This window comes from Gynuella sp., from assembly GCF_050297175.1.
In the GTDB taxonomy this organism is placed as follows: domain Bacteria; phylum Pseudomonadota; class Gammaproteobacteria; order Pseudomonadales; family Natronospirillaceae; genus Gynuella.
In genome coordinates this window covers 1-115,343 of the sequence record NZ_JBNKSF010000008.1, presented here as the reverse complement: position 1 = coordinate 115,343, position 115,343 = coordinate 1, and the positions used below count along the sequence as shown (strand labels likewise).

95 protein-coding genes and 1 riboswitch (1 of these 96 running past the window's edge) are annotated in these 115,343 nt (G+C 48.0%); of the genes, 38 read left to right on the top strand and 57 right to left on the bottom strand.

The features are described 5' to 3' along the window. Together ACQY6I_RS03435 and ACQY6I_RS03430 are read left to right on the top strand one after the other, a co-directional pair. Positions 1-361 carry the 3' end of an ATP-binding protein gene (locus ACQY6I_RS03435; protein WP_428240071.1) on the top strand. It extends 1,526 nt beyond the left edge of the window, so 361 of the gene's 1,887 nt are visible here — the last part of the coding sequence; its start codon lies off the left edge, out of view; its stop codon occupies positions 359-361. A 42-nt stretch (positions 362-403) separates the two neighbouring features. Beyond that, positions 404-916 carry a HugZ family protein gene (locus ACQY6I_RS03430; protein ID WP_428240070.1) on the top strand — a complete coding sequence of 171 codons (513 nt, stop codon included), beginning with the start codon at positions 404-406 and terminating at the stop codon, positions 914-916. Between the two features lie 23 nt (positions 917-939). On the opposite strand, the gene ACQY6I_RS03425 is transcribed toward ACQY6I_RS03430, so the two are convergent. Next, entirely contained in the window at positions 940-1,167 is a 228-nt protein-coding gene (locus ACQY6I_RS03425) for a helix-turn-helix domain-containing protein (RefSeq protein WP_211264641.1), read from the bottom strand. Between the two features lie 531 nt (positions 1,168-1,698). Between ACQY6I_RS03425 and ACQY6I_RS03420 the strand changes: the two genes are divergently transcribed. After that, positions 1,699-1,998: a helix-turn-helix domain-containing protein gene (locus ACQY6I_RS03420; protein WP_428240069.1), complete on the top strand. Its 300-nt coding sequence runs from the start codon at positions 1,699-1,701 to the stop codon at positions 1,996-1,998. Positions 1,999-2,013: 15 nt separating this feature from the next. Here the strand turns inward: ACQY6I_RS03420 and ACQY6I_RS03415 are convergent, their stop codons facing one another. The 3 genes from ACQY6I_RS03415 to ACQY6I_RS03405 all read right to left on the bottom strand — a co-directional run bounded on the left by ACQY6I_RS03415 (position 2,014) and on the right by ACQY6I_RS03405 (position 5,690). Further along, complete coding sequence (locus ACQY6I_RS03415; protein ID WP_428240068.1) at positions 2,014-3,681, bottom strand: GMC family oxidoreductase; 1,668 nt, start codon at positions 3,679-3,681, stop codon at positions 2,014-2,016. Between the two features lie 82 nt (positions 3,682-3,763). Next, a complete protein-coding gene (locus ACQY6I_RS03410; protein WP_428240067.1) occupies positions 3,764-4,633 on the bottom strand; it encodes a hypothetical protein in 870 nt (289 codons plus the stop codon). Continuing rightward, a complete protein-coding gene (locus ACQY6I_RS03405) occupies positions 4,620-5,690 on the bottom strand; it encodes an ABC transporter substrate-binding protein (protein WP_428240066.1) in 1,071 nt (356 codons plus the stop codon). The genes ACQY6I_RS03410 and ACQY6I_RS03405 overlap by 14 nt, the downstream gene beginning before the upstream one ends. 989 nt (positions 5,691-6,679) lie before the next feature. Between ACQY6I_RS03405 and ACQY6I_RS03400 the strand changes: the two genes are divergently transcribed. Further along, positions 6,680-7,990, top strand: a complete 1,311-nt coding sequence (locus ACQY6I_RS03400; protein WP_428240065.1) for an aromatic ring-hydroxylating oxygenase subunit alpha — start codon at positions 6,680-6,682, stop codon at positions 7,988-7,990. A 4-nt stretch (positions 7,991-7,994) separates the two neighbouring features. On the opposite strand, the gene ACQY6I_RS03395 is transcribed toward ACQY6I_RS03400, so the two are convergent. The 3 genes from ACQY6I_RS03395 to ACQY6I_RS03385 form a co-directional block, all read right to left on the bottom strand. Beyond that, entirely contained in the window at positions 7,995-8,762 is a 768-nt protein-coding gene (locus tag ACQY6I_RS03395) for a helix-turn-helix domain-containing protein (RefSeq protein ID WP_428240064.1), read from the bottom strand. Positions 8,763-8,920: 158 nt separating this feature from the next. Then, positions 8,921-11,275, bottom strand: coding sequence for an aminotransferase class I/II-fold pyridoxal phosphate-dependent enzyme (locus tag ACQY6I_RS03390; RefSeq protein WP_428240063.1), 2,355 nt, complete (start codon positions 11,273-11,275; stop codon positions 8,921-8,923). Between the two features lie 594 nt (positions 11,276-11,869). Further along, positions 11,870-15,049, bottom strand: coding sequence for a glycoside hydrolase family 3 protein (locus ACQY6I_RS03385; protein ID WP_428240062.1), 3,180 nt, complete (start codon positions 15,047-15,049; stop codon positions 11,870-11,872). A 302-nt stretch (positions 15,050-15,351) separates the two neighbouring features. Here ACQY6I_RS03385 and ACQY6I_RS03380 point away from each other — a divergent pair, with 302 nt between their 5' ends. From ACQY6I_RS03380 to ACQY6I_RS03365, 4 genes are all read left to right on the top strand, one after another. Then, positions 15,352-16,365, top strand: coding sequence for an efflux RND transporter periplasmic adaptor subunit (locus ACQY6I_RS03380; protein ID WP_428240061.1), 1,014 nt, complete (start codon positions 15,352-15,354; stop codon positions 16,363-16,365). Next, positions 16,362-19,598 (top strand): efflux RND transporter permease subunit, encoded by a 3,237-nt coding sequence (locus tag ACQY6I_RS03375; RefSeq protein ID WP_428240060.1) that lies wholly within the window; start codon positions 16,362-16,364, stop codon positions 19,596-19,598. The genes ACQY6I_RS03380 and ACQY6I_RS03375 overlap by 4 nt, the downstream gene beginning before the upstream one ends. A 256-nt stretch (positions 19,599-19,854) precedes the next feature. Then, positions 19,855-21,534: a diguanylate cyclase gene (locus ACQY6I_RS03370; RefSeq protein WP_428240059.1), complete on the top strand. Its 1,680-nt coding sequence runs from the start codon at positions 19,855-19,857 to the stop codon at positions 21,532-21,534. Between the two features lie 176 nt (positions 21,535-21,710). Continuing rightward, entirely contained in the window at positions 21,711-23,534 is a 1,824-nt protein-coding gene (locus ACQY6I_RS03365) for a diguanylate cyclase (RefSeq protein WP_428240058.1), read from the top strand. A 166-nt stretch (positions 23,535-23,700) separates the two neighbouring features. Here ACQY6I_RS03365 and yccS read toward each other — a convergent pair whose 3' ends face one another. After that, positions 23,701-25,860 carry a YccS family putative transporter gene (gene yccS / locus ACQY6I_RS03360; RefSeq protein WP_428240057.1) on the bottom strand — a complete coding sequence of 720 codons (2,160 nt, stop codon included), beginning with the start codon at positions 25,858-25,860 and terminating at the stop codon, positions 23,701-23,703. 643 nt (positions 25,861-26,503) lie between these two features. On the opposite strand from yccS, the gene ACQY6I_RS03355 reads away from it, so the two are divergent. Together ACQY6I_RS03355 and ACQY6I_RS03350 are read left to right on the top strand one after the other, a co-directional pair. After that, positions 26,504-28,384 carry a sensor domain-containing diguanylate cyclase gene (locus ACQY6I_RS03355; RefSeq protein ID WP_428240056.1) on the top strand — a complete coding sequence of 627 codons (1,881 nt, stop codon included), beginning with the start codon at positions 26,504-26,506 and terminating at the stop codon, positions 28,382-28,384. Between the two features lie 262 nt (positions 28,385-28,646). Continuing rightward, the gene (locus ACQY6I_RS03350; protein ID WP_428240055.1) at positions 28,647-30,626 is read left to right on the top strand and encodes a methyl-accepting chemotaxis protein; all 1,980 of its coding nucleotides are present in this window, start codon (positions 28,647-28,649) and stop codon (positions 30,624-30,626) included. A 91-nt stretch (positions 30,627-30,717) separates the two neighbouring features. Here the strand turns inward: ACQY6I_RS03350 and ACQY6I_RS03345 are convergent, their stop codons facing one another. Both ACQY6I_RS03345 and ACQY6I_RS03340 read right to left on the bottom strand, forming a co-directional pair. Continuing rightward, positions 30,718-31,602, bottom strand: a complete 885-nt coding sequence (locus ACQY6I_RS03345; RefSeq protein ID WP_428240054.1) for a 1,4-dihydroxy-2-naphthoate polyprenyltransferase — start codon at positions 31,600-31,602, stop codon at positions 30,718-30,720. 16 nt (positions 31,603-31,618) lie between these two features. Further along, positions 31,619-32,437: an HAD family hydrolase gene (locus tag ACQY6I_RS03340; protein ID WP_428240053.1), complete on the bottom strand. Its 819-nt coding sequence runs from the start codon at positions 32,435-32,437 to the stop codon at positions 31,619-31,621. Between the two features lie 849 nt (positions 32,438-33,286). Between ACQY6I_RS03340 and ACQY6I_RS03335 the strand changes: the two genes are divergently transcribed. The 5 genes from ACQY6I_RS03335 (at position 33,287) to ACQY6I_RS03315 (ending at position 38,155) form a co-directional block, all read left to right on the top strand. After that, the gene (locus ACQY6I_RS03335) at positions 33,287-34,540 is read left to right on the top strand and encodes a glycoside hydrolase family 18 protein (protein ID WP_428240052.1); all 1,254 of its coding nucleotides are present in this window, start codon (positions 33,287-33,289) and stop codon (positions 34,538-34,540) included. Between the two features lie 84 nt (positions 34,541-34,624). Continuing rightward, positions 34,625-35,794, top strand: a complete 1,170-nt coding sequence (locus ACQY6I_RS03330; protein WP_428240051.1) for an aminotransferase class I/II-fold pyridoxal phosphate-dependent enzyme — start codon at positions 34,625-34,627, stop codon at positions 35,792-35,794. Further along, positions 35,784-36,491 carry a DNA/RNA nuclease SfsA gene (sfsA, locus tag ACQY6I_RS03325; RefSeq protein WP_428240050.1) on the top strand — a complete coding sequence of 236 codons (708 nt, stop codon included), beginning with the start codon at positions 35,784-35,786 and terminating at the stop codon, positions 36,489-36,491. Before ACQY6I_RS03330 ends, sfsA begins: the two co-directional genes overlap by 11 nt. Next, positions 36,491-37,369, top strand: coding sequence for a DMT family transporter (locus ACQY6I_RS03320; protein ID WP_428240049.1), 879 nt, complete (start codon positions 36,491-36,493; stop codon positions 37,367-37,369). Before sfsA ends, ACQY6I_RS03320 begins: the two co-directional genes overlap by 1 nt. A gap of 6 nt (positions 37,370-37,375) precedes the next feature. Beyond that, a complete protein-coding gene (locus ACQY6I_RS03315; RefSeq protein WP_428240048.1) occupies positions 37,376-38,155 on the top strand; it encodes a glucosaminidase domain-containing protein in 780 nt (259 codons plus the stop codon). Between the two features lie 9 nt (positions 38,156-38,164). On the opposite strand, the gene ACQY6I_RS03310 is transcribed toward ACQY6I_RS03315, so the two are convergent. The 6 genes from ACQY6I_RS03310 to hemB all read right to left on the bottom strand — a co-directional run bounded on the left by ACQY6I_RS03310 (position 38,165) and on the right by hemB (position 46,321). After that, complete coding sequence (locus tag ACQY6I_RS03310) at positions 38,165-39,646, bottom strand: PAS domain S-box protein (protein ID WP_428240047.1); 1,482 nt, start codon at positions 39,644-39,646, stop codon at positions 38,165-38,167. A gap of 25 nt (positions 39,647-39,671) precedes the next feature. After that, positions 39,672-42,017: a hybrid sensor histidine kinase/response regulator gene (locus ACQY6I_RS03305; protein ID WP_428240046.1), complete on the bottom strand. Its 2,346-nt coding sequence runs from the start codon at positions 42,015-42,017 to the stop codon at positions 39,672-39,674. Positions 42,018-42,528: 511 nt separating this feature from the next. Beyond that, positions 42,529-43,152 carry a histidine phosphatase family protein gene (locus ACQY6I_RS03300; RefSeq protein WP_428240045.1) on the bottom strand — a complete coding sequence of 208 codons (624 nt, stop codon included), beginning with the start codon at positions 43,150-43,152 and terminating at the stop codon, positions 42,529-42,531. Positions 43,153-43,191: 39 nt separating this feature from the next. Then, entirely contained in the window at positions 43,192-44,448 is a 1,257-nt protein-coding gene (gene rho, locus ACQY6I_RS03295; protein ID WP_428240044.1) for a transcription termination factor Rho, read from the bottom strand. A 185-nt stretch (positions 44,449-44,633) separates the two neighbouring features. Beyond that, positions 44,634-44,960: a thioredoxin TrxA gene (gene trxA, locus ACQY6I_RS03290; RefSeq protein ID WP_044619823.1), complete on the bottom strand. Its 327-nt coding sequence runs from the start codon at positions 44,958-44,960 to the stop codon at positions 44,634-44,636. Between the two features lie 359 nt (positions 44,961-45,319). Further along, on the bottom strand, positions 45,320-46,321 hold the full coding sequence (gene hemB, locus ACQY6I_RS03285) for a porphobilinogen synthase (protein WP_428240043.1): 1,002 nt from the start codon (positions 46,319-46,321) through the stop codon (positions 45,320-45,322). A gap of 187 nt (positions 46,322-46,508) precedes the next feature. Between hemB and ACQY6I_RS03280 the strand changes: the two genes are divergently transcribed. The 3 genes from ACQY6I_RS03280 to ACQY6I_RS03270 all read left to right on the top strand — a co-directional run bounded on the left by ACQY6I_RS03280 (position 46,509) and on the right by ACQY6I_RS03270 (position 49,812). After that, positions 46,509-46,871, top strand: a complete 363-nt coding sequence (locus tag ACQY6I_RS03280) for a hypothetical protein (RefSeq protein WP_428240042.1) — start codon at positions 46,509-46,511, stop codon at positions 46,869-46,871. 87 nt (positions 46,872-46,958) lie between these two features. Next, positions 46,959-47,597 (top strand): hypothetical protein, encoded by a 639-nt coding sequence (locus ACQY6I_RS03275; RefSeq protein WP_428240041.1) that lies wholly within the window; start codon positions 46,959-46,961, stop codon positions 47,595-47,597. 301 nt (positions 47,598-47,898) lie between these two features. Next, positions 47,899-49,812: a methyl-accepting chemotaxis protein gene (locus ACQY6I_RS03270; protein ID WP_428240040.1), complete on the top strand. Its 1,914-nt coding sequence runs from the start codon at positions 47,899-47,901 to the stop codon at positions 49,810-49,812. 55 nt (positions 49,813-49,867) lie between these two features. On the opposite strand, the gene ACQY6I_RS03265 is transcribed toward ACQY6I_RS03270, so the two are convergent. Further along, positions 49,868-50,098: an ACT domain-containing protein gene (locus tag ACQY6I_RS03265; protein WP_428240039.1), complete on the bottom strand. Its 231-nt coding sequence runs from the start codon at positions 50,096-50,098 to the stop codon at positions 49,868-49,870. Continuing rightward, entirely contained in the window at positions 50,095-51,789 is a 1,695-nt protein-coding gene (gene ilvG, locus ACQY6I_RS03260; protein ID WP_428240038.1) for an acetolactate synthase 2 catalytic subunit, read from the bottom strand. Before ilvG ends, ACQY6I_RS03265 begins: the two co-directional genes overlap by 4 nt. 549 nt (positions 51,790-52,338) lie before the next feature. Here ilvG and ACQY6I_RS03255 point away from each other — a divergent pair. After that, positions 52,339-53,112: a hypothetical protein gene (locus ACQY6I_RS03255; RefSeq protein ID WP_428240037.1), complete on the top strand. Its 774-nt coding sequence runs from the start codon at positions 52,339-52,341 to the stop codon at positions 53,110-53,112. A gap of 183 nt (positions 53,113-53,295) precedes the next feature. Here ACQY6I_RS03255 and egtD read toward each other — a convergent pair whose 3' ends face one another. Then, positions 53,296-54,252: an L-histidine N(alpha)-methyltransferase gene (gene egtD / locus ACQY6I_RS03250; protein WP_428240036.1), complete on the bottom strand. Its 957-nt coding sequence runs from the start codon at positions 54,250-54,252 to the stop codon at positions 53,296-53,298. A gap of 2 nt (positions 54,253-54,254) precedes the next feature. After that, the gene (gene egtB / locus ACQY6I_RS03245) at positions 54,255-55,508 is read right to left on the bottom strand and encodes an ergothioneine biosynthesis protein EgtB (protein WP_428240035.1); all 1,254 of its coding nucleotides are present in this window, start codon (positions 55,506-55,508) and stop codon (positions 54,255-54,257) included. A gap of 220 nt (positions 55,509-55,728) precedes the next feature. Here egtB and ACQY6I_RS03240 point away from each other — a divergent pair, with 220 nt between their 5' ends. Together ACQY6I_RS03240 and ACQY6I_RS03235 are read left to right on the top strand one after the other, a co-directional pair. Beyond that, entirely contained in the window at positions 55,729-56,016 is a 288-nt protein-coding gene (locus ACQY6I_RS03240; protein WP_428240034.1) for a YciI family protein, read from the top strand. A 284-nt stretch (positions 56,017-56,300) separates the two neighbouring features. Continuing rightward, the gene (locus ACQY6I_RS03235) at positions 56,301-56,765 is read left to right on the top strand and encodes a hypothetical protein (RefSeq protein WP_428240033.1); all 465 of its coding nucleotides are present in this window, start codon (positions 56,301-56,303) and stop codon (positions 56,763-56,765) included. 20 nt (positions 56,766-56,785) lie between these two features. Here ACQY6I_RS03235 and ACQY6I_RS03230 read toward each other — a convergent pair whose 3' ends face one another. Beyond that, the gene (locus ACQY6I_RS03230; RefSeq protein WP_428240032.1) at positions 56,786-56,974 is read right to left on the bottom strand and encodes a hypothetical protein; all 189 of its coding nucleotides are present in this window, start codon (positions 56,972-56,974) and stop codon (positions 56,786-56,788) included. 525 nt (positions 56,975-57,499) lie between these two features. Between ACQY6I_RS03230 and ACQY6I_RS03225 the strand changes: the two genes are divergently transcribed. The 7 genes from ACQY6I_RS03225 to ACQY6I_RS03195 all read left to right on the top strand — a co-directional run bounded on the left by ACQY6I_RS03225 (position 57,500) and on the right by ACQY6I_RS03195 (position 62,365). Continuing rightward, on the top strand, positions 57,500-58,288 hold the full coding sequence (locus tag ACQY6I_RS03225; protein WP_428240031.1) for a transporter substrate-binding domain-containing protein: 789 nt from the start codon (positions 57,500-57,502) through the stop codon (positions 58,286-58,288). Positions 58,289-58,372: 84 nt separating this feature from the next. Beyond that, positions 58,373-59,047, top strand: coding sequence for an amino acid ABC transporter permease (locus ACQY6I_RS03220; protein WP_428240030.1), 675 nt, complete (start codon positions 58,373-58,375; stop codon positions 59,045-59,047). After that, a complete protein-coding gene (locus ACQY6I_RS03215) occupies positions 59,044-59,703 on the top strand; it encodes an amino acid ABC transporter permease (RefSeq protein ID WP_428240029.1) in 660 nt (219 codons plus the stop codon). The genes ACQY6I_RS03220 and ACQY6I_RS03215 overlap by 4 nt, the downstream gene beginning before the upstream one ends. Then, positions 59,681-60,409, top strand: a complete 729-nt coding sequence (locus ACQY6I_RS03210; RefSeq protein WP_428240028.1) for an amino acid ABC transporter ATP-binding protein — start codon at positions 59,681-59,683, stop codon at positions 60,407-60,409. The genes ACQY6I_RS03215 and ACQY6I_RS03210 overlap by 23 nt, the downstream gene beginning before the upstream one ends. 178 nt (positions 60,410-60,587) lie before the next feature. After that, positions 60,588-61,049: a MarR family winged helix-turn-helix transcriptional regulator gene (locus tag ACQY6I_RS03205; RefSeq protein ID WP_428240027.1), complete on the top strand. Its 462-nt coding sequence runs from the start codon at positions 60,588-60,590 to the stop codon at positions 61,047-61,049. Next, positions 61,042-61,272 (top strand): zinc ribbon domain-containing protein, encoded by a 231-nt coding sequence (locus tag ACQY6I_RS03200; protein WP_428240026.1) that lies wholly within the window; start codon positions 61,042-61,044, stop codon positions 61,270-61,272. The genes ACQY6I_RS03205 and ACQY6I_RS03200 overlap by 8 nt, the downstream gene beginning before the upstream one ends. Before the next feature lie 475 nt (positions 61,273-61,747). Then, positions 61,748-62,365 carry a glutathione S-transferase family protein gene (locus ACQY6I_RS03195; protein WP_428240025.1) on the top strand — a complete coding sequence of 206 codons (618 nt, stop codon included), beginning with the start codon at positions 61,748-61,750 and terminating at the stop codon, positions 62,363-62,365. 101 nt (positions 62,366-62,466) lie between these two features. Here the strand turns inward: ACQY6I_RS03195 and ACQY6I_RS03190 are convergent, their stop codons facing one another. Together ACQY6I_RS03190 and ACQY6I_RS03185 are read right to left on the bottom strand one after the other, a co-directional pair. Further along, positions 62,467-63,360: a DMT family transporter gene (locus ACQY6I_RS03190; RefSeq protein ID WP_428240024.1), complete on the bottom strand. Its 894-nt coding sequence runs from the start codon at positions 63,358-63,360 to the stop codon at positions 62,467-62,469. A 181-nt stretch (positions 63,361-63,541) separates the two neighbouring features. Continuing rightward, positions 63,542-64,123, bottom strand: coding sequence for a LysE family translocator (locus ACQY6I_RS03185; RefSeq protein ID WP_428240023.1), 582 nt, complete (start codon positions 64,121-64,123; stop codon positions 63,542-63,544). A gap of 109 nt (positions 64,124-64,232) precedes the next feature. Between ACQY6I_RS03185 and ACQY6I_RS03180 the strand changes: the two genes are divergently transcribed. After that, positions 64,233-65,126, top strand: coding sequence for a LysR family transcriptional regulator (locus ACQY6I_RS03180; protein ID WP_428240022.1), 894 nt, complete (start codon positions 64,233-64,235; stop codon positions 65,124-65,126). 34 nt (positions 65,127-65,160) lie between these two features. On the opposite strand, the gene dctP is transcribed toward ACQY6I_RS03180, so the two are convergent. Further along, positions 65,161-66,801, bottom strand: a complete 1,641-nt coding sequence (dctP, locus tag ACQY6I_RS03175; RefSeq protein WP_428240021.1) for a TRAP transporter substrate-binding protein DctP — start codon at positions 66,799-66,801, stop codon at positions 65,161-65,163. Between the two features lie 157 nt (positions 66,802-66,958). Here dctP and ACQY6I_RS03170 point away from each other — a divergent pair, with 157 nt between their 5' ends. Further along, complete coding sequence (locus ACQY6I_RS03170; RefSeq protein ID WP_428240020.1) at positions 66,959-67,477, top strand: O-acetyl-ADP-ribose deacetylase; 519 nt, start codon at positions 66,959-66,961, stop codon at positions 67,475-67,477. A gap of 39 nt (positions 67,478-67,516) precedes the next feature. On the opposite strand, the gene ACQY6I_RS03165 is transcribed toward ACQY6I_RS03170, so the two are convergent. The 5 genes from ACQY6I_RS03165 to thiB all read right to left on the bottom strand — a co-directional run bounded on the left by ACQY6I_RS03165 (position 67,517) and on the right by thiB (position 73,835). After that, positions 67,517-69,124 carry a methyl-accepting chemotaxis protein gene (locus ACQY6I_RS03165; protein WP_428240019.1) on the bottom strand — a complete coding sequence of 536 codons (1,608 nt, stop codon included), beginning with the start codon at positions 69,122-69,124 and terminating at the stop codon, positions 67,517-67,519. A 235-nt stretch (positions 69,125-69,359) separates the two neighbouring features. Continuing rightward, positions 69,360-70,142: a GNAT family N-acetyltransferase gene (locus ACQY6I_RS03160; protein WP_428240018.1), complete on the bottom strand. Its 783-nt coding sequence runs from the start codon at positions 70,140-70,142 to the stop codon at positions 69,360-69,362. Between the two features lie 554 nt (positions 70,143-70,696). Beyond that, complete coding sequence (locus tag ACQY6I_RS03155) at positions 70,697-71,308, bottom strand: ATP-binding cassette domain-containing protein (RefSeq protein WP_428240017.1); 612 nt, start codon at positions 71,306-71,308, stop codon at positions 70,697-70,699. 2 nt (positions 71,309-71,310) lie between these two features. Then, positions 71,311-72,888 (bottom strand): thiamine/thiamine pyrophosphate ABC transporter permease ThiP, encoded by a 1,578-nt coding sequence (locus tag ACQY6I_RS03150; protein WP_428240016.1) that lies wholly within the window; start codon positions 72,886-72,888, stop codon positions 71,311-71,313. Continuing rightward, a complete protein-coding gene (gene thiB, locus ACQY6I_RS03145; RefSeq protein ID WP_428240015.1) occupies positions 72,864-73,835 on the bottom strand; it encodes a thiamine ABC transporter substrate binding subunit in 972 nt (323 codons plus the stop codon). The genes ACQY6I_RS03150 and thiB overlap by 25 nt, the downstream gene beginning before the upstream one ends. A gap of 67 nt (positions 73,836-73,902) precedes the next feature. Continuing rightward, positions 73,903-74,017, bottom strand: a riboswitch (TPP riboswitch). Positions 74,018-74,060: 43 nt separating this feature from the next. Between thiB and ACQY6I_RS03140 the strand changes: the two genes are divergently transcribed. Beyond that, entirely contained in the window at positions 74,061-74,807 is a 747-nt protein-coding gene (locus tag ACQY6I_RS03140) for a phosphotransferase (RefSeq protein WP_428240083.1), read from the top strand. Then, on the top strand, positions 74,800-76,023 hold the full coding sequence (locus ACQY6I_RS03135) for an NAD(P)/FAD-dependent oxidoreductase (protein WP_428240014.1): 1,224 nt from the start codon (positions 74,800-74,802) through the stop codon (positions 76,021-76,023). The genes ACQY6I_RS03140 and ACQY6I_RS03135 overlap by 8 nt, the downstream gene beginning before the upstream one ends. Before the next feature lie 18 nt (positions 76,024-76,041). On the opposite strand, the gene ACQY6I_RS03130 is transcribed toward ACQY6I_RS03135, so the two are convergent. After that, complete coding sequence (locus ACQY6I_RS03130) at positions 76,042-77,571, bottom strand: methyl-accepting chemotaxis protein (RefSeq protein WP_428240013.1); 1,530 nt, start codon at positions 77,569-77,571, stop codon at positions 76,042-76,044. A 1,730-nt stretch (positions 77,572-79,301) separates the two neighbouring features. Between ACQY6I_RS03130 and ACQY6I_RS03125 the strand changes: the two genes are divergently transcribed. Continuing rightward, the gene (locus tag ACQY6I_RS03125) at positions 79,302-79,700 is read left to right on the top strand and encodes a NifB/NifX family molybdenum-iron cluster-binding protein (protein WP_428240012.1); all 399 of its coding nucleotides are present in this window, start codon (positions 79,302-79,304) and stop codon (positions 79,698-79,700) included. A gap of 12 nt (positions 79,701-79,712) precedes the next feature. Here the strand turns inward: ACQY6I_RS03125 and ACQY6I_RS03120 are convergent, their stop codons facing one another. The 7 genes from ACQY6I_RS03120 to ACQY6I_RS03090 form a co-directional block, all read right to left on the bottom strand. Further along, positions 79,713-80,882, bottom strand: coding sequence for an AAA family ATPase (locus ACQY6I_RS03120; protein WP_428240011.1), 1,170 nt, complete (start codon positions 80,880-80,882; stop codon positions 79,713-79,715). 111 nt (positions 80,883-80,993) lie between these two features. Next, entirely contained in the window at positions 80,994-82,211 is a 1,218-nt protein-coding gene (locus ACQY6I_RS03115; protein WP_428240010.1) for an NPP1 family protein, read from the bottom strand. A gap of 277 nt (positions 82,212-82,488) precedes the next feature. Next, the gene (locus ACQY6I_RS03110) at positions 82,489-82,923 is read right to left on the bottom strand and encodes a GNAT family N-acetyltransferase (protein ID WP_428240009.1); all 435 of its coding nucleotides are present in this window, start codon (positions 82,921-82,923) and stop codon (positions 82,489-82,491) included. Then, the gene (locus ACQY6I_RS03105; RefSeq protein ID WP_428240008.1) at positions 82,920-83,318 is read right to left on the bottom strand and encodes a VOC family protein; all 399 of its coding nucleotides are present in this window, start codon (positions 83,316-83,318) and stop codon (positions 82,920-82,922) included. Before ACQY6I_RS03105 ends, ACQY6I_RS03110 begins: the two co-directional genes overlap by 4 nt. Before the next feature lie 417 nt (positions 83,319-83,735). Next, positions 83,736-84,161 carry a GNAT family N-acetyltransferase gene (locus ACQY6I_RS03100; protein ID WP_428240007.1) on the bottom strand — a complete coding sequence of 142 codons (426 nt, stop codon included), beginning with the start codon at positions 84,159-84,161 and terminating at the stop codon, positions 83,736-83,738. 2 nt (positions 84,162-84,163) lie between these two features. Next, positions 84,164-84,385 (bottom strand): hypothetical protein, encoded by a 222-nt coding sequence (locus ACQY6I_RS03095; protein WP_428240006.1) that lies wholly within the window; start codon positions 84,383-84,385, stop codon positions 84,164-84,166. A gap of 449 nt (positions 84,386-84,834) precedes the next feature. Further along, positions 84,835-85,563, bottom strand: coding sequence for a substrate-binding periplasmic protein (locus ACQY6I_RS03090; protein WP_428240005.1), 729 nt, complete (start codon positions 85,561-85,563; stop codon positions 84,835-84,837). A gap of 819 nt (positions 85,564-86,382) precedes the next feature. Between ACQY6I_RS03090 and ACQY6I_RS03085 the strand changes: the two genes are divergently transcribed. Next, positions 86,383-87,912, top strand: a complete 1,530-nt coding sequence (locus ACQY6I_RS03085; RefSeq protein WP_428240004.1) for a methyl-accepting chemotaxis protein — start codon at positions 86,383-86,385, stop codon at positions 87,910-87,912. Between the two features lie 360 nt (positions 87,913-88,272). On the opposite strand, the gene ACQY6I_RS03080 is transcribed toward ACQY6I_RS03085, so the two are convergent. From ACQY6I_RS03080 to betI, 11 genes are all read right to left on the bottom strand, one after another. Continuing rightward, on the bottom strand, positions 88,273-89,160 hold the full coding sequence (locus ACQY6I_RS03080; protein WP_428240003.1) for an FAD:protein FMN transferase: 888 nt from the start codon (positions 89,158-89,160) through the stop codon (positions 88,273-88,275). A gap of 315 nt (positions 89,161-89,475) precedes the next feature. Next, positions 89,476-90,888 carry a DUF3570 domain-containing protein gene (locus ACQY6I_RS03075; protein WP_428240002.1) on the bottom strand — a complete coding sequence of 471 codons (1,413 nt, stop codon included), beginning with the start codon at positions 90,886-90,888 and terminating at the stop codon, positions 89,476-89,478. Further along, a complete protein-coding gene (locus ACQY6I_RS03070; protein ID WP_428240001.1) occupies positions 90,879-91,094 on the bottom strand; it encodes a DUF4266 domain-containing protein in 216 nt (71 codons plus the stop codon). Before ACQY6I_RS03070 ends, ACQY6I_RS03075 begins: the two co-directional genes overlap by 10 nt. Before the next feature lie 6 nt (positions 91,095-91,100). Next, entirely contained in the window at positions 91,101-91,535 is a 435-nt protein-coding gene (locus ACQY6I_RS03065) for a TlpA disulfide reductase family protein (protein ID WP_428240000.1), read from the bottom strand. A gap of 90 nt (positions 91,536-91,625) precedes the next feature. After that, a complete protein-coding gene (locus tag ACQY6I_RS03060; RefSeq protein WP_428239999.1) occupies positions 91,626-92,087 on the bottom strand; it encodes a hypothetical protein in 462 nt (153 codons plus the stop codon). 114 nt (positions 92,088-92,201) lie between these two features. Then, positions 92,202-93,404 carry a choline ABC transporter ATP-binding protein gene (gene choV, locus ACQY6I_RS03055; RefSeq protein WP_428239998.1) on the bottom strand — a complete coding sequence of 401 codons (1,203 nt, stop codon included), beginning with the start codon at positions 93,402-93,404 and terminating at the stop codon, positions 92,202-92,204. Positions 93,405-93,406: 2 nt separating this feature from the next. Next, positions 93,407-94,252, bottom strand: a complete 846-nt coding sequence (gene choW / locus ACQY6I_RS03050) for a choline ABC transporter permease subunit (protein WP_428239997.1) — start codon at positions 94,250-94,252, stop codon at positions 93,407-93,409. A 189-nt stretch (positions 94,253-94,441) separates the two neighbouring features. Beyond that, positions 94,442-95,359, bottom strand: coding sequence for a choline ABC transporter substrate-binding protein (locus tag ACQY6I_RS03045; RefSeq protein ID WP_428240082.1), 918 nt, complete (start codon positions 95,357-95,359; stop codon positions 94,442-94,444). A 100-nt stretch (positions 95,360-95,459) separates the two neighbouring features. Further along, positions 95,460-97,136, bottom strand: a complete 1,677-nt coding sequence (gene betA, locus ACQY6I_RS03040) for a choline dehydrogenase (protein ID WP_428239996.1) — start codon at positions 97,134-97,136, stop codon at positions 95,460-95,462. 38 nt (positions 97,137-97,174) lie between these two features. Beyond that, positions 97,175-98,635, bottom strand: coding sequence for a betaine-aldehyde dehydrogenase (gene betB / locus ACQY6I_RS03035; protein WP_428239995.1), 1,461 nt, complete (start codon positions 98,633-98,635; stop codon positions 97,175-97,177). Beyond that, positions 98,632-99,279, bottom strand: a complete 648-nt coding sequence (gene betI / locus ACQY6I_RS03030) for a transcriptional regulator BetI (protein ID WP_428239994.1) — start codon at positions 99,277-99,279, stop codon at positions 98,632-98,634. The genes betB and betI overlap by 4 nt, the downstream gene beginning before the upstream one ends. A 275-nt stretch (positions 99,280-99,554) precedes the next feature. On the opposite strand from betI, the gene ACQY6I_RS03025 reads away from it, so the two are divergent. Next, entirely contained in the window at positions 99,555-100,550 is a 996-nt protein-coding gene (locus tag ACQY6I_RS03025; RefSeq protein ID WP_428239993.1) for an LLM class flavin-dependent oxidoreductase, read from the top strand. A 160-nt stretch (positions 100,551-100,710) separates the two neighbouring features. On the opposite strand, the gene ACQY6I_RS03020 is transcribed toward ACQY6I_RS03025, so the two are convergent. The 9 genes from ACQY6I_RS03020 to ACQY6I_RS02980 form a co-directional block, all read right to left on the bottom strand. Next, on the bottom strand, positions 100,711-101,292 hold the full coding sequence (locus tag ACQY6I_RS03020) for a hypothetical protein (protein WP_428239992.1): 582 nt from the start codon (positions 101,290-101,292) through the stop codon (positions 100,711-100,713). A gap of 15 nt (positions 101,293-101,307) precedes the next feature. Further along, positions 101,308-102,402, bottom strand: a complete 1,095-nt coding sequence (locus ACQY6I_RS03015; protein WP_428239991.1) for a HAMP domain-containing protein — start codon at positions 102,400-102,402, stop codon at positions 101,308-101,310. An 894-nt stretch (positions 102,403-103,296) separates the two neighbouring features. Beyond that, positions 103,297-103,425: a hypothetical protein gene (locus ACQY6I_RS03010; RefSeq protein ID WP_428239990.1), complete on the bottom strand. Its 129-nt coding sequence runs from the start codon at positions 103,423-103,425 to the stop codon at positions 103,297-103,299. Between the two features lie 25 nt (positions 103,426-103,450). Further along, positions 103,451-104,104 (bottom strand): GntR family transcriptional regulator, encoded by a 654-nt coding sequence (locus tag ACQY6I_RS03005; RefSeq protein WP_428239989.1) that lies wholly within the window; start codon positions 104,102-104,104, stop codon positions 103,451-103,453. A 25-nt stretch (positions 104,105-104,129) separates the two neighbouring features. After that, positions 104,130-104,972, bottom strand: a complete 843-nt coding sequence (locus ACQY6I_RS03000) for a shikimate dehydrogenase family protein (protein ID WP_428239988.1) — start codon at positions 104,970-104,972, stop codon at positions 104,130-104,132. A 3-nt stretch (positions 104,973-104,975) separates the two neighbouring features. Continuing rightward, on the bottom strand, positions 104,976-106,247 hold the full coding sequence (locus ACQY6I_RS02995) for a TRAP transporter large permease (RefSeq protein ID WP_428239987.1): 1,272 nt from the start codon (positions 106,245-106,247) through the stop codon (positions 104,976-104,978). Next, the gene (locus ACQY6I_RS02990; protein ID WP_428239986.1) at positions 106,244-106,774 is read right to left on the bottom strand and encodes a TRAP transporter small permease; all 531 of its coding nucleotides are present in this window, start codon (positions 106,772-106,774) and stop codon (positions 106,244-106,246) included. The genes ACQY6I_RS02995 and ACQY6I_RS02990 overlap by 4 nt, the downstream gene beginning before the upstream one ends. Before the next feature lie 48 nt (positions 106,775-106,822). Continuing rightward, positions 106,823-107,830 carry a DctP family TRAP transporter solute-binding subunit gene (locus ACQY6I_RS02985; RefSeq protein WP_428239985.1) on the bottom strand — a complete coding sequence of 336 codons (1,008 nt, stop codon included), beginning with the start codon at positions 107,828-107,830 and terminating at the stop codon, positions 106,823-106,825. A gap of 366 nt (positions 107,831-108,196) precedes the next feature. Continuing rightward, positions 108,197-108,745 carry a DnaJ family domain-containing protein gene (locus tag ACQY6I_RS02980; RefSeq protein WP_428240081.1) on the bottom strand — a complete coding sequence of 183 codons (549 nt, stop codon included), beginning with the start codon at positions 108,743-108,745 and terminating at the stop codon, positions 108,197-108,199. A 308-nt stretch (positions 108,746-109,053) separates the two neighbouring features. On the opposite strand from ACQY6I_RS02980, the gene ACQY6I_RS02975 reads away from it, so the two are divergent. The 3 genes from ACQY6I_RS02975 (at position 109,054) to ACQY6I_RS02965 (ending at position 115,023) form a co-directional block, all read left to right on the top strand. After that, complete coding sequence (locus ACQY6I_RS02975; protein ID WP_428239984.1) at positions 109,054-110,346, top strand: endonuclease; 1,293 nt, start codon at positions 109,054-109,056, stop codon at positions 110,344-110,346. Between the two features lie 696 nt (positions 110,347-111,042). Continuing rightward, positions 111,043-112,713, top strand: coding sequence for an RICIN domain-containing protein (locus ACQY6I_RS02970; protein WP_428239983.1), 1,671 nt, complete (start codon positions 111,043-111,045; stop codon positions 112,711-112,713). Positions 112,714-113,247: 534 nt separating this feature from the next. Next, the gene (locus ACQY6I_RS02965; protein ID WP_428239982.1) at positions 113,248-115,023 is read left to right on the top strand and encodes a S8 family peptidase; all 1,776 of its coding nucleotides are present in this window, start codon (positions 113,248-113,250) and stop codon (positions 115,021-115,023) included. Positions 115,024-115,343: the final 320 nt, after the last annotated feature.

Below are 115,343 nucleotides of genomic sequence, written 5' to 3'. Positions count from 1 at the left end.
AGATAATGCAGTCAATCAACAGTTAATGAAAATGATGCTGAAGAAGCTTGGTCATGTGGTCCGAATTGTGGGTAATGGCTATGAAGCCCTCCAGGCTGTGGAGATGCAGCCCTATGACGCAATTCTGATGGATATCAATATGCCCGAATTGGATGGTCGGGAAACCACTGTCAGACTGCGCCAGATGAATCTGAAACCAGAGCCTTATGTGATTGCCTATACTGCTGATGCGGTTGCGGAAAATCATCAGCATCTCAAGTCTTGTGGGATGAATGATGTGCTGGTGAAGCCTGTACGAATGGTAGATCTCGAACGGGCACTTCAGCGAGTCAAGAGAACGGTTACATCAATGGAAAGCTGAACTATACTGGATTGGCCGATCACTGTTAGCGGAGGTGCTATCATGACTGATGTCGATCCAGAACAACTGTCTGCAGAAATTCGGACATTTATTTCCAAACGAACCAGCTTGCAATTGGCGACTCATGACAAGCATAAGCAGCTGAACGTCAGTTATGCTCCCTTTGCTGTGATGGGAGAGCAATTTTATATATTGATCAGTCAACTGGCGCGCCATTGTAGCAATCTGCAAGAAGTGCCAGAGTCGTCGATTATGCTGATTGAAGACGAGACTCAATGCCATAACCCTTTTGCCCGCAAGCGGCTTATTTATCAGGTAAGTGCTCATTCCATTGAACGTGGCAGCGCATCATGGGATGAAGGAATGGCCGCACTGATTGAACGTTTCGGGCCATTTGCAAAGCAGCTTTCGTCGTTGGCTGATTTCGAATTATTCCGGCTGAAAGTTAAAGACGGGCAGTATGTAAAAGGATTTGGCCGGGCGTTCAGTTTGACTGGCAATGACCTTTCGGAAGTGGATGATTTGATGGGGCAGGACAAAAAATCTGCCCGTTGATGACGATTCTGGCCATATATTCGTTATTCATTGTAATCTCCTTTGGTGAAGATGGTTTTACCGGATGACAGATCTTCAGCCAGTTTAATGGTATTGATATAACGTTGCCGGCCGATCTTCACTGTGGGAATGGTTCTTTGCTCCACCCAGCCACGAACAGTGGCTGGGGTGACACCAATGAAAAGGGATAACTGTTCCTGAGACATCACCGGTGGCAAAGCGGACAGGCGGATCGATTGTTTGGTCTCCATTTATTGACTCCTTACGAACCCAACAATTTTGACAATTCAACGTCTAGGAACAGCACGGCATCCGATTGATTGCGGAAGCCCTCCTCATGACGGAACAACTTCTTGCCATAATAAATTTCATAACACCAGGTACGGCATTTCGTCTGATAAACACGATGTTTAAAGAAATGTCGGAATTTCAGGTCGATTGCTTTCCGGCCAATGATGTCCCTACCACAACAGCGACAGCGCTCCAGTCGATAAGAGCTGTAAAAATAATTCTGGTAGCGGTGACCCACCACAAAACACAGTGCGAAACAGATCGTTCGTCTAATGAGTGGACTTATTTCCGCGATAGTTGTAGTGAGAATAGCAACGTCTTGTCCTGTTGGTTTTATCATTACAGATCCCTCTCTGGTCATCGGTTGCCTTTAGAACCTCACTGAGCCACACTAAACCATATTTTTGGCTTAGCCTTGATTTTAATATTTTAAAATTAAGTTTAAAAACAATTAAATTATATAAATGTCTTATTTTTAAGAATTATCATCCATGAAAGAAGAATTTTTACAACGAGTGCGTCAGGTTCTGGACCAGGAAAATATGAAACCTGAAGAGTTTGCCTTGAAAGCCGGAATGAAATACACCCGATTAAGAAATCTATTGAGCGGCCAAGGGCAACCCCGGTTGGTTGATATCAATGCAATATGTTCTGCATTTCCAGAATATTCATTTTGGCTGGTGTTCGACAAAGTGTTTCCAGAGGTTGGTCAGATCAATCCGGAAATCAAAGAAGCACAAAAACAGTATGTGATATCGCCAGAACCTTCAGACCAGGATAAATCGAATTAGCCGCTCTGAGAGGGGCTAATTGCCATGTTTGATCCAGTCCGCAGCACGTTCTGCCAGCATGATGGTTGGCGCATTGGTATTACCGCCTGGTAGAAGTGGCATAACGCTGGCGTCCACGACCCGCAATCCTTCTATGCCTTTGACCCGAAAACGCTGATCAACCACTGCGTCAGCATCCACTCCCATTCGACAGGTGCCAACCGGATGATAAATGCTTTCGGCCCGTTGCCGTATTGAGTTCAGCAGCACTTCATCGTCAGGATGGTCTGGGATAAACATAGCGCGGCCGCGCAGCTGATCCATGGCTGACTGATACACTATTTTCCGGCTAAGTTTGATACCTTTTAGCAGAATGTCGATGTCGCGTTCGTCGCTGAGATAAGCTGGATCGATCTTTGGTGCGCTCATTGGATCGGCATTATAAAGGCCCACGGTACCACGTGAATAAGGCCGAAGTAGACAGGCGTGAAGACTGAACCCCTGACCGTAATGAAGTTTTCGGTTATGGTCGTCCGCCATGGAGAGTAAAAAATGCAATTGAATATCCGGTCGCTCCAGCGCCGGATCGGTTTTAATAAAGCCTCCGGCATCTGCAATATTTGAACTGAACAAGCCGTTGCGATGACGCAAATAAGCCGGCAGTTCCGCGACCATTCGTGCTAGCCCCTGCAAACCATAACCGACCAGATGCGAATCACTACTGCGCCATACCGAGATGTAGTCAAGGTGATCCTGCAGATTCGCACCCACCTGATTCTGCTCCAGTAATACAGTGATATGATGACGGTCCAGCTCCTCTTTTGGACCGATGCCGGACAGCATCAGCAGCTGCGGAGAATGAAATGCACCACCACAAAGAATAACTTCCCTGCGGGCCGAAAACCGTTGGCTGGATCCTTGTTGCAGAGCGACCTCAACAGAGTTGATGCCATGGTTGCCCGGCAGCAGTCGGGTGACCATGGTGCGAGTCAGAACGGTTAGATTTTTACGCTGCAGGCAAGGTGTCAAAAATGCTTTTGCGGCACTGCATCGGGTGCCTTCTCTCTGAGTAACCTGGTAGCGTCCAATGCCCAGCTGCTCATGGCCGTTGAAGTCCTCGTTGATGGGATATCCACACTGCCGGGATGCATTGATAAAGGCATTGATAACCGGGTTCTGGTACCGGAGGTCACTCACAGCAAGTGGCCCATTGATTCCGTGCCAGGGTTCCCCCAAGCGTTCATTGCCTTCACTGTGTTTGAACCACGGCAATACTTCGGACCAGGCAAAATCAGTCAGCCCCAGGCTGGCCCATTCATCATAGTCGTGTGCATGGCCACGGGTATAGATCATTGCATTGATGGCACTGCTACCTCCCAAAGCATGACCTCTGGGTTGATAGCATTGCCGATGATTCAGTGCAGCCTGCGGAACCGTTTGAAAGCCCCAGTTATGAATGCGGGTCGGAACGGTAACAGCCATACCCAATGGTATGTTTATCAGCGGACTGTTACCTCGACCTCCACTTTCCAACAGTAATACAGAGCATCCTGAATCTTCAGACAACCTGGCGGCCAGAACGGATCCGGCTGAGCCACCACCAACAATAATGTAATCGAATGACATATCGGCTTGTTGTTGTTTTTCAGCCGAGCTTATCAGTGTTGTTTCAAGTATGCCTTGATTAAAGAGAATACCGCTCAAATCCCAGGCTGAATGCTCCGGCCATTGTTGTAAATTTAAAAATTCACCGCAATGGTATCAGCCGGTAAGCGACTAACTGTCTTTAAACCAGTTGCAACGGACTGCAGAGCAGCTCTTGATATTGGGGATCAATGTCGTACTCAAGATCCCCTGTTTTAATTTTCAAGATAACTTTCTGGTCTTGAATCTGATGTACACCTGTCGCGGTGTTAATGATCGCCCGGCGATTGATATATCGCGTTCCCGGAAACAACGCTGCGACATCGCTCAAAGAGGCTCGTAGTCTCAGTCTGGAACCATCCAGGTTGATAAAATTGATATACGGATGCGCACGTTCTCCATAAACCCAGTTGTCATGAAAGGCCATGGTTCGACGATTGCTGCTCATGATGCGATAAAGCGGGCGCAGAGTATCGATGGGCAATACGGATTGTTCTGCCTGAGGTGTTGCGTTGGTGGAAAACAGTGAATAACCAAGAGTGGCAATCAGGGTTCCTGACAGGGTGAAACATAACAGCAACAAACTCAATAAGTGAAAGTCCGGGTTTCTTCCGGTTAGCCATTCGATGGTGCCCAGTTTGCGTTCCCCCAGTAGCATATCGATTGCACCACTACCATGTGCGTGTTTTGCCAGTTCCGATAATGTTGTTCCGGGTGAACAGACCGATACCGCCAGAGCAGGGTCGTCGACCAGCGTGATAAACTGTGCTGACAGACAGATCGGCTGCTGATTGATGTCATATAAGTGTGAGACCCATGCCGTCAGACGGTTTTTCAGCGCAGGCAGATTCAACAGATACACATCATCCTGAAAGGTATATGATGACACCATATTGTTCAGAAATATTCGGGTATCTGGTGGTGGCTGTAGCTTGTTCATCAGAATGCTTGAAAACAGCCCGGCGAGGCAAAGAATGCTCACTACCAGAATCGCAGGTTTACGGTAGTTCAATAGCATGATCACCTTTTGAGTATTGATAGAATACATAACCCGCTTTTCGATAACCCAGGTCAGAAAAGGCAAATGGCTGGCCGTCGAATATGGATACTCTCTGACTATGCCGGAACGCTTGTAATGGTGATAGAGAATGATCAGATAAAGCCCATTCAGCCGCCAGGCTGGCAATGTCATAACTGAACGCCGTGCCAAAATCAGCTTCTTTTAACCGGCGAGCACAACTTTGATCAACCAGTGTTTTAAAGTCATCGGCATAAGGACCGGTTGCCCGGTTGTTCCAGTTTTTCAGAAAAATAATCTTTGTTTCGTTATTGTCTGTATCCGTACCGACAATGCGTAAAAATTCACGATGTGCACCAACAGAATCGGTTCCCAGAATGGTAACATTGCCATCCTCCCGCATACGGCGAAACAATAATGCAATTTTGGGATTATAGATCGCGGCAAATACCACATGACCAGACATGTTTGGTAATTGCGGCAAAGAATCACCAACAATACGATATTCATTTATGACCAGTGTCGAATCATGCGCATGAATATTACCGATAAACTGATCAGACAGCTGCTTAGAGTAAAGGCTGCTTTCATCGATAACCACCGACAATGATCGACCTTCGAAGTGTTCGAAATAATAGTTTGCCATGGTCTCGGCCTGGTCACTGTTGCGTGGAAATATGGATAAGCCATCTTTTGAGGATGAAATAACCGAGTCACTAGTGGCACTGGTAAGGTAAGGAATTCTAGCGTTTTCCAGTATTTTGATCGCAGCTGAGGCTTCGTCAGATCTGACAGGCAAAAGTGCTAGGTCGACACCATCTGATACCATTTTTTGTGCAGCCAGGGCCGATTCCATTTGGCTGCGGTGGTTTTCATATACCTGAAAATCAACACCTGTACGATCTTTGATCGCCTGAACGATACACATTTTGCCAATAGAACTGACATCACCGGAGTTGATGTCACGACTACCCATCATAACGCCGATCTTAGGTGAATTTTCCAGACTGTATACTGCGGATGAAAGCATGGTAAATAACAATAAGGACATAAGGTGGTTTCTTCGCATTTGAGTGACTCATGGACTTTTAAAAAGGAATTTTCAGTTTGGCGATAGTACTGAAAGCATTGATTTTTGTTAATGAGCGGATTTTTGGTGGATATTCAAATGAAGTGTCTAAAGAAGTGGATGGAAATTATTATCTGTATATAAATCAGGTATTTTAGAATTTTTCAGATTTTTATTTGAAAGTGTTGATATTGCCGTTTAATAAAAAAATTTTGATGATTTCAGATGACCTGAAAATAGGGTTTTTATGGTTTTCAAAAAGCTGAGAAGATTAAAAAATGACAGGTTTGTCTTTCATACTAAAGAACTATAAAAAATTAAAGAAACTTGCAAAAATTATCTACGAGCACTGGAAAGCTGACCGTTTGATAAGCCTGAGTGATGCGGTACACAATAATTGGACAGGTTGATCATCGAGTTCTTATCCAGAGTCAAACCTCATGGCTGAATTTATCTTAAATCGACAATGTTGTAGGGAGAGTACTTTCTTTTTCGGTCTGTGAAATCTACAAACTGTGGTTTGGTTATTTTGGATAATATCGATGCTAACTGTTTGGGAGGACTGTTTCATATTTCAATACAAAATATGTTTTATGGGGAATCCCGGCTACTTTCTTTGGGTCTTGTGGCAAGTTGGGTTGACTCGTCTGGAGCTAAAGAGACGACAGACATTTTGCCTGTTTAGCAAACAATGCCAAAACCGCGGGCGCGGGATATCTGGTGAATGGGGGTGTCCGGCCAAGAGTTGGCAGGCGCTTAAGCGGTGGGAGTGACCTACTGGTGATGGGCGGAGATCCTGCGAATATGGTGTGCGGCGCAAATGGCTTTGTCAAAGTCGCAAATAGACAACCTGGCAGTGATTTCTTGGGAGAGTATCGCCGCTGAGATATCCATTAATCCCGTCCAGCGCAACTTTATTCAAGACAACACTGGAGTCCCTTGTTTCATCAAAGCCATTGAGGACGTTTACGATGAACGAAAATGATTTTTTGAATGTTCATTATCAGGATTACCAGCATTCCCGCGAGGAAATGTATCGGTTACTGCAGCAGCGGGTGAAAAACTACTCCTTACCTCAGGCTTTGTATAATGATCCCAACCTGTTTCGTGTGGATATGGAAGAGATTTTTCACAAGGAGTGGTTGTTTGCCGGTATGACCTGTGAGATTCCTGCCAAGGGTGACTATTTTACCATTGAGATTGGTCAGAATCCGGTTTTGATCGTACGTGACGGAGAAGGTGGTGTACAGGCTTACCATAATGTTTGTCGACATCGTGGTTCCAGAATCTGTACCCAGCATCGTGGCAAGGTTGCAAATCTTGTATGTCCTTATCATCAATGGACCTATGATTTAAAAGGCAATCTGCTGTATGCCGGTAGTGAAATGGGTAAGAACTTTGACACCAAGTTGCATGGTTTGAAAAAAGTCCATTGCCGAACGGCAGGTGGCTTTATCTTTATTTCACTGGCCAGGACTGTCGCGCCGGATATTGAGCCTTTTTTGACGTCTCTGGCGAGCTACATGGAACCTTATGACATGGAGAACACCAAGGTTGCGGTAGAAACGACCATTATGGAAAACGCCAACTGGAAGCTGGTCATTGAAAACAACCGGGAATGCTATCACTGCGCCGGATCACATCCTGAGTTGCTGAATACCTTGCTGGAATGGGACGATACCACCGACCCAAGGGCGTCTCAGGCGTTCCTGGATCATTACGCCCAGCAGGCTGCCGCCTGGGATGCCGAGAGTATTCCACATCATCATGTCGAACATGGTTTGCGCAACCGGATTGTTCGTATGCCTTTGAAACAAGGCACCAAAGTTATGACATTGGATGGCAGTCGTGGTTGCAGCCGGTTGATGGGTAGAATCAAAAACCAGGAACTCGGATCAATGCGCATTCTTCATTTGCCTAATTCCTGGAATCATATGCAGAGTGATCATGCCATTGTGTTTCGCGTATTACCGGTTTCCGCTCAACAAACCCTGGTGACCACCAAATGGCTGGTTCATAAGGACGCCGTTGAAGGGGTGGATTATGATCCTGCTCGTTTACGACTGGTTTGGGATGCGACCAATGATCAGGACAGAGTACTGGCAGAACAAAACCAACTGGGCATTAATTCCATTGGTTATGAACCGGGACCTTATTCTGAGACCTATGAGTTTGGAGTGATTAACTTTTTGAATTGGTACAGTGAACAAGTGATGGCCAACATGCAGTCATCCAGTATGGACCAGGATCAGACCGGCAATCTTGAAGTGGTGCAGGGGTAACCAGTCAGTTTCCGGTTGCTGCCAGTTCTTTTCGATAAGCGCCTGGTGGAACGCCATAGCGCTTTTTGAATGCACGAATAAAACCGCTCTCGCTGCCAAAACCGCAGGCATCCACCACCTGTTTGATGGGGGTGCCGCGTAGTAGCAGTTCTACCGCCCGTTCCATGCGATATTGGCTCAGAGATTCGTAAGGCGTCATATGCAGGCGGTCGCGAAACAGACCATGCAGATGTGAAGGACTGACATGAGCTTTCCGGGCGATACTTTCTATCGTGATGTTTGAGGAATAATTGCCGGCAATAAATGCAAGGGCTTTTTGCAGTACCCGCTCATTCTGGTCCTGAGAGTGACTCATCGGGATGGTGTGGACACAGCAGCTGCTGTAGAGATACCGGCAAAAGTCCAGCCCGGGTTTTGGGTGATTATACAGATAATTCAAGGCATCCTCACAGAATTGTCGAGGGCTGATCAGGCTGTTCCAGTCACTGATTCTAGGGCGGGCAGAAGCGATATTTGGCTCAACCTCAAATGCCAGTACCAGGCATTCGTAGTCGTCTCCTCTGGCATTGCTGAAGATGGTTTGGTCGCCGCTGTGGTGCCAGATTAAGTTACCCGCACGGACGGTAAAATACCGTCCATTGATCAGGTAGCCCGCCTGTCCGTCGAGCACCAGTTCCAGCTCTTCCCGCCCCTGACGAATGATCCGTGAGTTGTATCGCTGACCAAAGGTTTGAAATGGCATGAGAGCCAATAACGACTTCACATGGTTCATAATGTTGATCAGACCGTTCTGTTGATAACGAATTGTATTGGATAATGCATTCGTTAATTATTGTTATTGTAAATATCCGTATCTGATCAAATTTGCCTGAAAAATACTTGTTAAGCAATCCCGAAAGATTGCTTTATCGAACTGGTACGCAAAAAAACTCAACGCCCCAAGGATAAGTGTTGCAATGCGTCGATGTTGTAGTTGTCGGCGATACGTAACAACGCCGACAGCGGTCTGGCTGTCGCGCCGATTCTGCGTTTTTCCAAAGAAGCGGTGAGGCCGTAGTTAACTCTTTTCAGTCCCTGCTGCTGGGCAAACAGGCCTGCATAATAAAGACATGCGCGATATACGCCGTGTTTTTTATAGTCACTGTCAGTCCCGAGTACCATAAAGAATAGCTCTTCCTTATCAATGAAGAAAAACATGCAGGCAACGCTGATGCCGTCAAACTTCAACTCCTGACAATGCCAGTATCCCTGATTCACCGATTCGGATAATAGTTTTCGTGGCAACGAGAATGTGGCAATTTCAGCGGCTCCCTGCTGGTGGTTGAGGTACATCTGGTAAAAATGATCGAGGGTCTGTTCGTCGATGGTCTGGACATTGTGAACAGTGTAATGGTCAATGAATGGCAGGACTTTGTTTTTCCAATGTCGACGGTAATCTTTTTTTAAGTTGCGTAGAAAAGTATCGCTGCCAAACTCTACAGTGTTATCCAGATAATGATCTTCTGGCAGAGCAACAGTCATAAAACCATTCGCTGCAATATATTCAGCCAGTGGAGAGTCGGTTGAAAATGCTTTCAGAATCAGCAGGTCTGCAAGGTATTCGTGTTGCAGCTTTTTAGCCAGTGCCAGGAATTGTTCCAGTGCTTGTTGATAGTATGCATGCTGCTGGTTGATATACAGGTGCATGCCTTCATTCATGGGCGTACCAAGCATTATTGCCCGGCTGATGAATTGATCCGGATGCTGGTAACGGCGACGGTCGGCGAGTGCCGAGAGTTCCGGTTGCAGGAACATGTCGGTTTTGATGTCTGCCACGGTCAATAAGGTCATGAGTACAATATCACCATGTTGGTCGCGAATGGTGATGTATTTAAAGAGCCAGTGATTGTGATCCACCTGTTCCATATTATGAACGGCAAATATCTGTTCCATGAGCTGAAGGTTTTTTACACCGATGTAGCCTTTGAAGGAAGTTTGGTGTTCCCAGTCCTCAATCACATCATGAATGCTGGTATGAATTTGCAGTTGCAGAGGTGTTCGAATCGAGTACTTTGACTGGGTCAAAGTATGTTCTTTTGATAGCGCAGGCTGTTTACAGATGCTCGTAATTGTCTGGCTATCGGCTTTACCGTATGCCAGCGCTCCAGGATAAAAGCGGTTTATTGCGTGTAATAAATTGTCGATATCGTCGAAACTGTGGTGGTTTGTTAATTCGAATCGAATACCCGTGTGACTGTGAGGAACTTTCGGGTAACCGCAGGTGTCAACCATAAAGCCGACATCCTGGAGCTGATTCTGTAGTTCAGTTGCGGCGTTCATTTCTCCAGTGACAACATGAAAAATCGGTGCATCAGGATACGACAGGTCAGGCAGCTGATAGGTTTTCATCAGTTTGAGGCAATAATCCACCCGTTCTTTCAATGCGATTCGGAGGCTTTCCAGCTCGGTTGATAAGTGCAGCTCCACGCTCTTGCTGATAGCGGCAACGACGGGTGCAAGCACTGATATCGAGGACAATAAGTCATCATCCTGAAGCTGAAGATCAGAACCAATGACATCATCTGGTAATACCAGCAGACCTCCGGCGCAGCCAAAACCTTTGCTCAGGCTGGCTGTCAGGATCAGTTGCCGGTGATGCGGATAGTTTCCGCGAACGCTGCCTTTACCTTGGACACCACACCAGCTCAGACCATAACTGTCATCGGTGTATAGATAAAAATCAGGGTATCGATCCATGAGTTGATACAGCGCTTCGATCGGTGCGGGGGTGCCATAGAGCGGACAAATGCCGTCAACACAGTACCAGATCCGTCCTTTGCTTTGGCGGTGGTGTTTGATGAGTTGTTCCAATTGCTCCAGATCGTGGTGGCGAATCATGTCGACTTGGAGGCCCCGGCCACTGAGGATCTGGCAGGCACTGCGGATGCCTTCGTTCACATGGTGGTCCAGGACAACCAGGTCACCGGGTCGGGTCAGGCCGGGTAACGCATAAATATGTGCCAGGCTTACTGTTGGTAGCAGCAGGCAGGGACGATCAAACCATCGGTGGAACAATGAATTGGGTTCACATGCTTCACGTAACCGTGCATTGGACTGCAGGTGGCTCATGGCATACAGGATGCGGGGATCATGATCTAGCCCGAGATAAGTGCTGCGATTAAAGTGAACCGGAGAATTAATCTGAGAGGAGAAGGCGTCGTTGTGAAACGAGTTTTCCGGGGATAAATCATTGTCTGTTAAAGTGAGAATTTGATCGGTTTGATCAATAGTTTGTTGTACTGCCATAGTCACTACACCACCCGAGACGATACCCGGCTATAAAAGTTGCCATCAATTGATCCCTGTTCCGAAGAGACTCGCCTGTTTTAACACTGCATTCCGGACCACTGAGACGTCAGGTTGATGCGTTGTCTATTGTGCAGGGCACAGTCTGTTTTCGAGATCAGTTCAAGTTGTTTGAGAGTGTGATTAATGGGGGTTGGTGGGATTGGCATTCATTGCTCGCCTGTTCCCGTTATTGTTGTTTCCCATAACTGTTTTTGAGAGCTCGCTGTCTAGACTCCAGGCAATCGTTCATACGGCATGTCCATTTGGCGCTCTTTTGCCCTGAATACCTGAGATTCAGCAGGTTCAAAAAAAACAGTGCTCACAGTCCCGTTGATGATTTCCTCTTACAACCGCTGTTTAAATGAAATCTGCGCGGGCACACCATCTATGATGAAGCCTGCCTGATAAGAGAGCTAGTATAGGGGAAGGTCGTGACAAGCAGAGTAATGACTGTATCCTCCCTTAGTATGAGTCGGTCGTTTTTTTTAAGACAAAAAAAGCGGCTCACGTACATGAACCGCAATTGTCAGACTGTAATGTGGGTTTCGCGTTTTAAGGAGCGTTATTTGCCACGATTTTGACGTTATCTAGCTGAAAATGGACATTATTATGACTATCCGCCCAGTTTGGCAGTAGTTCCAGCACGGTAGTGATTTTGCTTTTATCCAGGTCCGCATAATTGTCCAGAATAATGTGATAGGTATACCACTGCTGCAATGGAATTGCGCCGCTGTATTCATCGGTCAGAGTGGTGATGTCCAGATCACCTGAGCGACAATTATCAGGATCAGAGTTACAAACCATCTTAGCGGTCAGCCCGTTGCTTTCGCCAAGACTGATCACATTCAGATCAAAGCTGATGTAGCTGCCGGCAGGCAATTGTGACAAATCTGTATCTTTAACTGTACCGAGGATCACAATGCCTTTGTGGTCTGCTGCATTGCCATACTGCGCATCAATGACTGTATTGCCACCCTCGTTATAAGCCGTATCCAATGTAATGAAGTCCGGCGTTTCTTCCCAGGTATCGGTATTGGCCGCCCATTTGGCTGGTTGCTTGAACAGGGTGCTGTCGTCTATGCCATTACTATAAACGGATGTCGTGCTGCTGATGGTCGGAGCCTGAACCGGTGGTTGCAGGGTACCGCAATCCAGAGCCTCGTCTTCCGTCCATGGCTGCCAGCCGATATTCTCGATATCAATGTTCATTGCGCCGGAGCTGTACAGCAGGAATGGTGTATTCACGCTGGTGATATCCAGCCCGGTATTGGTCAGACAGGCCAGCGGGATTTTAATGTCCTGCCAAGTGTCCAGCGGCAGGCTGCGCAGCAGTCCGGCAATGTTAATTTCGCCAACACAGGGGTAAACACAATGAGCACTCAGATTGACAGCCTCCACGCTTTCGGCGGGAGCCTCATGAACCCGTACACGGAAGCTGATGCTGGTCTCGGAATTGCTGTAGGCAGCCAGGTCCCGGGTGGTATTGGCATCGGTGGATTGAATGTAGATTTGTGCAATATCGTTCCAGACAAGATTTTTGGCGCTGAACTGAACACTGCCATCAATGGTTTTGACGGTAATTTCGTTATCTGGCAGGGTCGAGGTGGCAGATGGATCGATATCCACCTCGGTGCCGCTCCAGTTGGAGGGACCACCAATGCGCAGTGCATAGTCAGTAGCGGTGTTGCCATTGCTGAATAGTTCCAGTGGTACTTCCGTGGTTCCAGCAGAGGAGTTATCGCCGGCGCCACATCCCTGGTTGGAAGTCTCTTCAGACAGTGTTGAGAGAGATCCGTCGTCACTGGTGCTGAGGCCAAAGCCATAGGCAAACAGCGGGGTCTGGCCATCGTTACGGTTTACAGTCGTCTGGCAGTCTGTGGCGGGCCAGCTGAAAGACAGCTTGCCGGTGAATGGATAATCACCAAACAGCACATCAGCTACACCAGCACCTTCTGTTCCAGGAAGCCAGGCCGCAACAAATGCAGAGGATTTATTCAGTTCCGGATTCATCCACAATGGTCGGCCGCCAACATAAACGGTGACTACCGGGACGCTGGGGGCGTTGCTGCTCAGAGTGTCCAGCAGTTTGGCATCGGCCGGGTAGGCACTGCCAAATGACAGAGTGGAAAACTTGCCAATATCGCCATTACCTTCGGCATAGGGAGTTTCACCGATCACGGCGATGATCACGTCATAGTTTTCATTGGCAGCAGAACCATCTCGGCTGTAAGTCACTTCGCCAGTGCCGGAAATAGCGTTATTGATGCCATCCAGGATAGTATCGCCATAAGGGAAGTCACTGTTTGTGTTACCAGTGCCCTGCCAGCTCAGCGACCAGCCTCCGGTTTGATTCATCATGTTGTCGGCAGTTTTACCGGTCACCAGAATACGGGCATCTTTAGAAAGCGGGAGAGTGTCCGCATTATTTTTCAGCAATACCAGGGATTTGCGTACCGCCTCACGTGCCAGTGCCCGCATATCGTCGGTGTGAAGATTGTTATCGTCACCAGCGCCCTGACGCTCAGAAGGCTTGGTTTTGGTGAACAGACCAGCACGGAATTTCACCCGCAAAATCCGCCGCACTGCGTCGTCGATCCGACTCATGGCGATGGCACCATCGTTGACATCCTGTATGGTATTGGTGATCAAAGCTTTCCAGTCATCCGGTACCATGATCATGTCTATGCCAGCATTGACGGCCTGTGGGCAGTGGCTGTTAGTGCAACCGGTTACCTGACCGACGCCATTCCAATCCGACACGATGAAACCATCAAAGTGCATTTTGCCTTTCAGGACGGTGTTTAGCAGATATTCGTGGCCATGCAGTTTTTCACCATTCCAGCTGTTGAATGACGCCATGACGGTTTGTGCGCCGGCGCTCAAAGCGGAATAGTAACCCTGACCGTGAATATTGATCAGATCCTGCTCGTTGCTAAGGTTATCACCCTGGTCATCACCCTGATCAGTACCACCATCACCGATATAGTGTTTGGCTGTCGCCAGCACATGATCGTCACCGAAATTACCCTGTAAACCTTCGACCATGGCACCGGCATAATTGAAGACGATTTCACCATCTTCAGAGTAACCTTCGTAACTGCGACCCCAGCGGTCATCACGGACAACGGCCAGCGTTGGCGCGAACGTCCAATCGATACCCGTTGCTGTCACCTGGCGGGCGGTGGCCTGGCCGATCCGTTTGATCAATGCCGGATCGCGCGTGGCGCCAAGACCGATATTATGTGGAAACAGAACAGTCCCCATAACATTGCTGTGCCCATGGACGGCATCGGTACCCCAGATCAATGGAATAGCGGCTTTGCCGTCATCGGTATTCATCGATGCTTCCCAATAACTGTCAGCCAGCGCCAGCCAGTCCGCCGCGCTCGCGTTTTTGTCGTTGTTAGGCCAGGAACCACCACCGTTGAGGACAGAGCCGAGGTGGTAGTCTATGACGTCCTGTGGCGAAGCCTGTTTGATTTCAGGTTGCACCATCTGGCCGACTTTTTCAGCCAGTGTCATGTTCATGATTAGCGTATCGATCTGCGCTTCGATCGCCGGATCAAGAGGAATGGCGCTGGTGATTTCAGGCCAGTCTTGATAGTCGGTTCGGTAGACCATGTCGTTGTTGGTGTCTGGGCTGCTGGGAGTGTCCGGGTCATTGGAATTGTCGTTGCACCCTGACGTGAGTGCTAGTGCACTTGCTACCAATAGCGGAGTGAATTTGGTCATCTTGTCTCCTTATTTATAAGAGCCTGTCAGTACTTCCCAACTTGTTGGAGGACAATATGACTGGCTCGATTGTTATTATCGCAGGCAGGATCGCCATAATCAGAGGAATGCTAAAGTTTCCTGGAGTTTTGGTCAGTAAATAACGATTTTCAGCGGTGACCGGTTTCAGGCTTTTTTAGGTGGTCCCCTTGATCGCAAGCGCATTACCCTCCATACTTGCGCCAGTTAAATTAGATATTTCTAATATAATAAATTGAACTATGGTGAAAGAGGTACCTCAATATCTCTTTGGAGGAATAACTATGTACTTGATCAAAACCTCGGCGGTGGCGCTGGCCATTTCCATGCTGGCGTTATGGACCCAGGCCGGGGAGCAGTTGCCTTTCCCGGTGGTGACGGCTGTTAAGCAGAGTGTGGTTCGGGAAGAAAAGGCTGATGCCGTGGTAGAAGCCATTCAGCAGGCTACCGTTTCAGCCCAGGTATCTGGAAGGATTATTGAAGTCAATGTTGATGTGGATGACTACGTTAACAAAGGCTCCGTCATTGTCCGTTTCCGCGATACCGAGCAGCAGTCGACCCTAAAGTCTGCCCAGGCTCGATATGTTGAGGCCGAGGCCAATTACAATCGTATCCAAGATGTATTTAAGCGTAAGCTTGCGTCCAAATCGCAACTGGACAGCGCTGAAGCTAATTTCAAAGCGGCCCGGGCGACTCTCGAACAAGCCAAAGAACAACTTGAGCATACGGTTGTCAGGGCTCCCTACAGCGGTATCGTGGTGGAACGTTTGGTCGAGGTTGGAGAAATGGCCAGTATCGGCCAGGGGTTGATGACAGGTATTTCCTTGGAGCGGCTGCGGGCTGTGGCGAATGTGCCACAACGCTATATTGATGAAGTACGGCAATTAGGCAGAGCCAGGGTGATTATTACTGATGGTAAAAACCAAAGTATTCCGGGTGTTAAGCTGACTTTCAGCCCTTATGCCGATCCGGCCACCCACACATTCCGGGTACGGGTGGATCTGCCTGTCGGACAGGAAGGGATCTATCCCGGCATGTATACCAAAGTGGCGTTTGTAATTGGTGAAGAAGAGCGTCTGCTGGTACCCACGTCGGCGGTGGTACACCGTTCTGAGGTCACTGCAGTATACGTCATCAATGATCAGGGCCAGGTTACTCTGCGTCAGATTCGCAGCGGTCATGAACTGGATGACGGTCATACCGAAGTACTGGCGGGCCTTCAGGCTGGTGAACAGGTGGCAGCAGATCCGATTGCGGCCGGAATCTATCTGAAACAACAGGGGAATCCGGCATTATGAACCGAAAACTAGGAGTATCTGGTGGAATTGCCCGGCGCTTTCTGACTACGGAGATCACACCGTTATTGGCCCTGGTCGGTTTTCTACTCGGATTGTTTGCGGTACTGATCACTCCACGGGAGGAAGAACCGCAGATCAATGTCACCTTCGCCAACATTTTCATTGCCTATCCTGGCGCTTCGGCCAAAGAAGCTGAGCACTTGGTGGCTGCTCCGGCAGAGCAGATATTGTCCGAGATTGAAGGGGTCAAGCATGTTTATTCGATCTCCAACCCTGGCCAGGTGGTATTGACCGTCCAATATGAGGTGGGACAGGACCGTACCGCTGCGATTCTGCGGCTCTACAATGCGATCTATTCCAAGCTTGACTGGCTACCGACGGATCTGAATTTGGCGCAACCCATTATCAAACCCAAAGGTATTGATGATGTCCCAATCGTATCGCTAACGTTGTGGAGCGATAACCCGGAAATAGGTGCCTACGACCTGCAGCAGGTGGCTCACGCCATTGAGCTGGAGTTGAAGCGGGTTAAGGGAACCCGTGATGTATATACCCTTGGTGGCCCGGATTCAGTGGTGCACGTATTGCTCGACCCGGCCAGGTTGGCAGGATACGGCATTGCAGTCAGCGATCTGCGCACTGCGTTACAGGTCTCCAATGCCACCGTTCCGGCGGGATCACTGGTGGATGATAATCAGGAGATACTGGTTCAGGCTGGTGCCTTTTTAAGCAATATCGATGAAGTGAAGTCGTTGGTGGTTGGTGTTGCCAACGGTAAGCCGGTGTATCTGCAGGATGTCGCTGAGGTTGTTCGTGGTGCTGACCAACCGGAAACCTATTCCTGGTTTGGCGCGGGCCCTTCTGCCACTGGCCATGCGGCTGGCATGAAAGGAACCCAGCCATCTGTGACAGTTGCAATTGCCAAACAGCCGGGTACCAATGCGGTGAACATTGCAGAAAACGTCATTGAACGTTTCGAACAGCTTAAAGGTGTGTTCGTACCCGATGGCGTGCACGCAACGGTAACCCGGAACTACGGTGCAACCGCCAATGACAAGGCACAGAAACTCATTTCCAAACTGATTTTCGCAACCGCATCGGTTGTGGTTCTGGTGTTTTTTGCGCTGGGCTGGCGTGAAGCGTTTATCGTCGGCATGGCAGTGGTCATTACCCTGGCGATTACGCTGTTTGCGTCCTGGGCTTGGGGGTTCACCCTGAACCGGGTGTCACTGTTTGCACTGATTTTCTCGATTGGGATTCTGGTCGATGATGCCATCGTGGTGGTTGAGAATATCCATCGGCACATGCAAATGGAGGATAAGAGTCTGATTGAGGCCATTCCTGCCGCAGTAGATGAGGTCGGCGGTCCGACGATTCTGGCCACATTTACAGTTATTGCCGCATTGTTACCGATGGCATTTGTGACTGGGTTGATGGGGCCATATATGAGTCCGATTCCAATCAATGCTTCCATCGGTATGATCATTTCGCTGGGGGTCGCCTTTATTTTTACGCCCTGGCTGTCGCACGTGATGTTCAAACGTATGAAGCATCATCATAGTGCCGTAGGCGAGTATCAGGAAACCTGGTTGTACCGGTTGTTCAAGAATACCGTTGGGGTGTTTTTACAGGGTAATCGCGGGCGTCCGAAGCGCTGGTTGCTGGGCGTCAGTATTCTGGTTTTGATTGCAGCGTCAGTGAGTCTGGCGGTGGTCAAACTGGTGGTTCTTAAGATGCTGCCGTTCGACAACAAATCAGAATTTCAGGTCATTGTTGATATGCCGGAAGGCACCAGTGCGGAACGGACTGCGCAAGTCATGATGGAGTTGGGTAACTTTATTGCCACTGTACCTGAGGTGACCGATTATCAGGCTTATGTGGGACTGGCATCGCCCATCAACTTCAATGGGCTGGTGCGGCAGTACTATCTGCGTGAGGGCTCTCATGTGGCGGACTTACAGGTTAATCTGGTTGGTAAACATCACCGTGATCGCAAAAGTCATGAAATTGCGTTGTCAATACGAGGTCCGTTGCAGAAGATCGGCCGGGCTTATGATGCCAATGTGAAAGTGGTGGAAGTGCCTCCCGGACCACCGGTGATGTCACCTCTGGTGGCAGAGGTATATGGGCTGGATTATGACGGACAGATTCAGGTGGCTCGTGAAGTTGAGCGGATGTTTACCGAAACTCCGGATATTGTGGATGTTGACGACAGTGTCGAGGCTGCGCAACCCAAGCTGATTGCCCGGATCGATCAACAGAAAGCCGCGCAACTGGGAGTGAATCAACAATCCATTGTTGCGGCAATGGCGGCAGTGCTGTCGGGCGAGGATGTGAGCTATTTACACAGCCCCAGCTTTAAATATCCGGTACCGATCAGAGTGGAGTATCCCGTAGCTGATAAAGCGGATATGAAGTCGGTACTGGCGCTCAGAGTTCGTAGTCAGAATGGTCAGTTGGTGCCGCTCAGTGATCTGATCACCGTACAGCCCACAACCCGGGAAAATGCCATCTATCACAAAGACATGTTGCCAGTGGTCTTTGTAACCGGTGATATGGCTGGCGAGCTGGACAGCCCTTTGTATGGTATGGCGGAGATCTTTCTGGCCCTTGGCGACAAAATCTTTGATAACGGTCAAGGTCTCAAACAGTACCTGATCAATCCACCGGAAAATCCCTACGAATACAGTTTGAAGTGGGATGGCGAGTGGCAGGTTACCTACGAAACTTTCCGGGATATGGGACTGGCATACTCAGTCGGTCTGATTCTGATCTACCTGCTGGTGGTCGCTCAGTTCCGTTCGTATTCGGTACCGTTAATTATCATGGCTCCCATTCCGCTGACGATTATCGGCGTTATGCCGGGTCATGCGCTGCTCGGTGCCCAGTTTACTGCTACTTCAATGATTGGCATGATCGCGTTGGCAGGGATTATTGTGCGCAACTCGATTTTGCTGGTGGACTTTATCAATCAACAGGTTCGTGAAGGTATTGAATTCGAAGAAGCGGTGATCCGTTCTGGTGCAGTACGGGCGAAACCTATTGTACTGACCGGTATGGCAGCCATGCTCGGAGCATTCTTTATTCTTGATGATCCGATTTTCAGTGGCCTGGCTGTATCACTGATCTTTGGGATTTTGGTTTCAACCTTATTGACGCTGGTGGTCATTCCCGTCATGTATTACGCCCTTATGCGTAACCGTGTCGGGAAAATTCTGGGGGAAAGCGATTGATTTTCCAACCGGTCGGGTGAGTCGTCATCCGACCGGTTACAACTCCGGGGCCATAGATGCATCGGCTTTGGAGTAGTCATTTTATATGCTGCCCTTATTTATCAAAAAAGGATATTTGCGCACCAGATCAACAATTGGTGTCAGAAAGCCTCAAATCTCGCCTGATATTATCCTGTCGACTGCTATATTTATGATTATTCATGAATAAATGTTTGTAACTACAGCAATTATGCAAGATAAAAGGTAACCCTACTGAATGACGGAGAACAATCTGTCACTGTCCAATCAATTAGAAGCCACTCTGGCTCAGGCGAACAGTGAGCGTAACAAGGCAAACTATAAGGCAGGTATTGCCTTGGCCACTGAAGTGCTTGAACAGGCGCGTCAACACAGTCTGACCCATATTCAAGGGCGGGCGCAGATGTTGCTGGCCATGCAATTGCCACGACAAGGACTTTATCACGAAGCGGTTCAGCATTATCGGTCGGCCATTTCTATCTGGCAAAGCCAGAATGATATTGAACAATTGGCCAGTGCGCTGAATGAACAGGCTGTTATTTATATTCAGTTGGGCCTGATGGACGAAGCGCTCGAGAACCTTACCCGTAGTATGGAATATGCCCGTACCAGACAGAATCCGGCATTGCTGTTCTGGGCCTACAACCGTATCGGTGTCGTGCTGGAGCATCTCGAAAAGCACGAAGAAGCCAAAAAATTTATGCTCCAGGCGCTGGTTCTGTCTCAGCAACTTGATATCGAAGCCCGGTTTTGTGTTCTGAATAATCTCGCTGATTTCAGCGTCCTGTACGTACGCGAATTGCTGTCACATAAACAACCGCAGTTGGCCGAGCAGGCAACCGCTGTGGCCAGCGAAGGCTTGCTGTATGCGCAGCAGGCGTTGAAACTTGCACGCCAGTCCCAAAACCCCTATCGCGAGGCTTTGATTCTGGCCAACTATGGCGCGTTACAAGCCTACAGTGGTGACTTCAGTGGAGCCCAGCACAACATTCTGTTGTCGGGTAATCTGGCCAGGCAGCATGGGTTTCAGGGTCTGGAGCTGGATGCAGAATTGCTTTTGGCGAGAATCGCCTGGATGCATGGTGATGTGCAGGGGGCGATAGATATTTATGAAGACATCCTGCCAGCATTGATTGAACAGGATGATCGGTTGACTATTCTGCATACCCATCTGGAAATTTCCCAGGCCTGTCAGCAGATTGGTCTGATGGAAAAGGCCTTCAGTCACTATAAGCGCTATCACCAGATGGAGCGTGAGCAGCGCTCCAGTGTGGCTGCATCGCGGGCGAAACTGATGACATCTGTGAGTGAGTTGAGTGATGCCCGACGGGAGCTTGAACGAACCCGTATGCAGGCGGAGCTGGACCGCATTCGCCAAGAAGAGAGCGAGGCTGAAAAGCAGGCTCTCAGACAAATGATTGATGAGCTGAACCAAAAAATTCACATTGACGACCTAACCAATATCCACAATCGCCGTTTCATGATGAAAACACTGCGAGAGGCGGTCAAAGGGTCAGAGATGTTTTGTGTGGCTCTGGTCGATGTGGATCACTTTAAGAACATCAACGACACCTACGGGCATCAGCGCGGTGATGTGCTGTTGCATCATCTGGCCCAGTTGATACAAAACAGCCTTCCGCCAAAAGCCATTGTGTCCCGCCATGGTGGGGAAGAGTTTCTGATTCTGTTCATGGGCCGGCAATTGGACAGTTGCTATGAGGCGTGTGAGCAAATTCGCCAGGAGCTCATGCATGATATCGATTGTAAGCTGGAAGCGGACAAATCGATGACCATTTCCATTGGTCTGAGTCAACGCCACTCAGATGATGGGCTGGAGGCGATTGTCGAACGGGCAGATCAGGCCTTGTATGAAGCCAAAAATAGTGGTCGGAATCGGGTGGTTACAGCGTCGCCGTGAGATTATTCGTCAGCCGTATTGGGTGTTTTCAGTGAAGACCCGTTTTTGTCCCTCTCGTTAGCCCGTTTTTGGGAGTGCCGGTCACCCCCCCCCCTTAATCGATACAGATTACTGATTCCTTAAATAACAACACTGCCAATGTAATTATTAGTCTAATCTGAATAGTAGTTGGATTGATGACTATCCAGGCGGCCATGCGCGTATTTTTTCTTTTAATTCTGATTCTGGGCTCTCCCTTTCTTCGGGCGATCGATCTTCGGATGGCCGATGAATTTGAGATTGACCCAACAGTACTGGCAGAACATGCCCTGTCGCTGAATGGACATTGGCAGTTTCATTGGGGCCGGCTGGTGAATCCAACGCAGGTTACCGATCCTGATATTCAATGGCAAATGGTCAACGTTCCTGGTGTATGGAATGACTTGGTGGATGAGGGGAGTCCAATGAATCATGGCGTTGCCACTTTTGCTGTCCGACTGAATTTTCACTCAGACCTGCAGCAAGACCTGACGATCAACTTTGTGCGCGTCAGCGAAGCATTCAAAGGCTATCTGGTCCGGGCTGATGGCACAGAAGTCATCAGTATGTTTGAAGGTGGTCGTCTATCCGGGCAGCCAGAGGGACATGTGGTGGCCCCGGATTATCTGTCGTTTGCCTTACCACAAGCAGAAGGTCATTACTGGCTGGTATTGCAGGTGTCGAAGTTCATTTACTACAAGGGTGGCATTCGTTCTCCGGTTACCATTGATATCAATCAGCGGCGTGAACGCCTGGGTGTCTATCGGCCACTGACCCACGGAATTGTCATTGGCGCGCTGATCTATATGGCATTGAATCATCTGCAGATTTTTATTAACCGGCGACAGTCCACCAGTTCGTTACTGCTGTCCCTGGCGTGTTTGTTTGTTGCACTTCGCAGCCTGGTCGGTTACGGCTATTTTGAGGGCTTTTTCTCGCAACCCAGTAATATTGTTGCGATCTGGCGTTTCCGGTTGGAGTTGCTAACAGTGGTTCTTCCGGCCACGATCTGGCTGCATTTTTATCATGTTTTATTTAGTGGCGTGCTGCCCCGCTGGGTGGTGCAGCTTTCCTGGACAGGTTCCATTCTGCTGACTCTGGCTGTGTTGGTTATCACCCCGGACTGGTTGGCTTATGTCATTCTGCCGGCAGAACAGATGTGGTTGCTGATCAATATGGTGGGAATTAGCTACTCGGTGTTACGGGCAATTAAGCTGCGACGTCCTGATGCCGTAGTCGCGTTGGTATCTTTTGGGATTGTTTCAATAGGGGTTATCAATGATCTGATTTCCACCCGAACCGCTCATTATGATTTGTACATTACCGAATATGCCATGTTGCTGTTTCTATTATTGCATGCGCAATTGCTGGCCCGACGTTATGCGATTGCGATTCAGAATGAAATCAGGTTGATCCATGACAACCGTAAACTGACTCGTGAACGTGAAGCAGCGGAGCGCGAAGCTACCATTGATCACCTGACCGGAGTACTCAATCGTAAAGGCCTTGAGGTTCGCCTGGATCAAGCCTGGAACACCTGCATTCGCGAACAAACCTGTTTGTCTTTATTGATCATCGATGCTGATTATTTCAAACAGCTGAACGATCGTTATGGCCACCTGAAAGGGGATTATGCACTTGTCTTTCTGGCATCGGTCATGCGTGGACTGATGTTGCGCAGCAATGATTTTCATGGTCGTTGGGGAGGAGAAGAATTCATGGTTGTGATGCCAGGGGCGGTGGTCCAGGCGGCGGCAGAGGTTGCCGAAATCATTCGCGATAGTGTTGAAAAGGCGGTGTTGAATTTTGAGAATGAACACATACGTTTCACGGTCAGTATCGGTGTGTCAAATCTAACTCCTCAACCGGGTGATGGTAGCTGGAAAGCGATCATCCAGCAGGCCGACGAAGCCTTATACGAGGCAAAAGCGAGAGGTCGGAATCAGATCTGTGTGTATTCCGATTTATTGCATACCCATTAATAGATGGATTTTCCGTATGCATTGTGAAGCATCTGAATTAAGCATCAGCAATTGGCCGTTTTTTAGGCTGTGGTTGTTAAATCGAAGAGTGGCCTAACGCAACCTGCTTCACCTGTATGACGAATAGTGTTTGGGGGCACATATAAAGCTTAAACGTGAAGCATGGTTAGATATTGTTTCCTGTTCCTGCTATTTTTTCCGCTAATGTATGCAGTTCGGGCAGCAGGCGATAGATCAGTTGCAACTGCTGCAAAACCAGTCTGGTTGAGCCTTCATCTTCATCGCGCCATTCATTGAGTCGTTGCTCCAGTTCGCTTTGGCCAATCGCATTCAGGTCCATATTGTGCTCTTTACTGCTAAGTTGTTTATGCAATGTTTCCAGGTGGCTGTGGATCAGGTTATGACTGTCGATGACCAGCTGGTGGGCAGGAGCCTGTATAAGTTTTGTTCGGTGTGCTCCGAGCGCAGAAATATAACCCAGCATGGCGTGATTCAATGTTAAAAAGCGAAAACTTTCCTCAACTGAGGTGATGTATTTGTCTGGTTCAGACAACATGTTGCTGATGGAGACGGACAAATTAGCATCCTGATTGTGGGCATAACGGCGAGCGATACGATAGTTCAGATTATCTTTTTTTCCGTTCAGATATTGTTCGATAATCTGTGCCAGATAATCTTTGTTGGCATTCACCGCATCAGCCAGTACTTTATATAATCGGCGCGCATGCCAGTCCGGCAGTATTCTAGTGACAGCGATAACCGCCAGCGCGCATCCCATCAGTGTATCTGCCAGTCGAGGCAGAACTACAGCATAACCTTCACCGAGCTGATTAAAGCAGAACAACACAAGCAAGGTAATAAACCCGGTTGCATAACCGTAGTTATTCAGGCGGAAGGCAAAGAACAGTACTCCTGAGATAACGATGAAGACCAGTTGACTTTCATGAGATGGAAATACCGTCAGTAAAAATGCTCCAATCAACAGGCCGGCAATGGTGCCAATGACACGATTGATCAGTTTCTTCCGGGTAGCACTGTAGTTGGGCTGACATACAAACAGAGTGGTCAACATAATCCAGTACCCCCGCTCCAGCCCCAGGGCCTGTATGATGCCGTAACCAACGGTCAGAGCTATCGATAAGCGAACTGCATGGCGAAATATCTGTGAATCCCTGTTCAAGTGACTGTTGATTCGCTGCCACATTGTGCGGATGGTGTGTGGATTTGTGTCGTTAAGAACCCCTTCGTCTGTGTGTCGGGCATCAGGGTTGTTCAGATTTTCGATCTGACTGCTGATCATGGCGACGTTGTCGAACAGATATGTCAGCTGGGTAATCAGGTTTTTTGGTCCGGGGTTTTGTTGGCCTTTCAGGTAGCTCATGGAGCTTATGAGTTCTTCCAGTGCCTGAACGGCTTTAGTGCTGTGTGTGTATGGACGTCCCATTCTGATGGCATGGGCGATGTCGCGGCAGCACTGTGCGTGTATCTGCAACAAATGCTGAAAACGGAACAAAATGTCTGAGCGTTCAAAGGCGCGGGCCAGGTCCTGATAGCGATAGTGAGTGGAACTGACTCTTTCGTGGATGTCCTGGGCGATAAAATAAATATTCAGAAAACGATCACTCGGACCGCCAATGCGACCTCGTTTTGATCGTGAGAGAAAGGTCGCTTTGCAGTTATTGAGTGACTGCACTGTACTGACATTAAGTTTGGCTTCTTTGATCCGTAACGGCTGAGGAATCAGGTTGTTGACTGGGTGAAATAATTCGGCTTTGACATCAATGTAATCCGCCAGATCCAAAAATACACTGGAAAGGCTTTGCTGCACCGGCTGCATTGGCCAGATGATCTGCCAGGTCATTGATACCAGATAGTACCAGGCTGCACCAGAAAGCAGCATGACCGGTTGAAACCACAGGTTCGTACTTTGGTGTGCGCCGATCATCGTGTAGATGGCCAGCAATAGGGAACCGAATGCAATGCTGCTGTATTTTGGACCCAGTGACCCTAAAACAATGAAACCAAAGGTAGAACTGAAAAGACCGATGGCAAAGAGCATTGGGTAATCAAACAGCAATTCGACTGAGAACGCCGCCAGGGCAAAGCAGCATAGGGTCAGTAGAAGAGCTTTGATTCTTCCACTGAAGCTATCGTCACTCTCTGCCAGTGCTGCCGCAATAATACCCAGGATCAGTGGGATGATGAGGTGAATGTGGTGCCAGTACCAGGCGGGTATCACCACTCCCAGTAAGGTCACCAGAATCAAAAAGCTGTAATTGATCGTTTTGTTTGCCCAATAGCGGCGTAATGTCTGCAACCACTGCACGTTCGTTTGAAACCTCTGGATGGTCATTACCATTAGGTAAGTGTAACAAATAGGCAGCGTTTGTTTATGATCCGTGCCAGCTCTAGTGTCGTGTCTCAAATAAAACGCATATTTAAATGGGCCGCCGAATTCACTTCACAACTCTACGTTAAGTTCAGCCAACGGCATCCCACTCTTCGAGAAATCCTCAAGACGCCCACCGCTTCGTTCCAGTTCCTGACATGGGAATGATCATTGCCTGTGAACATCTTGAGGTGCTTTTTTAATATAGGCTTTATTCAAGACACTACACTAGTGAACTCTCTACCATGAAGTTTGCAACACAACAGGATATTCGTGGAGCGATTGGACAAGAGGCAAGGACCGTTTGGATTAATGCTCTAATTTAGGGAACCTTTGAAAAATGGCCTATTTTCATGCAGGACGTTGTCAGCCTCCGTCTCACATCCTCATTTACGCCCGTAAATTGCGGTGTAGCGAGTGGTGCTTCCTTGCCTGCATCAAAACTATTCCTATTTTTCAGAGGCCCCTTAGGTTTTTCCCCTCTAATATTGCCGGTTGGTTAGATATCGGTCAAAAGCAATGCAGTTTCTGTCAGTTTCAACTCATATTGGTGGGAAAATGTTGATACAATCACGTTTTTATGGTGATCAAGGTCACTAATCTTCCGTCGATGCTATGTATTCTCAATAAATCTGTATTGCTCTTCTTGATTTTATTGCTGCTACCATCCCGATTATGGGCAGCGATGGAGTTCCAGGTCAGTCAGCAGCTTCTCGATCGCCAGCCTATTGTCTTAAATGGGACCTGGCTATTTCACTGGAATGCATTATTGCCTCCGGTCGATGTTGTTGATCCCGCTATCCCCTGGCAAACGGTGACGGTACCCGGTATCTGGAATGACGTGGTATCTGATAAGGACCCAATGAATCATGGTATTGCCACTTATGCGACCCGGTTAAATTTTGAAGGTGCGCTGACAGAATCTATGGTCGTGAGGTTGATTCGCATCAGCGAAGCCTTTCATTTTTATCTCGTCAGTGAAGACGGCCATAAAGTTATCGATTTGTTTGAAGGTGGCAAGGTCTCGGCCGATCCGCGCCATAATGTTGTTGCGCCAGACTATCTGTCATTCGCACTTCCACCTGTTCAGGGACGTTACTGGCTGGTATTACAGGTTTCCAAGTTTAACTTTTATAAAGGTGGTATTCGTACCGCCGTGACCATTGATCTGCGCCAGCGATATAACCGCTACCGTATGTTGGTGGTTTTGCTGCATGGTATTGCCATAGGAGCGTTGCTTTATATGGCACTGAATCACCTGCAGATTTATTTAAACCGGCGCCAGAATACCAGTTCATTGCTAATTGCCGTTGCCTGTCTGTTTGTTGCGTTCAGATGCTTCGTTGGTTTCGGATATTTTGAACAGATGTTTTCATGGACCAGCAATGCTATCGCCATTTGGCGGTTTCGGTTGGAGCTGACGACAATTGCGATACCGGCCTCTATCTGGCTGCATTTTTACCAGTACCTGTTCCGGCAGGTGTTTCCGCAACGTTTGCTGCAGTGTTCCTGGACGGGATCACTGGTACTGACCCTGAGTATCTTTCTGACCCCAGCGGACTGGTTGGCATATCTGATATTGCCTGCTGAGGAGGTGTGGCTGGTGTTGAATATGCTGGTAATTCTGTATTTGTTGGTCAGAGCTTCAATCCAGCGCTTTACCGGCGCCCGTTTGTCGCTGGCTATTTTTATCCTGTTGGTTGTCGGAGCCGTCAATGATCTGCTGTTAAGCCTGGACCCCGGTTACGTATTTTATGTAACAGAATATATATTGCTGGTGTATGCCATGCTGCTGTTTTTGTTAGTTCACTCGCAATTGCTGGCCAAGCAGTTTGCCAACTCGGTGAGTAATGAAATTCGCCTGTTGAATGACAACCAGAAATTGGTTCGACAGCGTGAACAGGCAGAGCAGGCAGCGGTTATTGATCATCTGACCGGGGTGTTGAACCGTAAGGGGCTGGAGCAAAAACTTGAACAGGCTTGGCGTCGTTGTACTGATGATCACGAAATGATTTCAGTTTTACTCATTGATGCCGATCACTTTAAAAAGCTGAATGACCAATATGGTCATTTAATTGGAGATCAGGCATTGATGCATCTGGCGAAGGTGATTCCGATAACCAAGCTGCGTACTCATGACTTTATGGGACGCTGGGGAGGAGAGGAGTTCATGGTGGTTTTGCCGGGGGCGGATATTGATATTGCTGCCGGCATTGCAGAAGCCATTCGTGCTTCGGTCGAACACCGGGCATTCGGCAATAGTGATCTTAGTATTCATTTGACGGTTAGCATTGGCGTGGCCAGTACCCAGCCCGGGATGCATAAAACTGCGTTGAAGCAGTTGATTCAGAGGGCAGATGAAGCACTGTATGCGGCAAAATCCGGTGGGCGAAACCGAGTTGAGGCCGATTTGGCAACGACGACTATGCCTTCATTGGCACCGCTTGAACAGAATGTGTAGCTTTTCCGAAACAGACACAAGTTATGTTAAATACTTGCAACAGAGATAACCCCTTTTGTGTCTGGGCAAATCAGAATGTTCGTTTATCATGATATCTATATGTGGTTTTGTTCCGTCGAATTAACAGCATAACAGTTACTTGGATTGGCACTTTATTGGTGCAGGAGCGGAGCACGAAATGCAAATCCCAAAAGGTATTGATCAATCAGCACTGCTTCGTGTTGAGAGGTTGCTTTAATTAACTCTGGAGTTGAAGTTAGAGATGAAGCTGCAGTTAACCGTGGTTCAACGGGTTGTTATTTCTTTTTTATTAGTGGGTCTTTTATTACTTGGAATCGGCTTTACCGCGATTGTCTCGCAAAAAAAAGCATTGCGGACGGTAGAGTTTTATAACACCGAGTTGACACCCAATATCATTAATCATGCAGAGCTGAGTGTGGCTGTACTGTCTGCCAACAAAGCGCTCACGCAGTTTTCCAAAAGTAATGAAGACACCCAGCTGGAAAGTTATCGTGGTGAGTTCACTGAAGCGATGGATCGTTATCAGCGTGTTATCCGTCAGGTGAATTTTGATAATGAAGGACTCACAAAAGCTGACGCGCTGGTTCAGCAATTTCAGCAGGCAGCGAATGACTTCATGTCGCAGCGTCGGCAGAACCTAAAGCTCATGGCTGAAGAAACTGCCCGACTGGAAAAATTCAACAGTGAAATATTTTTCATGGAAGGAGACATCAAGGAATTGATCGAGGCTGCCGAAGACAACAACGAAGATCTTTGGAACCTGGGCTCGGCTGAAAAAACTGCTCTTGGTGTGTCCAGTGCTATCTCTGCCATTCGTAATCTCAATAACCCAGCCGATTACGAACAGAAAATCGCTTTTACCGATTCCATGCTGGCGGATTATAAATCCAAAGTTGATCAGCTCGGCGAGGTGGATCGGCAAAATAACGGCATATTGTCGCATTATTATGACGTGCTGCGTGCCGAAGTGCAGGTCGATGACGGGCTGATCAAGCTGCATGGTCGGATACTGACACAGCAGACCAGTCAGGAACAGGCACTGGAACAGATTACGGATTATGTCTCTCAGGTGCAGACTCTGTTGGAAGGTGTGTCTGATGCATTACAGGTTTCCTCTAATCGTGAAGCCAGCCGTGCTATTGATATGACCAAGCAATCGATCATGGTACTGGAGGTGCTGCTGGCTCTGGCATTGTTAATTGCCATTGTGGTGACATTTAATGTGGCCTCAAGTATTCGTAAGCCTCTTAACGGGCTGAAGGATTTTCTGAATAAAGTATCCCGAGGTGATCTGACGGATCTGATTCGTAATCATCGCAACGATGAGTTTGGCCAGATAGCCCGCTCTGTTGATGTGTTGGTCGAATGGTTACGCGAAGTGATTTCCGGTATCCATAAAGACTCCAGTCAGTTGCTGGAGATTGCCGAACGCTCTGACAGTAGTTCGAAAACTGTCAGTGAAACCGCCACGGAGCAGAAGCATCGTACAGAAAGTGTGACCAGCGCAGTGTCGACCATGCAGTCTGAAAGTCATGAAATGGTCGATAATGCCAGCCGTTCCTCACAGGAAGTAAATCGCCTTAATGATTCCGCCAGGGACAACCGTGAGAATATGGAGAAAAATATTGCGCTAATCAGTGAACTGGGTCAGAACCAGAGTGCCGCCACTCAAGTGGTGGCTGATCTGCAAAAAGCAACCGAGACCATTTCCAGCATTTTGTCGGTTATTGATGGGATTTCCGAACAAACTAACCTGCTGGCTCTCAATGCTGCCATTGAAGCAGCTCGTGCAGGGGATCAGGGGCGAGGATTTGCGGTCGTAGCCGATGAAGTTCGCAGCCTGGCACACAAGACCCAGGATTCTACTGAAGAAATCCATCGGATGATTACCAGTCTGATCGAACAGGCGGGTAAAACCTCTGAGTTGATGCAGGTAAATGAGACCCTCGCTCAACAATGTGTGCAGCAATCCACCTCGACCGGTCATGCGTTGGAGGAGATGCTCAGTGGATTGGCACAAATCAGCGCCATGAGTGGTGCCATTGTCAATGCTGCTGAGAAGCAGAATGTGGCGGCGTATGACGTTATGGAAAATATCCGTGCAATTGCCAGAATGGCCGAAAATGCGGTCGATCAGTCGCATGTCTCGGTTCAGGATAATATTGAACTGAAACAGTTTGCTGATCACCTGTATGGTTTGATCAAACAGTTCAAGGTGTAATTGGGTTTAACACGTCAGGTCGCTACAAGGAACATAACCCTGCGCCATTCATCATGGCCAGGGTCCGATTCATTAGGTTGATCGGTCATTATCACAGGTGACTGATGATCAGCCCGGTACCCGTCATAACTGCAAATAACAGCAGATACTTTGCTGTCTCCGCCAATTGCTGGTTAAGTGTCTGGCCACTGCGTTCCGGCAATTTTTTAATCAGTTTCATCAGCCAGGGGATACTCAGAAACGGCAGTGCCGGACCGACATCTTTTGCTGTATGCACAAATAGCCAGGTTTGAATCAGCAGTGGTGTGATCACCAGTATCTGATACAGGCGCTGGCTGTTTTCGAGCCCCAGTCTCACTGCCAGAGTGCGCTTGCCGGCCTGTTGGTCAGTGGGAATATCCCGAATGTTGTTGACCAGCATGATGGCCGCACTTAACAGCCCCATTTGTATGGCCACCCAGATCCCGGTGGTGGTGACGGTCTGCAGATGCAGGTACTGGGTACCAAGTACTGCAGCGAGACCAAAAAAGATAAATACCGTGACTTCGCCGAGTCCTAACGAAGCCAGTGGGAAAGGGCCACCGCTGTACCAGAACACACAGATCACAGAGGTGATAGCGATGGTCAGAATGGGCCAGCCTCCGGTCCAGATCAGATACAGGCCGATCAAAACCGCCAACACTACGGTGATGATGGCTGACCACAGCATCATAACCGGACTCACGTGGCCTGATTGTATTGCCCGTACTGGGCCTTGACGCTGATCGGTATCCACACCAGAGTGGTAGTCGAAATAGTCGTTGGCGAAGTTCACTGATATTTGCAGCAGTAGTGCACATAGCATGGTTAACACTGCCGTCAGCAGGCGAAAATCCGCTCCGAGACAGAGCAGGTTGGCCACCAGAATTGGGCTGATGGACGCAGGCAGAGTTTTAGGCCGGATGGCGATGATCCAGGGGTTGCTAGCAATAGACATATAAAAATTTGATTAATCAGAGGTTGAAACGTTTTCTCAGGAATTTGGCAATGCCGTCTTCGTCATGATGGCCGATGACTTCAGTCGCCATTGTTTTGATATTGTCTTCTGCATTGGCAGGGGCATAGGCTTCATCAGCGACTTCAAACATGCTGATATCATTTTCACCGTCACCAAAGCAGATAACCCGTTCAAAACCATGTTCCTGTTTGAGTAGCTGAATCGCACCGCCCTTACTGGCATTACAGTGATGAACATCCATCCAGAAATGTCCTGGGGTATACATATCTTCACCATAATAAGCGGTCAGATGTGCCATGTTTTTCAGTCGGCTGATCACTTTGCCCGTCAGTTCGCCCTGGCCGGACGTACTGATATTGGTGATGCCATCTTCGGGTAATGCTTCCAGGGGAAAAACATGACGACTGGTACGGTCTTTCAGTTCTGCATAAAAGGCATGATCGAAAGAGGATTGTAGTGCACCGTGGTATACCGCTTGTTGATGCTGGTCATCGATGGTCATAACAAACGGAGTCAGTGACGACTCGGCAAAGGCTTCCAGAACCTCGGTGACCTCCGTGCGGGTCAGGCAGTTTTTGTGGCTGAAAGACTGAGTCTGTGGGTTCCAGATGACCACCCCGTTTTTGTAGATCTGGGGTAATGGAAAGCGGTGACCGGCGAAGCAGGGCAGTGCAGCATGCAAGGTTCTGCCAGTAGCAACGGTGTAAGCGATATTTCGTTCCCCTAGTAATGCCAGGGTCTCCAGCGTGTAGGCAGATATCTGCTGTTGTCCATTTAACAGAGTTCCATCCAGATCAAAAACAATCAGTTCCAAGATACGTCTCCCGAATATATATGAGTGGTAAGTGTACGTGATAGAGGGGGGCTGGCACTAATGATTCGTTATCTGCCTGATATTGTTTTGCCATCTTAGGGATTAGTATTGATCGGGAGCCGATCAGAATATCCTGTGTATCGTCGTCAGGGAAAGTTTTGCGAGAGAGGCTTTCGTTCGATCATTTCATGTCTGTGCTGTGACCTCGGCAGAACATCTGAGTGGCAATTCGTCCGCACCTTGTTCTATGTGTATTCTGTACACCTGGGATCCTTGTCGCGCGGCATTAGGAGCGATCTGAACCAGAAGCCCTTTCAGTGGTTATGGTTTTTAAACAGTACTTGCTGGAGTACGGTGAATTCTTTCTTTACGTCGGCCTTTCCCCAAAAATCCGCTTCTGGTCGATTTATCCAGGATGTTTATCTTGTATTCGCTGTTTCAACAATCAATGACAATCGTCTGTTTGCGAAGATCGCTACCCAGTTCCTAGTCTGAGTAACGGGTTAAAAACGGATAAATCATCGTTCACAATATATGGTCATTGGCATGCCCATAAATTTATTTAGGTGTGGAATATGTACGTGAACCTGTAGTGTTGGATGAATAAACAAATTGCCCAGGTATTGTGAAGTTCAACTCATTATCGTCATTGGGCAGATGGATTTACGGAATATATCAGTTTATCGTCAATTCCAGATGTTATCTGATGCCCTTATAAAGACATTCATGATAATTCGGTTTTTCAGAGATTCCTTAAGTATTGGCTGACAACAATGCTTAACCCTGATCGGGGGATTATTCAGTTCCTCCGGAACTTTGATTGATCTGTTGAGACTGACTGGAGATCCCATGAACTTTCACACAATTATGACCCGTACGATGCAATGTATGGGAGTGCTGATGTTGAGCTGTATTGCTTTTTCTACCGTTGCGGACGGTCTTGATTCCGGTATGCGCAAACACTTTTCAAAACGTGCCGATGATAAAAAGGTTGTTGGATATTTTACCGAATGGGGCATTTATGGCCGTAACTATCATGTTAAAAATATCCACGACAGTGGTTCTGCCGAACAACTGACTCACATTATTTATGCCTTTGGTAATGTCCAGAATGGACGATGTCAGGTTGGTGACAGTTATGCTGATTATGAAAAATATTATGATGCTGAAGGTAGTGTGGATGGCGTTGCTGACAGTGATGAAGAAGGCGCCTTGCATGGTAACTTCGGTCAGCTACGACGGCTTAAGCAAATGTATCCACATTTGCAGATTCTTTGGTCATTCGGTGGCTGGAGCTGGTCATCCGGGTTCTCAGAAGCGGTGTTGAATCCTCAGGCCTTTGCGGATTCCTGTTACCAACTGGTGAACGATCCACGCTGGGCCGATGTTTTTGATGGCATTGATATTGACTGGGAATATCCAAATGATTGCGGTCTGAGCTGTGACAGCAGTGGTTTTGATGGATACCGGCAATTAATGCAGGCTCTGCGGCAGCGCTTTGGGGACCAGCTGGTCACTGCTGCCATTTCAGCCAATGAAGCCAAACTGAAGGTGGCGGACTACGCAGGTGCCGCCGAATATGTGGATTTCTACATGCTCATGTCTTATGACTTTTTCGGCACCTGGGACAGTACCGGACCCACTGCTCCCCATTCCCCTCTATACGCATATCCGGGCATTCCCGTTGGTTCATTTACGACTGATTATGCTGTTCAGGTATTGAAGGACAAGCAGATTCCTTCTGAAAAAATACTGTTGGGACTCGGGTTTTATGGTCGCGGCTGGACGGGAGTGACCAGTCCCTGGCCAGGTGATGGTGCGACAGGACCGGCAGCAGGTGTTTATGAGGCAGGTGTTAACGACTACAAGGTGTTGAAAGATATCTGTCCGGCAACCGGGCTGACCGGAGGTACCGCCTATGCCTATTGTGACGGTGACTGGTGGAGTTATGACACACCCTATACGGTGTTCAAAAAAATGCATTATGTCCGTCGTCAGGCGCTCGGAGGTGCTTTTTTCTGGGAGCTGAGTGGTGACACCGTCGATGGTGAGCTGCTACATGCCATCAGCAGCGGGTTGGGTAGATACCGTTGTTGGCGCTGATGGTGTAAATACATAGCAGACATGACTCCAGGCCGGCCTTTGGGTAGTATTCGGCCTTCTTTGTGGGCTCTGGAGTAGGTGGTAATGCAGGTACATTTGGCCGCGCGGTTGGCGAAAATCGCGCCGTTTCATGTCATGGCGCTGCTGGCACGAGCGCGGGAGTTACAGGACCAGGGACGGGATATCGTTCATCTGGAGGTGGGGGAACCGGATTTTCCCACGCCACAGGCCATTATCGATGCAGCCCAGTCGGCGGTTGCCAGTGGTGAAACCCGCTATACAGCGGCTTTGGGGATTCCCCAGCTCCGACAGAAAATCGCTGATTTTTATCAGCAGAAATACCAGCTGCAAATGCCCGCCTCTCGTATTGCCGTCACTCCAGGTGCATCCGGAGCTCTGCAGTTGGCCTTTGCTGCCAGCCTGAACAGTGGTGACGAGTTGATTCTGATCGAACCCGGTTATCCCTGTAACCGGCATTTTGCTGAGTTGTTTGGGATTCAGCCGGTGATTGTTAACACTGAGCGTCACAATGGCTATCTGCCTACCCTTGAAGAACTGGAATCCGCATGTACGTCCCGTACCCGGGGACTACTGCTGGCGTCACCCGGTAACCCCACCGGTACGGTGATTCCCAGAGCACTGTTGCTGGAAATTATTGCATTCTGCCAGTGCCACAACATTCAGCTGTTTATGGATGAAATCTATCAGGGACTGGTGTTCGACTGTGATCAGGCTGATACCGTTCTGCAATACGAACAGCGTGCCTGGGTTATTCAAAGTTTTTCCAAATACTTCCAGATGACTGGCTGGCGTTTGGGCTGGCTGGTTATGCCGGAGGGCTATGAGGATGCGGTGAATCGCATTGCTCAGAATATTTTCCTGTGTCCACCCAGTATGTCTCAGTACGGGGCTGTAAGGGCCTTTGATGCGGATGTCATTGAGCTGCTGGAACAACGCCGAAGTGAGTTGCGACAGCGCCGGGATATCCTCAAGCAGGGGCTGGAGAGATTAGGGTTTGTCATTGATGCCGCTCCGGACGGAGCGTTTTATTTGTATTGCGATGCATCTGCATTTACCCGTGATGCCATGACCTTCTGTTGGCAGTTGTTGGAACAAGCGGGGATTGCCGCTACCCCGGGTGAGGACTTTGGTGGTGCCCATCCCGATACCAGTATTCGTTTTGCCTATACTCAGCCGATAGCGGTGTTGCAGGAGGCACTGGCGCGCCTGGAGAGTTTTATCGGTGCAGTTTGATCGGGCATTGGTCGAAGGCAGGCTGGTCCGCCGTTACAAGCGTTTCTTTATGGATGCCGAGCTGCCGGATGGCCGCATTGTGACGGCTCATTGTCCCAATACCGGCTCTATGAAGAACCTGTTGCTGCCTGGCGCTCCGGTATGGCTGCTGCCAAACGATGATCCAAAGCGCAAGCTGCGGTATACCTGGGAGTTGCTTGAACGGAAGGGGGAGATGATTGCCGTGAACACCCAGCGGGCAAATGCTCTGGTGGCTGAGTCGCTCCGGGAGCATTGGATTGCTGAGCTGGCTGATTATCAAACGGTGCGTTCTGAGGTGCGTTACGGGCAGGAAAACTCCCGCATTGATTTCCTGTTGCAGCAACCGGGATTGCCCGATTGTTATGTGGAAGTGAAAAATGTCACCTTAATGGAGTCCGACGGTCATGGCTATTTTCCTGATGCGGTTACCAGCCGTGGTCAAAAACATTTGCGCGAACTGACCCTGCTGGCACAGCAGGGATATGCTGCAGTATTGCTGTTTCATGTGGCGCATAGTGGCATTAAGACGGTCCGTGCTGCCGGTCATATCGATCCACAATATGCCGCAGCGCTGGTTAATGCCCGGCAGGCCGGGGTCAGAGTACTTTGTTATGGCAGCCGGGTATCTGTTTCCGGTATTTATTGTGATGTTGTTCGGAGCTTTGAAGAAGATTGATGCGATTACCGCCATTTGTTTTTGCCATGCTGGCCAATTTGTTTTGGGCTGGAAATGCCATTGCCGGAAAGATGGCTGCGGGGCAGATTCCTCCGTTGACATTGAATTTCTGGCGCTGGTGTGTTGCTGCGCTGATTCTTGCACCGATTGCCGCGCCTCAGTCCTGGCGGCACCGGGTCTGGTTCTGGCAGCATAAATGGTTGGTGCTGACCTTGTCCGTTCTGAGTGTGACGCTCTATAACACGATTCAATATCTGGCGCTGAAATATACCAGCCCCGGTAACGTGGGCATTGTGACTGCGATGATCCCGGTTATTATTCTGATCATGAATATTCTGCTATTTGGCCATCGCCCCGGCCGCTATCAGGTGGCCGGTATTGCATTGGCGCTGGCTGGGGTAGTGTATGTCCTCACGGGAGGAGATTTTGCGGAATTGCAGATTAATCGTGGCGATGCCGTTATGTTGCTGTCGGTGTTATCGTTTGCGACCTATTCTGTTTTGTTGCAGAAGGTTCCCAGGGAAATGGAAACAGGCGCGGTACTGTTTGTGCTGATGCTGGTGGGCATAGTCTGTATGTTTCCTGCATATGTTTTTGAGGTAAATCAGGGGAGCCAATGGGATATGGGGCAGGCACGTAACTGGTACCTGTTGTTATATGTAGCAACACTGCCATCCATCGGCTCTTATTACTGCTGGAATATAGCAATCAAACATGGAGGTTCGGTATTGACTGGTCTGAGTATTAATTTGTTGCCGGTGTTTGCGCTGGTACTGGCTTGGATGTTATTAGGGGATGCAATTGAATGGGTGCAACTGGTGGCGGTAGCATTGATTTTTTCCGGTATTTATGTGGCAACCAGGCGCAAGGATGTGTGAGGACTTATGATTAGATTTTCATTATTTGTCGTGTTGTTGTTTCTGGTGTCCTGCCAGAAATACGATGATACTTTTCTGCCTCCTTTGATTGATCCTGTTGTGCGTCTGCATATCCCGTTACCTGACTTTGGTGCCATTACCGACGTGACTCTGAAAAAGCAGACGTTCTTTGAGTTTATGGCACCTATTGTCGAGCAGGAAAATCTGCATATTTTGAAACTGCGGACAGCATTGTTACAACTGCGGAAGAAAATGATGCTGCCAAACGGTCGTTTAAGTCGTTACCAGCAATTATGGTTGAACAATGTTGCCCGGAAATACGAAAGCAAGTCCTGTCAGGCCCTTAATCCGGAATGTTTGGATGATCTGCTATTGCGGGTGGATAAAATTCCTGCGTCATTGGTGCTGGCCCAGGCGGCCAATGAGTCGGCCTGGGGGACATCCCGTTTTGCGCGTCGTGGTAATAACTTTTTCGGTCAATGGTGTTTTGTTCGTGGCTGCGGGATTGTACCTAGTCAGAGAGATGAAGGGTTTGTCCATGAAGTAAAGGTGTTTAAGAGTGTGGATTACTCTGTGCGTGCCTATTTGTTAAATCTGAATACCAATCCCGCGTATAAGAAGTTGCGTAAAATTCGTCGGCAGCTGCGTGAGAATTCCAATATTCCTGATGGCACCAGTCTGGCGGTCGGACTTTCCAATTATTCCCAGCGTGGTCAGGCTTACGTGCAGGAGATTATTCATATGATTGAGTATAACAACCTTAAAGATTACGAGATTGCTATCTGATAAGCATGGTTACTGCTTCTTGTATTCATCAATGTCCTGGATGACGCCGAAAATAATATCGCCCTCACCAGATGATTTTATCCGGCCCGTCAAACGCATCCAGCGTGGATTTTTAAAGCCGTTATAAACTGCCTCAATGTCAAATGGTGTGCGCAGTAGCACCGTCACTTCCACTGATGCTTGAATTTCTGCTTGTGACTCCGGCGAAAACAACTCCAGCATTTCCTTAAGGCTGGCCTGTTGACGGAATGGAATACCAAGAATTCGACACACTTCTGCAGTGAATCGTATTTGTCTGGTGCCGACGATGTAGGACCAGCCGCCGATGTTGGCTAATCTGCCTGCCTGTTCCAGAACCTGTCTCGAGTGTTCAAGCTCTTCCAGAATTTGACGGTTTTGGGTGATGTCCCGATAGATCAGCCAGCTGCCAATAATTTCTCCGTGTTCATTGTATTGAGCCGATGCCCTTAAGCTGATTGGAATGACATGCCCATCTTTGTGAATAAATTCCTTTTCAAACACATCAGAATAACCACGTTGCCGTACTTGTGAGGTAATCTGTTCTTCAATGTCTTCCCAGCCAGGAGGTGTATAGTCTCTGAAAGTAAGCTGTTGAAGTTCTTGCTGGTTGTAACCAATCAGGTTTTCAAATGCATGGTTAGCAAGCTCACAGGTGTCGTCGTTACGAAAGTAGGCAATTGCGTCAAAACTGCAATCAAACAGGGTTCTGAACATTTCTTCAGAATCTTTCAACTGTTGAACCAGTTTATCATTGTCAAATTGTGTTCGGGCGATACTCCAGATAAAGCGCTCTCCAGTCTGCCTGGATGTTTCCATAAAAAGACGAATGGAGACCCTTAGTGGTGTTCCATTCTTGTGGATGTATTCTTTTTCGAGAATGGAGCTGTATCCTTTGGAGTTTAACTGTTCCCGTAAATTGTCTTCGTGGTGATCGATCCATTGCTGCGAACAGAACGTCAGAATATTCTGCCCCAGTAGTTCTTCCTCGGTATATCCCAGCATATGACAGAAGGATGGGTTGGTATCGATGATGATGCCGTCTTCCCTGGTCAGGCAAATGGCATCAATGCTTTTATTGAACAGATTGATGTAGTGTTCTGGTTGCTCAACCGACAGATTGACCTGCTGAATCAGGGGGTGACAGATCAGACAGTAAAAATTGGTCTCACTGCCACTTTCATTGACTGGGACAATCTCAATATCAAATGTCACCGGGTGCTTGCGTTGATGCAGGAAAGATTGCCGTATCTGCCGCGGCAAGGTTGGCTCTTTCAGATTGTCGCTCAGTTGATCATCGCCGCTGATGAACTTCTGGCAATACTGACCGGTCAGGTCGCTGACCTGATATCCGAGAGTCAGGGCAAAGCTTGAGTTGCTGTGAATAATTTCACCTTGCGGGGTACACAGAATGACGGCATCACTGAGATGTTCGATCAGTTGGTATGTCCATGTAGGTTCATGGTTTGGCATGCTGAATCTCCTGCGCAGAACACCATTATAGGTTAAAGCTTCGGAGCTTCGTTTTTAACTGCTGAAAACGAATGGGTTTACCCAAAAAGTCATCCATACCCGACTGTTGAGCATTATTTCGGTCCTCGCTGGTATCGTTGGCGGTAATAGCGATGATTATTCCCTCATAACCCAGAGCTCGAATCTGCCGCGTGGCTTCAAAACCATCCATGACCGGCATTTGTATATCCATGAGTATCAGATCAAAGTGCCGGTTGGCAGCCAGATCGACGGCTTTGGCGCCGTTATCAGCAATCACAACCTGATAATGCATTTGTTCCATCAGTCGAACCAGAACCTTGGCATTGATGTGGTTATCTTCGACCACCAGAACACAGCGCTCTTTATTGCCGGTAAGACCTGTTAGCACCCGCTGTTGTTCGAGATTTGGGGCTGCTGAAGGGTATTCAAGGTGGACCAGTGTTCCTTTATGGGGAATGGATTCGAGCGTTATTTTTCCAAAGAGGCGCTTGATGATTTCGGCTGCCAGTGGCAGACCGATTCCCATGCCTTCGGCGCCCCTGGTTTTACCATGGTCCATTTGAAAGAACAGATCAAACACTTTGGTTTGTTTGTCTTCAGGGATGCCAATGCCATCGTCTTCGATGTTCCAGATCATGCGGTCATCCTGACCGTTGGTTGTTTCCACCCAAACCACCACTTTGATAATGCCACGAGGACTAAATTTAAACGCATTCTCGACGATATTTTCCAACAGAATGGTTAACAGTCTTTCATCGGAATAAATTCTGTATTCGGGGCTGACATTGGAAATCAATTTCCATTGCTGGTCGGCTTTACGGGTAACCTCTGCGGTCTCATTTAACGCAGAAAGCAGGTTTTGAATTGAAAAATATTGATAGTTGACCCGAAGTTTTTGGGTATTGAGTTCACTCAGCAGTACCAGATTATCGACATTACGACGAAGTCTGTCACTGCCGTAAGCCAGATCCCGAATATGTTCACTGGAAGGATTTTCGCGCAACAGGTCAATTGCAGAATAGACAATATTCAGCGGTGTTTTCAATTCATGACTGATAATGTTGAGCAGTTCATTTTTCTGATTATTCAACTCCTGCTCCAATTCAAGTTTGTCCGCCAGCTGCTCGTTCATTTCCTGTAATGACTGAGTATGCTGTTTGCGCAGTGCTTCGTGCTCCTTACGAAGTCGTTGTATTCGCATAGCCATGGCCCAGGACAGGAAAATAGCCTCCAGAGCGGTACCGGTTTTCAGAGACTCGCGTCCCAACAGCTCTGTACCTACACCAATAATAATGGAGTACTGGTGGCCAGCGATGCCGAGCAAGAGGGCCAGCCAGCCAAGAAAGAACAGGATTGCATAGTAACCTTTGTGCAGGATGACCCACGCACTGGAAGACAACATGAAAACCACCACGACGATGGATAAGGGCGCGAACAATGAAACAAAAATATCAATAGAGGGATAGGCCGCGACTGCAAGCATAATGAATTGGGCAGACAGGCAGAACCGGAAAACAAATTTAAACAGCGCGGGTTGATATTTAATTCGCAGAATATTGTCGGCAAACAGCAGCGCAAAAATCAGGCTGGCAGGGGCCAGAAACAAAACCACCCGCTGTTCCCAGATTGGATCTGAATACCAATGCCATTCGAATAGAAAACCTCGTAATGACAAAGTGTAAAGTGACACCAAGGTGATATAAAAAATATAGAACCAGTAACCACTTTCCTTGGTCGATAATGCCAATGCCGCATTGTATAGCACCAGGGCTAGGATGAAGCCGATAAAAAGGTAAGTGGAGTTATAGGTATCACCGGCAATACGTCCAAGGTCGGATTCCTTCCCGGCTAAAATACGAAAACTCATGGAAAAGACAGATTCTGCGCTCAGTAGCAGTTGATACTCACTGTTGGCTGGCAGATCGACATACCATTCAAGCATACGGCCATGATAAGGACGGTCTTCTATCGGGGTCAGAGAACTGAGATGGATAGTGGGTAGCCAATCTCCGGTTTTGGTGTCATGGAGATAAATATTGGCAGAGCCAATCTGCGCATGATGCCAAAAGAAACGCATGCGTTTCTTTTGATCAGAGCTGTTGGAAACTTTAAAACGTAACCATTCTGTCTGTTTAGAGAATCCCCGGCCAGGAGTCTCACGATCCACAGACTGCCAGTTATGGCTGCTGGCAACATCCTCTATGGTTGTGTTTCTGGGAGTTGTCAGGCGTTCGGCATAATCCCAGACTTCGACAGGCGTTTGCAGTGCAGAAATGTCTATGTTTCCGGCCCAAGAAAACAGCGGTACAACCAGTAATAGTATCAGGCAGACCTGTTGTCGATAGCTCAAAAGATAGCTCCAGTTGATTGACAGGCAATAACTGATGTAAAAGTGATCATATTTGCCGGTTAACGGGTTTGGGAATTACATTGCAGCATCATTCAATACTGCGGCTCAATACTCAAGGACATCTCTAAATTCTTTTTCATGATTCCGATGTCAGCATCATCCATTGTTTTCTGATACTCCCATAGAAACCCTGTTAATTTCTGAAAAAGATGGACGCCTATGATGCCGATAACAGCTCTGTTCGGAAAACTGCTGTTAGCCGTTTTTTCAGAGACCTTTTAATGTTTACAAGGTTCCGAACATGATCCTGGTGTCATCATTGTCTTAAGTGGTGCTGATTCTTCCAGAATCTGCCGAACGGATCAAACGGCTTCCTGTGGAATGACGATTGATCCGATTCCGATACCTGAAAGCGTGACCCCGCTACCTCAATTCAGCGTAGATGAAGAGTAAAAAATGGGCATTATTTTATTATATGGGTTAATAAGTGGAATGATTATCAATCTGCTGTTTATGGTGCCTGGATTGCATCGTTTACCGGATCCAGAGAAAGGGCCAGGTTGCTGTCGATGTGGATGATACGAATAGTACAGTTTTGTAAGCGTGGTATCTGATGTAGCTCATGGATTGGCAGGTTAATCGCTTTGGCTAACAGAGTACGGATCCAGACACCATGGGAAACTATCAGGGCATTACTGAATGATTGGCGGTGCAGCGTTGTTTTAAACCAGTTCCAGGCTCTTTGCTGTAATGCAGTATAGCTTTCTCCATCGACGATGGAAAAAAGCTCCGGTCTGTTTGTGTAATTGTGATAACTATCAGGCTCGGTAGCCTGGACTTCCGCGTGTAGCCGGCCTTCCCAGCATCCCAGATGAATTTCCCGCAGTGCATCTTCAAAGTGAATGGAAGCGTTAGGGGAGAGGTGGGGTTGCAGTATGTCCAGTGTCTGGCGAGTGCGCAGACTAGTGCTGCAATAGATATGATCAAATGGGATGTGTTTTAGCTGCCCCGCAGCCTGTTGGGTCTGGATAATGCCCTGGTCTGATAGAGTGGATTCACTGCGCCCCTGAATACGGCCCTCGCGATTCCACTCTGTTTCGCCATGGCGAATGAGATAGACATTACTCAAACGCATAAAAGCAGACTGCGGAAATTATGACAATTAAGGAAGATGTTATCCTTTCATATTATGGAAGAAATCTTCATTGGTCTTGAATAATTTCAACTTATCAATGAGGAATTCAACCGCCTGAACATCTTCCATGTCACTGAGAATTTTTCTCAGGATCCAGATACGCTGCAGTTCCGCCTGATTAATCATCATGTCTTCACGACGGGTGCCGGAGCGACGGATATTGATGGCTGGGAAAATGCGTTTTTCTGCAATTTTCCGGTCCAGGTGAACTTCCATATTACCAGTACCTTTGAACTCTTCGTAAATGACTTCGTCCATTTTGGAACCGGTATCTACCAGAGCTGTGGCAATGATCGTCAGCGAACCGCCTTCTTCAATGTTACGTGCTGCACCAAAGAAACGTTTTGGGCGTTCCAGAGCATGGGCATCCACACCACCTGTCAGTACTTTTCCTGAGGAAGGCACAATGGTGTTATAGGCACGAGCCAGTCGAGTAATGGAGTCCAGCAGAATAATAACGTCTTTTTTATGTTCAACCAGACGCTTTGCTTTTTCGATCACCATTTCAGCAACCTGAACGTGACGTGATGGTGGCTCGTCGAACGTAGAAGCAATAACTTCACCGCGCACTGAGCGTTGCATCTCGGTTACTTCTTCAGGCCGTTCGTCGATCAGCAGTACCATCAGATAACATTCTGGGTTATTTCTGGCGATCGCTTGTGCAGCATGTTGCAGCATCAGCGTTTTACCGGCCTTTGGTGGCGAAACAATCAGACCACGCTGACCTTTACCGATAGGGGCAATCAAATCCAGGATACGGCCTGAAAGGTCTTCGGAACTACCATTACCGGCTTCGAGTACGAGGCGATCCTGAGGAAAGAGGGGGGTAAGGTTTTCGAACAGAACTTTGTTGCGGGCGTTTTCGGTAGTCTCATGATTGATGGTGTCGACTTTCAATAACGCGAAATATCGTTCACCTTCTTTCGGTGGGCGGATCTTACCGGCAACGGTGTCGCCTGTTCTTAAATTAAAACGACGGATCTGACTCGGTGAAACATAGATGTCATCCGGGCCGGCGAGATAGGAGGCGCTGGCTGAACGAAGGAAGCCAAAGCCATCCTGAAGTATTTCGAGCACCCCGTCTCCGAAAATATCCTCACCGCCTTTTGCATGCTTTTTCAAAATGGCGAAGATGAGATCCTGCTTACGGGTTCTGTTAATGTTTTCCAGACCTGCTTCTTGGGCAATATCCAGAAGTTCGGGTACAGCTTTGGTTTTTAAATCACTGAGATTCATAGGAATGCGATACTAGTTATTTGTTATTAAAAAGGATTAGAAATAGTTAAGGGGGATATTCGGCTAGAAAGCCGAGGAATCAGAAATAGTTATAAGCACAATATAGTGAGAGTGAGGCAGGCTGTCCAGACAGAAATGCATTTTTTTTTGGAAAAGGAGCATTTATGCTCCTTTTCCATGATCTGTCAGATACTACTGTCAACAAATTCCATTAATTGGGATTTTGACAGTGCTCCTACTTTAGTAGCAACCACATTGCCACCTTTGAAAATCATCAGGGTTGGGATTCCTCTAATGCCATATTTAGGTGGAGTATTGGGGTTTTCATCGATATTCAGTTTGGCAATGACCAGCTTGTCGCCATAGTCTTCAGCCACATCGTTCAGAACAGGTGCGATCATTTTGCATGGACCACACCATTCTGCCCAGTAATCGACCAGCACGGGCTTTTCATTAGCCAGTACGTCCTGTTCAAAGCTGTCGTCGGTTACTTTAATAATTGCATCACTCATGTTCTTGTCACCGTTATTAAAAAAGCAGGGAGATTGCTGATAAAAATTATTTAACTCAGGGTGGAGGTCAAACATAGGGTTAATCAGTTCAACTTTCAATACCAATTTATTGAAGGAGCCTCTGAATAACTATTTATGTTGCCAGCGCTGCGTTAAAAATCCGTTTAAATCAGTCACTTGTAGTCTGTAAAATTCTGGTTTTTGTATATTTAGCTTGGTCTGGTTTTCCCGCAGACATTATTTAGAAGCTCCTTAACAAAAAAACTGATAGGGCAGCGTTTTCGGTCATTGATCGTCAGCGGCCCTGGTCTGCACCATTAGTGCGATAATAATTCCAGGCGGATTATTCGTTATGGTGATTATTGGTTTTTGAGTAATTCCGCCGCCCGAACGGCAAAATACGTTAGAATGCCATTGGCGCCAGCTCGTTTGAATGCTACGAGCGATTCCATCATAACGCCGTCTAGATCCAGCCAGCCATTGGCCGCTGCGGCTTGTAACATGGCATACTCACCGCTGACTTGGTAAGCAAACGTGGGAACCCCAAAATTGTCCTTAACCCGGCGAATCACGTCCAGATAGGGCATGCCTGGCTTGACCATAACCATATCGGCGCCTTCATTGAGGTCCATCTCGACCTCATGCAGTGCCTCATCGGTGTTTGCCGGGTCCATTTGATAGGTATATTTATTGCCGCTGCCTAGATTGCCAGCAGTGCCGACGGCGTCGCGGAAAGGTCCATAAAATGAAGAGGCATACTTGGCAGCATAGGACATGATGCGAACGTTATGATGACCGGTATCCTCCAGCGCCACGCGGATGTCGCCAATACGGCCATCCATCATATCTGAGGGAGCTACAATATCCGCGCCAGCATCGGCGTGGCTGAGAGCCTGCTTGACCAGAACCTCATTGGTAATGTCATTGATGACATATCCTTTTTCATCGATGATGCCATCCTGGCCATGGGTTGTATAAGGATCAAGAGCGACATCGGTAACGATGCCCAGTTGTGGGAAACGTTCTTTCAGAGCTCGAGTGGCACGCTGGATAAGTCCTTCAGGATCATAAGCATACTCCGCCAGCAGAGATTTGTTGGTGCTGCTGACCACTGGGAACAGAGCCAGGGCGGGTATGCCCAAAGCAACCCATGATTCAGCCTGCTCAACCAGTAAATCTATGCTCAGACGCTCAACTCCTGGCATAGAGCTGACCTCTTCGCGTTGCTGTGTCCCTTCAAGAATAAATACCGGATATATCAGGTCATCGACAGATAGCGTGTTTTCACGCATCAAACGACGGGAAAAATCATCTGCACGCATTCTGCGCAAGCGAGTGAACGGGTAACTGCGGTTGGGCACTGAGACCTCCTTGAGGGAACAATAAAATGAATAACCTGTCGCAATGATATCGTTTCTTATCATGTCTCAGGAGAGTATGAGCAAAATTAATCTGTAATAGCGGCCATGATCACGGTTTGTGATTGTGATAGTAAACATTTTACACGAATGGCCGATATTGCAGATACGCATGTGAGAAAAGGCGAATATGAAGCCGCGCAACAAAGTCAGTATTATCGGTTTTGGTGTCCTGTGCCTCGTAACTTCCTGCACTGGGCCACAGTTTACCTCTCTGGAAGAGCGGTTTGATGTGGTATCGCTCAATGATTTTGCCTTTTTAACCTGTATGAGTGGCAGCTATAAAACAGGCGGCTATCCTCTGTGGTCACGAGAACTCGACAGTCAGGCCTGGCATATCATGAATGACAACCGGACGCCAAAGTACATCACTTTTAAAGTTTACCAGTACTCCCAGGCGGTCGGACGCCGTATACCTATCCGTCAGGCTCCAAAGCAATGCAGTCACTGGCGTCAAAGCAGGACCCTGTCAGGGTTATATTCGGATTATTGATCCATGTTGACCAAATGGTCAGAAAATGCTTGCTTAATCCTATCCTGGCGACACAATGTGCGCGTTTTCAAATGCAGGTGAAAAATTATGAACGGGCTTGAACTATTCGGTTATTTTGGCTCTTTGCTGGTAGCCATCTCTTTAATGATGTCGAATCTCAAAAAGCTTCGCTGGATCAACCTTTTTGGATCTTCGACATTTGCAACCTACGGGCTATTGATCAAAGCCTGGCCGGTTTTTTTGCTGAATGGATGGATTGCAGCCGTCGATATTTTTTATTTGTGGTTGCTTTATCGCCAGAGAGATCAGTTTTCGCTGATTGAGTTGGATCTCAATTATGACAAAAGTAAACTGGCTCAATTGTTTGTGGGTCAGTATCAAAATGATATTAAACGGTTCTTTAGCCGTTTTTCCATTCACAAGTTAAATGAATGCTTGCTGATCATCACTTTCAGAAATCTTAAACCCTGTGGCTTGCTTGCTTATCAGCTACTCGAAAAAAATGGAGAAACAAAAGCCTGGATTGAATTGGATTATGTTTCACCGGAGTTTCGCGATTACAAAAACGCCGAAGTGGTGTTTTTGACCTTAAAAGAAAGGCTTAAGCAGGCTGGTGTGAAGAGCATTGAAACGCTTGGTGGGCATCAGGCGCATGAGCAATATTTGCTGCGCATAGGTTTTACTCAGTCCAGCGATCCAAGTATTTTCGAGATGAAAGATATATAGCTGGCATCTTTTCGTTTCAGTTACTGACGTAGCGCTCTTATGGCTCTGTCTATGAGCCGAAATTATCTGATTATTGTGATGCGAGTTCGATTAATTTTGAAGCTCCACGCCAGTTTTCATAAGAATGATCTAAGCTCTGTAGAGAGTAGTATATTTGCCTGCCAGGTGATATCAATGGCAGCCCCGAAAACCGGAATGATGACACTGGTATGCCTTTTTATACTTTGCGCTGCCAGCTGTTAAAACTTGAATGTAGAGGTGTTCTCTGCATGGATTTCAACAAGCAATAGTGGTGGTCACCATGAATTTGTCGCTGCAAAGCAAGCTGATCGTGGCATCGGCTTTTATTATTGCCATTATATCTGTCTCTCTTGGCTGGGTTGCTTATAGTCAATTGGACAGTGCGAGAGATGATGCAATCTTTTCGGAGACCAATGCCCAGGCGGGAGCGTTCAGGCGCTATCTGGAAAGTTGGGCAGAAGACCGTCATGCCACGATGGCAGCCATGCGTCATGCACTGGAAGCAAACATCCGTAGCAATAATGATACGCTGGATCATCAGGTTGCCCTGGATGTACTCAATCAAGGCAAAACCGGCGGTGAGTTTGCATTGACGTTTGTTGGTCTGGAAGATGGCACCATGTATCGGCATGATCCCAGCCTCGATAAAGCTGGATACGATCCGCGTGTGCGTGGCTGGTACACAGCTGCCAAAGCATCCAATCAACCGCTGATTACAAAACCATATATTGCGGTTACCGGAAATAAGCTTGCTATTACGTTTGTCGCCCCGGTGATTATTAATGGACAGTTCCGTGGGGCAATTGGCGGTTTGTTTTATATGGACAAAATCCTGTCAGACATTGTTAATTTGAAAGTGATGGGTGACGGTTACGCCATGCTGTTGGACAAGCGAGATGTAATCGCTGTTCACCCTGACAAGTCTCTGATCCTGAAAACACCGGATACTCTGAATGAACAATTTACTTCCAGCTCATTAACCCGAATGAGTGAGACTCCGCAGATATATGACGTATCTGTGTCTGGCCAGAACACGCTGGTTTATCTTGATGCAGTTCCCGCAACGGATTGGGTGTTAGCCCTGGTAATGCAAAAATCGGTACTTGCAGAACCATTACGGGCTCTGACTGTTAAAATTGTTCTTATTGTGGTTTGTCTTCTGGTTGTGGCAACTGTGGGTACTTTGCTTATGGTGCGCTGGTTGTTTACCGATATTAAAACGGTCTCTGGTGGCCTGGAGAATATTGCCGATGGTAATGGTGATCTGACATTACGTATTACCACCAGTTCTGATGATGAAATCGGTATGTTGGCGAATAACTTCAATCGTTTTGTCGGGTTTCTGCACGGTATTATCTCAAGTCTTCGAGACATTGGTGATGTTTTGGTTACTCAGGCTAACAGTACCCAGCAGTCTGCAACATTGAGTGCTGAGAAAATTCATATGCAGCAGGAAGAGATTACTATGGTTGCCACGGCCGTTCATGAAATGACGGTTGCGACTCAGGAGATTGCTGGTAATGCATCTACCACGGCCAAAACGTCGGATGACGCTGTAAGGCTTAGCGACAATGGCCAGCAGCAGGTCAAAAAAAGTCAGGAGAGTATCAATAAGCTGGCAGATGAAGTCGGCCGTACCAGTAAGGTTATCAGTGATCTTGATGAACATGTACAGCAGATCAGCTCGATTCTGGGCACTATTTCCGGTATCGCGGAACAGACCAACCTTTTGGCTTTGAATGCTGCGATTGAGGCTGCCCGGGCTGGAGAACAAGGTCGCGGTTTTGCTGTTGTGGCTGACGAAGTCCGAGTGCTGTCGCAACGAACGCACGCTTCGACTGAAGAAATTCAGAACATGATCGAGGTTTTGCAAACATCCACCAAACAAGCTGTCAGTAGTATGGAAGCCAGTCATAAACTGGCAGGTTTAAGTGTTCTGGATGCCGATGCTGCAAATGCCAGTCTGATTGAAATACGTTCAGCCATATCAACCATTAATGAAATGGCTACTCAGATTGCAACCGCTGCTGAAGAGCAGACATCAGTGACTACCGAGATCAATCAAAACACCACGAATATTCATTCGGCGTCACAAGAGCTGGCTCTTGTCGCTGAAGAGAGTGCTGAACAGGCCAAAGAACTCAATAAGCTAAGTGAGCGTCTGCGTAAGGATATTGGCTTGTTTAGTCTGTGATGCGAGCATTACCGGAAAACAGTGACACCCGGCTCGTGTGTCACTGTTTCCATGATTATTGATATTTGATCTGTCGAACATCCACCAGTTTTTTCAATTGCCATGCTAAATTATCGGGAGAGCGCCGACCACTGATGGTCAGTTTCAGGGAGTAGCAGTGCTCCTCAGTCTCTAGCATCAGTTGTTTAATGACGAATCCTCTTACCCGAATGACTCTTAACAATCGCTCGATAGAACCCGTTTGAAAACTTATCTGACAGCAGAACTCATGATCTTTTCGGCTCATGCGGCGCTTCCTTTTATCTGTTCTGGTTCCAGCATCTCATGGTTTGCACCGCCAGGTTTAACCATTGGCCAGACATTGCTGTCGGTGTTGATATGAACTTGTAGCATGGCAGGCCCTTGGCATGATAACAATGTATCCAGAGCAGGGCCTATCTGCGAACGGTTGTGAATCTGTAGTGCATGAAACCCAAAAACACGAGCGATTTCCGTAAAATCAGGATTGTCTGATAGATCCACCGCACTATAGCGCCCCTGGTAGAACAGCTCTTGCTGTTGGCGTACCAGGCCAAGGTGCTGGTTATCAAGAATGATGATCTTAACCGGCAGTTGGTGGCGGCGAATCGTCGCCAGTTCCTGAATGTTCATCATGAAAGACCCGTCACCGGAGATATTAATAATCTGAGCATCCGGTCTGGCAAAGCAGGCACCGATTGCAGCCGGCAGGCCAAAGCCCATGGTTCCCAGGCCCCCACTGCTGAGGTGCTGACGGGGATGGTCGAAATCAACATATTGTGCAACCCACATCTGATGCTGGCCAACATCACAACTGATTACCGAGCGTGTTTTTTTGACAGCGGACAATGCCGTTAGAAATTCCGGTCCTGCGATATTGTTGCTATCGGTTGAAAGGTTTTGCGGAATCAGGCCTTTTTGATGTTTCGTGGCCCGGCAATGGTTGCGCCAGGTTTGTATGTTCAGAGTCGACGAAAAAGCCGTTGTCAGCTGCTGCAGTATGGATTTCATTTCGCCACGTAGGGTACAGCTCACTCGCTTGTTTTTATGAAACTCGGCCGGATCGATATCAATGTGAATGATATTGGCATTGGTAGCGAAATGCTCGACAGCTCCTGTCGCACGGTCATCGAAACGCACTCCAATAGCAATCAATGCATCACATTGCTCAATCAACTCATTACAAGCTCGGGAGCCATGCATGCCCAGCATTCCGAGATTCAATGCACCGTACAAACCCGGGTTACCAATTCCTTTGAGTGAAACTACGTGCGGAATGTTTAATTGGTTTGCAAAGGCTCTGAACTCATCCAGAGCGTTGGCGGACATGACACCTCCACCACTGTATAGCAGTGGTCGCTGGGCCTGTCTGATAATCTCAATGGCATTTTGCAGAGAAGCCTGGTCAACATTATGCTTGTTTTCATGATAATTAGTTGGCTTGGATGCGGATTCTGGGGGCATTTCTCCCATCAGCGCATCTTTGGCAATATCTATCCAGACCGGACCGGGTCTGCCGGATGTTGCCAGGTGAATAGCTTCTATAATAATTGATTCGAGTTCATCAGCACTGGTAACTAAATAGGAATGTTTGACGATAGCCATCGTCATACCCAATACATCCACTTCCTGAAATGCATCACTACCGATCAAATGGCTGCTTACCTGACCAGTGATCACCAATACAGGAATCGAATCCATAAATGCATCGGCGATGCCGGTCATAAGATTAGTGGCTCCCGGTCCGGACGTCGCCACAACGACACCAAGCCCGCCGGACGCGCGAGCGTATCCGTTTGCTGCTAAAGCGGCGGCTTGTTCGTGGCGGCATAAAACATGTTCGAGGTTGGAGTCCACCAGAGCATCATATAGCGGCATGATGCAGCCACCGGGATAACCAAACAAAGTACGAATACTCTGTTCCTGCAAGGTTTTGAGAATGTACTGTGCACCGTTCATTGTTAACTCCCATGGTTGTGGTAAGTCCGTTACGAAAAAACCAGTGCATAAAAAAACCCCCGGTTCTTTCGAAGCGGGGGTTTTAGAAATTTTTTTGTCAGTTTCAATTCTGTAACGACAACCCCCGCGATGGTAGGACCACCACGACCAGGATAACGTTGATAATTAGAATGAACTGCTGTTTCATAAAATTTTAAAAATAAGATCAAAAATGTTTATAAACTATAGCTGGAAAATAATATCTCTGACAACTATTTTTTTTGTCTCTGGAATTTAAGTGTCAGAAGCAATAGCGGCTGATATGAGTCAAAATTGCAACGTATGAAAACGATTTTTTTATTTTTCCTATACCAACGTAGTAGGGTTTTAAGCGTACTTTTTTTTGGGACTTTCCTATAATGATTGGAGGTTTGCTGAGAACAGGTCAACATTTGGAACCAGGTCTATTGCAGAGTGTTGTGGTGTTTCTGTATTAAGAATGACTGGTATGGTTGGTCTGGCTGTTTCCAGTGGTTCCTGTAACCCCTCTCAAATCATTAAGGATCATTTATGTCCGCTTGGTTTATCTTGTCAACAGGTCGCTGTGGTACTCAGTGGCTGTCCCACCGTCTTACCAAGTTGCTACCCAAACAGTATTGGGTAACCCATGAACCGCTTTCGCAAGATTATATGCCAATGGAAAACTCACCCTCGCTTCCGCTTACAGTTAACGCTGATAAGATTCTCGGGCATTTGACAGAAATTCGCGATCACATCAATCGTGGAGGCAAGTACGTTGAATGCGGATATCAGTGTTGGCGGCATTTGTCGTGGTATAAGGATATTTTGCAAACGGATGTTAAAGTCATTCATTTGCATCGTAACCCTATGTCTACGGCTTGTCTCTGGTTACAAAAAGGGGCTTTTCTGAGATTGTCTGAAATGGAATTGTTTACTCCTTTTGGAGCAGAGGCCAAGTTGCCTGAATATGGGTCCAAATGGCATAAACTTAGTCCGATCGAGAAAAACCTCTATTTTTGGGCAGAAGTACAGGCACAGGCTAAAGAATATAAAGCGTCCTGGCCGGATGAAGACTGGTTTGATCTGCCATATAGTCAATTATTAAATAGCCGAACACTGCAGAAGCTGGGTCATTTCCTTGACTGCAAAATTAATCTGCATCCGAGCAATTTAATGGTAGATAATCAGCTCATGGAGTTGGAGGAGATTCCGATTGATGACAGTGTCCTGAAGGCACATCCAGGTATTTTGTCCCTCGCGGAAGAATTGGGCTACAAAGTCAGTAGCCAGCAGAACGAATTGCAAATGCGGGTCGGTAGCTGACGGATCACAATGATCCCTGGTCAGCAGATCGGGGGTCATATTTTCCAGTGACTACTGGGAAAAAATAATGAATACCCCTGGGTCTCAAACCTGCTGTTAGCACATGCCTATAGGCCCGAATGCAGTTTTAATGTTGCATGCGGCCCGTAACAGAGTATCCCCATTCAGATATTCACGAGTAATTTAACGTGCACTCAGTAGAAAAATACTGAACATATGTGCTTTATCCTGCCATATCTTTTCCCTGTCCCAGCCGCTTGTCGCTGCTAACGCCAAAAACTCATCCGGCGTATATTTATAGGAATTCTCGGTATGGATATTTTCGCCCTCTGAAAAGGCGATCATTTGGTCATCGATATTAACCTCCTGCGCAAGGGTGCTGATCAGGTGCATTTCAATGCGGCTGGCGACAGGATTATAAAACGCATAGTGAGCAAATGTTTGAGAATCAAAGTTGGCGTCACAGATACGGTTAATATGAGTCAGGATATTACGATTGAAGGCTGCAGTAACCCCCATACTATCGTTGTAAGCATTGTGCAGAACATTTGGATCTTTCTTGGTATCCACACCAATCAGTAGACGCGAGTGCTTGCCCAGAGACTGGCGAATGTTGGACAAAAAGATCTGTGCCTGTTCCGGGCTGAAGTTACCAATGGTTGAGCCTGGAAAAAATCCCAGCTTTGGGAGAGACCGTGTTTCTGGCAGTGGTGCTGGTTGAGTAAAGTCCGCTTCAATAGGCAGTACGCTTACTTGTGGAAATTCCTGTTGTAACCGATCACTGGCCTGACGTAAATGATCACCGGCAATATCGATAGGGACATAATGTTCAATGTTATCAAGTTGCTGTAATAGCAACCTTATTTTGACCAGAGACCCGGCACCAAACTCTACTATCTCCCATGAGTTCTGCAATATGCTGTTAAGGTCTCTGGCGACATCCGGCAACATGGAGAGTTCTGTTCGGTAAGGATAGTATTCTTCCAGATTGCATATCTGGTCGAAGTATTGAGAGCCCTGGCTGTCATAAAAGTACTTGGAAGGCAGGCTTTTCTTTGGTTGTTGCAGTCCGTCCAATACATCTCTTATGAACAGGCTACGAAAATCCCCTTCGGTAATTGCGAATTGACTGGTTTGCATGATTATAGATCCTTGGCTAAACGCATTCCGGTAAATTGCCAGCGCTGGTGTGGATAGAAAAAGTTGCGATAACTAGGCCTTATCTGCATGGCGGGTGTTACGCACGAACCTCCCCGAAGCACATACTGTCCACACATGAATTTGCCATTGTATTCGCCGACAGCACCTTCGGCGGTTTTAAAGCCCGGATAAGGGGAGTATGGACTGGCGGTCCATTCCCAGACATCACCGTACAACTGCACCAGTCCCTGACCGGCGGAGCTGGATGGTCGCCAGCGTTGTGCTTCAAGGAAATTACCATTAGGAGACTGTTGTCTGGCGGCCACTTCCCATTCCTGTTCTGTGGCCAGTCGATAACCCGCCCATCGGGCAAAAGCGTCTGCTTCGAAATAGCTGATATGGCAGACCGGGGCGTCGGCGTCGATATCGAGCAGTCCTGACAACGTAAACTGTTGCCAGTGGCCTTCATTTTTTTGCCAGTATAACGGAGCCTGCCATTGCTCTTTTTGAACCCGGTGCCAGCCATCTGATAACCATAGCGTCGGACTCTGATAGCCCCCGTCATGAATAAAGTCCAACCATTCGCGATTACTGACCGGCCGGTTGGCGAGGGCGAATGGGTGTACATAGACGCTGTGTCTGGGACTTTCACAGTCGAAATAAAATTCATCTCCACTTGCACCAATGCTGGTTAACTCCGGTTCAAACGTATGAAAACTCATAGCATCCGCCGATGTTTCAGTTTCGTCGTAACAGTCTGGGTTTAATGCAGGCAGTAAAGGATTGAGTGAAAAAGCGTGCAGAATGTCTGTCATAAGCAGTTCCTGGTGCTGCATTTCGTGATGCAATCCAAGAGTTACCAGTTCTTCAATTCTATTATGTTCACTATGCTGACTGTCCAGTAATTGAGTGAGGGTTTCGTTTATGGCCTCTCGATAGGCAAGTATCTCCTCGATACCGGGCCTGGTTAACATGCCTCGCATAGGACGGGCATGACGTTTACCAATATTTTCGTAATAGGAATTGAATAGATAGTTGTAGTCGGGTTCAAATTCTGTGTAGTTGGTCAGGTAATTCTTTAAGATGAATTGTTCGAAAAACCAAGTCGTGTGTGCAAGATGCCACTTGGTTGGACTGGCGTCTGGCATGGACTGCACCACCATATCCTCAGCGGACAGATTGCTGATCAATTCTTCGGTTGCAGCTCTTACCGCTGCAAACTGCTGAAGTAGAGAAAGGCGGAGGGTGTCGGTCATTGGATCATCTCCTTTGCATTCACCCGATAAAAGTAAAAGAACTGTCAGTCAGCGATTATTCATAATTTTTATGTCTACTTTGTAACACCGAGCAAATGTAGAATGCAAATGATAATCTCATGAATAGTTCATATATGAGACTGGTTTAAACCATTAAATAGTTTGATCCTATCCTATGAGGTTTTCGGTCTAGACGGATTTTATTATTGGAGAGACAGAAGTGTTTGTTGTAACGATTGAATATAAAGTGGATCTTTCAGAGGTTGAGCCTCATATCTCGGCACATATGCAATATATTGATAAGCATTACAAGGCCGGACATTTCTTACTGTCAGGACGAAAGCAACCCAGAACCGGTGGTGTCATTCTGGCCAAAGCGGAGTCAATGACAAAAATGCAGGCGATAGTTGCTGAGGATCCATTCTTTCAAGCGGATATTGCCAACTTTGAGATTATCGAGTTTGTTGCTTCTAACAGCAGTGCCGAGCTGGCTGGATTGCGCGAGTAATCCGGCTGTTTGTAAATGGCGTGAAGTTTTACTTGCTGAATAGCGGATTGATTGGCAATGGTTGGCGTAAGAAGATGGTTTTTCGGAAAGCAGAAATTTTTTGGTTAATACAATCTTTTTGGTTAATACAATCTCGAAATTTAAAAAGATGTTTTTGCGGACTCTATGGTCGCCCCCGTTTGGCATCTTAATGAATATCGCAGTTTTCGAATAATCTGTGAAGAATGGAAAATATATCGATCACACTTTGTGGTAATAAATGTTGTTCAAATGGATTCTGCAATATGACTAAGATAAAACGATTGATACCTGTTTTGCTATTGTTGGTGGGCTTTACTGCCCAGGCAGTTGTCTTCAATCATCGTCAACTGCTGATCGGCAGCTGGCAATGCAAAACGGCCTTTGCATCCGAGCAGGGAAAATTCCGTGTTGCCGGGAATGTGACACTGAATGATAACGGATCCTTTTTCAGTACCGGTGATTTGTTTGCCTATAATGCCTTGATTAATACTGAGCTCCCCATGTCTTATCAATCCGCTGGCAGTTGGAATTATCAGAATCAAATTGTTAATGGGAATATGCATTCACATACATTGGAGACAGGTTTTCCAATGTTAAACCGATTGGTGGCAATGCTGGATCAGCAGATACAGCAGCATACGAAATTTTCTGCCAGATTAGTTCGGGTTACGGATCTGGAGTTAGAATTTGAAGCGGATGACCACACTCGAATTCAGTGTAAGCGGTGAATGATTATTGCGGGATAGTGTTAGTTGGTCGCGTCTTTCAGCTTCTGAGCGTACTCTTTCTCAATATTGTTAACTTGCTGCTTAATTTGCTCGGCTTTGTTCTCGGCATTGTCGACTTGCATGAGCCCTTGCTGTTGCCCGTCCTCCATTACCAGATAGGACACAAAAGCCATGGCTATCATCAGTAGTACAAGTGAAATTCCTTTCATGGTTGATAATCCTCATTAAGAAAACAGAAAGCGGCTACCAGAATCGTCATATACGGTAGAGTCAGTATGTCCATTTTCAGCTCAAAAAAATGTAAACCAGTCATCATTTCATTGTTTCCACTGGCCGTTGAGTATAGCAATAGCTAACCGGTCGGGCCTGGAATACTCGGCTCAGACCGGATAGACCATTATAGCGTATTGCTCAAACCGGGCCGTTTTTACATCTTTCGCATATCCCATTTGACGGTGTCCCGTCATCGCCATCAGAAGCACCTTTGAGTCGTACATTATATCAACTCTGAGGCGTAGAAAAACTGACCATTTGGATGAAAAGAGCCGATTTGGTGCGAGTTGTGATCGTGAATGGTGCGCAAATGTGCGATGAATCAATTGTTTCATTGAAGAAATAATCAAGAAATCTTTATTTCATCAGCTTTTCTCTGGCTGGCATATTGGTTGCTCTAGGTAAATTCGAAACGGGGCTTTAGGGCCGAGCATGGTGATTACTTTTAACAGGGTGAAGATATGTATTTTCTCAAGAAGCTGACTATGGTGCTGATCTGTTCTATGGCGTTTTTTCAAGTAGCTCAGGCGGATCACCTGGCAGACATTCAGAAAGCCGGAGTGCTAAAAGTTGCAGTTCCCCAGGATTTCCCTCCCTTTGGATCGGTAGGATCCGATTTAAAACCTCAAGGCTACGATATCGATATGGCGGCTTATCTGGCTAAAGAGCTAAATGTAAAACTGAAACTGGTTCCGGTTACCAGTGCCAATCGAATTCCATACCTGCAAACCAGAAAGGTGGATTTGGTGATATCGAGTCTCGGCAAAAACCCTGAGCGGGAGAAAGCCATCGATTTTTCCAAGCCTTATGCGCCGTTTTTTCTGGGGGTGTTTGGTCTTGATGCCGTCAAAGTCAGTAGTGCAGCGGATCTGGCTGGAAAAACGATTGGGGTAACACGGGGAGCTGTTGAAGATATTGAGCTAACCAAATTGTTGCCCGAATCAGCGACGATGAAACGATTCGAAGACAATAATACGACTATTTCTGCATTTTTGTCTGGTCAGGTGGATTTGATTGCGACAGGAAACCTGGTGGTCACGTCCATTGCCGAGCGTAATCCTGCCCGCGTTCCTGTGACTAAGTTCATGTTGAAAAACTCTCCCTGTTATGTCGGTGTCCATAAAGGTGAGCCGGAATTAATGGCTAAGGTGAATGAACTGATTGCCAAAGCATACAGTGCAGGGGTGTTGGAGAATATTTCCCAAAAATGGCTGAAAGCCTCTTATCCGAAAGAACTTGCCAGTATGTAGTGATCGTTTCGCTGGTAGTTGAATTTCATTATTAAGTGACGGCTTCACAGATATTTATCTGCTGAAGCCCTTTCTGGAAGTTTCATGGATTATCAATTTAATTTTGCTGACCTGCTGAATTATCGGGATGTATGGATCTCTGGCATCTGGATGACCGTTCAGTTGACGGTATTTTCAACAGTGGGAGGGGTGTTGTTGGGGATTCTTGGCGCAGCGGCTCGCAATCATCCACTGCGTCCGATCAATATGCTGGCTTCAACGTATGTTGAAGTTATTCGCAACACACCATTTATTGTGCAGTTGTTTTTTATCTTTTTTGGGCTTCCGGCTGCAGGTATCAAGCTGACGGAAGTTCAGGCTGGTATGATTGCCATGATTATCAATCTGGGAGCGTATCTGACAGAAATTATTCGAGCCGGGATTAATGTCACGCCCAAAGGACAGATAGAAGCTGCCAGAACTCTGGGGCTTTCAAGCCGGCAGATATTTATCCGGATTGTTTTACCACCGGCCATAGAACGGGTGTATAGCTCTATTGTCAGTCAGTGCATTATCGTTATGCTGGGATCGGCAGTGGTGTCTCAAATTTCTGTTCCTGAGCTAACTTATGCGGCCAACTTTGTACAGTCTAGAAACTTCCTGAGTTTTGAATCCTACTTTGTAACAGCCGGCATTTATCTGGTGCTGGCATTTACGATGCGGGTGTTATTTACCTTGTTGGGAAATTATCTGTTTTCCAGAAAGGAGAAAGCCATATGATGCAGATAACAGACTGGGATATTCTGCGGAATCTGCTGCTGGCTGCCCGTTGGACGATTTTATTATCACTGATTGCATTTGCTGGTGGCGCCACGGTGGGGTTACTGCTGACTTTCCTACGTATCAGTCGGCGTAGGTCTCTGATCTGGATGACCCGTATTTACATTGAGCTGTTTCAGGGAACCCCACTGCTGATGCAGTTGTTTCTGGCCTTTTTTGGTCTGGGATTGCTGGGGATTGATATTTCGCCCTGGGGAGCCGCGGCTTGGGCATTAACGCTATTTTCCAGTGCTTTTTTAAGCGACATCTGGCGAGGGTGTGTGGAAAGCATTCCGAAGGGCCAATGGGAAGCCGCACGCTGCCTTGGACTCGGATATGTCCAGACCATGCGTTACATCATTTTGCCTCAGGCGTTGAGGGTGGCTGTTCCGCCGACAGTCGGTTTTTCGGTACAAATCGTCAAGGGTACCGCACTTGCGTCCATTATTGGCTTTGTTGAACTGACTAAAGCCGGCACCATGCTCAATAATGCTACGTTTCAGCCTTTTAAAGTGTTTGCCATCGTTGCTGTGATTTATTTCTTACTATGCTATCCATTATCAAAAGCCAGTCAGTATCTGGAGAGAAAGTTAAATGTCGCTCGTAAACATTCGTGATATTCATAAATTCTATGGTGACTTACATGTCCTGAAAGGAATTGATCTTGATATTCAGGCCGGTGAAGTAGTGTCTATTATTGGTCGTAGCGGTTCGGGAAAAAGTACCCTGTTACGATGCATGAATGGTCTTGAACAGTATGATCAGGGAACGATCATTGTAGATAACAAAGAAGTCAGCACGGATGAATTTCAGGTTCGTAAACTCAGCGAAAGTGTCGGGATGGTCTTTCAGAGTTTTAATCTGTTTCCACATCTGACTGTGGGCGAAAATATCATGCTGGCGCCACGGTTGATCAAGCACCGCTCTAAAGGAGAAGCCAAAGAACTTGCTCTGGATGTACTCGACAAAGTGGGTCTCAGAGATAAATTTGGCCAGTATCCGGAAAATCTATCGGGCGGGCAGCAGCAGCGTGTAGCTATTGCCAGGTCTCTGGCTATGTCACCAAAAGTGTTGTTGTGCGACGAAATTACCTCGGCACTTGACCCTGAACTGGTGGGTGATGTCCTGAAGGTATTGGAGCGGCTTGCGGCAGATGGTATGACTCTGATTCTGGTGACCCATGAAATGAACTTTGCCCGTGACGTGGGGGATCGCGTTGTATTTATGCATCAGGGCAAAGTGTGGGAAAGTGGTCCGGCTAAGGAGTTACTGGCCAATCCACAAACCACAGAGTTGCAAAGTTTCATTGGTGCGGTTCTGTAGACGTCCCCCTATTTCTGGCTTTTCTGTTCGCCTTGTGCGCCAGGAGAGTCTCTGAAAACAAGGATCGTGTCGGCGCGGGTCGGGAAGCACCGTCCGGCGCTAAAATAGACCCTTTTTCGGAGACTCTCTAAAATACATCGGGATTGACGATGTATTGTTCCGGCGTAAGGTGCTCCTCATGATAGAGAATGATTCAGTAACCCGGTTTATAAAACTGTACGGCGACGTATATCGGTGTTTGCATGCGAGCTGGGATAAGCATGAAAACTATCCTTCTGCAGAATCGCAGGCAGTGATGAATCATTTGCTATTAACCGGTCCGCTGACCATATCCGAAGCGGCCAGACATTTTAACCGGGCTCAGTCGGCCATGAGTGAATTGATTGATCGGTTACAGGCTCATGGCCTGGTAACCCGTATCAAAGATGCGCGTGACCGGCGCCGGACATTGATCTGGTTGACCGAACAAGGGCGTCAGATGCAGCAGCGTTTACAGGAGGTATTAAATCGGGAGTTATTACGGCAAAGTCTGCAACAACTTCCGGAGACGCAGCAGCAACAGTTATTCGGTAGCATGGAAGCTTTGGTGGAAGCGGCACAAACAATACTTTCTCAACAGAGGAAACATCATCATGAGTGAACATCGATGCGAAAGCTGTGGAATGCCAATCGACGACGGTCAGTTCTGTCAATACTGTGTAGATGAGCAGGGGCAGTTGCAATCATTTGAAGAGCGCTTTGAGCGTATGGTGCAGTGGGCTCTGAGCGAGCATTCGGATCTGTCAAGATCTGAGGCAGAAGAACAAACGCGGCAATATATGCGAACCATGCCGGCCTGGAAACATCATCCACAATTGCAGTAACACAGACAGCTGCGCATCAGATTGAAACCGTCGCAACCCAGTAATCGGGCGCATCTGTGTTTGTTGGCCGGATCAGCGCTTGTCATTCACCCCGTGGTCCGGACAACCAGGCTTCTCTAAGGTACCATTAGCCGGAAAGGATGATATTCAGGTGGAAGTTGTTCGTGTTACTTCTGTTTTTAGGGAGTCTCTGAAAAACGGCCTATTGTCGCGCAGGGTGTTGTCAGCCCCAGTCTCACATCTTCATTTACGCCCGTAAATTGCGGTGTTGCGAGTGGTGCAAAACTATTCCTATTTTTCAGAGGCCCCTTAGGATCATCTTGCAGGACACACAGCGAAAGGTATGATCCTGTTTCCGGCCAAACAAGGGATATAGCCAAAATTGTTTTTCCGGACAGATCGGTCAATGCTGTTCTGTGCTCTCAATATAATTTTCACTCACGCTTTGCAGTTAACACTAATGGAAGACGGTATCATGCCAAACTATAAACTTACTTACTTCGATATCAATGGCGGGCGCGCAGAGCCTCTGCGAATCGCATTTCACATTGCCGGAATTGATTTCGAAGATAACCGTATCTCATTTCCGGAATTCGCTGAACTCCGTTCCAGTACGCCGTTTAATGCGGTACCGGTACTCGAAATCGATGGTGTCCAAATCACACAGTCCAATGCCATCAGTCGCTTTATTGGCAAGAAGGCAGGATTGTATCCAGTAGATGACATGCAGGCATTGTATTGCGACGAAGTACTGGAGGCCTTTGAAGACCTTACTCATTATGTTGTCAGGACATTTGGGTTCGAAGGTGAAGAGCTTAAGCTGGCGCGTGAAAAACTGGTCGATGGCTGGATGAGCACCTACCTGAAGGGGCTTGAGAAGCTGCTTCAGCGGGGTGGTGGAGAATATTACGCAGATAACCAGTTGACTATGGCGGATATTAGATCGTTTGTTCAGGTACGGTCACTGTGTTCAGGCTCACTGGATCACGTACCGGCGGATATTGTTCAAAGGGTTGCCCCAGGTCTGTTTGAACATCAGACCCGTATTGCTTCGGATTCCCGTATTGCCGGGTATTACGCCACTCATGGATAGAGCGTAATCCATTCCGAAGTCTTGGTTTTTCTCTCCGGGGAGGCCGATTGATAAGATCTGCCTCCCTTATTTTTTTCTTGGCTTGGCAGAATAAAACCGGTTCACGGGGTTGCTGCTGATTTTTTGAATAATGGCCATTTAATCAACCGGTTGCACAGTGCAGTGCCAAAGAACGTAATAGCCATGGCAATGAGCATTTTGAAGGTAATGACCTCGTGCAGCACGATATAACCCCAAAGGATAGCAGAGACCGGTATCAAAAATGTGATAGACGCAGAAGCCATAACACCGGCACTGGCCACCAGTTGATAAAACATTAATAGTGCAGCACCGGTGCACAAGAACCCCAGTAACAATGCATTACCCCAGTGAATCAATCCAATTGGCTCTGAAGGCCACAACCACAATCCAGGGCCGAGCAGCATTAAGGCAGAGAAGGTAACGCTTCCGGATGCAATCACCTGACTGTTGACGTGGTGTAGTCTGGACTTGACCAGGTTGATTGCAAAGCCATAACACAGCGTTGCCACGAGTCCTGCCATGATGGCCCAGCCGCTGCCTCCAGCCTTAAATGACAGGTGTCCCATAGATAAAACATAGATCCCACTAACACCAATAATGAGTCCTGCCAGTTGTTGGCGGGTGATTCGGTTTTTTAACCATAACAACCCAATGAGGGCGGCAAATACAGGGGTGGATGCATTGATCAGAGACGTGAATCCTGCTTCCAGTCGGGTGCTGGCAAATGACAGCAACACAAATGGCAGTACGTTATTGAACAATCCCACTACAGCAATGGCTTTCCAGTTTTGCTTCAACGTAGCGCGGTTGGCTGCAGACAGGAAAATAAAGCTTAATATGAATGCTGCTCCCACCATTCGGACCATGACCAGAGCAACGGGGCCAAAAACCGGTGCAGATACCCGCATGAATAAAAAAGAAGATCCCCAAAACAGGGAAATTATCAATATAAAAATCAGATCTTTGGTTTTCATAAACGACCACTGTGGAAAGAAAAACGTTTTGGAGCGGTGAGCCATGATGGCCAAGCGGCAGTTTAATTGACTCAAAGACAAAGCAACACGACTATTTACCAGACTTTGTTTTAATTCGACCCCATCATTTGCGGGAAACAGAGATGCAATGGTTTCATGGGGCAAGAAAGGTTGGTGCGAATTAAAATGAAAGGGCCAGATAAGCGGCAATTACAATCAACAATCCCCCCATCATACGATTCATTCGCAGAATCATTGCCTCGTCTTGAATCAGGTGACGTACCTGTTTGCCTGCCCAGGCCCACAGGAACATGCTGATATAGCAGATCGCAAAGTACAGGCTGACGAACGTGACCAGCCGGCCATATGAACTGCTCAGGCTGAACGCAGAAACCCCACTCAAGCAGGCAATCCAGGCCTTGGGATTGAGCCACTGCAATAAAAAGCCATGTAGGAAATTTGGCGTATGACCGGTATTTGTCTTCAGGTCCGGGTCGGCTGTCATCACCTTAAACCCCATCCAGATAATGAAGGCTGTACCTGCATACCCCATGTATCGAATAGTAATGGGTAGCACTGACTGCAACTGTGTTGCACCCAGGCCAATCAGTGTGAGCAACAAGGTAAACCCGATGGTTGCACCACTGACAAAGTAAAACGCTCGCTTCAAACCATGAGAGGTCGCAATGCTGAAGGAAATCAGATTAACCGGACCTGGTGAAAGTGACATCGTCAAAGCGAAAAAAGCCATTGCCCATAACATTTGCGGTATTCCTAAAACGGTGGATGAAAAAAGCCAGAGTAGTGTAGAGGCTGGGTTAATGTTGAATTAGATGCTTTAATTAGAACTCTTTATTTTATTGAATCGAACAATGATTGATGATTTGCGTGCATTGGCCATATTTGCGGAGACAGTCAGGTTAAAGTCTTTTCGTCAGGCGGCGCGTGCTTTGGGGTTGTCTCCATCGGTCGTGAGTTACCATGTCACTCAACTGGAGCAGCGTGTGGGTACGGCATTGCTTTATCGGTCCACCCGGAAACTATCTCTGACATCTGATGGTGAACAGCTCTATCATCACGCCCGCGCCATGTTGGAGATTGCTCGTCGAGGGTTATCTGATGTCGTTGCGGACGGGGATGATCTTTCCGGGCAACTTAAACTGACCTTGCCTTCTTTTCTTGCAAGGGCACCGATCAGCACTTCTCTGGCCCACTTTTCCAGGCAGTTTCCAAATCTGGCGATGCAAATCCGTTATACCGATGTGCGTCAGGACGTGGTCGGCGAAGGTATCGATCTGGCCATTAGAGCGGGAGGTTTGCCTGATAACTCATTGCGAGCCAGAAAAATTGGCGAGATTGAACGCAGGTTGGTGTGCACACCACAATATCTTAATGACAGAATCAGGCCCCTAGTACCTGAAACATTGAATGACTGGGATTGGATTTTATTGGAAATGTTACCGGCAAAACGAATGCTCGTTCATCCTGATGGCAAAACATGCCTGTTGCAGTGTGACGGCCGTCTGACAGTGGATAGTGTTGAGGCAATGGCACATTTTTGTCGTCAGGGGTTGGGACTGTGTACACCGCCGGCTTATATGGTCAATGCAGACCTGTCGTCCAAGCAGTTGGTGGAAATCATGCAACCCTGGAAAGTTCAACCGATTCCACTATATGCCGTATGGCCCGGAAATGAATTGATGAACCGGAACACGCGGCATTTAGTGGATTTTCTGGTCAGCAATGAGTCGGGAGTGATGTCATAAAAAGGGCGCAGATGTGCGCCTTTTGTGCTCAGCGTCATTGGTATTTTTTGATAATTTGCTCGAATTCAGGAGTACGTTTGACCTCATCGATAGCAGCCTGAACATGAGCAACCACTTTGTCATCAACATCCGGGCTGAAGGCGAAATACAAAGGGCTCTCACTGAGCTTGTATATGTTAGTAAAGTCATCGCTGTTGTAACCGAGTTTTTTGAAAAACTGATGTGCACCGGCAAGGTTATATACCCAGATATCGATATATCCATTGTGCAGATCTGAAACGAGTTTGTCGGCATTGGAATAGACTTTCATGTTTTCTGGTTTTACTCCCTGATCTCTGGCCAGCTGTTGGCCGATATCATCACGAATAACACCCACTTTATAATGATTCAAATCTTCCGCCTGGTAGACAGAGATGTCGTCCTGCTTTCGTTTAAATGCCACTGTCTGATCCGCAGTGATCGGGCCGGCCCACTTGAAAAGGTGTTCTCGTTGCGGTGAGCGGACAGTGGAAAACAACACGATATTGGGTCCATTTTGGGCCGCCTGATAACCATATGACCAGGTTTTCAGTTCTATTTTAGGCTCTATATCCCGGTACTTTGTCTGATCATATACAAGGTGCAGAAAATCCACCGAAATACCTTTCAGCTCGCCATTTTCCTCGAAGTTATAAGGAGGGAAATTTTCCGTGTAAAAATGCAGCTGGTGAGAATTATCAAATGCCGCATCAAACAGAGCCTGCCCAATCAGACTGGCCTGATTATTCCATAGTGGCTGCAACTGCTTTGTCCAGTTGATGCGCATAGTCTCTGACATTCTTTTCTTTCTGGCACCGCCTTCCAGACGAATTTGCTCCCTGGAATTGGTTTCACCGGCCACCACCAGCTGATTGCCAAACTTAAGACCAACATCCGTGGCACGTAAAAATACCTCCCGATCGAAGTCGTTCAGGGCGTTCCAGAAATTACTATTCGCCGACAGCATGAAAATTCGGGTCGCGTGATTGGACTCAAGAATGTAGCGATACCGCAGGTGCAGCTGATTGCCGTATATCTGCTCATAGGTAGCCTCCTGGGCATTAATCCGGTTTTCCTTTAATGCCTGAATCAGCTCAGCGCTGGCGACGGGAGTTGTTTTAACCTGTAGGACGGTTCGGGCAGAAGGGTTCTCAGCAGGGTAGGAAAGGTTGAGTTGTCGGAGGTCGCTGTATTTGTTTATCGGTACATTTGACAGCAGTTGTTTCATGCCTCCATACATGTAGCCCAGGCCAAGCACACCTTTGCTGGCCAGTGAAGAGAGTAGCATTTTACCTTGATGACTATTACCAAACTGATTAACTGTTGCTTCGTCACGAAACATAAATGGGATGGAAAACACTGCAAATTGGGGATTAACCGTTTGTAGTGTTGAAATTTCCGGTAGTGATAACTGTATCTGACCGGATTGTAAAGCAGAGATCTCACGGCTGGCATTATTGTCACCCAACGTTTCGATCAGATTGACCTGATACCCAGGTAATTCACGTTCAATGATACTTTCCATGACTTTTGCCATGCGCCCTCTGGGGCTTTCTAGTGATGCTCCTACTAAAAACCTGACTTCAATCGCTTGTGCCGTACTCGCAATAAATACTGCACATGCCAGCCATAGTTGAAATAGTTTTCTAGATAACATTGTGCTTCTCCTGGTTACATCTTTTTTCAATAATTGAAAAGTTTTTCGCTAAAGCAAGATCTATTCCCTTTAATGAGACCATCTATGGATAGCGAAAAATTACAATTACGGCTATTGTGATATCTACAGTGTTATTTTTTTGGGAGTAATGTAGTCAATGGAAACAAGATGCCGTGTAGTGAAGGGAGATATTACTACTTTGATTGTGGATGCCATTGTTAATGCAGCCAACGAATCCCTGTTGGGTGGGGGCGGAGTTGATGGTGCCATTCACCGAGCCGCAGGACCAGAGTTACTGGAAGAGTGCAAAGGACTGGGAGGTTGTGCAGCTGGCGATGCGAAGATAACCCGTGGCTACCATTTGCCAGCCCGTTTTGTCATTCACACAGTCGGCCCCATTTGGCAGGGAGGGGACAAAGATGAGCCATCCTTGTTGGCTTCCTGTTATCGCCGGTGCTTGCGACTTGCGCTTGAAAATCAGCTGAAAAGCATAGCTTTCCCTGCTATCAGCTGTGGTGCTTACGGTTATCCGGTTGATCAGGCTGCACAGATCGCCACCATGGAAGTGGCCGACCATTTATATGAGAACAATTCTCTGGAGGATGTTCTGTTTGTCTGTTTTGGAGAGGTTGAATACCAGGCCTATCAACGGGCCTGGGAAGAAATCATGGCATAAGCCATAAAATGATCGATGGCATGCGTATAGCCATGGTGATTATACGCGGAAACGATTAACCAGTTGGTTAAGGCTGTCGGTTACTTCGCTGACATCGCGCCCGGTTTCTGCTGTTCGGGTCGCTCCCTGGTTGGAAGATTCGCTGATTTTATTGATTGTGTGAATGTTCCGGTTGATTTCCTGGGCGACGGCGCTTTGTTCCTCTACAGCGGTGGCAATACGGGTATTCATATCTGTGATATCTGACACCGCCAGAGTAATACCCTCCAGGGCTGTATTGGCCTGTTTGGCCTGATCCACATTAGCTGCTGCCTGCTCAACTCCATCTGCAATGACTTTAATGGCTTCTTCGGAAGCGTCGTTGAGTTGTTGTATGGTGTTGTTGATTTCCTGAGTTTCTTTTTGCGTCCGCATGGCCAGATTGCGAACTTCATCGGCCACAACGGCGAACCCCCGTCCCTGATCTCCCGCTCTGGCAGCTTCAATAGCCGCATTCAGTGCCAGTAGGTTGGTTTGTTCCGCAATACCGGTAATAGCACTCAAAATGTTGCGAATCTGTTCTGTCCCCTCAGCCAAACGGGTGATTACCATGGAAGCTCCTTCCACTTTGTTGGCCAGCTCCATTATCGAAGCGGCCACCTCATCCACTTGCAATTTTCCCCGCATTGCATCATCCAATGCCTGTTGTGCTGCTGCTTTGGCGTTCTCCGAGTTTTCAGCAACATCGCGTGCTGCTTCGCTCATCTGTTCAATCGCAGTAGTCAGATAATGGACCTGTTGTTCCTGTTCAGAGATATCATGTTGCGTCTGGTCGGCCACTTCGAGCAGTTGATCCGACGAACGACTCAAGCGGTCACCGGTATTGATAAGGTCCTTGATCGTCAAACTGAAGTGATCCAGCATTTCGTTAATGGCGAAGCCTACATCCTTGAATTCGTCATGGGATTTGAGATGAATTCTAAGGCTCAGGTCAGTATTGGCAGCCACTTCGGACATGGTCTGACGAACCTGGCGTAACGGTGAAATCACCACCGAACGAACCAGCAGGCCAATGAGTATCAGGCCAACAGCAAAGATGACCATGTTGATACCCAGCATCGTCCATATTCCTTTTTCAACAGCGGAATCGATCTTGCCCAGAGAATAAGACATTCGAATGGCACCAAGCAGTGTTTTCTCCGGTACATTATGACAACTCAGGCAATTGGTGCCGTTGTGATTTTGCGAGGCAAAAAAAGGCTGTACGATGGTGAGTATCCGTTCGCCATCTATTTTTTCCAGTACCACTGAACGCTCGCCATTGAGTCCTTTACGATCAAGCTCATCAACTGGCTTTTCGGAATCAAAACCAGGTCCGAACAGATTCGTGACCGCTTCTCCACGCAGCACCCGGGTTTCTTTTACTTCATCTTGCGACATTATTTTTTGTCGTAATGTTTCCCGCATAGCCATGCTGCCACTGAACATCATGGCATTCAGGCTATCCATGTAGGCATTGATCAGGGCGGTGGTGTTGTCAGTAGAGTTTACGACAGCTTCCTGTTTTTGCTGATTAGCAGAATAAGCACTGACCAGGCCCATAGTAACCAGAAAAATGACAGCCAACGGTATTAAAATCTTTGCCTGTACTGATACGTATTTATTCACCCGGTAACCTTATTTTCACTGTATTAAAATCGTTTGTTCGTATGACCTAAGCATAGAATATTTTTGTTGATATTGCGTAGCTATTAATAGGCGATAACGATATTTTTAAAAGCTCAGAACTCTGTTTTTCTGGCTTTGATCGTACCAGATTATCGTGCATTGGAGGCTACTGGTATTTCTAATCCACTGCTTTTATTTTATTTATGTGCATATATAACAATTGTGATCGTGGCAATTAACATAATATTTCATAACGATATCCACGAGTGTCACTGATTTTTTCAAAACCGAGACTTTCAACAATAGGATGACTCATTTCAGAAGCATCAATTGTTAGATAGCGAACTCCCCGCTCTCTGGCTTCCCACGCTCTAGCAGCCAGTAAGTTTCGATAATGTCCTCTGCTGCGATAGCCCGGCAAAGTTGATCCTCCCCAGAGTCCGGCAAAAGGACTGTTTGGCTGATACGTAATCCATCCGGATGCAACAGTTTGACCACTATCCTGAACCAGGTACATGGAAATGGTTTCCGGGCTTTGCTCAAGGCGCTGGCACAGAGAGTTTTCAAATTCATCGAATGTCTGTGGCCATATTTGCCGTTGAACATCGATAGCTTTGCGCACACCTGATGCATCTCTGACTGGAATCAGAGTACTTGAATGACCCATTGAAACACAATCAATGTGGGTGTTCAGATCCAATACCATGAATGATTCATTGTCGTCTTCACGAAGGCCATGATGTATCAGTCGTGCTCCAATATTCGAGGGATTGTCATAACTGTAAACTTTCCATTCAAATCCTTTTCCCAGCTGCTTAAATGCGTCGATTTCATTTTCGATAATCAGGTCCAGGTGGTCCTCTGGCACATTAAACGCGCTGATAAAACTGCCTTGGGGGCTGTCGGCAATCTGTCGTATAGTATGGTCAGTGACAATACGTTGGTAACCATATTCTTCCAGTTCAGTTCGCTCATACTGATGATGCAGTTTTATGATCTCCTGCCTAGAAATCTTCATGTCCTGTTCTCCTGACAACCAATCATCATTTCTATTAACCCGGCAATCAAACAGATTATTCTGATTTCTTTGATTATCGCCCCCGGGTGCTGGCAATATTGCACGAAATACCTTAATTTTGTGGCACTTTAATTGGCTGTAACCAAAGATAATGCGTCTTTGCTAGACACTATTCACCAGATACAAATGCTTGCCGGCGTAATAGTTGGATCTAAGTGTTCTGTTCGGACTGGTCGTCGATGTCGTGACCGGATCCCGCCTGTTTATTCATAATATGCATCAGTGTTTAGTACCTCAATCCGTGCGTAAAAACAATGCGCCTTTTCGCTATGTCGCCGATATATTTCATCATGCTGATTACCCGCCGGTTATGGACATGACCCGATCGGTAAAAACTGGCCACTACGGATCATATAGCGGCCAGCAGGTATGTTACTTTAACGGATCTTAATAAAGATAAAATCCCCTGACAGAAAAAAAATAACTGACAATTGGTTCAACGTAATCGAGTTGGGTGTGAAAGATTATTGTCTGACAGTGTTAGGCAATAATGCTCAGGAACTGAGCTCCAGTATCGTTGCCTGTTCCGCGAAAATTTCACGGGTCAGTGTATCGTCATGACTGACCAGTATGACAGTTTTGTTCAGTTGCCGGACATTTTCCTTTAACCAGTATTGGATTTGTCTGCTAGTGCACTGATCCAGTGCAGAAAATGGTTCGTCCAATAACAGCAGCGGTTCCGGTCTGTATACGCTGGCCAGTAAGGCTACCCGCTGGGCCTGGCCACCCGACAGCTGTGAACTGAGCTTGTTATTCTGATCAGCCAGATCAATTTCGGCTAATCTCTGTTGAAGCTCTTTGGGGGTAAGATGAGGTAGTGCCAGTTTCAGATTTTCGGCTACGGTCAGGTGGCTGAATAAATTATTACTCTGAAACATCGATGTGACCGGACGATTTCGCGCCGGCAAATGCTCCACAGGTTGTCCATGCCAGCGAATTTGGCCCGCTCTGACAGGCACAAATCCGGCAATGGCATCCAGTAGTGTCGTTTTTCCGACCCCACTTGGGCCTCGGATAATCAGCAGGCAACCAGTTTTAACTGTAACGTCATAACTGAGCGTCAACTGATGCTCACGGACAACTTCTATGTGATCAATTTCGAGCATGACTATTTGCCATTTTCACCATGGTAACGTTCCATCAAAACAATGCTGATCGCACAGATCAACAGCAGACACATTGAGGCAAAGGCTGCATTATACATTTGATAACTGCCAGCAAACTGATAAATCAACCAGGGCAGGGTGGCAATCTCATTGTCGCCAAAAATGGAAAATACAGCGACATCCCCCAAACACAGAACCCAGGCCAGGGCAAATGTCTGTATTAGAATGGTACGCAGGTATTTCAATTCCACCCATGTTTGTTGCCAGGCAGAAGGCCGCCAGTTTTGCAATTGTCGTTGATATAACAGATCAAATGTAAACAGCGGTGACTTAAGTTGTGAGATTACGAACGGGCAGGCGATGACTGCGTTGATCCAGATGATCCAGAGTGGTTGTGACTGCTCCAGCCACCCACGGGAAATCACTACAATAAATATCCCCACGGAAATGACCATTGCTGGTAGCGGTAGTGTGTGAGTAGCAATCCACTCCATAATATGTTGACGTGCACCGTTACGCTGATTACGAAAAAATCTGACGGGTAGCAGTAATGCCCAACCGAGTGCAGTTGCCAGACTCGCGGATACCAATGCGAACAGTAGTGACCATCCAGTTGCACGGATAATTGCAGTGCTGTTCAGATTGGTCAGATCCTGTGACAGCAGACGTACTACAATGGCAATGATCGGTGCCAGTAAAAACAGCCAGAAACCCACCTGTAGAAGTGGCATCCAGATCCATTGCTGCAAGCGTTTTGGCGGTTGAACCGTTTGGCGAATACTGGGGTGATTCAGCCAGCTGATGCGACCGGATACGTTGACCAGTAGCAGCACTGAACCACTTAGAATTAATTGCAGCCAGGCCAGCAGCAAGGCCTCATTCATATTGAAGTCGTATTTCAGGGCCTGATAAATAGCGACCTCCAGAGTCGTAGCCCGTGGCCCACCACCGAGTGCGAGTACAATGGCAAAGCTGTTGAAGCACAGCATAAATATAAAACCGCCAATCAGCAGCAGTGTTGGCCGCAGTATCGGCCATTCCACCTGCCGCCAGACTTGCCACCAGGGTAGCCGGAACTGTTCTGTTAAGCGCCATGATGCTTCGGGTATTTGTTGCAGCCGCAAGTACAGCGAACGCACAGCAAAAGGCAGATTAAGATAAACATGGGCTATCAGGATGCCGCTGAGACCATACAGGTTCCAGTGGGGTAACCAGTGTTTCAGCAGTGGTGTGACGAGGCCTTTGGGACCTAACAGGATGACCAGTCCGGTGATGAGGATCAGCGTCGGCATTACAAAAGCCAGCAAGGACAGATGCAATAACCAGCGGCTACTGCCGGAAGCACGAAAATAAAACAATGCCCTGGCAATAGGGATGGCTGCCACAGTGCTGATCAGCGCACTTAAAAACGCCTGCCAGAGACTAAAGCGGGTAATGCCCAGAATATAGTCATCGGTCAGCAACGAGAGAGAGAATCCACCGGTGCGGAATAATGTCAGTCCGGAAAAAGACAGCAGTGTGGCACTGCACAGAATGCACAGTGCCAACGCTGCCGCTATTGTGCGGCTATTGAGCGCCAAGTCTTGATCCACTGTTCACGTTGTTGAGTGAATTGCGGGTAATCGATTGCGATGGCTTTGGGTTGTACCAATGTTGAGAATGCTTCGGGCAGTGACACATCATCAATAACTGGTAGCATCCAGTTGGTCACCGGAATGATTTCCTGCGCGGTTTTGGAAGTCAGAAACGTCAGAAACTGACGGGCCAGTTCTGGTTGATGGGCATACTGGCTGATGCCGGCCACCTCGATCTGGGCAATGTGGCCTTCGTTGAACTCTGCTGCCTGATAGCGGTTTTCATTTTCCGCCACCATATGATAGGCCGGTGAGGTGGTATAGCTGAGTACATAATCAGCACTGCCTTCCAGGAACATGTTGTACGCTTCGGACCAGCCTTTGGTCACTGTTACGGTATGGCTGTTCAGCTGTTCCCAAGCTTGTTCGGCGTTATCCGGATACAGGCTGTTGATCCACAGCAACAATCCCTGTCCGGGTGTGCTGGTACGCGGATCCTGATAGATCACTGTTGCTTTTGAGGCCAACAGTTCGGCCATCGACTGGGCCGGTTGTTTGATTTGATCACGGTTATAGATGAACGCAAAATAGCCATAATCAAACGGCAGGAAGTAGGTGTTCTGCCAATGCAGATCGGCTTTTAGTCCATCGCTCGGCAAAGAGTGCTGCTGGACCAGATGCTGTTCGACAGCGCTTTCCATCAACGGCGCATCAATGCCTAAAATGACATCGGCCTTGGTGTTTCGGCCTTCAATTTTCAATCGGTTCAGAATGGCTACGCCATCTTCCGCGGCCACAAATGTCAGGTCGCAGTCGCACTGTTGTTCAAAGGCTTGTTCCAGTTGTGGACCGGGACCCCATTCAGAGGTAAAGGAATCATAGGTATAAACTGTTAGGGTTTCAGACTGGACAAAACCAGCCAGCAGACTTAATGGCAGTAGCCACTTATTCATATAAGCTCCTCAATCATGAGGGCGTGGGAAATGCTGTGTTGCAGGTTGTGAGGAATGTTCTCTTTAACTGCAGAGATAGCCCATTTCCTACGCCAGTATTAACTGGATCAGGTTCTACGGGTAAACTCTCAGCCATGGAACGTCGATTTCTGTCAGTTATCATGGCACCCCGATGAGACGGGCGCTAGTGTAAAGCTTTTCAAATGGATAGCCAAATCATTGATTGTGAACCAAATCCCCACTGCCATACAGGCTGAGCTACGGCAGTGGTTGCCTGCTGTCGCGGAGTGGCGATATCTGGATGCCGGCAATACCAGCAATTATCTGTTTACCGGAGATGGTGCCGGTGATCGTTACGTCTTGCGGGTCAATGCCGGTGATGACATCAGTTTTGGGGTCGACCGGAAACAGGAAGATCAGGTCTTACAACTGATTGCCGGACAGGATTGGGCACCAGATATTATTCGCAACGACATTGATCTGGGTTTTTGCCTGATGCGTTATCACGGACTGCCCGCTGCGGATGTGTCGATAACGGCTCCGGTGGTTTTACGGGCTCTTCATGCATTGCAGCAGACGGCATCCGGTCCCTGGTTTGATTACGCTCATCTGTTTGCGGGATACCGGTATCGCTTGCAACAACTGCCTCAGGCATTATTCGAGCTTGAACAACTGCATATGCATTTACAGAGGCTGCCGGATGATCGTTGTCTGATCCATCAGGATTTGCATCCAGGAAATGTACTGGTGGCAGATGGGCGCATGGTCATCATCGACTGGGAATATTCCGGTATCGGAAATGCCTGGCTGGAACTGGCTAATGTTCAGCATCATTGGCATTTTTCTATGCCCCAGTTACAACAACTGCCGGTCTGCCGGCGGTATCCGACCGATATGGTCGATCAATATTTACAACAGGCGAAAATATGCAATCAAATGTTGGCCAGACTCTGGTACCTGGCCCGTGAATAAAAAAGTAATCGTGATTGGTGCCGGACCGGCAGGTTTGATGGCAGCAGAACAATTGGCCGGTCATGGTGTACAGGTGGACATTTATGACGCCATGCCTTCGGTGGCCCGTAAATTTTTGCGTGCCGGCATTGGTGGGCTGAATATCACCCACAGCGAGCCATTGCCACAATTCATTGCGCGCTACCAGGATTCCGATGGCAGGGTAGCGAGCTGGTTACAGAGTTTCGGGCCAGAGGAATTAAGACAGTGGTGTGCTGGTCTGGGGATCGAAACCTTTGTTGGCAGTTCTGGCCGGGTCTTCCCTGCTCAGAAGAAAGCAGCGCCGTTACTACGCCGCTGGTTATCCAGGTTACGACAGGCTGGGGTAAGGTTTCACTTGCAGCATCAGTGGCAGGGTTGGCAATCGGATGGTCAACTACGATTGTTTGACCGGCATGAGCAACAGCCGGTATTGGTATCGGCTGATGCGGTGATACTGGCCATGGGTGGCGGCAGTTGGAAAAAACTTGGATCAGATGGTCAGTGGCAGGCAGCGTTAACCGAGCGTGATGTTGTCATTGCGCCCTTACAACCCAGTAATTGCGGATTTAATCTTTCCTGGACGGATTATATACAGCAATTTGCCGGTCAGGCGTTAAAGTCAGTGGCGTTGTCAGTCGATGGCTGTCACTTTAGAAAGGGGGAGATGGTGCTGAGTCATTATGGTCTGGAAGGTTCGCTGGTTTATGCCATGTCCCGTCCGATCAGAGAATGCCTGCAGACGGGGAAGTGCCATGTGTGGGTGGATCTGCTGCCGGATCTTTCTGAAGATAAAATACGCGCCCGCCTCAGCAAGCCCAGAGGCAAAGAGTCCATGAGCAGTTATCTGCGTAAACGCCTGAATCTTTCTGGTGTCAAATATGCCCTGTTGCGGGAATGTTCCGGGCCGGATTGCGATTTGAACCGGCATGAAGACCTGATCCGTACCATCAAAACCTTGAAACTAGTCATCGATTCCCCACGCCCCATTGACGAAGCCATCAGTACCGCCGGAGGCATTCAGTTTTCAGAGTTGGATGAACAGCTCATGTTAAAAAGGCTCCCCGGCGTATTTGCTGCCGGAGAGATGCTGGATTGGGATGCCCCGACCGGCGGTTATTTGTTAACCGCCTGCTTTGCCAGCGGCTACCTGGCCGGGCAGGGCGTAAGACAGTGGCTGACATCGATTGAACGCTGATGTCAGCTCAGCCCGGTATCACCATTTGAATCCAGCCAGTTGTGTACTCAAGGTTTCGGTTTGCTGATTAACGCTGTGACTGTAGGAACCTGCCTGATCCACTTGCTCGTTGGCCTGTTGTGACAGAGCTGAGAGGCGGTGGATATTCTGGTTCAGTTCCTGGCTTACGGATGACTGTTCGGTCACTGCACTGGCAATGTGAGTTGACATATCATTGATCTGGCCGATTGCCTCGAATACTGATTTTAATGCATCTTTGGCTTGTTCGACTTTATCGACACCTTCACGACTGGCGGTGCTGCCAGATTGGAATAATACCGCTCCCTCTGCACTACTGGTCTTCAGACGTTCAATCTTCTGGCTGATTTCTTTGGTGCTGTCCTGGGTTTTAGCGGCCAGGGCACGGACTTCATCTGCCACAACTGCAAAGCCTCGACCCTGTTCACCAGCTCTGGCGGCTTCAATGGCCGCGTTAAGTGCCAAGAGATTGGTCTGCTCAGCAATACCCTGGATGACTGACATGATTTCGGTAATTGCATCTACATCCGATTGCAGTGTGGTCATTGAACGGGAGGTTTCCTGCAGAGTGGTATCGAGACCCTGAATAAGGGTGACCGTGGATTCCATGAATTCCTGTGTCTTCTGGGCGTTCTTGTGTGCTGCTTCGGCTGATGATGACGTGGTTTCAGCGTTTCCGGCAATTTCCTGGGTGGCAGAGGTGCTTTGCGTAATGGCAGTGGCAATGGATTCAATTTCATGGCGTTGCTCAGATACAAGAGAGCGGCTGATATCAAATGAAGCATCCAGGTCAGAAACCGCCTGCCTGACCTGGGTGGACACCTGACCAACGGCTGACATGGAACTCTGTAATTTGTCCATAAACTGATTGAAGTAGCCAACCAGTTCACCAATTTCATTGTTCTGCTCCACTTTGATACGTCGGGTCAGGTCGCCTTCACCCTCAGCAATATCATGCATGGCACTGCTTAACTGCATAATTGGTTTTCTGACTAACCATGACAGCAGTAAATAGATCACGATGGCCAGCGTGATATCCAGAATGACCGTTCTGATGATAGCAGCCTGTACTAATGTATTTAGTTGTCGAGATAAGTAACCGTCGTTCATTTTAAAATAAATCACGGCAATAGGATCTTTGCCTGCGTCTTCCAAAAACAATGGCAACATCGAAAGTGTTTTGACATCAGGAAGTGTATCCGCGGCCTGCACGTCATCGTCCTCGTGCTTGATAATACCTTTGCTGAGCTTATTTTTTTCGACCACATAAATAGCGTCAATCACTTTGCTTTCCACTGCTGAATTCAATACCCGATCTACGGTTTCAAGTTCAAAATTCCATAATGCCGGCGGTAAGGATAAGCTGAGAAACTGATTGATTTCTTTGGTTTGATCCTGAATGTTATGCTGCCATCGACTGACATTGATCCGGTAGTCGATTACAGTACTGATACATAACAACAGGGTAATAAATAATACAGCCCACAGTGTAATCCGGATGCTTAATGAATAAGACTTGGATGATTTCATTGTTTTCCCCAGTAAAAACCTTACATTTAAACTATAGCTGATGATTTCTTGTGTTCAGCATAATTCGAATATAAGACACAGGTTTTCGGTTACAGTATTGAATACTTAGGGAGCTTCTGAAAAATGGCCTGTTCGCGCAGGACGTTGTCAGCCCCTGTCTCACACCCTCATTTACACCCGTAAATTGCGGTGTTGCGAGTGGTGCTTCCTCGCCTGCATCAACACTATTCCTATTTTTCAGAGGCCCCTTAGTTCTTTTATCTCAATGAGTTATGTATTTTGTTATTTCCTGACAAATATATGGCTGTTTTAGAGCTGCTGCTAAAAATAAGGCTATATCCTATATCGTTGCAGGCAACCCCAGCATCTATCTGAGCGATGTTCATGTATAACAGGCGCTATCGTTACTATGAATATAGACCAAGAAGATAAAACTTGCTTTGTTTGTACGGTGACTGGGGAATGGTGCCAGGGCCTGTCTACACTCATTTCATCGGCCTGCTGAGAACCAGTTTCACTCAAATCCAGGTACGAGGAGTGATGTTGTAAAGCTCATCCATGAGGGTTACACGCTAAAACGTTAGCGGGACTAAATGAGTGACGAGCAACGCCGAGTTGAGTGACACGGGCCTCAGCCCGAAGGGTTATGGCTAAAAAGGCCGCACTTTGCGTTGGTCCACGTTCGCTTAGAATGACGAAGCTTCACGTTAACCGTCGGAATGCCGCATCACTTAATTGCAGTCTTTTTAGCCAATAACAGGTTCGACGAAACGAGTATCGACAGGCCCTAGTGTAGAGTCTCAAGTAAAACGCATATTTAAATGGGCCGCCGAATTCACTTCGCAACTCTACGTTGAGTTCAGCCAACGGTGTCCCACTCTTCGAGCAGCGCTCAAGACACCCACCGCTTCGTTTCAGCTCTTGACAAGGGATGACCATTGCCGGCGAGCAGCGTCTCGCTGTGAGCATCTTGAGGTGCTTTTTTAATATAGGTTTTATTCAACACACTACACTAGCCATGAATTGAATCGGCAAGACTTCACCCTGACTGGCGACAGATAAAACAAATTATTGAATGGACGCCTCCTATGCGGAATTGTTTTATTCATATGGTGAAGAATGTTCCTGCGATTAAAGTACGGATGTTTTTGACTGACTGTTCGTCAGTGTTGTTCGGCAAAGCTATTATCATTTGCCAACATGTTTATTTAGTCGCGGTTTCGGATAATCAGTGAGCTTGTTTTTGATTTAAGGGGCTTCTGAAAAGTAGGAAAAGTTTTGATGTCGGCGAGGAAGCACCACTCGCAACACCGCATTTACGGGCGTAAATGAGGGGGTGAGACGGGGGGCTGACAACGTCCTGCGCGAAAACAGGCCATTTTTCAACGGTTCCTTAACAGTTTTGTATCGCTGTGGGTCACTGAGAGTTGCTAAAAATTATCTGTGTTACAACGGCCGAACTAAAAAATTACCCAGCGAATTCAATGCATTCTAAATGTTCCTCTTGATACAGGAGATACCTTTTGGACGGTCAGTATTTGCAGGATATAGCTGTGTTACATTCTGAAAGCCTGCTGTCGTTATAAATAGGTCTTATAAATCTCTGTTTTCTGCGGACGTTTATTTGGGCTGGGTTTTCTCGCCCATCTGATTAAGGTGGTTCTGTTGAGTAATATCAATTCGCTTCCACAACGAACTGATAGAGTGGCAGACTTTTGCGAGGTTTTTTTATGGTAAACGGTCTGATCGCAGTGGCAGTATTGAAAAATGGTACGATTTCTCCCCATGCCGGTAAAACCGTCCGCTGGCAGGTCTATATCGTTACGGCTGGACAAGCGGCACCACAACCTGTCTGGAGTCTGGAATTGTCGCGGGCGAGCAGTCTGCATGAATGGCATGTTCAGCACGAGGATCTGCCGCATCCCTTACATGCGGTGAATGTGGCGATTGTCCAGTCTGCAGGGGCTGGAGTGACCCAACGCCTGGCGGCACACGATACCAAGCTGTTGACAACCACGGAATCCGATCCCTTGACGGCGGTTCGTCTGTATCTTGAGGGAGAGTTGCCTCCTGGTCAGCCTCATGATGATCAAGGCTGTGGTCATTCCCATCATCACGGGGCACACTGAGTCCTTTGGCAGTTATTTGCCAGCGTCCGGCCATCGCCATGATGGCTGGTCAAACATCTCCTGGCCGGCGATCAGTGTCTGCCCCAGCTCTTTGATCAGGGCGATGGAATGACAGGTGTCGGCTTCTTCCAAAGCCGCTATCAGTCGGCTGGCATGAGAGACCACCCAAACCTGAGTGACATTGGAAGCTCTGATGATCAACCGCGCCAGGGCCGGTAGCAGATCCGGGTGCAGGCTGGTTTCCGGTTCATTCAATACCATTAGTGCCGGCGGTCGCGGAGTGAGGAGTGCTGCGACCCACAGAAGGTAGCGCAACGTTCCGTCTGACAGTTCCAGCCCTGACAATGCTCGCAGCAGACCATGCTGATTCAACTCGATGGCAAACCGGCCATCATCCCGAATCACAATATTCAATGTCGCACCGGGGAAGGCATCCTCAATGGCATGATCCAGTGCCTCATGATCACCGATTTCGCGAATGGTCTGCAGAGCGGCGGCCAGATCATGACCGTCATGATGCAGCACCGGTGTGCGAGTGCCGAGTTGTGGTTGTCGGGCCGGAGCGTCGAGATCAGTGCGAAAATGATCGTAAAAGCGCCATTGTCGTATGCTGTCTCTAAGACTGACAACTTCCGGTGTTTTCACCGGATCAGCGATTTCACCGAATAAACTGTCAAAGCTTCGGGTGTTTTGAGCAATGACTTCCCAATTCCGTTGTGTGCGGACCTTAATGACACCGTTCTCCCGCTCGACTAACTGTGTAGCGGGCCGAAAATGCCTGCCCGCCCAAATGGACTCACGTTTGATTTCAGGGTCCAGAGAGAATGCTGAGTTTGACGGCGTGGGCAGCCCAAGCGAAATAGCGTAACTGAAATCATCACCGGCAAACCCGAGTCTTAAGCGGTAAGCTTTTTGTCTGGGACTACCCTGAACGGGAACATGGCCGAGCTGCATACGCCGGCTTATATTTTCAGGTCCGGCCCAGAAGGTAGACTCCAGCCCGCCTTCTTTGGCCAATGCATTGACGACACCACCCTGAGCGGTTTCCGCCAGCAGCCGTAAAGCTTTATAAAGATTGGATTTGCCACTGGCGTTGGCACCGGTGACCACATTGAGCTGACCCAATGGCAGGACCAGGTCACGCAGCGAACGGTAATTGGCGATGGCAATGGTATGTATCATGGTAAAACAACCACACAGATGTAATGGCTGTTTTAACACGATAGGTAGATGTCCACAACGTCAGCGGGTTAGGGGAATGAGGTGCAATCCGCCGCAGAGGTGTTTATTGGATTATGGTTGCACGCGCATCCAACGTTGGTTGGCACCACCCCAGTCAGTCCAGACACTGACATTGTCACCGGGGTTTGAGCCGTTGGCATCGAGTACCTGCTCTGGATTCAATGCCATGGCGATGGCACCATTACCGGCATCGATAAAGCGTTGTGAATCACCGCCCCGGCATGGCGCAATGACAATATTGGCACCATTCGAAAAATCCCCGCCATTGTCCAGACAGTAACGGGGATCTTTCAGACTGTAAACTCGTCCGGTGGATGAATCGAGATACCATTGCTGCCAGCTGCCGCCGCTGCAATTCCAGAGCATGACATTGGAGCCATTAGCCATGGTTTCGCGATCGATATCCAGGCATAAACCGGATGCTTTGTTGACGAGTTCAGACCACTGCTCGTTGTCTCCAGGGTTCGCTGCGAAGACATCGGCAGTCGTAAAGGTCGGAAAATTGCCTGGTTTGAATTCGTTAAGATTATTCAGAAAACCACCGTCGGCCATCGGCAGGGTGGCAGAGTGGTAATCATAGCGGTTCAACAGCGTGCGCATGATCAGATTATTCCAACCATCTCCTTTGAATGCATACCAACTGATGATAGGCGGCGTGACAAATTCACCGTACGGATTTTCGGCCACTTCGGCCGTCTTGGCAAAACGCATGGCATGAGTCAGCAGACCGTCTTTGTGATAGACGATTTTTAAATGACCGCGTTCAAATTCCAATGTTGCTGCCGGTTTGGTATTCAGATCGCCATGAGCACTGTAACTGCCATGTGTCACAACGCCATCGACGGTCCATACTGCTGCATATTCCCAATCGTGCCGATGTCCGCTTTTGATGCCATTGAGAATCTGGTCTTTTTCAAAATAAAGCGCATAAAAATGGCCACAATACCGGCTGCCCTGATCATTATGGCAAGCGTAACGGTGAACGGTATTGGATGATTCCAGAAAGTTTTCGGTCCGACAATCACCGGTGAGACTTCCACTGGGTTTTAGTCCTTCATTCTGATCACCGTTCCGGCTGATGCCGGCGGCTGGCAGACAACCGTCACCGTCAAAGTCGAAGACCGGCGCAATTGTGGCCGCATCTATATCTTTGGGGAGCGCCTGATCCAGGCTCGTAAAATCGCTGCTATAAGACAATGATGCAACAGCACTGCATATGAATGGCAAGATAACTTTTAAGAATGGCTTAAGTGGGGTTCTGAAGGACATGGTTCTCATCTTTTCTGTTTTTATCGGTATTGTTATTCGAACTCTTTTCAGTTTTATGACGCCGCCGGCTTTTGCTTCAGTTTTGGGGTGTGCTTTTGAAAAATATAAGCCGGGCTTTTTTGAGTGTGCGTTATTCATAATAACAATGAAGGGCATCATGGCATAAGCTTCACACACAGCAATGTTTCTGAAATTATAAAGGTATCGTATTTGTCTTTTTTTTAAAATCCATACCCTGGTTACAATCGCGTGTCTTATTTTGGTTGAAAGATGTTGATTATCCCCACTGATAAAATATATCGAATTCGTCTTCGTGAGTCTGGATAAAACCATGTCGGCGGTAAAATTCGTTGGCACGGCTGTTGCGCAAAGCGCCGAGACGAACCGGCTGTGCAGAAGCATGAGCCTGTTGCAGTATATCGGTCAGTACTTTATGGCCCAGTCCCTGCCCTTGAAAGGTTGGATCAATGTAGAAGTGATCAAGATACATATGATCTTCCCGTTGGTGAATCACATAGAAGCCCACCAGTTGGTTATCCATCCGCAGCTGGTAGGTATTTCCGGCAACAAAGTTTGCCAGCAGTCGGTTACGAACCCTTTGTTCATCATATCGGCCAATGGCTTCGAGGCTGTCTTTCATTGCTCTGGCCCGTAGCTCTGCCAGCAAATTTGCATCCTGATGGGTACATGTCAGCACTTGTAATGTACTCATAGGCCAGCCCAGATAAATTCAATTCTGATGCCACCTGGTTCATAGCACATCATGTGTTTCCGGGGGCCGCCTGACAGCAGTTCTGGTGCAAATTCGATGGTGATGCCGTTATCCAGCAGGCATTGATGAAGTTCGTCCAGATCTGCTTCAGTCTCCACTTCCAATGCCAGATGATGCAAACCAATATTGTGTCGTCTATCAAATTCGTAAACGGGGTGATGGTGATCAACCTGCCACAATGTCAGTCTGACCACGCCATCACTGACAGCCGTTTTTGGATAATCCGCGTCATAACCGGATTCTGTCCAACCCAACAGATTGACAAAGAAGTTACGGGTATCGGTTAAGTTCCGAACCGCCAGGCCCAAGTGGTTAATTCCCCGAGTATTGCTCATAAATGGTTCCTCCAGGGTGGATGTTTAAGCACCCGATAAAACGGGTGCAGTATTTGTCAGAGACAGGCTACGCTGTTCTGTGCAAAAAGCATTGCTTGCATTCCTTAATTTCTTTAACAATTTCATGACCGCTGCCACCCGGATCATCAACCGGTTTGCGTTTGCCGTTTTCATCAATGCGGATATGCGCATTAGGTCTTCGGGGATAAGTTTTGGATCTGGTTTGCAGGGTTACAAAATAAGCGGGTGAGTGAGAAAGTATTTGAGTATTACAGTGTTTGCATATAAACATTAAACCCGGCCGGGAGAATAAAAACCTTCTGGGGGCCGATGTCCAGAAGCGCTGTGGTTGATTTGAAGCACGAAGATAGATAATACTTCATAGTCTGTCAATACTCTTTTTATTTTGAAAAATGGTTATTGGTAAACCTTGGGATGCCATATCTGCATAAATGGTGTGGCATCCTGTACGGGTTCGAAACCAAAACGGGAATACAGTTCATGGGCGTCGCGGGTTGCGAGCAGGATACGTCTGAGTCCCTGTAAGTCAGGATGTTCGAGGATGTTTTTTACCAGCCACTTTGATAATCCCTTGCCGCGATGTGCCTCCAGAATATAGACATCTGCCAGATAGGCAAATGTGGCTTTGTCGGTGATCATGCGAGCAAATCCAACCTGTTGCTGATCAGATGCGAAGACACCAAAGCACATTGAATTCTCCATGGCTTTCTGTAGCACCGACAAAGGCAGTCCCTTCGACCAATATGACTGTGACAGAAACTGGTGGATGGCATCGATGTCCATATCCTGCAAATCGCTGCTGAATCGATAATCGGTAATCATCGCTAACTCCGGTATTGGTTGGTACGAGTAATATTGGTTTGTTTTATAACTTTTAGCGCGGGTACATCGCATTGGTCGCCAAGATCGAAGTGATTGAGTTTGTCCTGACAATATTTCTCCGCCAGAGACTGCAGACGACCAGCAGACTTTGTCAGCCAGTGAAGTTGTTCGGTACTGATATGATAATCGGGATAGTCACGGGAATCGACATAGGCCAGGCACAACTACTCAAAACAGCGGCATTCAAACGGGAGACCTTACTGAACAAACAGATGACAGGAACTCCGATTGTCTTCTTTCACGGCACTTAGGCGATAGTCAAAATATCCCAGGCTCTCTCTTTTTCGTTCGGCCTGCGACTGTTATTTTGGTTCCACCAGCTCCAACGTGTCACTGTCGTACAGCAGGGGGTCTGTGGCGAAATACGGTCCTTTGCTCAACCGGGTGATTCACCCAATTGCGACTGTCATGGATGAAGGCGTTAGCCAAACCAAGGGATGCACATGCTGTGATGTCTGTGGTCTACGTACACTTTGAAAATGATATTCATACATTCAAAAAACAGACACTCAACCCGATAAATATCCTGGGCGTTGTACGCAAATATATCCAGGATGTTGTTTGCCTGAAAAAACCATCAGGCTGATATTTTTATCAGCCTGACGATGAAGTATTAGTTCGTTAGTTCTTTTTGAACGATTTTGTCAAATTCTCCTGATTCCCGGAGAGAAGTGATTGCTTTATTGAACTTGTCCAGTAGGGCGGTCATGTTGGCTTTTTTTGAGAAGGCCAGATACGTTGGATTTTCGGCTATCGGCGTCGCTGACACGGCAATGTTTGGGTATTCCCGCATGAGTATTGAGCCCGCAACTTCGATCGCTATCACCGCATCCAGACGTCCCGCATTTAGTTTTTTGAAATTTTGTTTGTCTGAAGTAACTTCACTGACTTTAATATCACCTGATTTGAGAGCAGTATCAAACGCGTCACCATAGCTCCACCCGCGAAGAACACCAACTTCCATTCCTTTTAAATCGTCGACGCTGTTGAAGGACACTATCTTGGATTTATTGTAGTAGACCAATAGCCTATCCACATAAATCTGTTCGCTGTAATCGTATTTTTTAAGTCTTTCAGAATTTTTATAAATGCCGCCGATGCCTGTTTGAGCACTATCAATATCTTCAATTGCTCTGGACCATGGAAGAGCGTTTATGACGACAGGTTCGCCTATTTTATTAAACGCTGCTGAGATCAGTGCTGGATAAATACCTTTAGCTTTACCACCACTCAGATACATAAATGGTGGGTTGGCATGATCAACATCAATCGTGACTTCTGCTTTGGCGAATTGAGACAAGAATACAATCAATATTATTTTAATGAGATTGGAAAAATTCATAAATACTCCGAATTATTATCTCTTGCTTGGTTTTTTTATTAGTCGTCTGGTTGAATAATTTTTGCAATAAAACTTTTGCTCAGGCTCCGGGGGCTGAATTAAGGGGGCGGTGCCACGGCGATAAATTATTTTTCAAACGGGATTTTGAACATTCCGTGAGAACCATTTTTATGAGTATTCGTGGGCTTTGTTCCACTTAAAGTCTTGTTCATCAACAGCTGGTTGTCAAATTATCAGGTTAAAACATGCGGATATCTTCATGCATAGTTGTCGGATTCGGTATGGCTGCTAACCTCCATGCTGCACCATTATGGATAACAAGCATTTTTGCTGGGCGGCACCTGGATCCACTCAGGCTATTTTCGCGAAGGCAGCGGTAGTCAGATGTTTCTCAGATTGTTTTTGGCAGAGAAGATCGATTGAAAGGCCTGTTTAAATGCTTCTCTTGGGATTGTCAGAGATTTTTTAACCGTACGTGGATCTGTGATACTGGATTTTTGTAGCGAAGGTAAAGGTTAATTTCATGGTAAATTTGTTTTTTTTGCTAGTCTTAGGTGTAGGTCGCTGACATAAGAAACGCGAAAGGTATGGCGGTGGCGTCTGCATTCTGAGTGAGTTTCGAAATAGATATTGTCGGAGAATATAAAACAGACGAAATGTCATTTGTATCTGAAATGAAGTTGACGCTGCCATGGTTGTTTTTTCGATTATCAGGGTGACTAGGTCGCGTTCAGTACCCTTGCCGATATCAGGTAGGGAGCCGGTTAGCTCAGCTTAATGCGAAGGATAAAGCTAAAGTAAGTGTTTGTGAGGAAGATAATGAGCCTATTTAAAGTCAATTCGTTAAGTCTCCGCATCACCTTATGGGCCATCCTGGTTATGGCGTTGTTGTTATCGGTTAGTGCAGCGATTGATTATTATTTGAATGTCCAGAAGTGGCGTAATGCACTTGCCGATCAAACTGAGACGGTTAGTCAGTTTATTGCTTCCTCGCTTCCGCCTGCACTTTGGAATTATGAATTGAATACAGTGGATGGAGTGTTGCGCGCTACCATAGATAGTCCGAATATCGATGCAGTATATATCGTTGAAAATGGAAAACTCAGCCACGCTTTGGGTAAACATGAAAATGAAGATACTCAGGTTGTGAGTGAATTGCCGGATCTCAGCAATCTTATTTCGATAGAACTTAAATATGCCGAAGCCGGGGAAGATCCGATTGCAATCAGTTACCTGCAATTGAATTCAGATTACCTGAATCGGCAATTGGACATACAGTTGCAGATGACTGTAGTCAGTATCCTGGTGTTATTGTCATTACTGGCCTGTGTGATATTCATATTGCTCACCTGGTTGGTCAGAAGACCGATTTTGGCGTTGACGGATACCATGTACAACATTTCTCAAGGTGAGGGGGATCTGACCAAGCGACTGTCTGGCAATTCGCGGAATGAAATTGGCATGCTGGTAGGATATTTTAATCAGTTCATGCAGAAATTGCAGAATTCAACGTCGGCACTGGGTCAGGTAACCGGCCAGGTCAGCCAGTCGGTTGTTAGCATGGATAATACTTTTGATGTCAGCCGTTCACTGGTGATGAAGCAGTATACGGAAGTCAATGCGATTTCTGCTGCTCTGGATAAAAGCAATGATGCTTCTCAAGGTATTGCTGAACATGCCAGGGTGACTGCTGATGCTGCCGCTAATGCCCATAAAAATGCAGAAGTCACACAGTTGTCCGTGGAGCAGACGGTGCAGGCTATTCAGGAGTTGGATGTCACTCTGGAGCAGACCCGTGTGTCCATGTCCAGTTTACAAATGGATGTTGATTCCATCACTGAAATTATTGGCGTGATTCAGGGGGTCGCCGAACAGACCAATATGCTGGCGCTGAATGCCGCGATTGAAGCCGCCAGGGCGGGAGAGAACGGCAGAGGGTTTGCTGTTGTGGCCGATGAGGTTCGGGCACTGGCTACCAAGACGCATGACAGCATCAGAGAAATTATCCAGAAAATTGAACGTCTGAGGGTCAGCACTGAAAACGGTGTGGAGCTGTTCAGTAAGGGGAGTGAGTCGAGCAAACAGGGAGTAAGGAAAATTGAAGAGGCAAAAGTCTCACTCCAATTAATTTTTGATGCATTTTCCCAGGTCAGTGTGATGTCGAACCAGATTGCAGCAGCGGTGAACGGGCAATCCGACATCAGTCAGGAACTCCAGCACGCGATTAAACGCCTGTCTGCGCTGTCACAGAAAGTAGATGAACAGGTTGATCAGGCTGTCTCGTATAGTCATGGCGTTAAACGGCAAACGGAAACGTTGGTCAGTCATCTGGGTGGCTTTAAATGGTGATCTTTGCTGTATTCTGTTTTGGTCTGCTCAGAACCCTAAACTGCCTGGGATTTGCTGCAGATTGACCATCATTGACATCAGTTATGAGAAAAACCATCAAGCGATGGTTGCAGATACACTTGTGTAGGTGCATGACATTATTTTTATAACGACTTGAACCACAATTGCTTGGTAAACATTTGGGGCCTCTGAAAAATAGGAATAGTATTGATGCGGGCGAGTGGTACCGCTAATGCTTATTGACCCTGATTTCCATGTCTACATTCTTCATCATAGTGACCTACTCATTGTGATGTACTAATGAGACTGTCTCACACCCTTGAACAAGTTTCCCGTTCGGTTTAGACCGCCATAGATACGTTACCGAACGCTCCAATAACGGATGTCCAGTTCCTCAAGAAATTTTTCTGCGTCATCCCCCATCATGAGTGACAGACTGGAGTAAATGCCTGCTTCTACGCAGGTCGGGGCTACCACAGTAATGGATCGTGGGGCATTCATGACTGGCCATCCGGTTTTGGGGTTGAGGATATGGCTGTACCGAATGCCGTCTTTGAGCAGATAGCGGCGGCTGTCACCACTGGTTGCCATTGCACCAGCAGTCATTTCAAGGTGTCGTATTTGCTGTTCTGGGACTATTTGTTCAACGCCAACTTTCCAGGCACTGCCATCTTTGCGAGGCCCTTTTGCACGTAGATCCCCACCAAAATTGACCAGTAATGCATGTTCGCAACGCTGGGTGAGTAGTGAGAAGACCTTATCGACGGCATATTCCTTACCGATGCCCCCCAGGTCGATTTCCATGCCTTCGGGAAGTGTCAGATAGGGGCGGGACCAGTTGACCTGATGCCAGCCTATCAATGGCAACAGTGTGGCAATGGCTTTTTCATCGGCCAGTTGATCTGAGCCGTCGAATTTCCATACCTTGCGCAGAATGCCAGAGGTCACATCAAAACGGGCTTCGGACAACTCATATATCTGATTGGCAAAATCCAGCAGGTCGGCAGTTTCGTCGTCTACGTGAATCGTTTTGCCACAGGCGTTGTTGATTTTATGAATGATGTTGTCATGTCGGTAACGACTGAATTTCTGCTCAATGCGCCAGGTTTCTGCCCTCACTTCAAGGCCAAGTGCCATCACTTGTTCCAGATCGGTACTGTCAAACAGAATCTCACAAGGGCTGGCCATGGCCGGAAATGCGGCTTTCGTGTAGTCATCAAACTGGGACAGCTGAAATTGAAAACTCATAGTGATACCTGTTAACGATGCTGTTGTCCTGAAACTGGATTCAATAGGGATGTGGTATCTGTCAGATTGAGACTGCTACCGACACATCAGCAGTATATCAGCTCCACGATAGATTTCTCGGCGCGACCATCAAAGAGACCAATCCGGTCTGCCTGGTTGCCGGGTTAACGGACACATACTCTGGTTGAGTTCATTGCCTGTGGCAGGAAAATCTGCAATTGATTGAATGCGAAGGCAGGTCCGGCAATTCCAGCGAGATTTTTCGCAATATTGCCGGACCTGCTGTCAGTCGTAATGGCCGGAGCCCATGTGCGCTTACCAGCGGAAGGTATAACTTAGCTGTATCCAGTTGGCAGACAGTTCAGCAAATTGGCTCATACCATCGAGGTTGCTACCACTGGCCACGCTTTTCACGTCATTCTGGTCGTGCTGCTGATAGTGCTCTAGGGTGATGGCAATCTCCTGATCGGGACCTGCGAGAGGAATACCCAGGGTCAAACCATAGGTATCTGCTGAGAACGCGCCGAGCCGTGGATCAGAAGAGGCGTAGTCCACCAAGGTATGGCTGCTGGAAGCGTCTACTGCAACTTCATCGCCGGCATTCAGGAATGGCTGATAGAAATCCGCAGCCGTCTGCTGGTAATACCGATAATGCGGTTGCAGATAAAAGCGGTTGCCAGGCTGGAAGTGATAGCTGACATCCGCAGTATGAGAACGAATTCCCCAGTCATCCGTCATATAACGATATGAGATATCCAGTACGTCATCTTTGAACCATGCGAACTTGTTTTGCCAGTAGATGCTTTGTTTAAGGCGATCTGAAGGGCGGTTTTCATAAACATACAAATAGCTGTCCGTACCGGCCGGATCACTGACCAGGTTACCGTTGTCGGCCACGGTCAGAATTTTATAGGGGTCGTTCTGATAACCGGAACTGGTGCTGATAGAGTAATTCAGTTGCGTAATCCAGCGCCGGTTGATGACCTGAGTAAACCCTACAATGCCGTCAATTACCTGCTTAGTATCGTGATCTTTATCTTTATTTGAACTGCCATAAGAACTCAGTGGATCGGGAAGACCTCCATTGGGATTGATCAGGTCAAGTTCATAATTGATACCCGCTGACAGGGTGGTATTTTTACCAAACAGATCCTGGGCGATGGCGATGTTGCCACTGAAGGATTGAAAGTCGCTTTCTCCGGAATAGGTTCCGCCCAGGTTGATTTTGGTATCGCTGTCCAGCGGTTTTTCCCATCCAAGAGACAAAACATAACGGTTGTCTTCAAAATGCGGTGCCACCGGCAGATCTCCGGCATGGGTCGTATAGACTCTATTGGCGCCGTCCTCATCCTCATCTTCATGGTCATCTTTGGATGATGTACTTCCCGAAGCACGTGTTTGTGTCTGGTGGCTGGAGCGGGCGGATGAATTGGCAGATGGACCAGTAAACGTCTGGTCGACGTTAGCAATGGCAGCACCGTTTGGAGATGCACCGCTGAGAGTATCGAACACCAGCCGTATATTTAGTGCACTTTCGTCATCGTATTCGCGTTTCAGGTTAAGAACCGGTTCAACAGCTGTCACCCGGTTATCGCCTTCGCTGTAGACCAGCAATCCGGAGCTGACCAGCCAGTCTCCATCCTGGGCCGCATGGGCGCTGCCTGTTGCACCCAGCAGGGCGCCTGTCGCCAGGGTCAGGCGAGTGCGTAGATTCTGTGTTAATTGCATCCGCAACCTCCACCGCCAAAACCTTTGCCGCCAGAGCTGGCTTCTTTACTAAAATAAATATGTTCGTTGTATGAATTTTGTATCGGCTGGCTGTCCAGTGCCATTTGCGGCTTTGCCAGCAGATCCCGCTGCCATGGTTTTACCCCCAGGGTACAAGCGGGCAGTTGCATGGTCAGCAACACGATTACCAGGTATTTTCCAAACATGTCTGATTACTCCGACAACAGCTGTTGGATTTCGCGTTCGTAGTCATCCACTTTGTTTTTGTGAAAACCTTTGTGGCTGACTTTGATGTTTCCGTTACGATCTATCAGGAAGCTTGTAGGCATTGCACTGACACCATATTCCTGGGCGAGCTGACCGTCAGGGTCGTAGGCTATGTTAAATTTGGGGTGATATTTGGAAAGGAATTCAGCGGCCAGATCGGCCTCCTGATCAACATTGACAGCAATGATGGTGAGACCTTTCTGGTGGTATTTTTGGTGCATTAACTGCATCCATGGAAACGACGCCCGGCACGGGCCACACCAGGATGCCCAAAAATCGACATAGACCACCTGACCTTTGTAAGGGGTTAAATCGAGTTGGGCAGCATGGGCTGAGAGGGATATCAGCAGTATGCCAATGGAAATAAAAATGCGTTTCATACATAACCTCAAGCGAAATATGCTTGGGCTATGTTAAATTGACTGACTTAATCGAAACTTAAACTGACAGCTAACTGAGTGATAGATGCATCAAGCCTGTTGACGGAAATTGGCCAGGCATTCCATGCTAAGGCTGACAAAAATATCTTCCAGCTCCACTGGACTGTAAGGCAGGAAATAACTCAGTGATTGTGGTGAGCTGAACAAAATAACATCGACACTTTGCCTTGCCATCAGCAGCCGGAATTCCGACGCTTGTTCAAACATCACCTGATCCGGTGCCACGATCAGCATTCTGGCAATTTTAATGTGTTTGCGGATTTCCTGATAGACCATCGCCATCTGGTTGATAGCGCGAACCAGTGCGGGTTTGTCTGCAGGTCTTTCAATGATGGCTGAACGGGTATCGATCACCTCGGTCATACCGTTGCATAGCCGGGTATCCTGATACCGCTCCGTGGTCAAATCCAATAGCCGGGTGTCCAGTAGACTTCCCTGCCATTTCACAAATAATGTTTTGCCATTATCTGTGATTTTATAGGTTCCGGGCATTTCTTCCTCCAATGTCAGCAGGTTCCATTATGGGGCCTTAGCATAGTCAGAATCAGCCTGAACACCATCAGCTTTTCGAAGGGTATGAGAGCTTTTTATATCCCCCCGATTTGCTCAGATTTTGGCAGTATCACTGGCCGTAAAATGTTTTCCGAGCAGTGCGTAATAAAAATTCTGGTCACAGAGTACACCTTCCAGTTTGCCGTTTTCCACCAGAATAACCGGCAGTTCAGTGCTGTAGCACAGTTCTATGGCACGTCGCATGGAGACCTTGGGAGATGTCATCGCCAGGGTGCCGCAGGCGGGAACCTGATTGTCCTGATCGGCTTCGCAATACTGCAGTTTGAGCGGCCCGCTGCCATTCATTTCTGCGCCAGCCACCTTGCCTTCTTCTACCGTCAGCCAGACTTGATGATGAGGGTCTGCCAGCAGGCGTCCATCCTGTTGTTCCAGGGCCTTGGCCTCCGTCATCAGTGTGTGTCCTTCAAGCACGTTCAGCGGATTGGTATGAGCGACAAAGTTTTCCACGTAAGGTGTGGCCGGGCTCAATACAATATCGGCCGGCGCCCCACACTGAATAATGCGTGCCGATTCCATGATGGCGATTTTGGAACCGATCTTCAGTGCTTCATCAAGATCATGACTGACAAACAGGATAGTTTTGTTCAGGCTTTTTTGCAGGGTGATCAACTCTTCCTGTAACTGATGACGTATCAATGGGTCCAGGGCGGAAAATGGCTCATCCATTAACAGAATATCGCTGTCCATCGCAAATGCGCGGGCTAATCCCACACGCTGTTGCATGCCGCCTGACAACTCATGGGGGTATTTGTCCTTCCAATCCGCCAGTCCGACCATGTCGAGTTGCTCCATGGCTTTCTTATGGCGGTCATTTTTATTCATGCCCATGACTTCCAAACCATAGGCAACATTATCGATGACTTTCAGCCATGGCATTAAGGCAAATGTCTGAAATACCATTGAGATTCGTTTGGCTCGCAGATGACGAAGGGTTTTTTCATCGCAGTTGGCAAGATCGACCATGCGTTCACCATCTTGTACCAATAGCTCTCCACGGCTGATGACGTTGAGTCCGTTAACTGCCCTTAACAGGCTTGATTTTCCCGATCCGGACAGTCCCATAAGAACACAGATTTCACCCTCTTCAATATCCAGACTGGCGTTCTGAACACCGACGATATCGCCGGTGATATCGATGATCTCCTGACGGCTTTTGCCCTGGTCGAGTAATTTCAAACTTTCGGTGATCTGCTGACCGAAGATCACATCTAGATTCCGAATGCTGATCGTAGGCATGGCTAAGCCTCCTGATTATTGCCGGGTGTTTTAAATATCCGGTCAAGAATGATGGCAACAAGGACAATAGCAATACCTGCTTCAAAGCCCTGGGAGATGTTGACGGTATTGAGTGCGCGAACCACCGGCTTGCCGAGACCGTCGGCACCGACCAGTGCGGCAATGACCACCATCGACAGTGATAACATTATGCATTGGGTAATCCCCGCCATAATGCTGGCCGTGGCGGCTGGCAATTCCACTTTTAATAACAATTGTGTGGGGGTTGAGCCAAAGGCGCGGCCCGCTTCAATAAGTTCTTCGGGCACCCGACTGATACCCAGATAGGTCAGACGGATCGGTGCGGCAATGGCAAAAATAATGGTTGAAATCAACCCTGGTACTACTCCAAGACCGAATAGCACCAGGGTTGGGATCAAATATACAAACGTTGGAATCGTCTGCATTAAATCCAGTACTGGTCGCAGTATGGAATAAAACCATTTATTGTGAGCTGCCAGGATACCAATGGGGATGCCAATGATGACCGACAAAAAGGTAGCGGTAATGACCAGTACGAAGGTTTGTATCATTTCTTCCCAATAGCCCAGATTGAGAATCAGCAGTAGCGCAAGGATGACAAATACCACCAGTCCGATGCTGCGGTGCAGCAGCCAGGCCAATGCAGCAGTGACGCCGATGATAACCAGCGGTGGCAGCCATAGATAAAGGTCGACTAATGATAAAATCAGCCATTCAAGAGAGATCGATATAAGATCAAAAAAACCGGATGCATGCAGTGTCAGCCAGTCAAAAAAGACTTCCATCCAGTCGCCTATCGGCAGTTTGTGTTCAATTAACCAGTTCATTCAAAAAACTCCAGGATCGTAAGGTCAATGGCCGTTTCTGGCGGCAATAAGGCCCTAAGGCGGACCAGAGTGGCAGGCCCTGGGGTGAGGGTGTTGACCTGTAAGGCAGATCTGTAATCCTCAGAACCTTTGCTGTTTCGCACCTGACCATTGCGGTGGCACGAAACAGTTTTGATATTCAGAGATTTATTAAATGTTCAAATATGCTTTGACTGCTGCCAGGCCAGGTTTGCCGTCAACGGTGGTAACACCTTTGAGCCATCCATCCAATACTTCCGGATGAGCTTTCAGCCAGCTGTTAGCGGCAACTTTGGGATCTTTTCCTTCATCCAGGATGGCGCCCATGATTTCGTTTTCCATCGGCAGAGAGAACTTCAGGTTGGTCAGCAGTTGGCCAACATTTTTGCATTCGCCGATATAGCCTTTGCGTACATTGGTATAAACGTTGGCGCCGCCATAGTTGGGGCCAAAGTAGTCGTCACCGCCACTCAGATATTCCATGTCGACGTTTGCGTTCATCGGATGTGGTGCCCAGCCCAGGAATACGATCCATTGTTTGCGTTTTACCGATCTGGCCACCTGTGACAGCATGCCGGCTTCGCTTGACTCCACCAGGTCAAAATCCTTCAGACCAAATGCATTGGTATCAATCATGTCCTGTATCAGACGATTGCCGTCATTGCCAGGTTCGATGCCGTAGATCTTGTCTTTGAACTTGTCTTTGAATTTAACGATATCGGCAAAGCTTTTAACTCCGGCGTCGTATACATATTTGGGAACGGCCAGCGTATATTTTGCCCCTTCCAGGTTCATACCAATGGTTTCCACTGTACCGGCTTCACGGTATTTGGCAATGTCACCTTCCATGGTGGGCATCCAGTTGCCCAGAAACACGTCGATATCGTCATTGGCCAGTGATTTGTACGTTACTGGTACGGACAACAACTGTGTTTTGGTTTTGTAGCCAAGGCCGGCAAGAATTTCGCTGGTAGCAGCTGTGGTGGCAGTAATGTCCGTCCAGCCAACATCGGAGAAGCGTACTTCATCGCATGAGGCGGCATAGCTCATGGAAACAGATAACGCGGCCACTGCCGCAGCACCACGCATCACCTTCGTAAGCAAATTACTCTTAGTCGTTTTGGTCTTCATGTTGTTCCTCCCAAGTACTGATATTTGTTTTCTTACTCTGGCCAGCATGGCCGTTTTATTATTTTGCCGGACGTTGCAGCTGTTGCCAGTCCGGATCTATCCACACCGGCACATTGGCACGGGGCAGAGGATCATTGCCGAGAATCAGGTCAGCGGCTTTCTCTGCTACCATGATTGTCGGAGCGTTGAGGTTACCGTTGGTAATGGTTGGAAAAATGGATGAATCCACTACCCGCAACCCTTCGATACCACGTACCCGACAGTGGCTGTCGAGCACCGCCATTGGGTCATCATCGGCGCCCATCTTGCAGGAACAGGATGGGTGGTAGGCGCTTTCCACGTTCTGTTTCACCCACTGATCAATCTGCTCGTCGGTCTGGATATCTTTGCCGGGCTGAATTTCGTCACCACGGTAATCGTCGAAGGCAGACTGTGTAATGATTTCGCGAGTCAAGCGGATACAGTCACGCCAGTCCTGTTTGTCCTGTTCGGTACTGATGTAATTAAACTGAATGCTGGGTTTGGCATGGGGATCGGCGGATTTTATCCAGATTCGGCCACGGCTCTGAGGTTTGTTCGGGCCGACATGGACCTGAAATCCATGACCGGCTATGGCTTTACCACCGTCGTAGCGCATGGCTGCCGGCAGGAAGTGGTATTGAATGTTCGGCCATTTCAGACCTGCGCGGGAACGGATAAACGCGCAGGATTCAAAATGATTGGTGGCACCGAGACCGTCTTTGAACAGGATCCAGCGGGTACCGATGAGTCCTTTGCTGATCAGCCCAAGCTTACTGTTCAGGGTGATGGGTTGTTTGCAGTAATACTGAAAATAAACCTCCAGGTGATCCTGCAGATTTTCCCCGACACCGGGCAGGTCATGGACCATCTCTACGCCGGCATCGCGCAACACCTGTGCCGGACCAATACCGGATAACTGCAGCAACTGTGGCGACCCGACCGAACCGGCCGCCAAAATCACTTCGCGATTAGCGGTGGCAGTTAAGATCTGACCGTGCTGTTCATATTCGATGCCACGCGCCGTCTTGCCGTCCAGAATCACCCGACGGCTGACCACCCCGGTAATGACTGTCAGGTTAGAGCGTTGCATGGCCTGGCGCAGATAAGCATTGGAGGTGGATGCCCTCACTCCGTCTCTAACGGTCATGTGCATCGGTCCGAAACCTTCCTGCTGGTAACCGTTATAGTCTTTGGTGACTGGATAACCAGCTTCCGCGCCGGCATCGATGAAGGTTTGATACAACGGGTTGAGTTTCATCTCATTGCCGTTGCAGGTTGCCAGCGGCCCGCTTCCTCCCCGGTAGTCGTCGGCTCCACCGGCCCAACTCTCAGCCTTACGGAAGTAAGGCAGACAGTCCTGATAACTCCAACCCTTGGCGCCGTGCTCCTGCCATTCATCGAAATCACAGGCATGACCACGTACGTATACCATACCGTTGATAGACGATGAGCCGCCCAGCACGTGTCCGCGCGGGCAGTGCAGTTTACGGCCGTCGAGACCGGCTTCTGCTTCGGACTCGAACTGCCAGGCATATTTTGCGGTATTCATTGGGTAGGACAACGCCGTCGGCATCTGAATGAAAATGCTGCGATCACTACCACCGGCCTCCAGTAGCAGTACGCTATGGCTGCCGCTTTCACTGAGCCGGTCTGCCAGTACGCAGCCAGCTGAACCGGCTCCCACTATGATGTAATCGTATGTCATTTGAGTCATTGCGCTCTTCAGTGTTCTGGATTCGAAATTGATCAGTTTCAGCTGTATGGGCAGTCCACGTCTCCCAGTTCGACATAAATGCTTTTGGTCTGGGTATAGTGCGCCAGGGTCTCAAGGCCGTTTTCGCGGCCAATGCCAGATTGTTTATAACCGCCAACAGGCATCTCCGCCGGTGATGCCCCCCAGTTGTTGATCCAGCAGATACCGGCCTGCAACTGGCCGATGACACGATGGGCGCGCGCTAGGTGGGTGGTAAACAAGCCGGCAGCCAGGCCATATTCCGTATCATTGGCACGGCGGATGACTTCGTCTTCGTCACTGAAACGAAGGACCGACATGACCGGACCAAAGATTTCATCGCGGACGTTCGGCATGTCGTCGCTGCAGTCCGCAAATACCGTTGGTTTGATGAAAAAGCCCCGGTCGAGGCCGTTTTCAGTGGCACGCTCACCGCCACAGACCAGTCGGGCACCCGCAGCTTTGGCGGCTTCGATGTAGCCCATGACTTTTTTCATATGATCGGCGGAGATCAGGGCTCCGACTTGAGTGTTCATGTCAACAGGGTCACCGAGAACCATTTTTTCGGTGCGCTGCTGTAACTGCTCGAGAAATGCGTCATAAATGCGGTCATGAACGAACACCCGGGTACCGTTGGTGCAGACCTCACCTTGAGTGTAGAAATTTGCCAGCATGGCACCGGACACTGCGTTGGTAAGATCGGCATCATCAAAGATGATCAGTGGCGATTTGCCACCCAGTTCCATGGTTACGGACTTCAGTGTGCCGGCGGCATCGGCCATGACCTTTTTGCCGGTACCGCATTCACCGGTGAACGATACCTTGGCAATGTGTGGGTGACGTGACAGTGCCTGACCGACTCGGTAATCGCCCTGAACCACATTGAAAACCCCGTCAGGCATGCCGGCTTCGGTAAAGATTTCCGCCAGTTTTAATGCGCTCAGCGGAGTTTCTTCCGACGGTTTGAATATCATGGTGTTGCCAGCAGCCAGTGCCGGGCCGGCCTTCCACATGGCAATCTGAATTGGATAGTTCCAGGCGCCGATCCCGGCGCAGACGCCAAGCGGTTCACGCCGGGTATAAAAGAAATTGTTGGTGCCAAGGTTTTGCTGTTCGCCATGTATGGTGGCTGCCAGACCGGCATAGTATTCGATGACATCTGCACCGGTGACGATATCCACGTACAGGGATTCTTGTAGTGGTTTTCCGGTATCCTGCGTTTCCAGTCGTGCCAGTTCATCGTTGCGCTCGCGCAGAATAGCAACGGCTTTGAGCAGAATGCGGCCACGTTCAACACCGCTCATCGCCGACCAGGTTTTAAATCCCTGTTGGGCTGATTCAACGGCTTTATCGACATCGGCCAGAGATGCCTGCTGTATTTCTGCCAGCACCTCACCGTTGGCCGGATTCAGGGTGGTAAAGGTTTCACCTGAACTGGCAGGTTGATACCGACCGTGAATGTACAATTGTGTTTGACTCATGTCTTAACCTTATTTTTTGTGCGAGCTTCTGGTCGATAACGGTTCGGATTGACCAATACCTCGGCTGGTAATTGTCTTTCCAGGCATGCGTGAATCAGTTGCTGTGCCTGTTCACTGTTGATGCCGCGCTGACTTAATGCGCCGCGCAGCCAGATACCATCAATCAGGGCCGCCAGCATCTGGGCCACCCTGTGGGCTTGTGGAGCAGGTAAAATCCGTTTTAGCTCCAGTTTTAAGTGTGAAAACAAACGTTTTTCATTCACCCGCTGTAAACGGAACAGTGCCGGGTGATGCATTGACTCAGACCAAAATGCCAGCCAGGTCTTGACCACTTTTGCGTCAGTCTGGTGGGGATCAAAATTGCCTTTGACGATGGCTTTAATCCGACCCACCACGTCATCCGGGTGGGTTTTGCTCAATTCTGTCATGACGCTTTCAGACAGTTTGCGTAATACCGAACGCATAGTGGCCTCAAGCAAATAATCTTTACCACCGAAGTGGTGATTGATGATAGCCGGCGACATTCCGGCCAGATCACTGATCATTGCCACACTGGCTTTGTGCAGTCCAACCTGATTAATTGCTTCCATCGCCGCGTCAATCAATTGCGGGCGTCTGATCGCTGCCATTCCAACTTTTGGCATGATTGAACCCTCGTTTTATTAAACGCCTATTTAATAAAAAAACATGGTTATACTCGGGCTGTCAAACCGGGTTGCCGGTATTGGATAAGTTTTTCCACCATTTGGCGTTGCCAGACATGCACTTGGTCGCAATGGGTTTATTGCCGTTTGAGTTTGTATTTATAGGCTTTCACGCGTTTTGGCGGACAGGTAAAAAAAACCGGGAAAAATTTATCTTGCAATTATTTGTAATTGTCACCATGTAGAAGGCCGATTTCGATTTTTTGGTGAATAAAATGATTCCCTTTTCAATACTGGACTTGGCACCTGTAAACGATGGTGAGAGTGTCTCTCAGTCGTTTGCAAACAGCCGTCAATTGGCGATCAATGCGGAACAAAATGGTTATCACCGTATCTGGTTAGCTGAACATCATGGGATGTCCGCCGTTGCCAGTGCGGCTACTTCAGTTGTAATCGGACACATTGGCGCCTCTACTCAAAAAATACGGATAGGTGCCGGTGGTATCATGCTACCCAATCACTCTCCATTGGTGATTGCTGAGCAGTTTGGCACCTTGGCGGCACTGTTTCCTGATCGCGTGGATCTGGGGCTCGGGCGAGCACCGGGGACGGATATGGCTACAGCCAGAGCGTTACGACGAAATTTGAACGCGAGTGTTGACCAGTACCCGGAAGATATTCGTGAATTACAACGTTATCTGGGTGAACGCCAGGCGGATCAACAGACCGTGGCTGTGCCGGGTGTTGGCAGCAAAGTTCCGCTCTGGTTATTGGGGTCCAGTCTTTACAGTGCTCAATTGGCTGCGCAAATGGGCTTGCCTTATTCGTTTGCCTCGCACTTCGCGCCGGATCATCTGTTGGAAGCAATACAGCTTTATCGGCATTACTTCCAACCGTCAGTCCACTTGGAAAAGCCTTATGTCATGGTAGGTGTCATGGCAGTGGTGGCAGACACTGACGAAGAAGCCCGATATCTGATGACATCTGTTCAGCAGCAGTTTGTGAATCTTCGGCGGGGGGCGAACAGAGCGTTTCCGAGACCGGTTGATGACATGCAGTCCTTCTGGTCGCCGATGGAGAAAGCCGCTGTCGAGCATACGCTGACATATGCATTGGTGGGATCAGTAGATACGGTGCGAATGAAGTTGCAGAGTTTTATGGCTGAGACTCAGGCAGACGAGCTGATTGTCTCCATTCCTGTTCATCAGCTTGATGCCCGTTTGAAAGCACTGGAATTGTTGGCAAAAACGGGATTGATGAAAGCGGCATGAGTTCGGTTCCATGACCCGAACAGTGCTTCATCAACGGCTGCAGAAGGGTCGAGGAAGTCATTTGCTGTGAATGGTTGCAGGAAACATTTCGTGCATCCACAGAAAAACCGACCGATAGGCGAACGCTATTGGTCGGTTGCCGGGTGAGCGGTTGGAAAAATTATTTTCCCGTCAGGATATCTTTGATCTTACCAACCAGGCTCTGCACGATCTCGGGTGTTTCCACCACCTCTTTGATGGCCATGACGATCGAACTCATGTCTTTGCAGTCCTCAATCGAGTCCATCACGATACTGCCCATCGGGCCAAGAGAGTCCACCAATACGTCTTCGATGGCTGCCTTCTGACTGGCACTGATATTCAGTGCCCTGGGTGCAGAAGCTGGCATGGGAGGAGGTGTTGGAGTAGCACTTCTGGCCGTACCTGGAGCTGCTGCAGGAGCAGATGACTGAGCATCAAGAATCTGCCTGATCACCTCTTCGTTATCGGGCAGATCCATTTTCCGCAGATAATTGGAAGACAGTTCAAATCGACTGGTACCCTGTTTGATTCTGGATACCAGAGTCATGGCCTGTGCGCCAAATCGTCCTCTGCACTGTAATGCAACAATACGGCCTTTTTCTAAACCGAAAGAGGCGGAGTGTCTTTCATCGCTGACAATAAACAAAGAGCCGGTGGCTTTTTGATCTGCCAGATTGCGCAGTTCGTCCATAATCTCTGAAAGTGACTTATAGTCGCTCATTGTGTACAACCCTGATTATTTTTTGGCTTTCAGTTTTCTAAAGGCGATTGAGATACTGATACTCATTCTTTCAATTGCTTTGGCAAGATCACCGATTTCATCAGATCTTGATGATTCGTCAATTTTGTTATGGAAAGTACCGCGACTGATATCGTCAGCAATGCCGGTGAGTCTTTGTATCGGTTTCGCCAGACGTTTGGCCATGAAGAACGACACAATCAGCGTTAGTACAACCGTAACTATCAGAAGAATCAATGAGTTACGCTTCGCTTCGATAACCGGAGCAAAGGCGTCGTCGTAGTCCTGTTCAACGATCAAGCGCCAGCCATTGGTAGACGTTACAGAATATGCAATTTTTTTCACATTGGAGCTGGTATAGATGTAAGGTTTGTCGCCTCTGGCGCTAACGGCCTGAACGAGGGCTGGGCTATCACTCATATCTTCAAGCCCGCCAGATGCAGATGCGCCTGAAGCACCACCACGGGCAATCACTTTGTTAGATTCGTCCAGCAGAATGGCGTATCCGGTCTCGCCAATCTTGGCTCTGGTAATCGTTTCTGACATTTTTGTAACTGTCATACCGATACACAATGCGCCGGGCTTGGGAGAAGGAATTTGAGGGTATTTGATTGCTTCACAAAGAATAAATGCTGGTTGTCCAAGGGTGCGACTCATCAATACCTGTTGCCCCATCTTGTTACCGGCCGCGATTTGTTTGAAATAAACACGGTCACCACGAAAGTGTGCCTTGGTGCCATCTGCATTGAGGATGGCGACATCGTCACTGCGCGCGGTTTTATAGCCGTCCTGCCCGATAGCGTAAGCCAGATAGGTCCATTCATAAGTACTTGTGATGGCTTTCAGCACTGGCTCTTGTTGGGCTTCTTCGTTGGACTGGATGGATTTTAAGAGGACGTTTTGTTTCAGCATCCTGCTGTTCATTTCATACCAATCGTTTACCTTAGCCAATAGCCCGTCAGCTGTCTGAGTCAGGTCCCCGTTTACCTGAACTTCTACTTCCTGCTCCAGCCTGTAGTAGTTGGTGTACCATAAACTAATTAATGGCAAGGCAACCACAATTAACATCGCAATTAATATCTTCTTATGCATACTTATGCCTATCGGTTGTTGTTTCCACGTTTTTGAAAATGTTCAATTTTCCCATTGTTCTGGTAACTGCTTATGTCACCAGGCCAGGCTCTATTGATATTTGCCTGACATTCCGCTCACAGCATGTAATTCAGGATCAGAACTGTTAAATATATGTCATAACTGTAGACACTCTCTGATCATTCAGCCAAACCGTAAAAAAACTGCCACATCCCTGCTGCGGAACTTCTCTTGATCCTGGTATTTCTGTCATTAACTCATTCACTGTTTTCCTACTGTTGTTATTAAACATTGGCAACGTATGGTCTGTCTTTTCTGTAGGAAGGACAGGTAACTGAGCAACAATGCAGGACAGTTACACTAACTATAGCGCTAGAATAATTATTTGAAGGTATTTTTAAAACATAAATGATAATCAAGCTCTATTTAGTTATGACATTCTCTAATATCGAGGATGAGAGGTGACCATATTTGTCGGAGTTGGTCACTGTGACCATCTGACTATAGAAATTCTATCGTTTGTCTGCTTGGGTAGAAAGAAAAAAAGTCCCGCAGGATGGTTGCAAAATTGACCGAAATATCAGAAAAGTTTTCAAGATACCGATATTACATATGTACACAAGGTTAGAAGGTTAGGATGAAAAATAATTCTGTTTGTGCTTTTTTGTGAAATGGTTCTCATTGATGGATGGGCTCAAAAGCGAAGACTGTGAGTGCGTTGCAACCGTACCCGTTCGGATCATGATGTTTTTCTGGTCGTAAACCTGATAAAGCACTTACCCGGACGAATGCATTGGAGGCTCCTTGTCCCTGATCGTCATCTCATTGCACCCGTTCGGTGACATCATCACAAATGCGACTCAAGCCTGACTGGGCTGTCAGATGAAACGAGCTTTAGAGCATCAACAGGTCAGTACTGCGCTCTGCCATCAGATCGTGTTCAAATATTTCAATATCGGTGAGTCCGGCGTCGGCAATTGTCTGGTTTTTCCGGCGGCAGACTGTGGCAATGGAAGCATACATCGCCTGAAACTTCCTGTGATGATGGTCAGGCCTGAGACCGGCTCAGATAAGCATGGTTGTGTTGCAGCAGCAGGTCCAGGCAACGGGCTTTATCCCGCGCCAGAGCCGCCTGGCTGATAGCACTATGTTCATCAATGATCTGTTGGCCGCGAAAGCCATAGGTTTTCAGTTCTCTGAAGACATATTGGCGGTACCGGGTAAACAGATCGGCATACATTTTCAGCAGCAGCCGGGAACCGCAGGCACTCATGAGCGCCAGGTGGAACTCCTGGTCATAGCGAGTCCATTGCTTGACCATGGTTTGATCGTTGAGCATCAGCTGCTCAATCTGATTGAGTTTGTGAGTTGCGGCGGCGACTTTGCCCTCCCACTCCAGATCACCGTGGTCGATGGAGTGGCCAACCCCTTCATTTTCCAGCAGTGCGCGTATACGGCTGAGATCCTGAAGCTCGTCCATATCGCCGGGAGGAATTCTGAAACCTTTCTGATCCTCCGCGATAATTAACCCCTGTGCCGCCAGTTTGACTAGAGCCTCACGCACGGCGTTGGGACCGACGCCGAATTGTTTTTTCAGTTCTTCGACCTTCATTTTTTGACCTGGTTCGTAGGTACCGAACAGCACCTCATTTTTGAGCTGTTCATACAAACTCAAGTCATGATTTTGGATGTCGGTTAGCATGGTTTTCACCCTTATTGATCGTCTATCAGCATGACATGGATCGTTTTTGCAGGTAGAACTGAATCGCAGCATCGCGATTCAGAGAGATACCGGTAAAGTGTTCAAATGCATCGACTCCCTGGTTCAGAAACAACTCATAGCCGCTCATAGTCTGTGCGCCGCATGCATCCATCGCGATCATGAATTCCGTGTTCATTGGGGTGTAAATAGCGTCAAATCCCCATCGCGGTGCTTGGATGGCAGTCTTGGCCAGGGGGATGCCAGGGTACTGATACATGCCGATAGGGGTCGCATTGACAATACCATCGACCTGAGCGGCCACCTCCGTCAGCGTATCCTCGGTCACTGTTACACATGGATAACCGGCCGCCTGCAGAACCCCGGCCAAGACGTGTGCTGCCTCTGGACGGGTGTCGTAAAGAAAAATTTGGCGGGCCGATAATTCGCCCAGCGCAAAGGCGATGGAACGGCCGACACCGCCACTGCCCAGCAATAACACTGCACCCGGTTTCAGAGTGTCGAATGTCCTCTGAAAGCCGGCTTTGAAACCGCTATAGTCGGTGTTTTCGCCACGAATGTTGCCGTCAGTGAAAATCAGTGTGTTGTAGGAGCCGAGGGTCTCCGGCACAGCACCATGCTGTTTTACCATGGCGCTGACCTCAGCTTTGAATGGATGAGTGACGTTGACTCCGCGATAGCCCTCTGAAATTGCCCGTTGTACCCGCTGCTCCAGGCTCAGGTGTGGTTCCTGGTCAGCATCCAGCAGCTGGTAGTTCACGGTAATACCACACAGCTCGCCCAGCGCCTGATGCAGCTGATGCACCTGTGTGCGTTGAATGCCTTTACCAATGAGTCCTAATTGAATCATCTATCAGTATCCTGCCAGTCTGGGAAGAATTGTGGTCAAAGTGGGAACGAAGGTGATCAGCATCAGCACCAGTAGTTCCACCATTAACATCGGAATCAGTGCTTTGGTCAGCCTGGCCATACCCACCCCGGAAATCGCGTCTGAGACAAATAGACAAAGACCCAGTGGAGGGGTGATCAGACCGATCATCAAATTGAAAATCACCACAATCCCAAAGTGCGTTGGGTCGATACCCAGGGAGATAGCGATAGGGTGCAGTATCGGAACCAGTACCAGCATTGCAGCGGTCCCTTCGAGAAACAGACCGACAATCAACAGTAGCACGTTACAGGCAATTAAAAAGGTCCAGGGGCTAGTGACATATGCCAGAACAGTATCCGTAATCTGGTTGGGTATACGGTTAAAGGTCAGCAGCCAGTTACCCGCAGACACCGCTGCGATAATAATCAGAATGATGGCGCTGTCAGTCATGGCACGGGAAAAAATGCCAGGCAGCTGTTTGATTTTGATACTGCGATACAGCACCAGGCCGACGACCAGCGCGTACACGACCGCAAAGGCAGCTGCTTCTGTGGGGGTGACAATTCCAAGCAGGATGGAGCCAACCACAAAAACCGGCATAAATACGGGAATAAAACCACGCATCAGCGCTTTTCTGCGGGAAAACCGGGCATCACGTTCTTCCTGGAGGTGAGTTTTGCCCGCCAGCAGATACACATAGGCTGATAAGCCCAAGGCCAGCAACAAGCCTGGCACTACACCGGCCAGAAACAGGCCAGGAACTGACACGCCAGTAACAGTCAGAGCATAAATAATGACAGGTATACTGGGAGGAATAATGGGCCCGATCACTGAAGAGGCGGCTGTCAGAGCTGTGGCAAAATCGCGTTTATAGCCATGACTTTCCATTTCTGGAATAAATACCCGGCCGAGGGATGACGTGTCAGCAATAGCCGATCCTGACAACCCGGCGAAAATCACCGATGCCCAGATATTCACATGTGCCAGCCCGGCTTTGAGACGACCAACGATAGCGTTTGCCAGGTCGATAATACGGGAAGTAATGCCGGCGGCGTTCATCAGCTCTCCGGCCAGAATAAATAAGGGGATGGCCAATAACGGAAAAGACCTGATTCCGGAAAACATTTCCTGGGCAACAATGCGGATGTGGTAAGGGAAATCGCCGGTTAGCATAAATATCATCAGTGTGCCGGCCAGGGCGAAAGCAATCGGAACGCCAATAATCAGCGCAATTAGCAGCAATCCATAAATCATGACGCCACTCCCTGATCGGGCAGAGACTCAGTGGATGAGGGTGGGACGTCATTCCCATGTGTCAGCCGGTAGATCAGCTGTACCACCGCCGACAGCGTCAGTAACACTCCACCGAGCACCATCGCTGACTGAAATACCGCCATGGGCATACCCATGCCGGGGGAGTCGATGCTTCCGCGTTTGACCATAAAAGCATACCCTGACCACGAGAGTCCGGCACCGATAACCGTTACCAGCAGATCCACCAGCAGCAGGCCAATCAGTCTGAAGCGATCAGGCAAAGCATCAATACCGATGCTGAACCGTACATGGCGGTCTTCAAGGTAGGCTTTGGCACAACCGATCATGACACCGTAAATCATCAGGTAAATTGCTGCTTCCTCGCCCCAGACCAACGAACCTCCAGCGGCGTAGCGCCAGACGGCGTTGATCAGGATGACGGCAAACAAAAGAGCCAAGCATAAAGCAGTACCAATGGCATACACCGTACCCAGGTGCATACGCACGGATGCAATCAATGTTTTCATAACGACCACTTATTAAATGGCCGGTCAGCCTGACCGGCCGGACTATTGTTACTTGGATGCCTCTGCGACGGCGGCATCCAGTTTATCGATCCATTTGGCATCGTTGCCCAAAGCCTTGCGCAGGTAGGTTTTAACGGATGGCTGTGCCAGCTGTTTAAACTCATTCAATTGTTGAGCGGTGGGTTGGGTGACCTCCATCCCTTCATGAATCAGTTTGGAGACACCTTCGGCAGAGCCAAACTGCTGAATGGCACGGCCTACTGTACCGGCAACTGTCGCGGCTCGTTGAATGGCTGCCTGATCATCCGCTGACAGAGAAGAGAAAAACTCGTCATTGATGAGAATGAAATCCACGCCGTATACATGGCGGTCCAGTGTCATGTATTTCTGGAATTCCCAGAACTTGTTGCCGTAAATAACCGAAACAGGATTTTCCTGACCATCGACCACACCAGTGGCCAGTGCGGTGGGTACCTCGGCCCAGGCAATACCCTGTGGTTCGGCTCCCAGGCCTTTGACCATTTCAAGATACAGGGGAATGGTCTGGACTCTGAATTTCAGGCCCTTCATGTCTGCCGGAGAAGCAATGGGGTGTTTCGAATTGGTAAAACTCCGAAAGCCGGTTTCACCATAGGCCAGGGTGCGCAGACCGGTTTCCTTCAGACAGTGAGCGGCCAGTTCTTGACCAAAACTGCCATCCAGCACTTTCCAGGCAACAGGGGCGGATGAAAACATATACGGAATATCGGTCACTGAAGCGGCCTTACAAACCTTTGAAAATGCGCCAGACACCATGGTCATCGTAATCAATCCATCCTGAGCACCCTGAACCAGTTCGGTTTCACTTCCCATGGAGCCGGCTGGAAAGAGTTCAACCTTCAGGTCGGTTTCTGCTTCCACCAGATTTTTGAATACCTGAGAGGCGGCACCTTTCTTGGATTGGGTCCATTCGGCCGGATCAACATGGGCAAAGCGGATGGTTTGCGCCTGAGCCAGAGTGGAAAAGGTCAGAATGGCCGAAGCTGCCAGGGCTGCGCGAAGGGAGGTATGCGACATGCTTGATTTCCTCATATTGTTATTGTGGGGTTCTGCATTCCTTCGCCGCTGAACATAGCAACAAGAAGTCCACAGATCAATGAATCATCTATGAAATCAAGAATGGCGATAATTTTAAAGAATTTTATAGGGGGCCTCTGAAAAATAGGAGATAGCTTTGATACCGGCGAGGAAGCACCACTCGCAACACCGCAATTTACGGGTGTAAATGAGGGTGTGAGACGGGGGCTGACAACGTCCTGCGCGAAAACAGGCCATTTTTCAGTGGTTTCATAGAACACATGAGTTGTAAGGACTTATGCCTGCTATCTTTTAATTAAATAACAGCAGGGAGAATGCCGGCAGGTGAAGTGGGAGGCTGAATGGTCAGGGTAGGTGTTTGTGCAAATGCGCTTGCAGAAATTCAGTATCAAACCCTCTGATGCGTAATTTGAGCTCCAGTTGTACAAGCCGTCCGTGCAGATCTGCCTGTCTGGCGTCATCGTCATACTGTTTGGTGGTGGCCAGTAGATCTCTCAGCTGGATGGCTTCCCGTCGTTCTTCAAGTTCGAGAGGCAGGAAACCGGCGTTCTTTAATATGTGATAACCGGCACGCAGTGATTCTGGGACCATGCTGTTGTCGTCTAAAATCAGAGGTTTTCCCTGTCCGGGCAGGTTGTCCAACATACCACTGTCGACTGCCTGCTGGATCTGCTGCTCGACCAGATGATCGAAAAAGTACGGCACCGTTACCTCCACAATGACTGGAGTGATCAGTGTATCGCTGTGTGACGAGTAAAAACAGTCAATGACCGATGTGGTTAGGGTGCCATTGTTGTGGTCAATCCTGTTGCTTCTGCTGGGGTCGGATGTCGTGAAGCCTCTCACCTTACTGTCAGCAAATTCATGATCAAGAGTATAAGGACAATAATGCACCAAGTGTGCACCTGCCAGAAGCACCTCTGTGTCATTTTCGCGCTTTTGATGTCGCCCAAAAAGATACCTGGTTAACCAGTTTGGAGGAGTGGGGTGTTTGTTATTTAACAATAATGCTTCTGAATAGAGAATTGGCCCATTTCTTGACTGAGTGGTCAGAATCTGGGCAGGTGGCATACAAGTAATGCATGCGCTGTCATCGGATCGAAAAACTGGTCGAATAACATGGCTGGTGAGAGATATTCCGTTTTACCGTTTTGGATATACGCTCCAGATACCCTACAAGACTAATAAAACAGGAACGAACAATGAGACCTACCTTACGTTTACTGCCGGCATTGATGTTATTGGCGTCTTTCAGTCATGCCGAACTGATGATTTCCGAAGTGTTATATGATCCACCAGGATCGGACAGTACTGAAGAATGGATTGAGTTGTACAACCCCGGCTGCAGCGCGGTCAGTCTGAATGGATACAGTCTGTCTGATAATAGCTCCACCTATTCGTTGTCCGGCACTGTTTCTGCTGGCGCTTATGTTACCGTCGCCCGCAGTGCCAGTGGTTTCAGATCACTGTATGGGTCATCACCGGATATCAGTGGTATGAGCCTCTCTCTGGGTAACAGCGGGGATTGGGTGGAACTGAAAAATGGTTCAGGCCAAGTCGATTTGGTGGCATGGGAAAACAAACTCTCCGGCTGGAGTATTAATGCCCGGAATGTTTCCATTTACCGAAATAGTAATGATGATACCGATTCGGTCGCTGACTGGTCGGTCAGTAGATCCGAATCCCCTGGAACCGGTCCGTTAAGTCAGCGCTGCGATGACGGTAGCAATAGTTCCGGGAATAATGACAATGGCACCGATACCGGCAGTCCTGTGAATGAAGCGGCCTATTATCGTGATGCCCAAGGTCTGTCAGGGAATGCGTTGAAAATGGCATTGCACGATATCATCAGTGCCGGTCCCACCAGGCTGTCATACAGCGAGGTTTGGAATGCCCTGCGTTATACCGATGAAGATCCCAACAACCGCAATAATGTCATTCTGTTATACACCGGCCGCAGCGCCAGTAAAAATGATCGGGTTGGCTCATCAGGTGACGATAACGACAGCTGGAACCGGGAGCATGTGTGGGCAAAATCCCTCGGCTTTCCAAACAGAAGCCAATATGGTTATACCGATCTGCATCACTTGCGTCCGGCTGATGTTACGGTCAATAGCTCCCGCGGCAGTAAGAGCTTTGATAACGGTGGCAGAGCGGAAGGTGAGGCGGCGGATACCTATACCGATGGTGACTCCTGGGAACCTCGCGATGAAGTGAAAGGGGATGTGGCACGCATGATTTTCTATATGGACACCCGTTACGACGGCAGCGATGGCAATATGCCGGATCTGAACATTATCAACAATACCAGAACCTCCTCCGGTGCTCCGAATATTGGTGTGCTCTGTACGCTGTACGACTGGAGTCAACAGGATCCGGTAGACCGCTTTGAGCGGCGTCGCAATGATCGGATATATGAACTGCAGGGTAACCGTAATCCATTTATCGACAACCCCCAGTGGATTATCAGTATCTGGTCCGCTAGTTGTTCCTGATAGTTTGAATGGCGTGGCCTGACTCCGGGCCACGATTTTAATTAGCTTGTTTATTTTTTTGTCACTTTTATGCCTCTTAAGTATGAGGCCGATAGATGTGAACTCGGTCTCGTTCTTGCTATAAAAATTTCAAATTCTTCATATTTGTTTTAAAAAAACTGATTTGTCGACAATAAAAATTCACTTTTTTTGGAACACCTATTTGTCCGTTATCCCCCGTCAGATGCAATTATCATAGAGCAACATTTGAAACTTGAATCCAGGTCTCTTTTTTAGGAATTTACTTTGTTTAATCTGATTCGTTTTTGTTATGTTTATAGTGAGATGTTGGTTTGAAAGCGCTTGATGGTTGTTCCGATATTAACAATTTTAATTATAACTATTCCGTTGGATAGAAGAGTGTTGCGTACCATTGGCTACGCGCTTTAACCCCTTTAGCAACCAATACCTATCTCGTCCTGCCAGGTGTTTATGTGTCTGTTTGGGAATCAGCATCATGAATTCGTTGATGCCATTCGTTTTTAGAATAGGGTGAGGTGTGTGTGGAGCTGCTGTATAGAGTGTGGTCGGTTATAAACAAAACTGATTAATGTAGGCTGAGTCAAACAGTTCAATCCTATGATCTTGAATACTTGGTTGCTTGTCCCGCTGACAGCAGGTGAGCATTTTTAGAGATTGAGTTTTTCGGGAGAAATTATGAAAAAGTGTATATCTGGTATGCTCCGGCAGGTCGTTGGCCTGTCTGTACTGAACATTGCGCTTGTCTCCACTGTCCAGGCGGCAGAATTGGATGATGGCGTGGTATCCCCAATTGTCGGTGTCAATGCCGGTCTTTGTCTCGGGGTAAAATATTCCAGTAATAGTGCTGGCGCGACTCTGCAGAGTCAGACCTGTAATGGTTCCAACTATCAAAAATGGCAGATGTCCAAAGACGCCGCCAAATACTTTACCATCAAAAATGTGGGTAGTGGTTTGTGCCTGGATGTAACCGGCTGGTCTTCCAGTGAGGGAACGGTACTGCAGCAGTGGACCTGTAGCGGGGCTGATGTTCAGAAATGGAATGTTTCTGATCAGGGCGGTGGCCAGTATGCCGTTATATCCAAGCACAGCAATCTGGCCATGGATGTTTATGGGGGCCGTAAAACTGACGGTACTGATATTATTCAGTGGTCCTGGAATGGGGCTGACAATCAGAAATGGAAGTTTCCGAATGCAACATCAGGCGGTTCTGGTTCCTCAGGCGGCCCGGTCGGTTTTGGTTCTGGTGTAACGGGAGGGGCTGGAGGTGAGGTCGTGACCGTCAGCACACCTGGTCAGTTGAAGTCAGCTTTGTCCGGCAATACTCCTAGAATTATTCGGGTGTCAGGTAGCATTGATTTCCGCAATACAGAGGGTAAAACCACAGAACTCGGTTGTACCTACTCAGAAAACTCCTGTAACTACAACGGCAAACAGGAAAAAATCCTCAATGTTGGCAGTTATTGTTCCGGCCGCTCGCTGTATAACATCACTTACGATAAAGCAGGAAAATTACCTCTGACGGTCGGATCTAACAAAACCATAATTGGTGTCGGTGCATATTCCGGTATTAAAGGCAAAGGTTTGCGCATGGTTAGCGGAGTATCCAATATTATCATCCGCAATCTCTCTATTACGGATATTAATGACGGAATCATCTGGGGTGGTGACGCCATTACCATTGATAATGCCTCGAAGATCTGGATTGATCACAACTATATTGCGCGTATTGGTCGCCAGTTTATTGTAACCGGTTGGGGCACTGCCCAGAACGTTACTATTTCCGGAAACTATTTGGATGGCACAACCGATTATGGCCACTACTGTAATCGTCGCCATTACTGGAACGCATTGTTGTTGGGTGAAAATCAGAGTATCACCATGGTCGGTAACCGCTTTCACATGACTTCAGGGCGTTCACCGAAGTTCAGCAAGCAGAGCAGTGCCAACAGTGCTGGTATCCTGCACATGGTGAACAACTATTTTGATCAGAACTACGGCGTCGGTTTTGATGGTGACTATGCTGGTACCGTACTGATGGAAGGCAACTACTACGAGAGAGGCAATAATTTCAGGCCGATTGACTCCGGTAGTACTGGTACGCCTTTGTTTGCGCCGCTGGACTCATCCATAGGTTCTGCCAACAATACTTGCCGATCTGTGTTGGGACGAAATTGTCAGTCAAACTATGATACCAATTCACAAGGTAACTTTGTGATCAACTCATCAGCGATGTCTAACATCCAACGGAACGGTTCGTGGCTGAATGCAGTGAAATCTGTATCACCAAAGAGCTACTCAGCAGTTAAATCACAATCATTTGGGCCTCAGTCCAATATCACTTATTAAGACTCTGATGAATTGATTCATTAGGTCTGTATCTATTGAATAAGGTCTGAAAACCGGGCTTCTGCATTTATTTGCAGAGGCCCGTTCCCGATGCATCAAGCGCTTCCCTGACCTGCCACATTCCCTTCAATCACCGGGGCTTGTCTGCCATAGTTAATGCTAAAGCATCTATACACCACACTAAGCACTCGATATAAATGATGACCGAGTTGATAGTTGTTTTGTTTTGTATCACCGGACAACATCGATCCAATCGATGTTTCTGGCAATGAGTCATTTAATGAACGGACTTTTGTATGATAGGGGTTTTCACCGGTGTATGGCAGATGTTATAAGTTGATCTGAGCCTGAATAATTGACGGAAAAATTACTTTTTTCGGCGAGTGTGATTTAGTGTTGAAAAATAGAGGCTTTTTGGACGCTATAATGCCGTTCCGCCATCCAAATACATCGATTGAGCTGGCTATTACAACCATGCGTTTGCGTGCGGAAATGATCCTTCATAGAACAGAACAATTATGGGAGTATGACTTAATGTCTAGCAAAATTCATGGTGGACTGAATTGTCTTATGGCTGCAGCCATATTCATGACAGTAACATCAGTCCAGGCAGCCGGGACCGATGATGTCCAGTTTAAAGATGATGGGACCTTTCTCAGTAATCGCATTATCGTCAAATACAAAACACCGCAGAATACCATGCTGAACAGTTCAGCCATTGTTGAATCGTTGGCTGTACAGAAGCAGGAAATTGAAGCAAAAGTGAATCAGATCGCTCAGGAAGTTGGTGAAAACCTGACTTTGATGCGACAGATGAAAACCGGCGCGAGTTTGATTCAGACCGATGAACTAAAAAACCAGCGTGAACTGAAACAACTGGCGACCAAAATGATGCAGGATCCGGCCGTGGAATATGCTGAGCCGGATATTCTTTATCATGCCAGTATGGTGCCCAATGATACCCGCTATCAATATCAATGGAACCTGCAGGATACGACCGGTGGTATGAACATGCCTTCGGCCTGGAATATGGCCAATGGTGAGGGGGTTGTCATTGCCGTACTGGATACCGGCTATTTGCCGCATCCCGACCTGATGCCTAATCTGATTCTTCCAGGTTACGACATGATTGGTGACACGGATATCTCCGCAGATGGTAATGGCCGTGACGGTGATGCTTTGGATCCGGGCTCTTGGGCCCGGCCTGGGTATTGTTCCAAAGGTGACAGTGGGCACAACAGTTCCTGGCATGGTACGCATGTTGGTGGGATTGCCGCTGCCCTGGGCAATAATAGTATGGGAGTAACGGGTGTGGCCTATAATGCCCGTATTCTGCCAGTGCGGGTGTTGGGTACCTGTGATTTTGGCTGGATGTCGGATTTTGCCGATGCCGTGATTTGGGCCGCAGGCGGCAATGTACCCGGTACACCCAAAAATTCGAATCCGGCACAGGTGATCAACATGAGTCTCGGTGGTTCATCGCCGAACGGTTGTAGCCAGACCCAGCAGCAGGCCATTAATCAGGCCAGAGCGTTAGGGGCGACTGTTGTGGTTGCAGCTGGCAACGCCAATATTGACGCCAGAACGATTGAACCTGCTAACTGTAGTGGTGTGATTACGGTTGCTGCAACCAATGTTAATGGTGGCAGAGCCGACTACTCCAATTACGGTTCGGTTGTTGACCTGGCGGCACCGGGTGGTGACAGTCAACTGGGGATTCTGTCCACTTTGAATGGTGGTCAACGCCATGCCGAAGAACAGGCCTATTATGAATACTACATGGGTACCAGCATGGCGACACCTCACGTGTCTGGTGTTGCTGCACTGTTGTATTCCGTCAAACCGAATATCACTCCAGATGAAGTGGAATCGATATTGGTCAATACGGCTCGTCCGTTCCCGGCAAATTGCTCACAGTGTGGCAGCGGTATCGTGAACCCCACTGCGGCGTTACAAGCGATATTGGGGCAGAATCCGACGCCTCCTGAGGATGTCGACGACGATGTGCTGAATAATGGAGTTAGCAAAACCGGGATATCTGTTAATCGTGGCGAGCAGGTGTTTTATCGTGTAGAGGTGCCATGGGGCGTATCCTCTCTGGATATTTTTACCGACGGTGGCACGGGGGATGTTGATTTGTACGTCCGTTATGAAGCGACACCTGACTATAACAACTTCGACTGCCGCCCTTATGAGGACGGTAATTGGGAAAGCTGCCGTTTCACTTCACCCCGGTCAGGCGTGTATTACATCATGCTGGATGGCTACAGCCGTAGCCGAAACATACGGTTAACCGCCCAGTATCAATAACTGAGCCAGATATAGGAATACTGTCAGTGGGGCCGTCAGGAAACCCTCTGACGCTGGACTTAAGCAGTCGTAACATCTGAAAGCGAGTACTGACAAGCGCATTTCAGATAAAATATCCAAACAAAAAAGAGGCCCCGAAGGGCCTCTTGTCATGGAATCCTGATGGATAACTGCTACGGTTTAATGCTTCAACAAATACTCAAATGCCGCCAGTGATGCTTTTGCCCCTTCGCCCATCGCAATCACGATTTGCTTGTACGGTACGGTCGTCACATCACCGCAGGCAAAAATGCCGGGTTCGCTGGTTTCACCTTTTTCAT

Bases quoted from the DNA above. Each gene is read 5' to 3' on its own strand.
- ACQY6I_RS03430 (WP_428240070.1), top strand. From the start codon at position 404: ATGACTGATGTCGATCCAGAACAACTGTCTGCAGAAATTCGGACATTT.
- ACQY6I_RS03425 (WP_211264641.1), bottom strand. From the start codon at position 1,167: ATGGAGACCAAACAATCGATCCGCCTGTCCGCTTTGCCACCGGTGATG.
- ACQY6I_RS03420 (WP_428240069.1), top strand. From the start codon at position 1,699: ATGAAAGAAGAATTTTTACAACGAGTGCGTCAGGTTCTGGACCAGGAA.
- ACQY6I_RS03405 (WP_428240066.1), bottom strand. From the start codon at position 5,690: ATGTCCTTATTGTTATTTACCATGCTTTCATCCGCAGTATACAGTCTG.
- ACQY6I_RS03400 (WP_428240065.1), top strand. From the start codon at position 6,680: ATGAACGAAAATGATTTTTTGAATGTTCATTATCAGGATTACCAGCAT.
- ACQY6I_RS03395 (WP_428240064.1), bottom strand. From the start codon at position 8,762: ATGAACCATGTGAAGTCGTTATTGGCTCTCATGCCATTTCAAACCTTT.
- ACQY6I_RS03390 (WP_428240063.1), bottom strand. From the start codon at position 11,275: ATGGCAGTACAACAAACTATTGATCAAACCGATCAAATTCTCACTTTA.
- ACQY6I_RS03385 (WP_428240062.1), bottom strand. From the start codon at position 15,049: ATGACCAAATTCACTCCGCTATTGGTAGCAAGTGCACTAGCACTCACG.
- ACQY6I_RS03380 (WP_428240061.1), top strand. From the start codon at position 15,352: ATGTACTTGATCAAAACCTCGGCGGTGGCGCTGGCCATTTCCATGCTG.
- ACQY6I_RS03375 (WP_428240060.1), top strand. From the start codon at position 16,362: ATGAACCGAAAACTAGGAGTATCTGGTGGAATTGCCCGGCGCTTTCTG.
- ACQY6I_RS03370 (WP_428240059.1), top strand. From the start codon at position 19,855: ATGACGGAGAACAATCTGTCACTGTCCAATCAATTAGAAGCCACTCTG.
- ACQY6I_RS03365 (WP_428240058.1), top strand. From the start codon at position 21,711: ATGACTATCCAGGCGGCCATGCGCGTATTTTTTCTTTTAATTCTGATT.
- ACQY6I_RS03355 (WP_428240056.1), top strand. From the start codon at position 26,504: ATGGTGATCAAGGTCACTAATCTTCCGTCGATGCTATGTATTCTCAAT.
- ACQY6I_RS03350 (WP_428240055.1), top strand. From the start codon at position 28,647: ATGAAGCTGCAGTTAACCGTGGTTCAACGGGTTGTTATTTCTTTTTTA.
- ACQY6I_RS03345 (WP_428240054.1), bottom strand. From the start codon at position 31,602: ATGTCTATTGCTAGCAACCCCTGGATCATCGCCATCCGGCCTAAAACT.
- ACQY6I_RS03335 (WP_428240052.1), top strand. From the start codon at position 33,287: ATGAACTTTCACACAATTATGACCCGTACGATGCAATGTATGGGAGTG.
- ACQY6I_RS03330 (WP_428240051.1), top strand. From the start codon at position 34,625: ATGCAGGTACATTTGGCCGCGCGGTTGGCGAAAATCGCGCCGTTTCAT.
- ACQY6I_RS03320 (WP_428240049.1), top strand. From the start codon at position 36,491: ATGCGATTACCGCCATTTGTTTTTGCCATGCTGGCCAATTTGTTTTGG.
- ACQY6I_RS03315 (WP_428240048.1), top strand. From the start codon at position 37,376: ATGATTAGATTTTCATTATTTGTCGTGTTGTTGTTTCTGGTGTCCTGC.
- ACQY6I_RS03310 (WP_428240047.1), bottom strand. From the start codon at position 39,646: ATGCCAAACCATGAACCTACATGGACATACCAACTGATCGAACATCTC.
- ACQY6I_RS03300 (WP_428240045.1), bottom strand. From the start codon at position 43,152: ATGCGTTTGAGTAATGTCTATCTCATTCGCCATGGCGAAACAGAGTGG.
- rho (WP_428240044.1), bottom strand. From the start codon at position 44,448: ATGAATCTCAGTGATTTAAAAACCAAAGCTGTACCCGAACTTCTGGAT.
- trxA (WP_044619823.1), bottom strand. From the start codon at position 44,960: ATGAGTGATGCAATTATTAAAGTAACCGACGACAGCTTTGAACAGGAC.
- ACQY6I_RS03280 (WP_428240042.1), top strand. From the start codon at position 46,509: ATGAAGCCGCGCAACAAAGTCAGTATTATCGGTTTTGGTGTCCTGTGC.
- ACQY6I_RS03275 (WP_428240041.1), top strand. From the start codon at position 46,959: ATGAACGGGCTTGAACTATTCGGTTATTTTGGCTCTTTGCTGGTAGCC.
- ACQY6I_RS03270 (WP_428240040.1), top strand. From the start codon at position 47,899: ATGAATTTGTCGCTGCAAAGCAAGCTGATCGTGGCATCGGCTTTTATT.
- ACQY6I_RS03265 (WP_428240039.1), bottom strand. From the start codon at position 50,098: ATGAGCCGAAAAGATCATGAGTTCTGCTGTCAGATAAGTTTTCAAACG.
- ilvG (WP_428240038.1), bottom strand. From the start codon at position 51,789: ATGAACGGTGCACAGTACATTCTCAAAACCTTGCAGGAACAGAGTATT.
- ACQY6I_RS03255 (WP_428240037.1), top strand. From the start codon at position 52,339: ATGTCCGCTTGGTTTATCTTGTCAACAGGTCGCTGTGGTACTCAGTGG.
- egtD (WP_428240036.1), bottom strand. From the start codon at position 54,252: ATGCAAACCAGTCAATTCGCAATTACCGAAGGGGATTTTCGTAGCCTG.
- egtB (WP_428240035.1), bottom strand. From the start codon at position 55,508: ATGACCGACACCCTCCGCCTTTCTCTACTTCAGCAGTTTGCAGCGGTA.
- ACQY6I_RS03235 (WP_428240033.1), top strand. From the start codon at position 56,301: ATGACTAAGATAAAACGATTGATACCTGTTTTGCTATTGTTGGTGGGC.
- ACQY6I_RS03230 (WP_428240032.1), bottom strand. From the start codon at position 56,974: ATGAAAGGAATTTCACTTGTACTACTGATGATAGCCATGGCTTTTGTG.
- ACQY6I_RS03225 (WP_428240031.1), top strand. From the start codon at position 57,500: ATGTATTTTCTCAAGAAGCTGACTATGGTGCTGATCTGTTCTATGGCG.
- ACQY6I_RS03220 (WP_428240030.1), top strand. From the start codon at position 58,373: ATGGATTATCAATTTAATTTTGCTGACCTGCTGAATTATCGGGATGTA.
- ACQY6I_RS03215 (WP_428240029.1), top strand. From the start codon at position 59,044: ATGATGCAGATAACAGACTGGGATATTCTGCGGAATCTGCTGCTGGCT.
- ACQY6I_RS03210 (WP_428240028.1), top strand. From the start codon at position 59,681: ATGTCGCTCGTAAACATTCGTGATATTCATAAATTCTATGGTGACTTA.
- ACQY6I_RS03205 (WP_428240027.1), top strand. From the start codon at position 60,588: ATGATAGAGAATGATTCAGTAACCCGGTTTATAAAACTGTACGGCGAC.
- ACQY6I_RS03200 (WP_428240026.1), top strand. From the start codon at position 61,042: ATGAGTGAACATCGATGCGAAAGCTGTGGAATGCCAATCGACGACGGT.
- ACQY6I_RS03195 (WP_428240025.1), top strand. From the start codon at position 61,748: ATGCCAAACTATAAACTTACTTACTTCGATATCAATGGCGGGCGCGCA.
- ACQY6I_RS03190 (WP_428240024.1), bottom strand. From the start codon at position 63,360: ATGAAAACCAAAGATCTGATTTTTATATTGATAATTTCCCTGTTTTGG.
- ACQY6I_RS03185 (WP_428240023.1), bottom strand. From the start codon at position 64,123: ATGTTATGGGCAATGGCTTTTTTCGCTTTGACGATGTCACTTTCACCA.
- ACQY6I_RS03180 (WP_428240022.1), top strand. From the start codon at position 64,233: ATGATTGATGATTTGCGTGCATTGGCCATATTTGCGGAGACAGTCAGG.
- dctP (WP_428240021.1), bottom strand. From the start codon at position 66,801: ATGTTATCTAGAAAACTATTTCAACTATGGCTGGCATGTGCAGTATTT.
- ACQY6I_RS03170 (WP_428240020.1), top strand. From the start codon at position 66,959: ATGGAAACAAGATGCCGTGTAGTGAAGGGAGATATTACTACTTTGATT.
- ACQY6I_RS03160 (WP_428240018.1), bottom strand. From the start codon at position 70,142: ATGAAGATTTCTAGGCAGGAGATCATAAAACTGCATCATCAGTATGAG.
- ACQY6I_RS03155 (WP_428240017.1), bottom strand. From the start codon at position 71,308: ATGCTCGAAATTGATCACATAGAAGTTGTCCGTGAGCATCAGTTGACG.
- thiB (WP_428240015.1), bottom strand. From the start codon at position 73,835: ATGAATAAGTGGCTACTGCCATTAAGTCTGCTGGCTGGTTTTGTCCAG.
- ACQY6I_RS03130 (WP_428240013.1), bottom strand. From the start codon at position 77,571: ATGAAATCATCCAAGTCTTATTCATTAAGCATCCGGATTACACTGTGG.
- ACQY6I_RS03125 (WP_428240012.1), top strand. From the start codon at position 79,302: ATGGTAAACGGTCTGATCGCAGTGGCAGTATTGAAAAATGGTACGATT.
- ACQY6I_RS03120 (WP_428240011.1), bottom strand. From the start codon at position 80,882: ATGATACATACCATTGCCATCGCCAATTACCGTTCGCTGCGTGACCTG.
- ACQY6I_RS03115 (WP_428240010.1), bottom strand. From the start codon at position 82,211: ATGTCCTTCAGAACCCCACTTAAGCCATTCTTAAAAGTTATCTTGCCA.
- ACQY6I_RS03110 (WP_428240009.1), bottom strand. From the start codon at position 82,923: ATGAGTACATTACAAGTGCTGACATGTACCCATCAGGATGCAAATTTG.
- ACQY6I_RS03105 (WP_428240008.1), bottom strand. From the start codon at position 83,318: ATGAGCAATACTCGGGGAATTAACCACTTGGGCCTGGCGGTTCGGAAC.
- ACQY6I_RS03100 (WP_428240007.1), bottom strand. From the start codon at position 84,161: ATGATTACCGATTATCGATTCAGCAGCGATTTGCAGGATATGGACATC.
- ACQY6I_RS03090 (WP_428240005.1), bottom strand. From the start codon at position 85,563: ATGAATTTTTCCAATCTCATTAAAATAATATTGATTGTATTCTTGTCT.
- ACQY6I_RS03085 (WP_428240004.1), top strand. From the start codon at position 86,383: ATGAGCCTATTTAAAGTCAATTCGTTAAGTCTCCGCATCACCTTATGG.
- ACQY6I_RS03080 (WP_428240003.1), bottom strand. From the start codon at position 89,160: ATGAGTTTTCAATTTCAGCTGTCCCAGTTTGATGACTACACGAAAGCC.
- ACQY6I_RS03075 (WP_428240002.1), bottom strand. From the start codon at position 90,888: ATGCAATTAACACAGAATCTACGCACTCGCCTGACCCTGGCGACAGGC.
- ACQY6I_RS03070 (WP_428240001.1), bottom strand. From the start codon at position 91,094: ATGTTTGGAAAATACCTGGTAATCGTGTTGCTGACCATGCAACTGCCC.
- ACQY6I_RS03065 (WP_428240000.1), bottom strand. From the start codon at position 91,535: ATGAAACGCATTTTTATTTCCATTGGCATACTGCTGATATCCCTCTCA.
- ACQY6I_RS03060 (WP_428239999.1), bottom strand. From the start codon at position 92,087: ATGCCCGGAACCTATAAAATCACAGATAATGGCAAAACATTATTTGTG.
- choV (WP_428239998.1), bottom strand. From the start codon at position 93,404: ATGCCTACGATCAGCATTCGGAATCTAGATGTGATCTTCGGTCAGCAG.
- choW (WP_428239997.1), bottom strand. From the start codon at position 94,252: ATGAACTGGTTAATTGAACACAAACTGCCGATAGGCGACTGGATGGAA.
- ACQY6I_RS03045 (WP_428240082.1), bottom strand. From the start codon at position 95,359: ATGCGTGGTGCTGCGGCAGTGGCCGCGTTATCTGTTTCCATGAGCTAT.
- betA (WP_428239996.1), bottom strand. From the start codon at position 97,136: ATGACTCAAATGACATACGATTACATCATAGTGGGAGCCGGTTCAGCT.
- betB (WP_428239995.1), bottom strand. From the start codon at position 98,635: ATGAGTCAAACACAATTGTACATTCACGGTCGGTATCAACCTGCCAGT.
- betI (WP_428239994.1), bottom strand. From the start codon at position 99,279: ATGCCAAAAGTTGGAATGGCAGCGATCAGACGCCCGCAATTGATTGAC.
- ACQY6I_RS03025 (WP_428239993.1), top strand. From the start codon at position 99,555: ATGATTCCCTTTTCAATACTGGACTTGGCACCTGTAAACGATGGTGAG.
- ACQY6I_RS03020 (WP_428239992.1), bottom strand. From the start codon at position 101,292: ATGAGCGACTATAAGTCACTTTCAGAGATTATGGACGAACTGCGCAAT.
- ACQY6I_RS03015 (WP_428239991.1), bottom strand. From the start codon at position 102,402: ATGCATAAGAAGATATTAATTGCGATGTTAATTGTGGTTGCCTTGCCA.
- ACQY6I_RS03010 (WP_428239990.1), bottom strand. From the start codon at position 103,425: ATGTATGCTTCCATTGCCACAGTCTGCCGCCGGAAAAACCAGACAATT.
- ACQY6I_RS03005 (WP_428239989.1), bottom strand. From the start codon at position 104,104: ATGCTAACCGACATCCAAAATCATGACTTGAGTTTGTATGAACAGCTC.
- ACQY6I_RS03000 (WP_428239988.1), bottom strand. From the start codon at position 104,972: ATGATTCAATTAGGACTCATTGGTAAAGGCATTCAACGCACACAGGTG.
- ACQY6I_RS02995 (WP_428239987.1), bottom strand. From the start codon at position 106,247: ATGATTTATGGATTGCTGCTAATTGCGCTGATTATTGGCGTTCCGATT.
- ACQY6I_RS02990 (WP_428239986.1), bottom strand. From the start codon at position 106,774: ATGAAAACATTGATTGCATCCGTGCGTATGCACCTGGGTACGGTGTAT.
- ACQY6I_RS02985 (WP_428239985.1), bottom strand. From the start codon at position 107,830: ATGTCGCATACCTCCCTTCGCGCAGCCCTGGCAGCTTCGGCCATTCTG.
- ACQY6I_RS02975 (WP_428239984.1), top strand. From the start codon at position 109,054: ATGAGACCTACCTTACGTTTACTGCCGGCATTGATGTTATTGGCGTCT.
- ACQY6I_RS02970 (WP_428239983.1), top strand. From the start codon at position 111,043: ATGAAAAAGTGTATATCTGGTATGCTCCGGCAGGTCGTTGGCCTGTCT.
- ACQY6I_RS02965 (WP_428239982.1), top strand. From the start codon at position 113,248: ATGTCTAGCAAAATTCATGGTGGACTGAATTGTCTTATGGCTGCAGCC.